Source organism: uncultured Enterovirga sp. (assembly GCF_964242715.1).
GTDB lineage: Bacteria > Pseudomonadota > Alphaproteobacteria > Rhizobiales > Beijerinckiaceae > Enterovirga.
Genome location: NZ_CAXTAZ010000012.1, coordinates 1 through 100,964 on the forward strand (window position 1 = coordinate 1; position 100,964 = coordinate 100,964).

Consider the following 100,964-nt stretch of genomic DNA (forward strand, 5'->3'; position numbering starts at 1 on the left):
GCGGCCCGCAGATAGGCGCCGAGCTTCGTCTTCTCGATGACGAACCAGGTGGCGAGGCAGAGGACGAGCGAGGCGATGACCACCCAGCCGCGATAATTCGGCATGTACATGAAGCCGAGATTCTGGGCCCCGGTGAGCTGGGGCGGGATGGCGTAGGGGAGGCCGGAGACCCCGTATTGGTTGCGGAACAGCCCCTGGATGATGAGGGCGAGGCCGAAGGTGAGGAGGAGGCCGAAGAGGTGGTCGGCATGCTCCCCGCTGAGCACCCGGAAGGGCGGACCGAACCGGTCCCAGAGCGTCGCGACGACGATACCGAAGCCGGCCGCGAGCGCGAAGACGATGGTCGCGTTCATCCCGGTATCGGACACGAGGGCCGGGCCGGCATTCGAGGTGAACAGGTAGGTCACGATCAGCATGAACAGGCCGGCCGACCCGAGCATCACGAGGCTTCTGGGCCGGTTGTTGTCGTTCATCGGCTTGATGAAGTTCCGGTCGAGGACGATGCCGAAGGCGCCGACGATGATCGGCGCGCAGACGAGCGCCCACCAATAGTTCATGCCGGCGTAGTTCAGCAGCATCCAGGCCACGAAGGCGCCCATCATATACTGGGCGCCGTGGCTGAAATTGATGATGTTCAGGAGGCCGAAGATGATCGCGAGCCCGAGACTCAGCACGGCGTAGAAGGCGCCGTTGATCAGGCCCAGAACCGGCTGGCTCATCCAGCCGAAGGAGAGAGTGAAGCCCAGGAGGGTCATGCGGGAAGGCTCATGGCGAATGCTTCGCGGGGCGCGGTCGTCGTGGGTCCGTAGCGGGCGGCGTCCAGCCGCTCGGGCCGGCGTGGGCTATCGGGCAGCCATGCAGGTTTAAGCGTCCTTGTCATCCCTCGCCACGCCGGACGCGGCGGGAGATGTGGCTTTGGGATCCGCAGACACCGTTTCGGTGGCGTGCGCTCGGCCTCTGCCGGAACGGAGGCCGGGAAGATCCCGGCCCCGCGGCTCAGCTCTTGCCGACGAGAGGGCACCCGCCCGCATTCAGAGGCCGAAATGCCTCCTCGGTCGGGATCGTGGCCTGAACCTTGTACATGTCCCACGGTCCCTTGGATTCCGACGGCTTCTTCACCTCGTAGAGATACATGGGATGGATCGCGCGGCCATCGGCCCGGATCGAGCCCTTGCCGAAGAGCGCGTCGTCGATCGGCATGTCCTTCATCTTGGCCATCACCTTGTCGGTGTCCTTGGCCTTCAGCGCCTCGACCGCCTTCAGGTAATGCAGGACGCTCGAATAGACGCCGGCCTGGGCGCTCGTCGGCATCTTGCCGTCGAACTTGGCCGAGAAGCGCTTCGAGAATTCGCGGGTCGCCTCCGTCTGGTCCCAATAGAAGGCTTCGGTCAGCACGATGCCCTGCGCCGCCTGCAGGCCGAGCGCCTTCACGTCCGACGAGAAGAGCAGGAGCCCGGCCAGCGCCTGGCCGCTCTGCGTGATGCCGAACTCTGACGCCTGCTTGATCGTGTTGATCGTGTCGCCGCCGGCATTGGCCATCGCGATCACCTTCGCCTTCGAACCCTGGGCCTGGAGCAGGAAGGACGAGAAGTCCGGACTGTTCAGCGGGTGTTTGACGCCGCCCAGCACCTTTCCGCCGGCCTTCTTGACGGCCTCCGTCGTGTCTCGCTCGAGCGCGGCGCCGAAGGCGTAGTCCGCGGTCAGGAAATACCAGCTATCCGCACCCTTCTTGGTCATCGCGCTCCCGGTGCCGTTCGCGAGCGCCCAGGTGTCGTAGGTCCAATGGACGTTGTTCGGCGTGCATTTCGTGCCGGTGAGGTCGGACGTACCGCCGCCCGAGATCATGAAGATCTTGTTCTTCTCCCGAGTCACCTCACTGACGGCGAGCGCGACCGAGGAGGTCGTCACGTCGAGGATCATGTCGACCCCCTCGCGGTCGTACCATTGCCGGGCGATGGTCGAGCCGATGTCCGGCTTGTTCTGGTGGTCGGAGGCGACGATCTCGACCTTGATGCCCTTGGCATCGGCCTTGAAATCCTCGACCGCCATCCTGGCCGCGACGACGGAGCCCGGACCCGAGATGTCGGCGTAGAGGCTCGACATGTCGTTCAGGACGCCGAGCTTGACCGAGACCTGTGCTGCGGCGCTTCCCGCCGTCAGCGCGGCAAGCGCGACACCGGCGAGGATGGAAGCTGTTCTCTTCATGATGCGTGTCTCGCGTTGAGGATCTGCATGTCGCTGCGAGGCGGGCGACATCGCCGGCCTCGCAGCGGGTCAGGTCAGGACTTGCCGACCAGCGGGCATTTGCCGTCTTCGAGCCGGCGCCAGACCTGATCGGCCGGAACCTTGGCCAGGATCTTGAAGAGGTCCCATTCGCTCTTCGATTCCTCCGGCTTCTTGACCTCGAGCAGGAAGGCGTCGTGGATCTTGCGGCCGTCCTGCCGGACGGATCCCTTTCCGAAGAGGACATCGTCGGTCGGCGTGGCCTTCATGCGGGCCATCACCTTCGCGGCATCCTTGCTCTTCTCGGCCTCGACCGCCTTCAGGTAATGGAGAACGCTCGAATACACGCCGGCATTGGTCATGTTCGCCATCCGGCCCGCGCGCTGAAGGAAGCGCTTCGACCATTCCCGCGTGGCCTCGTTCTCGTCCCAGTAGAAGGTCTCGCTGAGGACGAGCCCCTGCGCCGTCTTCAGCCCCAGCGCCTTCACGTCGTTGATGAACATGAGGAGCCCCGCGAGCTTCTGCCCGCCCTGCACGAGCCCGAACTCGGAGGCCTGTTTGATCGAGTTGACGGTATCGCCGCCGGCATTGGCGAGACCGACGACCTTCGCCTTGGAGGCCTGGGCCTGGAGCAGGAAGGAGGAGAAGTCGTTCGACGGGAACGGCGTTCGGACGGCGCCCACGACCTTGCCGCCATTTTTCTCGACCACGGCCCGGGTGTCGCGCTCGAGAGCGTGGCCGAAGGCGTAGTCGGCGGTGAGGAAATACCAGGTGTCGCCGCCCTGCTTCACCATCGCGCCGCCGGTCACGTTGGCGAGCTGGACCGTGTCATACGCCCAGTGGATCGTGTTCGGAGAGCAGGCCGGCCCGGTCAGATCGGAGGTCGCCGCGCCCGAATTCAGGAAGATCTTGTTCTTCTCGCGCGTGATCTGGTTGATGGCGAGCGCGACCGAAGAGGTCGGCACGTCCAGGATGACGTCGACGCTGTCCTGATCGTACCATTGCCGTGCGATGCCGGAGCCGACATCGGGCTTGTTCTGGTGGTCCGCCGAAATCACTTCGGCCTTGATGCCCTTCTCGGCCGCCTTGAAATCCTCGACGGCCATCTTGGCGGCGACGACGGAGCCTTCGCCGCCGATATCCGAATACACCCCCGATCGGTCGTTCATGACGCCGAACTTGACCGAAACCTGCGCCTGGGCGCCTCCGGAAACCGCCGCGAGAGCTGTCGCGGCCAGCAGAAATATCCTCAATGTCATGTCCGTTCCCTCTCCTGTGTTCTCGGTCTAGACGCCGAGATAGGTGTGCAGCTTGTCGATATTGGCGTCGAGTTCCGCGTTCGGGATCATGTCGACGACCCGGCCCTGCTCGATGACGTAATGCCGGTCGGCGACGGTCTGGGCGAAGCGGAAATTCTGCTCGACGAGGATGATCGTGAAGCCCTCGCCCTTGAGGCGCTGGATGGTGCGGCCGATCTGCTGGACGATGACCGGGGCCAGGCCCTCGGTCGGCTCGTCGAGGAGGAGGAGCTTGGCGCCGGTCCGGAGGATGCGGCCGATCGCCAGCATCTGCTGCTCGCCGCCGGAGAGCTTCGTGCCCTGGCTCCCGGAGCGCTCCTTCAAGTTGGGGAAGATCTCGTAGATCTGCTCCGTCGTCATGCCGCCGGGCTTGATCTGCGGCGGCAGCGTCAGGTTCTCGAAGACCGACAGGCTCGCGAAGATGCCGCGCTCCTCGGGCACGTAGCCGATGCCGAGCCGGGCGATCTGGCGCGAGGGCATGCCGATGGTCTCGGTTCCGGCGAAGGTGACCGAGCCCTTGCGCCGCCCCATGATGCCGATGATCGACTTCAGCGTCGTTGTCTTTCCGGCCCCGTTCCGGCCGAGCAGGGTCACGACCTCGCCCTCGCCGACGTCGAAGGCGACGCCATGCAGGACGTGGCTCTCGCCGTACCAGGCTTCGAGGTCGCGGATCGCGAGGAGCGGAGCGGCGGAGGATGCCGGCCGAGGGGCGAGGGTCACGGCCGCCTCACGCATGTCCGGCCCCGATATAGGCTTCGATGACCCGGGAATCCTTGGATACGGTCGCGTAGTCTCCCTCGGCCAGAACGTTGCCGCGGGCCAGGACGGTGATCCGGTCGGAGAGGGAGGCGACGACCGAGAGGTTGTGCTCGACCATGAGGACGGTGCGGCTCGCCGCGACCCTTCGGATCAGGGCGGAGGTGCGGTCGACATCCTCGTGGGCCATGCCGGCCATCGGTTCGTCGAGCAGCAGCATTTCCGGCTCGAGTGCGAGCGTCGTCGCGATCTCGAGCGCCCGCTTGCGGCCATAGGAGAGCTCGACCGCGAGCGATTCGGAGAAGCCGGTGAGCCCCACGGCCTCGAGCAGCGCCATGGCCTCGTCGTTCAGGCTGTCCAGCACCGTCTCGGAGCGCCAGAAATCGAAGCCGTCGCCCCGCAGCCGCCTGTGCAGCGCGATGCGGACATTCTCCAGCACCGTCATGTGACCGAAGACGGCGGAGATCTGGAAGGAGCGCACCAGCCCGAGCCGCGCGACGTCGGCCGGCTTCATGCTCGTGATGTCGCGGCCATTATAGACGATGGAGCCGCGGCTCGGCTGCAGGAACTTGGTCAGAAGATTGAAGCAGGTGGTCTTTCCGGCGCCGTTCGGACCGATCAGCGCGTGGATCGAGCCCCTTTTCACCTTGAGCTCGACATTGCCCACGGCCGTAAAGCCCTTGAAGTCCTTGCCCAAGCCTTCCGTCGACAGGATGATGTCGTCCGCCATACCCACCTAATTCCGGCTGTGTCCGCGACCCTGCACGTCTGCCCGGGTGCAGGCGCAATGCAACATGCCGCCGAGAGACAAGTCAACTTGGACGATAGGCGAGGGTGACCCGGGTCAGCCGGCTCCGGATGGGGTCGGAGGGACTGGAGCGGGTGAAGGGAATCGAACCCTCGTCGTCAGCTTGGGAAGCTGCTGCTCTACCATTGAGCTACACCCGCGAGCGGCCGCATCATCGTCGTCGGCGGACCGTCTGTCCATCCGAAAACGGCGCGACGGGGCTCGCGGAGACGGATCGCGAGTGCCGCGCGTGTCGTCGTCGAACTTCGCCGCGGCCCGGTCGCTCTCGCCTAAAGGGCGCCGATCGTGGCAAGTCATGTGTCGCAAGGTCGTCATAACCCCGGAATGCAAGATGCCCCGTGACACGGCGGAAGACTGGAAGCGGCTCGGGCAGGAGGAACCCTGGTGGGGCGTCCTGTCCGCCCCCGAATTCCTGAAGGCCAACCTCACCGCGGAGGCGAAGGAGCGCTTCTATGCACAGGGGCGCCAGGAGATGGCCTGGGTGGTGGAGACGCTGCAGCAGCATTTCGGTCCCGTCGCGCCGCAGATCGGCGCCGATTTCGGATCGGGTCTCGGGCGGCTGACCTTTCCCATGGCCGCCCTGTGCGAGACGGCTCATGGGATCGACATCTCCGAGGGCATGAGGAGCGAGGCCGGACGGCAGGCGCAAGCGAGAGGCTTGGGCAATGTGAGCTTTTCCGAGGAGCTCGCTCCCGGCGTGATGGTCGACTGGATCAACAGCTACATCGTCTTCCAGCATATCCTGCCCCGCATCGGATACGGGATCGTCGCGGGCCTGCTCGATCGGCTACGGCCGGCCGGGCTCGTCAGCCTGCAATTCACGTTCGCGCACGACCTCCGGGACCGGAACACCCTGATACGCGACCTGCGGGCGTGGCGCTTCGACGGAGAGACCCTGACGACCCTGGAATCCAACGATTACGCGGTCGGCGAGATGTCGATGTACGATTACGACCTCAATCGCCTGCTGATGATCTTCGCCCGTGCCGGCATCCGGGACGTGTTCCTGCGTCATACGGATCATGGCGGCGTGCACGGCTTTTGGATCTTCGGCCGAAAGACACATTGATCCGGGGTCAGCCTCCGAAGCGGAAGCGCCGGTCGAGATCCCAGGGGCCGTCGAGATAGCGCCACAGGGTCACGCCTTCGGCCTGGGCGACGAAGGGCCGGAACTCGGCCTCGAGTTCGCGCAGGAGACGGCGCGCCGCATCCGGCGCGACCTTGTTCTGGACCGTGACGTGAGGGGCGATGCGGGCCGAATCCTGCGGCGTCAACAAGTCCGCCCATTCGCGCGCGAGCGATTGGCGCAGGGCGACGAGTTCGGGCGAGGCGAAAGAGATGGCGACACCCCGGCCGAGCGACCTCGGGCCGGTCGCCTGGAGCGGGAAGCGGCGCTGGCGCTGGCAGATGACGCCGAGTTCCCGGACGATCCGGACCCGCTCCGCGCCCGGCAGCGCGTGGAACAGCGTCAGATGGGCCGGGACCTGATTGCGCTCGGCGGGAAAATGCCGGCGGCGTAGCTCATCGAGCTGGCCGAAGCTCGCGCCGTCGAGCGTGAGCGTCAGGATGAGCGGGCGGGAATCGCCGCCCACACCAGGCCAGGCCTCAGAGCTTCAGGGCTTCGCGGGCTTCCCGCAGTTGCTCGATCACCGTGTTCGCGGCGTCCCTGGCAGCGGAATCGGCCGAACCGTCCCGCACCGTCTCGGCCTCCATGATCTCGCGGTCGATCGAGTCGGTCGTCAGTTCCTCGAGCGGGGTCGCCCGCTCGGCGAGCACCGTGACCCCGGCCGCGTTGATCTCGGCGAAGCCGCCGCGGACCAGGATGCGGGAGCCCTCGTTCGTGTGCCGGGTCATCACCACGAAGCCGGCCCGCAGGGTCGACATCACCGGAGCATGGCCGGGCAGCACGGTCATGTCGCCCTCGATGCCGGGCAGCATCACGGCCTCGACCTCGCCGGAGAAGAGGACGCGCTCGGGGGCGACGAGTTCGAAATGGAGTGTGGCCATCGTGGTTTCCTAGATGCGGCGGCGGTCGACGACGAAGCCGCCGAGCAGTCCGAGGACCGCGCCCCCGAGCGCGAAGGCGCCGATATGCTGCCACTGGCCGGTGGTGATTTGACCGCCGCTACCAGGCGCTGCCGGCCGGCCGGATTGCACCTCGATCGAGACCGGACCGAGCTTCAGCTCGGCCGAGTCGGGTCTGGTGAAATAGCCCAGGAGGGCGCCGACCACGAGGCCGGCGACCAGGAACAGAACTTTCGGGTTCATGCTCAAGCTTCGGCCGCCAGGCGCTGGGCCTTCTCGACGGCCTCTTCGATGGTGCCGACCATGTAGAAGGCGGCCTCCGGGAGGTGGTCGTACTTGCCTTCGACCAGGCCCTTGAAGCCCTTGATCGTGTCCTCGAGCGCGACGAGCTTGCCGGGCGAGCCGGTGAAGACCTCGGCCACGAAGAAGGGCTGCGACAGGAAGCGCTCGATCTTGCGGGCGCGGGCGACCGACAGCTTGTCCTCTTCCGAGAGCTCGTCCATCCCGAGGATCGCGATGATGTCCTGGAGCGCCTTGTAGCGCTGCAGCGTCTGCTGCACTTGGCGGGCGATGTTGTAATGCTCCTCGCCGACGATCGCGGCCGAGAGCATGCGGGAGGTCGAGTCGAGCGGATCGACCGCCGGGTAGATGCCCTTCTCGGCGATGGAGCGCGACAGCACGCTCGTCGCGTCGAGATGGGCGAAGGAGGCGGCGGGCGCCGGGTCGGTCAGGTCGTCGGCCGGCACGTAGATCGCCTGCACGGAGGTGATCGAACCCTTGTTCGTCGTGGTGATGCGCTCCTGCAGGTTGCCCATGTCGGTCGCGAGCGTCGGCTGGTAGCCGACCGCGGACGGGATGCGGCCGAGGAGCGCCGACATCTCGGAGCCGGCCTGCGTGAAGCGGAAGATGTTGTCGACGAAGAAGAGCACGTCCTGGCCTTCGTCGCGGAAATTCTCGGCGACGGTCAGGCCGGTGAGCGCGACGCGGGCGCGGGCGCCCGGGGGCTCGTTCATCTGGCCGTAGACGAGGGCGCATTTCGAGCCCTCGCCGCCGCCGAGCTTGTTCACGCCGGATTCGATCATCTCGTGATAGAGGTCGTTGCCCTCGCGGGTGCGCTCGCCGACGCCTGCGAAGACCGAATAGCCGCCATGGGCCTTCGCGATGTTGTTGATCAATTCCATGATCAGCACGGTCTTGCCGACGCCGGCACCGCCGAAGAGGCCGATCTTGCCGCCCTTGGCGTAGGGGGCGAGGAGGTCGACGACCTTGATGCCGGTGACGAGGATCTGCGCCTCGGTCGCCTGGTCGGCATAGGTCGGTGCCTCCTGGTGGATGGCCCGGGTCGTCTCGAAGGAGATCGGGCCCGCTTCGTCGACCGGCTCGCCGATGACGTTCATGATGCGGCCGAGCGTGCCGGGTCCGACCGGCACCATGATGGCGGTGCCGGTATCGGTGACCGACTGCCCGCGCACGAGGCCCTCGGAGGTGTCCATCGCGATGCACCGCACGGTGTTCTCGCCGAGCTGCTGGGCCACCTCGAGCACGAGCCGGTTGCCGTTGTTGGTGGTTTCCAGCGCGTTCAGGATCTCGGGCAGGTGGCCCTCGAACTGCACGTCGACGACGGCGCCGATCACCTGGGTGATGCGGCCGGTCGGCGCGGCTTGTTCGGGCATGGCGAGTGCGGCTGACATCGTGATCTTTCCTTCGGTGGGGCGCTCTCGCGCCGAATGTGTGAGGCTGGCGCCTCGTTTGCTATTCCTTGATCAGGGACGTGAAGTCCGACCATTGTTCGACGCGGAAGGCGCGGATGTCGCGAACACACGCGGGAAACCAAGCCAACGATCGTAGCGCGTTCATGACTCTAACGAGGTTTGCCAAGTCTTCCTGATCAGTTAGATAAACGCTTCCCTGCACACGTTGAAATCCATACTGCCCCAGAGTTGCGGCGATCTCTGAATAGGCTTGCGGAATGCCCTTCGGATGCAGTGCGGAAATTTTCCGGACGACGAGATCGAAGCTGATCGCGAACATCAGGCCTCCGGATCGGCCCTGACATTCGCGATGGGATAGCTGAGGGTTTCGCCGGTTTCGACGACCCTGATCTCGACGAATTCCCGGTCCTGAACGCCAAGCACCTCGTAGGCCGGCCCGTGCTCGCCGAAATAGTGGAAGGTACCCACCACGTCGAGATCGCCGACGTGACTCCGAGATGCCTCAGCCGCCATCACCGTGCTCCGGCTTACTGATATGGTCGACCCTAGCATGGCGTCCGGTCGTCGTCACAACGCCTCGGCGCCCGAGATGATCTCGATCAGCTCCTTCGTGATCATGGCCTGACGCGAGCGGTTGTAGATCTGCGTCTGCTTCTTGATCATGTCGCCCGCGTTGCGGGTGGCGTTGTCCATGGCGCTCATGCGGGCGCCCTGTTCGGAGGCCGCGTTCTCGAGGAGGGCGCGGAAGACCTGCACGGCGACGTTGCGAGGCAGGAGATTCGCCAGGATTTCGCCCTCGTCGGGCTCGTATTCATAGACGGCCTCGTTCGCGACGAGGTCGGCCGTGCCCGTGCCGATCTCGAGCGGGATGATCTGCTGGGCCGTCGGGATCTGCTGGATGACCGAGCGGAAGCGGGAATAGAACAGGGTCGCGACGTCGAACTCGCCGGCCTCGAAGAGCTGCAGCACCTTGCCGGACACCATCTCGGCCTCGCCGTAGCCGATCTGCTTCACGGCGCGGAGGTCGACGAGGTCGATGATCTGCTGTCCGAATTGCCGGCGCAGGATGTCGTATCCCTTCTTGCCGACGCAGAGGATCTTGACCGTCTTGCCCTGGCCCATCAGCCGGAGCGCGTGATCCCGGGCGAGGCGGGCGATCGAGGAGTTGAAGGCGCCGCACAGGCCGCGCTCGGCCGTGCAGACGACGAGGAGATGCGTCTGGTCCTGGCCGGTGCCGGCGAGAAGGTGCGGACTTTCCGGCCCGATGGTGACGCCGCCCGACAGGTTCGTCATCACGGTCGCCATCCGCTCGGCGAAGGGCCGAGCCGCTTCCGCGGCCATCTGCGCCCGGCGCAGCTTCGCGGCCGCGACCATCTGCATGGCCTTGGTGATCTTCTGGGTCGCCTTCACGGAGGCGATGCGGTTGCGGAGGTCTTTCAGCGAAGGCATCGGATTGTGGCTTTAGCCCTACCTGCTGTCATGCCCGGGCTCCTCCCGGGCACCCCGCTTCGTGCGCGAGTCCTGTCGATCGGGGTGGCCGGGACGAGCTCGGCCATGACGGTCGAAATGTCTAGGCGAAGGACTTCGCGAAGCCTTCGACGGCGCTGCGGAGTTTCGCCTCAGTGTCGCCCGACAGGTCCTTGGAGGACCGGATCGCGTCGAGGACGTCGGCATGCTTGCCGCGCATCAGGGACAGGATTCCGTCCTCGAAGGCCCGCACCTTGTTGACGGGAAGCGGATCGAGGAAGCCGTTGGTGCCGGCCCAGATCACCACGACCTGCTCTTCCATCTTCAGCGGCGAGAATTGCGGCTGCTTGAGCAGCTCCGTCAGGCGCGCCCCGCGGTTCAGCAGCTTCTGCGTCGTGGCGTCCAGGTCGGAGCGGAACTGCGCGAAGGCCGCCATCTCACGGTACTGCGCGAGCTCGCCCTTGATCTTGCCGGCGACCTTCTTCATCGCCTTCGTCTGGGCAGCGGAGCCGACGCGCGACACCGAGAGGCCGACATTCACGGCCGGCCGGATGCCCTGGTAGAAGAGGTCCGTCTCGAGGAAGATCTGCCCGTCCGTGATCGAGATCACGTTCGTCGGGATATAGGCCGAGACGTCGTTCGCCTGGGTCTCGATGATCGGCAGCGCCGTGAGCGAACCAGATCCCATCGCGTCCGACATCTTGGCCGCCCGTTCGAGCAGCCGCGAATGGAGGTAGAACACGTCGCCCGGATAGGCCTCGCGGCCCGGCGGGCGGCGCAGCAGAAGCGACATCTGCCGATAGGCGACGGCCTGTTTCGACAGGTCGTCATAGGTGATCACGGCATGCATGCCGTTGTCGCGGAAATACTCGCCCATCGCGCAGCCGGCGAAGGGCGCGAGATACTGCATCGGCGCCGGGTCGGAGGCGGTCGCCGCGACGATGATCGAGTATTCGAGCGCGCCATGCTCCTCAAGCGTCTTCACGAACTGGGCGACGGTCGAGCGCTTCTGGCCGATCGCGACATAGACGCAATAGAGCTTCTGCGACTCGTCATTGCCCTGGTTCAGGGGGCGCTGGTTCAGGATGGTGTCGAGCACGATCGCCGACTTGCCGGTCTGGCGGTCGCCGATGATGAGCTCGCGCTGGCCTCGGCCGATCGGGATCAGGGCGTCGACCGCCTTGAGGCCGGTCGCCATCGGCTCGTGCACCGACTTGCGGGGGATGATGCCGGGCGCCTTCACGTCGACGCGGCGCCGTTCCGTCGATTGGATCGGCCCCTTGCCGTCGATCGGCTGGCCGAGGGCGTCGACCACGCGGCCGAGCAGGCCCTTGCCGACCGGGACCTCGACGATGTTGCCGGTCCGCTTGACCGTCTGGCCTTCGCCGATTTCGCGGTCAGAGCCGAACACGACGACCCCGACATTGTCGGTCTCGAGGTTCAGGGCCATGCCCTGCACGCCGGATTCGAACTGCACCATCTCGCCGGCCTGGACATTGTCGAGGCCGTAGCAGCGCGCGATGCCGTCGCCGACGGAGAGGACCTGGCCCACCTCCGTGACTTCGGCTTCCTCGCCGAAATTCTTGATCTGGTCTTTCAGGATCGCCGAGATTTCGGCGGCGCGGATATCCATCACCGGGCCTCTTTCATCGCAATGCGTATGGAATTGAGCTTGGTCTTCAGCGAGGCGTCGACCATGCGGGATCCGACCTTGACGACGAGTCCGCCGATCAGGGACGGGTCGATCTTCACGTCGACGTCGACGTCGGATCCGGCCATGTCACGGAGGGCCGACTTGATGTCGTCCATGATCCGGGGGGAAGGCTCCTCGGCGAGCCGGACCTCGGCCGCCACGATGCCCTTCGATTTGGCGACGAGCGCCCGGTAGGCGCGGATCATGTCGGGCAGGACGAAGAGCCGGCGCTTGGCGGCGACGACCCGGATCAGGTTCGCGGCATAGCCGCCGATCCCGGCCTGGCCGAGCACGGCCTCGATCGCACGGGTCTGGTCCTCCGCCGAGAAGACCGGGCTCCTGATCAGGCGGCGGAGATCCGCACTGTCGTCGAGCATCCGCTGGAAGCTGTCGAGATCGCGGGCGACCTCGTCGATTCGACCTTCGTCCCGGGCGAGTTCGAACAGAGCCGACCCGTAACGTCCAGCCACGCCGGAGACGCCCGGACCTTCGCTTGCCTGTTTGCCAGCCACCTGTCTCTCGTCGCTCTCGCGGCTCGCACCGCGCATGGTCGGCGAAATCCGAGCCCAATCGTGTCGGGGTTGGACGCCCGCGTCGGCTATGGCGCCGCCAGCAGGGCGCGGGTGCCGTAGCATGTGGGCGCGGCCGGGTGCAAGGCTGAGAGGCGGGCCTCGTCGCGTCGGAAGAGCCCTGTCGCCTCAGACCATGCCGAGCTTCGCGAGTTCGACCTTGGCCCGAAGCTCGATCGCGGCGACCACCTCGTCGAGGCCGGGATCGCCGCTGTCGGCTGCGGCCGCGGCAACCCGCGAGGACAGTGTCCGAAGCGCCGCGATCGGGACGGTGCCGGACAGGAGCGCGGCCTTGAGCCCGTCGAGCCCCGCGAGCAGGTCCTGGCCCCGTCGGGCCGAGCGCCTGCGCCGTTCGCGGGAATCGTCTCCGCCCTGCAGCATCAGGATGGCGTCGAGCGTGGCGAGCGGCGCGGCCGCGCGGGCCTGCGTCGCGCCGCCACTCCCCTCGGACGCCACCCGGAATGTCGGGCGGCCCGTGCTCTGGCCTGCTTTCGCCGCACCGGCCGAAGCCGGCCCGGCCCATCTCGGATCGATCCGCATGATCTTGCCCCCGGCCTGGCTCCAGCCATCGGGCCCGCATGGTTAAGGCTTTCTGAACAGCCCGGCAGGTTCTGCCGGCCGGCGGCGCGAAATGCCTGGGCGAGGCGACCATGCGGGAGGTGGCCACCAACGAAAACAGTCACTTAGGCCGCCACGACCCTGGCATGCCGCTCGCGAAGCAGCCGGTGACCGTCCCGCGACCGGACCCACGATGCATCGTTTCACCCCACGTCTCTGCCGCGCCCTGGCCGCACTCTTCCTCCTCTGCGTGGCGGCCGTGCCGGCTTGCGCCCTGTCCCGGATCAAGGACCTGGCGACGATCGAGGGCGTGCGGCAGAACAACCTCGTCGGCTACGGGCTCGTCGTCGGCCTGAACGGCACCGGCGACACGCTGAACAACGCGCCCTTCACCAAGCAGTCGCTCACCGCGATGCTGGAACGGCTCGGCGTCAACACGCGCGGCGCCACGCTTCGCACCGCGAATGTCGCGGCCGTGATGGTGACGGCGAGCCTGCCCGCCTTCGGCTCGCAGGGCACGCGGCTCGACATCACCGTCTCCGCGCTCGGCGACGCGAAATCGCTGCAGGGCGGGACGCTGCTGGTGACGCCGCTCCTCGGCGCCGACGGGGAGGTCTATGCGGTCGGCCAGGGCTCGGTGGCGATCTCGGGCTTCCAGGCCGAGGGCGAGGCCGCCAAGGTGACGCGCGGCGTGCCGACCGTCGGCCGCATCTCGAACGGGGCGCTCATCGAGCGCGAGATCGAATTCAAGCTGAACGCCCAGCGCGGCCTCAGGCTCGCCCTTCGCAACCCCGACCTCACGACCGCGAAACGGGCCGCCGCCGCGATCAACGACTTCCTGGGCGCCGACACGGCCGAGCCGATCGACCCCGCCACCATCAACATCCAGATCCCGGCCAAGTACCGGGGCAACATGGTCCAGCTCCTGACCGAGATCGAGCAGCTCCGGGTCGAGCCAGACCAGACGGCCCGGATCGTGATCGACGAGCGCTCGGGCATCATCGTGATGGGCCGCGACGTGCGCGTCTCCCAGGTCGCGGTGGCGCAGGGCAACCTGACCGTCACGATCTCGGAGGCGCCCGAGGTGAGCCAGCCGAACGTGCCCTTCACGCAGGGGACGACCCAGGTCGTGCCCCGGACGCGGGTCAAGGTCGATACCGGCGACGGCAACAAGCTCGCGATCGTGCGCGAGGGCGTCTCGCTGCGCGAACTCGTCGACGGACTTAACGCGCTCGGCATCGGGCCGCGCGACCTGATCTCCATCCTGCAGGCCATCAAGTCCGCAGGCGCCCTCCAGGCCGAAATCGAGGTGATGTGATGGTGGCTCCCCTGGCCCTCATGGGATTGTCGGCCGCGGCCGATCTCGTCGGCGGCGTCGTCGACGCGATCGGCAAGGCGGCTTCGCCGGCGGCCGCCGGCAAGGACAAGCTGAAGAAGACCGCCCAGGAATTCGAGAGCGTCTTCCTCGAGCAGACGCTCGACCGCCTGACGGCCTCCGGGGGCCAGGAGGGTCCACTCGGCGAGGCCGGGACGGGCGGCTCCGTCTACCGGTCGATGCTGTCGAAGGAATATGCCGGCCAGATCGTCAAATCCGGCGGGCTCGGCATCGCCGACGGAGTCTATCGCCAGATGCTCCGGCTCCAGGAAGGCGCGTCCCATGCTGGCTGAACCCAACCGCTCCCGCACGGCGGTCGCCGGGCGGGACGATGCCGAGAGCTTCATCGCGGCCTTCGCCGGCACCATGGCCGAGCTCGAGCGCGTCCTCGACGAGGAGACGACCCATCTGGCCGCCGGACGGATCCGCGAAGGTCTGTCGCGCGAGGAACGCAAGTCGCAGCTCGCGGCCGGCTACCTGCTCGGTCTCGAACACGCCAAGGGGAATGCCGTGGCGCTCGCCCGCTTTGCGCCCCAGGCTATCCTCCGGCTGCAGGGGTCGCAGAACGACCTCAGGGCTGCCGTCGAGCGGAACCAGACCGTGGTCGCGACCGCCAAGGCGGTCTCCGAGGGTCTCGTGCGGAGCGTGTCGGAGGAGGTCGCGCGGCAATCCCGGCCGCGGGGCTATGGGCCCGGCCATCAGGCTGCCGCGGCTGCCCGGCCGCTCTTCTATTCCAACCGGCTCTGAACCCGGATCTCGACGACGCATCGAAAGAGGGGCGCGGGTGCGGTTTGACCCGCCGTTAACCAAGAAAAATATGGTTCAACCTGTTTACCGAGACTTAGCTTTAGGCGGGCAGTTTGTGATCGTTCACCTAGGACGGGTGGATCGCCAGAAGGCAGAACCAGAAGGGTTCCAAGATGTCAGTGACCATTTCCAGCGCCGTGAAGTCGAATCTGCTCGCGCTGCAGACGATCTCTTCTGAAGCCAACAAGTCGCAGAACATTCTGTCGACCGGCAAGAAGGTGAATTCGGCGCTCGACAACGCCACGTCGTTCTTCACCGCCTCCTCGCTGAACAGCCGAGCCAAGGCCGTCTCCGGCCTCCTCGACTCGGTGTCGAACGGCATCCAAACGATCAAGGCCGCCAATGCCGGCATCACCTCGATCACGAAGCTTGTCGACCAGCTGAAGTCGACCGGCCAGCAGGCACTGGCCTCGGCCTCCGCTTACACCTCGCAGGCCAGCACGGCCTCGAGCGCCATCTCCGGTGCGACGGCGGCCGACGTTCGCGGAACGAGCGCCGCCGTGACGACGGGCGCGGCCGTCGGTACCGCGACGGGCGCGACGCTGCTGAACGCGCTTCCGACCGTCGTTGCTGCCGGCGACACCTTCACGGTGAACGGCACGACGATCACCGCGGTCGCGTCGGGCGCCACGGGCGACCAGGTCAATGTCGGCGACGCTCTCAGCGTGCTGCTCGGCAAGATCGCGACAGCGGCCGGATCCGGCGCCACGGCGGCGATCGGAGCGGATTTCAAGGTGACGGTGACGGCAGGCGATAAGACCACGGCTCTTGCTCTGGGCGGCACGGGCATCAGCAAGCTCGGCCTGGCGGCCGGAACGACCGCGGCCGGCTCTGGCCCGGGCGCTCTGAACGGCAAGTCGCTCACCTTCAAGGTCGGTACGGGCGTGGCCCTCGCCGTCAACTTCGGTGACCCGGCGACCACGACCGGTGCAGTGAAGTCGCTGGACGACCTCAACTCGAAGCTGAGCACGATCGGATTGACCGCGAGCGTCGACTCGACGGGCAAGTTGACCTTCGGGACGACGAGCGAGACCGCCTCGAGCAGCTTCACCGTCAAGGCGGCTGACGCGGCCGGCACCACGGCGAGCGGCTTCGCCAACTCCGGTTCCGGAACTGCCAGCTCCGCCCCGGTGCGGGGCGGTGCGGGCGCTGATGCGCGCGACGCCCTGGTCACCCAGTACAATTCGCTCCTCGACCAGATCGACACGCTGTCCAAGGATGCGAGCTACAACGGGCTGAACCTGCTCAAGGGCGATACGCTGACCCTCGTGTTCAACGAGACGAACACCTCGAAGCTTTCGATCACCGGTCAGGACGGCTCCTTCGCGGGCCTGGGACTGTCGAAGGCGACGGCGACCAACCTGAATGACGGCGCTGCCATCAACAGCCTGCTGTCGACGCTCGAAAGCTCGAAGGGCTCGCTGTCCAGCCTGTCCTCCAAGCTCGGTGCGAGCCTTGCGGTCGTGCAGACCCGCCAGGACTTCACCAAGGAACTGGCGAACACGCTCTCGACCGGCGCCGACAACCTCGTCAACGCCGACCTGAACGAGGAGGCAACCAAGCTCCTCGCGCTGCAGACGAGCCAGTCGCTGGCGCAGTCGGCCCTGTCGCTTGCGAACCAGTCGCAGCAGGGCGTCCTCCGCCTGCTCCAGTAGAACGGCTCGACATACGGCGCGGATGGCGGGGCTTCGGCTCCGCCATTTGCGTTTTGGCCGCCCTGAACGGCAGTTTCTTAACAGGCGGATGACGACGTTTACGCTTTGTTAGGCTTAACATAAAAATATGGGCAACGCGGTCGAAGGATTCGGCCGGAACGGGTTGCCTCGCATGTCCGACATCGTCCTTTCGAACGCGTCGCGAAACTCGCTGCTGGCGTTGCAGAACACCTCCGTGCTGCAACAGGCGACGCAGAACCGCCTCGCGACCGGCAAGAAGGTGAATAGCGCGCTCGACAACGCGACGAGCTTCTTCACGGCGCAGGGATTCAACAATCGGGCGAACTCGCTGACGGCCCTGCTCGACTCCGTCAGCAACTCGATCCAGACGCTGAAGACGGCGGATGCCGGCATCACGTCGATCACGAAGCTCATCGCCCAGCTGAAATCGACCTCGCAACAGGCGCTCCAGTCATCGAGCGCCTACACCTCCCAGGCGACCCTCGCCTCGACGTCGCCCTTCGTCGGCGCGTCGGCGGCCGACCTGCGCGGGACGGCCGGTACGGCGACCGTGACCGGGACGGCGACGCTCAGCGCCTATACGGCTCCCGCCGGCGACGCCGGCAACCTGGTGATCAACGGCAGGACGGTCGCGGTGGTAGCCGGCGACACCGCCGACAGCATCATGACGAAGATCAACAACACCGCGAATATCGGGGTCAATGCGACGCTCGACGCGACCGGCAGGCTCAAGATCCTGTCGAACGACCCCTTCTCGTCCTTCACGATCAACAGCGCCACCGACACGCCGGCCTCCACGGCCGCGACGCTCACGGCCCTCGGTCTGACGGCCGCGACGACGGCCTCCACCAACCCGATCAACGGCAAGACCCTGAGCTTCACCGTCGGCACGGGTACGCCGCTCACGGTCAAGTTCGGCGATCCGGCGACCACCCCGGGTGCGGTGAAGACGCTCGACGACCTGAACACGAAGCTCGCCACGGTCGGATTGTCGGCGACGCTCGACGGCTCCGGCAATCTCAGCGTCTCGACCACGACCCAGACGGCGTCCCAGAGCTTCACGGTCGGCGGCACCCTGTCCGGCGCCGGCTCGAAATTCACCTCGACGGTGAGCACGCTCCCGGTCCGGGGCGGCACCGGCGCGGACACGCGCGACAACCTCGTCACGCAATACAACAACCTGCTTGACCAGATCGACACGCTGGCGAAGGATTCCAGCTACAACGGCATCAATCTCCTCACCGGCGATACGCTGTCGATCATCTTCAACGAGAAGAATACCTCGCGGCTCGACGTCGCCGGCACATCGACCACGGCCTCCGGCCTCGGCCTCAGCGACATCACGGCGGCGAATTTCGCCGACGGCAACACGATCGGGGCGATCCTGTCGCTCATCGATCGCGCGAGCGGCGCGCTGGCCAGTCAGGCGTCGCGCCTCGGCTCGACCCTGGCCGTGACCCAGACCCGCCAGGATTTCACCAAGCAGCTGGTGAACACGCTCACGAGCGGGGCCGACGCTCTCGTCAATGCCGACCTGAACGAGGAGGGCGCGAACCTGCTCGCGCTCCAGACCAAGCAATCCCTGTCGCAGACGGCCCTGTCGCTCGCCGCGCAGGCCGATCAGTCGGTCCTGAAGCTGTTCGGCTAAGCAGCCCGTATCCACGCTTTCCAGAAGGAGAGGACGATGAGTCTCAAGGTTGAGCTGAAGCCCGGCGAGCGGATCATCATCGGCACCTCGGTGCTCCGCAGCGGCGACCAGCGCGTGCGCTTCTTCATCGAGGGCGACGCGCCGATCCTGCGCGAGAAGGACATCCTGACGCCCGCGACGGCGGACAGCCCGGCGAAGAAGATCTACCTGGCGCTCCAACTGATGTATCTCGACGGCGGGCTCGGCGGGGCCGAGGCCACCTACGTTCCGCTCATCCGCGAGTTCCTGGACGCGGTGCCGAGCGCGATGCCCTTCATCGCCCGCATCAATAACGAGGTTTTAAGCGGCGAGCTCTACAAAGCGCTCAAGACGGCGAAGACGCTGATCGCCTACGAGCAGGACATCATTCAACATGCACTCAGCGGCCGCGAGCGCCTACGCGAAGACTGCCCGGACGACGCAGTCGCCGCGTGACCTGGAAGCATCGATCCTCCTGAAGGCCGCGCAACAACTCCAGTCCGCTTGCGACAACTGGCAGCCCGACGGAACGGAGCTCGGCACCGCGCTCACCTATAACCGCAAGATCTGGACGATCCTGGCGACCTCCGCGACCGAACCGGACAACCCTCTGCCGGCTCAGATCAAGGCCAACATCGCCCAGCTCGCGGCGGTGATCTTCCAGCGCACGCTCGCAATCCTGATGGAGCCCGCGCCTGAGAAGCTGGCGCTCCTCGTCCGTATCAACCGGGAGGTGGCGAGCGGCCTCCGGACCCAGCCCGCCATCGCCCAGCCCGCGATGGCCCAGCCCGCGGCCGCCTGACCTCAGCCCAGTATCGCCAGCGTCAACCAGTCCGCGACCAGGGCCGGCTTCGCCCCGCCCTCGATCTCGACGGTGACACGATAGCGGAGCAGGATTTCGTCGGCGGAGCGCTTCGTCGCGTCCAGCAGCACGAATCGACCCCGAACCTTCGCCCCGCTCGCGACGGGCGACAGGAATCGGACCCGGTCGAAGCCGTAATTCACGCCCATGCGTCGGCCCGCGATCGCGGGCAGCGCCTCACGGCCGAAGGCGCTCAGGAGCGAGAGCGTCAGGAAGCCATGCGCGATGGTGCCGCCGAAGGCGGTCTCGGCTGCCGCCCGCGCGGGATCCACATGGATGAACTGGTGGTCGTCGGTCACCTGGGCGAAGGCGTCGAGATCAGCCTGGGTGACGACGCGCCACGGGGACACGCCGAGCTCCTGGCCGATCCGGGCCACGAGGTCGTTGATCGTGCAGCCCGGCTGAGGCGCGCCCGTCACGCAGCCCGGCCCGACGCGCCGGCCTCGTCGCCCCGGAGCCGCAGGCGGCCCGACGCCGCCTTCGCCTCCCGGTATTCCGTCGCGAGCCGCGCCACGAGCTCGCCGGCCGGGACCACGGCCTTCACGGCCCCGATCCCCTGGCCAGAGCCCCAGATGTCGCGCCAGGCCTTGGCCTTGCGGGTCTCCTCGCGGCTCGCGCCGAAATCCATGGCGACGGCCTCGACCTCGTCGAGCCTCGCCGGGTCGAGCCCGGCCGCCACGATCGAGGGCGCGAGATAATTGCCGTGCACGCCCGTGAAGACGTTCGAGGTGACGATGTCGTCCGCCCCGCTCTCGACGATCATTTCCTTGTAGCGGGCCGGTGCATTCGCCTCATCGGTCGCGATGAAGGCCGATCCGACATAGACGAAGTCAGCCCCCATCGTTTCGGCAGCCAGGATGGCTCGCCCGGTCGCGATCGCGCCCGAGAGGACGAGCGGTCCGTCGAACCAGGCCCGGATCTCCTGGATGAGCGCGAAGGGCGAGGTCGAGCCGGCATGGCCTCCGGCCCCGGCCGCGACCGCGATCAGGCCGTCCGCGCCCTTCTCGATGGCGCTGCGCGCGAAGCGCTGGTTGATGATGTCGTGCAGCGTGATCCCGCCCCAGCCATGCACGGCCTGGTTCAGCTCCGGCCGTGCACCGAGCGAGGTGATCACGATCGGCACCCGGTGCCGCTCGCAGACCTGGAGATCGTGTTCCAGGCGCTCGTTCGAACGATGCACGATCTGGTTCACGGCGAAGGGCGCCGCCGGGCTCTCGGGATGACGCAGGTCATGCGCCGCGAGGGCCTCGCGAATCTCGTGCAGCCACTCGTCTAGCTGAGCGGCGGGCCGGGCGTTCAGGGCAGGAAAGGAGCCGACGATCCCGGCCTTGCATTGCGCGATCACGAGGGCCGGATTCGACACGATGAAGAGCGGCGAGCCGATGACGGGCAGCCGCAGGCGGCCGTCGAGGATTTCGCGCCAGCGATGGGGAGAGGTCATGCCGCGTCAGGCCGCCTGGTCCGGACGGGTCCGCCGGCGCGTCTGGTCGCCCCGGCCTGCGAGCAGCCCGTCGATCGAGATATCCTCGTCGAGCTCCTCCCAGTGGAGGCCGCCATTGCTGATCTCGTAGCGCTCGCGCTGCGCAGGCGACCCTTCCGCAAGGCGCGGGAACCAGGTGAGCGGGATGCCGAGGATGCGCCCGTCGACCAGGGTCACCCACATCGTGTCGTGGTCGAACCGGACCGTCTCAGCCTTCGGAAAAGTGCTCATCCCAAGCCTCGAGCAGCGTTTGGCGTCGCCTGGCGACGATATCCGTCAGCTCGCGAACGAGGCGAGCCGAATGTCCGCGGTTATAGGCCAGCTCGATCTCGGGAAGGAGCCAAAACTTGGCATCGGCCTCACCCAGTTTGACATGAACGTGCGGCGGCTCGCGCGGGTTTCCCTCGTTCGAGTAGAAGCCGAAGCGAAAGCCCCGGTGGCGGAAGACGACGGGCATGAGGCACCGCTACACGATCGTCACCCCGCCGTCGGCCACGATCACCTGGCCGGTGATGAAGCTCGCCGCCCCCGAGGCCAGGAAGGCGACGACGGGCGCGATCTCGGCCGGCTCGCCGATCCGCCGGAGCGGGGTTCCGGCATTGCGGTGGGCGAGCTTCGCCTCGTCCTCCCACAGGGCCCTGGCGAAATCGGTCTTCACGAGGCCGGGCGCGACGCAGTTCACGCGCACGTTCCGCGGGCCCCATTCGACGGCGAGGTTGCGGGCGAGGGCGAAATCGGCGGCCTTCGAGATGCCGTAGCCGCCGATATTCTCCGTCCCCCGCAGGCCCGCGATGGACGAGACGATCACGACCGAGCCGCCGCCTCTCTCCGCCATGCCCGGGATCACGAGCTTGGCGAGCCACAGATTCGATTTCACGTTCGAACCCATGATCTTGTCGAAGGCCTCGTCGGGCAGGTCGACCATGCTGCCGTAGAAGGGGTTCACGGCCGCGTTGCAGACGAGCACGTCGACCCGGCCGAACCGCTCCATCGTGCCATGGACGAGCGCCTCGACCTCGGGCTTGCGTCCGATGTTGCAGGCGATCACCTCGGCCCGGCCGCCCGCCTCGCGGATCGCGTCCGCGACCGGCCGGCAGCTCTCCTCCTTGCGGCTCGACACGACGACGCTCGCGCCGAGCCGCGCCAGGAGTTCGGCCGTCGCCCGGCCGATGCCGCGCGACGAGCCGGTCACGATCGCGACCTGGCCGGCGAGGGAGAAGGGATCCGTCACGAGGCGTCTCCCCCTCGGGCCGCGCCCGCCTCGTGTCTCCGTCCCGCGTGACGCCGCATCGACCTCTCCCTGTTCGCGCAGGCATTGAACCAGCACCGGGCCGGCGGTGCAAAGCAGGCCGGCGGGCCGATAGACTGGGATGCGGTCCCCGGCTCGAGGGTGTAAGCCCATCCTTTCCCCACTGGAGCATGCCGTGACCGCAACCGCCCAACCCGTGCTCGACTGGCTCGCCTCCCAGGAAGGCGCGATGCTGGCGCTCCTGGAAGAGGTCGTGAACATCGATTCCGGCAGCTACGACAAAGCGGGTGTCGATGCCGTGGGCGAGCGGTTCCAGCGCTTCTTCAACGACCAGGGGATCGAGACGACCCGGCATCCCCGCGACAATTTCGGCGATGCCTTCATGGCGGCGGTCGCGGGCTCGGGCGGCGCGAACCGGCCGATCCTGCTGCTCGGCCATCGCGACACCGTCTTCCCGAAGGGCGAGGCGGGCCGAAGGCCGTTCCGGATCGAGGGCGGGCGCGCCTATGGCCCGGGCGTCGCCGACATGAAGGCCGGCCTCGTCATGAACGCCTTCGTGATGGCGGCCTATCACAAGCTCGGCGGTGCCGGCGCGCCGCTCACCATGCTGATCACCTCCGACGAGGAGATCGGGTCGCCGGCCTGCCGGGGCATCATCGAGGAGGCCGCCCGGGGCGCCCGGGCGGTGTTCAACGCCGAGCCGGGCCGCCCCTCGGGCAACGTCGTGACCGGCCGCAAGGGCGGGGTCTTCATGGAATGCGAGGTGACCGGCAGGGCGGCGCATTCCGGCGGCAATTTCGAGGTCGGCATCAGCGCGATCAACGAGATCGCCCACAAGATCACCGCGCTGTCGGCCATTACCGACATCCCGCGGGGCGTGACCCTGAATGTCGGGCTCGTCTCGGGCGGGCAATCCGTCAACACGGTCGCGCCGTCGGCCAGGATCGGCATTGATCTCCGCTATGTGGAGCCGCCGCAACGGGCGGAGGCGCTGGTGCGGATCGAGGAGATCGTCGCGTCCTCCACCGTGCCGGGCACGCAGGCGCGCCTCGAGATCAAGGGCGAGTTCCTGCCGCTCGTGCAGGACGAGGCCTCGCGCGAGGTCTTCGAGATCTACCAGGCCGCCATGGGCGAGATCGGCCGGCCGGTCGAGGGCGAGTTCGCCGGCGGCTGCGCGGATTCCGGCTTCACCTCCGCGGTCGGTTGCGCGACGGTCTGTGCGACCGGGCCGGTCGGCGGCAAGGCGCATTCCCCCGACGAGTATCTCGAGGTCGGCAGCATCGTGCCCCGCGCCCAGGGCGTAGCGCTCGCCATCGCGCGGCTCAGCGCTTAGCGGGTCGGCCGCCAGCCTCCGATACGGGCGGCGAACTCTGCCGGGAGGAGGAGGCCAAGCCTCGCCTGCCTACCGGGAAGGCTTGCGCCACGCCTCCCGGGCAGCGAATGCTCTCCGAACGGCCGTAAGGGTCGGTTCAGGGAGCGGCCCGTCATGGACTATCGTCAACTCGGCCGCTCCGGCCTCAAGGTCTCGCCGGTCTGCCTCGGCACGATGATGTTCGGCGGCCCGACGGACGAGCCGACCGCGGGCCGGATCATCGCCTCCGCGCGCGAGGCCGGGATCAACTTCATCGACACGGCCGACGCCTATACGGACGGCCGTTCCGAGGAGATCGTGGGCCGGGCGGTCGCGGCGGACCGGGACCGCTGGGTCGTGGCGACCAAGATCGCGAACCCGGTCGGGTCGGGCGCGGGCCCGAACGAGAGCGGCCTCTCCCGCCGCCGCATCATGCAGGCGGCGGAGGCGAGCCTGCGTCGGCTCGGCCTCGAGACGATCGACATCCTCTACCTCCACAAGGAGGACCATGCGACGCCTCTGGACGAGACGGTGCGGGCCATCGGTGACCTCGTCCGCTCGGGCAAGATCCGATATTTCGGGCTGTCGAATTACCGGGGCTGGCGCGTCGCGGAGATCTGCCGCCTTGCGGACGGGATCGGGATCGACCGGCCGATCGTGAGCCAGCCCTATTACAATGCCCTGAACCGCATGCCGGAGGTCGAGCACCTGCCGGCCTGCGGTTTCTACGGGCTCGGAGTCGTGCCCTACAGCCCGCTCGCGCGCGGCGTCCTCACGGCGAAATACGACCCCAAATTGCCGCCGCCGCGCGACACCCGGGCCGGCCGTCAGGACCGGCGCATGATCCAGACGGAATGGCGGACGGAATCGCTCGACATCGCGCAGGAGATCCGCGTCCATGCCGAGGCGCGCGGCACCAGCGCCGGGAATTTCGCGCTCGCCTGGGTCCTGAACAACCGTCTGGTGACCGCCACCGTGGCCGGACCCCGCACGGAGGAGCATTGGCGCGACTATCTCGCCGCGCTCTCCTACCGCTTCATGCCTGAGGACGAGGCGCTGGTCGACCGGCTGGTGGCGCCCGGACATCCGTCGACGCCGGGCTACAACGATCCGCAATATCCGCTGGAAGGGCGCCCGACGCGGACCGGCTGATCTCCTCGACGACGCTCGGCTTATGGAAGGTTCGGTCGAAGGACGGTCAAGTCCCTGGCCGCGGCGGGGTCGAAGGGCTCCGAGATGGCCACGTCGTCGCCGAATGTGACGGTCTTCGTGCCGCGCTGCAGGTCGAAGGTGACGGAGCGTGGTGCCGGGAGCGCAGCCGCCGGGGCCTGGTCCGGGACGGGAAAGGACGGCACGGCTCCAAGCGATGCCATAAAGCGGGCGCGTGCCTCGAGCGCCGGTCGCATCCGCTCCACCTCGGGGGCGGCGCCGAGCGAGGCGGTGGACAGGTCCCGGGCGGTTTCGCTCGGACGAGGGGACGCGTTGACAGGCCGGTCCGTTCTGGGCTGAACCGGCGGGGCCTGGATCGGCGACCGCCTTGCCAGGCGATATCGGCCTCGGCCAGGAGTGGCGGCCGTCGCGCTGCCTGCGGTGAAGCGTCCTGAGACCCAACGTCCGTTCACGCGCTTGCGCGTATAGACCTGCTGGGCCGGAGCAGCCGATGCGCCCGAATCCAGTCCTGGCAGAAGGCCAGGAACAAAGATGACGCTCGTGCCGAGGGCGATGGTGGCGAAGGCGATGGCCTTCCTGGGCATGCGGATGTCCTTCAACGCAACACGAAAGCTTGGCACCTATTGCAGGAACAAGGCGAAAATGGAGCACCCGCCCGAGTGTTGCTGGTTAACCTACTTGACGAGCGCGATCACGTCCTTGAAGCGCGGGTGTTCGGCCGTCACAAGCCACTCGAAGGCCACCATTTCGGCTGTGACGATCTCGGCGCCGTGCCGATCCATCCGGGCGATCGCCGCATCCCGGCTCTCGATCCGGCGCGATCCGATGGCGTCGCGCACGACCTTGACGCTCCGGCCGGACGACCTGAGCCCGAGCACGGTCTGCAGCACGCAGACATGCGCCTCGCAGCCTACGACCACGATCTCCATCCCGTCCGGGATGGCGGCCCGGACGTCCGGCTCGCGCCAGGCGTCGAAATACATCTTCGAGAGCACGCGCGCGGACGGCGCCGGCGCAAGGTCCGCGACCGTGCGGCCGAGCCCCGCCGGGTTCTCCTCCGTGTAGACGACCGGGACATCGAGCAGGGCGGCGATATCGAGGAGCCGTCTCGCATGGGCGACCGCCTCCGCGCCCTCCGCGATCGAGGGCATCAGGCGCGACTGGAAGTCGATCACGAGAAGCAGGCTCGGCGGAGGGGCCGGTATCATCGGCCGATCCCGGCCGGGAAGCCGTAAAGCCGGGCCGGGTTCTCGACCAGGATGCGGTCGCGGGTGGCGGAATCCGGAATCCACTCCGCCAGCAGATCGACGAGGGCGCCGTCATTCGGCATCGGCCCTCGGCACATCACATGCGGCCAGTCCGAGCCCCAGAGGAGGCGATCGGGCCGGAGCGCGACGAGCCTTTGCGCGAAGGGCGCGACGTCGGCGTAGGGGAGGCTCGGGTCCGACGAGATCCGATAGGGCCCGGTGAGTTTGACCCAGCATCGGCCATCCTCGACGAGCCCGAGGAAGGCCCGGTAGCCCGGGTCGTCCGGGCTGCGCGAGGTCGGCATGTAGCCGAGATGGCCGACGACCACGTCGACGGGAAGGGAGCGGCAAAGCGGGACGAAATCCTCGGCCCCATCGACATGGACCAGGAACTCGACATGCCAGCCGAAATCCGCGATCCGGGCTGCCATCCGGACGATGTCGGCCGTGTCGGCAAAGGGCATGCCGCCCGGGTCGACGAGGTTGACCCGGATGCCGCGCGCGCCCGCCTCGTGCATGCGGCGAAGCTCGGCATCGGTCACCTCCGGCCCGACCGCTACCACGGCGCGAAGCCGGGCGGGATCCGAGGCGGCGCCTTCCAGGACGGCGCTGTTGTCGGTGCCATGCACGCTCGCCTGGGTCAGCACGGCCCGGCTGAAACCCAGCGTCTCGTGAAGGTGGATCAGCGATGCGAGCGTGGCGTCCGGCGGCGTGTAGCCCCGCATGGCGCTGTAGGGATGGCGCGCGCCGTCGAAGACGTGGACGTGGCAGTCGCAGGCGCCCGGCGGGATCGCGATCGTCGGCCGGCGAGGATGAGGGTCGGCCGGCGGGCAAGGCTTCAGCCCGAGGAGCGCCACCGTCATTGCGGGGCAATCCCGGCCTCGCGAACCACCTGGCCCCATTTCTCCACGTCGCTCGCCACGAGCTTCCGCAGAGCGTCGGGAGACTGCTCGGCCGGCCCAGGCGGGATCGAGCCGAGATCGGAGATGCGCTTGCGGACCGTCTCGTCGGCGAGCGCGGCCTTCAGGGCGCCGGAGAGCTTGTCGATCACCGGCTTCGGCGTTCCCTTCGGGGCGAAGATCGCGTTCCAGCCGGTGAAGACGTAATCCGGCAGCCCGGATTCGGCGGCGGTGGCGACGTCCGGCGTCACGCTCGCCCGCTCGGGCTGGGCGATGACGAGGCCCCGGATGGTGCCGGCCTGGATCTGCGGCACGACGGTCGGGGCGAGGTCGCAGACTTGGTCGATCTGGCCGGCGACGAGGTCGTTCATCGCCGGGCCGGAGCCGCGATAGGGCGTCGAGACGAGGTTCAGGCCGGTCAGGTGGGTGAAGTAGAGACAGGCGAGATGAGGCGTCGAGCCGATCCCGGCATGGCCGCTCGTGACCTTGCCGGGATTGGCCTTGGCATAGGCGATGAACTCGGCCAGGCTCTTCGCCGGAAAATCCTTCCGGACCGCGACATAGCCCGGCGTGCCGGCGATCAGGCCGACCGGCTCGAGCTCTCGCGCATCGTAGGCAATGGTCTTGTAGAGCGCGGCCGCGGCGCCGTGGCTGCCGAGGCTGCCGACCGTGAGCGTGTAGCCGTCGGGCTCGGCCCGGGCGCCGCGGGCGCCCCCGGTCGTTCCGCCGGCGCCCGCCACGTTCTCGATGACCACGCGCTGTCCGAGCGTCCGGCCCATATGGTCTGCCGCGATGCGGGCCATCACGTCGGTCGGGCCACCCGGGGCGAAGACGACGATCATGGTGATGGGGCGGGTCGGAAAGTCCTGGCCCGCCGCGGCGAGCGGCACGCAGGCCAGGGCGGCTGCGATCAATGCGCGGATCATGCGTGTCCTCCGGCCCGTCTCGGGCGGGCTCGTCAGCCCGATACGGGCGGCCGGCACTCTCTCGCATCGATCCGCCGGGCGACCAAGGGCCGGGTGCCCGCAGACGATGTGAATGTCGGACTAGGCCGGCATCTCCTCGATGCTACGCGGCTCCCGCCGCGTTCGGCCGTTCTCTCTAATTCGTGCGGTCCCCAGCGCCTCGTAGGCCTTCATTCTAGCCCGCATTATCGAACCTAGCGGACGGTGGGCCGCGAGCGCGTGCGCCGGGCAGAACAGCAGGTCCTCGTCGACGAAGGATTGCCGGGCGGCGGTAAACGCATCCTGGGGCGGGAGGGTCAGCCTTGCGACGGGGAGGTAGGGGCTCTCGTCTTCGGGCCACTCGGTCGATGCATTCTCGACCGGCATCCTGTCGAGATCGGTGCAGAGCTGGACCCGTACCTCGAATTCCGTCCCCCGGACCCGGAACGCCTCGACGACCGTCGTGCGAAGACCGTTCTCGTCCTTTGGCTCGAATGGCTGGACGAGGGCGTCACCGGCATAGGTGACCGGGAAGAAGCCGATCTTGGCGACGTAGTCGCCGTAGCGGACCGCGCATTGCGTGAAGTAGCTCTCGGTCAGCGGGTGATTGAACGGGTGGCCGTAGAAGTCCAGGTTCGCGCTATTCAGCCCGACGGCGTTCAGGACCGCGTTGGTGGCGCGAGACGCCATCGAGACCGCGCCCTTCACGCCCTCCGGCATCGGTGTTGCGACCTCCGTCGCCGTGATCGCGCCGAGGAAGACCTTGGCCGTCGGGGCATTGAACACCTTACCGGTATCAAGCACGAAATCGTGTGTGACCTGGCCCTGGTGGGCGGGCAGCTTCGGGCCCTCGACGCCGAGGACTTTGATCGCCATGCCGCGCGGCGTAGAGACGCGCCGATCGTCCAGGAGTTCGCCGGGAACATGGGCGAGCCGGACAATGACTGGATAGGCCTTGGGCTCCGCAAACAGCCCCTGGCGAAGTTCCGGCGGCAGCCCGTCCAGGACGCGCAACTCCCCCTTGAGCAGCCCATGGGTCTTGGCATGGGAGGTTCGGACCGACTGTCCGTAACGTTCCCGCGTGATCCGACCGCCGCCGGCCATCACGTCGATGATCTTGCGGAAGGTCTCGTCCTCGTCCGGGTCGATCGTTTCGACGGAGGCCGAGTAGTGCAGGTAGGTCATGTCACATCCAAATGAGCCGCGGGCGCGCAACCGTGGCCGCGACGGCCGGCAGGAGAAGACCGTCCGCCCTTCAGCGCCGGCCGGCCTGTAGCGCCTCTGCGCGTCAACCCGTGGCCGGTCGTCCGTCCTGCCAGGGCCGCAGCGTCTCGGGGATCCTGAAATCGGCCGGCATGTCGAGATCCGAGGCCGCGCCCCGCATGGCGCGCGGGGGCAGCGGGAAGCCGCTCCGGTCGCCGTAATCGAACTCGCCCGGGCTCGACAGCCGCTTGTCCGAGGTCAGCCCGTGGACGCAGGCGATGTCGAGCAACGTGATGCCGGCGACTGCGACCGTTGCGATGGTCAGGTTGTCCTTCTCGGGATTGTCGCCCTGGAAGTTGGCGCCGAGCGTCGCGAGGTCGAGCGCGTCGCCGCCGATGCGACCATAGATCCAGGGCGTCGGGTCGTGGCTCATCAGGATCGCGACGCCCGTCGCGAGTTCGCGGACGCCATAGGCCCGGACGAGGTTCTCCTGCCCGTCCATGCCGAGCGTCCGGCAGATTGCGCGGGGCGCGATGAGCTCGGCCAGGCCGAGGCCGATCGAGAACCAGCCGAGGCCCTTGGCGAGGGTCTCGGAGCCGGAATGCGCGCCGCGGCCGCTCGGGCCACGGGTCGGCAGGGTGGAGGGTTTGTGGCTCATGGCTTGATCACCACCTTGATGCAGCCGTCCTGCTTGTCGCGGAAGGTGCGGTACATTTCCGGGCCGTCCTCCAGCCCGACGGTGTGGGTGATGACGAAGGACGGGTCGAGCTGCCCCTGCTCGATCCGACGCAGCAGGTCGTCGGACCAGCGTTTGACGTGGGTCTGGCCGGTCCGGACGGTGAGGCCCTTGTTCATGAGGGCGCCGATCGGGAATTTGTCGGCGATGCCGCCATAGACGCCCGGGACCGACAGCACGCCCGCCGGCCGGCAGACCATGATCATCTGCCGGAGCACGTGGATGCGGTCGGTCGCCATCAGCATGGCCTGTTCGGCCCGGTCGTAGATCGCGTCGATGGCGCCGGTCGCGTGAGCTTCGAGCCCGACCGCGTCGATGCACTTTTCCGGGCCCTTGCCGTCCGTCATGTCGTTCAGGCGGCCGACGATGTTCGATTCCTCGTGGTAATCCAGCACCTCGGCGCCGCCCGCCTCGGCCATGGACAGGCGCTCGGGCACGCGGTCGATGGCGATGACGCGCTTCGCGCCGAGCAGGATGGCGGACCGGATCGCCATCTGGCCGACCGGGCCGCAGCCCCAGACGACGACCGTGTCGGTCGGCTGGATGTCGCATTGCACGGCGCCCTGCCACCCGGTCGGAAGGATGTCGGAGAGGAAGAGCAGTTTTTCGTCCGAGATGCCGTCCGGCACCTTGATATGGGTCGAGTCCGCGAACGGAACCCGCAGATACTCCGCTTGTCCGCCCGAATAGCCCCCGGTCAGGTGCGTGTAGCCGAAGAGGCCCGCCGTCGTGTGACCGAAGGCGGCGTCGCCGAGGGTCTTGTTGCGGTTCGTGCGCTCGCACACGGAGAAATTACCGCGCCGACATTGCTCGCACTGGCCGCAGGTGATCGTGAAGGGGACGACGATCCGGTCGCCGACCTTCAGGGCCTTGTTGTCCCGGCCGACCTCGACCACCTCGCCCATGGTCTCGTGGCCGAGAATGTCGCCCGATTTCATGCCCGGCATGAAATGGTCGTAGAGATGCAGGTCCGAGCCGCAGATGGCGCAGCTCGTCACCTTGATGATGGCGTCGCGGCCGTCCTCGATCTCCGGATCCGGCACCGAGTCGCAGCGGACGTCCGTCGTCCCGTGCCAGACAAGCGCCTTCATGCGTGTTCCTCAAAGAAGCGGTGAATGCCTTGTTCGACAATCTCGGCACCCTGGCTTCGTTCGCCCCGGCCCAAGGTCGTCCGGATTCGGACATTCTTCCTTCCGACCGGACGAGCGGTCCGGACATGATCTCGTTGTCCCGGACCGGAGCGGAATGGTGTATGGCCGAAGCCGCTGACGTGCCCGACCTGCCGCGTCGGATGAGGAGAGGATCTTGCCCGGAATTTCGAGCGCGCTGATCGATCCGCAAGAGCTGGCCGCGAAGCTGGGGGCGCCCGATCTCGTGCTGCTGGACATCCGGTCGGCCGTCGATGGCGGCGGACGTGCGGCCTATGATGCGGGCCACATCCCGGGCGCGGTCCATACCGACTACGTGACCGGGGGTTGGCGCGCATCCCGGAATGGCGGGGCCGGCATGCTGCCGGAGGCCGATGCGCTCGGCGCGTTGTTCGGCCGGCTCGGGATCGTGCCGGCGAGCGACGTGGTCGTGATCCCGGCCGGCGTCTCGGCCGGGGATTTCGCGGCGGCCTCCCGCGTCTACTGGACCTTGAAGGCCGCCGGGCATCACCACCTTTCGCTGCTCGACGGTGGCTATGCGGCCTGGGCCGCCTCCGGCCTCCCGGTCGAGACCGCGCCCGGCGAGCCCCGCACGGCGCCGGACTATCCGGTCGCCTTCGACCCCTCGCTCCGGGCGCTGGCGCCGGACGTCGAGCAGGCCATGACCGATGGATCGGCCATCCTGGTCGACACCCGCAACCAGGCCTCCTTCGAGGGGCTCGAGCAATCGAAACAGGCCGCCCGGCCCGGCCGCATCCCGGGTTCGCTCCATCTGGAGGGGGCGCGCGCCTACGACACGGCCCGGAACCGGCTGAAGCCCAGGGCCGAACTCGAACAGCTGTTCGGGGCCGCGCCCGGCCGGCCCGTGATCCCCTATTGCAACACGGGCCAGCAGGCGGCGACCAACTGGTTCGTCCTGTCCGAAATCCTCGGCCAGCCGGATGTCAGGCTCTACGACGGCTCGCTGTCGGAATGGACCCACGATCCGGCCCGCCCGGTCGAGACCGGGCCGGCCGAACGAGGCTGAGGCCGCTCAGGTCCAGCGGCTGGCGCGGTTGCGGCTCATCGTGGCGTCCACGCTCCATGGCCCGGGTCCCGCGGCCGCGATATAGAGGAAGACGAAGCAGTAGAGGGCGGCGAGCTCTCCGCCGTTCATCACCGGGAAAAAGCCCCGGCCGGCGTGAAACAGGAAGTAGGCGACCGCGGCCATGCCGGAGGCGATGAAGGCGGCCGGGCGGGTGAAGAAGCCGATCGCGATGAGGGCTCCCCCGACGAGCTCGATGACACCTCCGAACCAGAGAAGCGTCCCCATCGCCGGCTGCCCGTTCGCCGGCATGTTCGGGAAGCCGAGCAGTTTCTGCGTGCCATGCTGCATGAACAGAAGGGCAGCCATGATCCTCAGCACGCTGAGCAGGCGGGGCGCCCAGACGCTCCCGATTTCGGCCGGTGTCACTGTGTGATGTCTCCGTTCGATCGTTCTTCGAGGCAGACGCTCGGAACGAGCGCAATTCCCGCAGGCCTTGTAGCCTGATGGAGGGTTCAGGGCGAGGCGGGGGACGGCGGGGTGGGCACCCCAGCGACCCCGGTGAATGGCGCGTATTGGGGTGGACTTGTACGGCAAGTGCCGTACATTCAAGGGACGCACGATAATCCGCGTGTTGAAATCCCTGCTGGCCATAGGTTGATGACATGCGCTCGTCCACTCTCGACACAAGTCAGACCGAGACCCCTGCAACCCGGAGCGCCCGCATGGAGCAGCGCACGACGGTAGAGGCGAAGGCCCTCATCGAGCGAGGTGCGCGGGCTCTTGGCCTCACGGCCTCCGAATTCACGGTTGCAGCGGCATGCCGCGCGGCGCGTGAGACCTTGCGGGATTACGAGCTGACCGTCTTGACCCCGTTGGATCACCATGCCTTCATGGCCGCCTTCGACGCGATGGAGCCCGCTCCCGAGTTGGTTGAGCTGATGCGCCTTCACCCGAAGGTGTCGAAGGCTTCATGATCGACGCCGCCCTGCTTGCGCGCCTCAGAATTGAGCCGCTCGATCGCAAGAGACACGATCGGGCGGCCTTCTCGTGTGGTGTCGCCCAGGTCGACACCTATCTTCGCACCGTCGCCGCTGGTCTCCAGGACCTCGAGACAACCCGCGTCTACGTGGCCCGCCTCGACGAGACTCCAGACATCGTCGGCTTCTACGCCGTCAATGCGCACGCGATCGATCTCGGCACGTTGCCGGAGGGCATGCGAAAGAAGCTGCCGCGCTACCCCCTGGTGCCGGCGATCTATCTGTCCGTGGTCGGTGTGCACGATGCCTTTCAAGGCGGCGGCGTGGGCAGCGTCCTGATGGCGGATGCGATGCGTCGCTGCGCGCGCGTGGCCGACGAGATCGGCGCGGCCTTCATCGTGCTGGACGCCCTCAACGAACGAGCCGGCGCTCTCTATCGACGGCTCGGTTTCGTCGACCTTCCAGGTCGTGCCCCCCGCATGGTCATCGGCATACGCCAGGTCCGGGCGGCGATCGCAGCGGCGGCGATAAGACCGGCTTGATCTTACGGTCGATGCGGGGAGCGCCCGTATCCAGCTTCCGATCGATCTACGGCGTCAGTCCATTTCGCCCTCGCCGGACCAATCGGCAGGGCGTATCGAACGACGACACCAAAAACGCGCAGAGCCTCCCATGCAACTCGTCGCCAACCTGACCATGATGTTCACCGAGCTTCCGGTGCCCGAGCGGTTCGGGGCCGCGGCCCGGGCCGGGTTCGAGGGTGTCGAGATCCAGTTTCCCTACGAGTTCGACCCGGCGGAGCTGCGGCGGGCGTCCGCCGATCGGCCGGTCGTGCTCATCAATGCGCCGGCGTCGGACCCGCGCGGCAGCAACGGGCGGGCGACCGACGCCGCCTTGCGGGCCGAGTTCCGGCAGGGGCTGGACGAGGCCATGCGCTTCGCCGAGGCGCTTCGGGTGTCCAAGCTGAATGTGCTGCCCGGCCCGCCGCCGCCTGGCCAGGATGCCGCGACCACGGATGCGGTGCTCGGCGACAACCTGCGGCTCGCGGCCGAGCGGATGGGCGGGATCGGCGTCGCGGTCGTGACGGAGGCGATCAACCCCTGGGACGTTCCCGGTATGTGGCTGAACAGCCTCGGCAAGGCGCTGAGCTTCCTCGACGGGCTCGACGAGCCGAGGGTGAAGCTGCAATTCGACCTCTACCACATGGCCCGGACGGAGCCGGACCTCGTCGCCGCGATCGCGACGGCCGGCCCGCGGATCGGCCATGTCCAGTTCGCCGATACGGAAGGACGCCACGAGCCCGGCACCGGGACGATCGACTTCGACGCCGCCTTCGCGGCCCTGCACCGCGCCGGCTATGACGGGGCGGTCGCGGCGGAATACCGGCCGGCCGGCCGCACCGAGGATGGGCTCGGCTGGATGGCGCGGGTGCCGGGCTGGTTCGGCAGGGTCTAGGGGTTCAAACGCGGCTGGCATGTTTAACGCATTCTTGACGAGCCGTAGATGAAAATTCTACGTCATCATCGCGCATCCAGGGGCCGCCGCATGAATCTCAAAGCCATGTTCACGGACCACCCGGCGATGGTGGGCGAGACCTATCCCGAGCATATGCGCACGGCGCTGAGCTTCGCCGGCCCGCTCGCCCGGGCGACGTTGGGAGCGCTGGTCCACGCCTTCCTGCCGTTTCTCTGCACCACCACGGCGAGCGACACCGTGAAGGGGCTCTATGCCCGGATGACGAAGCGCTGCGCGACCTGCAAGGCGGGCCCGGTGCATCGCCCGGACCTGTTTCCCGGGCGGGTTTCGGCCTCGACCCGGGTGCCGGACACGCTGCTCGCCTGGGACCCGGTGATCTGACGGCAGCATCTGCGGTCGGTTAACGCTTAACCCTCTGACACCGCGAGGTTCTTCTCGGCCGCGAAAGCGCCCGATTCACCCCTCGTCAGCCATCTTCCCCAACCTCTTCGATAGGGATCGCGGTCACGTTCACACCCGAAGGTCAGCCAAGAAGGGCCTCGGGGCGCATGGTGTTCAAACAGAGTGGTCGGGCGACCGGGATCGGTCTCGCCCAGATGAAGCGTCTCGCGCTGGTCGTCGCGGTGGTGATGGGTTGCGTGGTGGCTGGAAAGGCCGGCGCCCGGGAACTCGTGACCTTCCCGGAGGGCATCGCCCGGCCGGGGACGATCGTGATCCGGACGACCGAGCGGCGGCTCTATCTCGTCGGGCGCGACGGCACCGCGATCCGCTATCCGGTCGCGGTCGGCAAGCCCGGCAAGCAATGGTTCGGCTGGTCGGCGGTCGACGGCAAATATGTCGAGCCGGCCTGGTCGCCGCCGGACGACGTGAAGCGCGACAATCCGAGCCTGCCGGCCGTGATTCCGGGCGGATCGCCCTCGAACCCGATGGGTCCGCGCGCCCTGACCCTCGTCGGCGGCGATTACGCCATTCACGGCACGAACCGGCCGAACTCGGTCGGCACCTACGCGTCGTATGGCTGCATCCGGATGTACAACCAGGACATCGTCGACCTCTACGCCCGCGTGCCGGTTGGAACGCCGGTTGTCGTCGTGCGGTAGGGGTTACGAATACGCCGCCCTGAGGTCGAGCGTGGCCCGCTCGCCGACCGCCGCGTAATTCTCCTCGAGCCAAGCCGTGGCGCTCGCCCGGCCGAGGTCCCGCAAGGTTTCGAAGAAGCCGAAATCGGCGTGGAGCCGCGAGGAGGCCATGTATCGGCCGAGCGCCTCGCCGCCGTCGATCCGGTGCATCAGGACGCGCTTGTAGTCGCTCCGGTCGAGCTTGCCCTCGTCGATCAGCCGCGTCACGAGGTCGATGACTCGGAATTCGCCGAGCAGCCCGCCGTTGAAGGTGACCTCCGTCAGCCGGTTCTGGATCTCGCGCATTTCGGTCGGCGTCGTGCGGCGTTCGACCGGGTTGATCTGCACCAGGATGACGTCGTCGCAGGCCGTCCCGTAGAACAGGGGATAGAGGGCCGGGTTGCCGACATAGCCGCCATCCCAATAGGGCTCGCCGTCGATCTCGACCGCCCGGAAGATGGTCGGCAGGCAGGCCGAGGCCATCACATGCTCGGGTCGGAGTTCGGCCGTCTCGAAGATGCGGGCCTTGCCGGTCCAGACATTCGTCGCCGAGACGAACAGTTTTACGGGGGCGCCGCGCAGCCGGTCGAAATCGACGAGGTCGCGGACGAGGTCGCGCAGCGGGTTGATGTCGAGCGGGTTCGCGCTCGTCGGCGACAGCGTGCCGCGCCAGAAGTCGAACAGCGCGTTCGAGGCGATCGGCGACCACATGTCCAGGAAGACGTCGAAGATGCGCCGCTGCGGGGCCGAGAGCCCGCCGTCGAGGCTGACATGGCGCCAGAAGGCCTCGAGCTGCATGCGGGCGCCGTCGGGCCCGCCCTCCAGCCAGCCATCCACCATGATGACGGCGTTCATCGACCCGGCGGAGGCGCCCGTGATCGCCTCGAAGGCGAGCCGCCCGTCCTCGATCAGCCGGTCCAGCACGCCCCAGGTAAAGGCGCCGTGGGCGCCGCCGCCCTGCAGCGCGAGGGAGACGGCCTTCTCGGCCCGCGGTCCGGCGAGGCCGCAGGGGCCCCGGTTCTCGCCGCCGCGCCCGCTCACGCGGCCGTCCAGCCGCCGTCGATCGAGAGATTGGCGCCGGTGATCTGGGAGGCCGCGTCCGAGCAGAGAAAGACGGCGAGCGCCGCGACCTGCTCGACCGTAACGAACTCCTTCGTCGGCTGCGCCGTCAGCATGACGTCGTTGATGACCTGGTCCTTCGACATGCCGCGGGCCTTCATCGTGTCCGGGATCTGCTTCTCGACCAGCGGCGTCCAGACATAGCCGGGCGAGATGCAATTCACGGTGATCTTGTCGGTCGCGACTTCGAGCGCCACGGTCTTGGTCAGCCCGACGAGGCCGTGCTTGGCCGAGACATAGGCCGACTTGAACGGGGAGGCGACGAGCGAATGGGCGGAGGCGGTCGAGACGATCCGGCCCCAGCCGCGCCGCTTCATCCCGGGAATGACGGCCTTGATGGCGTGGAAGGCGGCCGAGAGATTGATCGCGAGGATCTGGTCCCACTTCTCGTCGGGGAAGTCCTGCACCGGTGCCACGTGCTGGATACCCGCATTGTTGATCAGGATGTCGACCGATCCGAAGGTCGTCTCCGCGATCTCGACCATGCCGGCGATCTCGCGCGGGTTCGACATGTCCGCGGGTGAATAGATCGCCCGCACGCCGAACTCGCTCTCGATCCGGGCGCGCTCGGATTCGATCGCGGCCGCATCGCCGAACCCGTTGATGAGGACATTTGCGCCCTCCTTCGCGAGCGCGCGCGCATAGGCGAGCCCGATCCCGCTCGTCGAACCTGTCACCAAGGCGGATTTTGACGTCAGCGCCATCTCGCGATCTCCGATGCGGGGGTGGTTAAGCCGGGGAAGCCGGCATGTCACCAGCACCACGCGAGGAACCTCATCCGGCGTGCGATCGTTGCCCGCCGTTGCCCTTCGACGGACCTCATGGCCAGCATCCTCCGCATCCTGCTCGCGATCCTTCTGCCGCCCGTGGGCGTATTCTTCACCGTCGGCATCGGGCTTCAATTCTGGCTCAACATCCTCCTCACGCTGCTCGGCTATTTTCCTGGCATGATACACGCCGTGTGGATCATCGCCCGCCGGGCCCCGGCCTGAGGCGATGATCCGGGTTGGCGTCGGCGGCTGGACTTTCGCACCCTGGCGGGGTGCCTTCTACCCGAAGGGGCTGCCGGCCGCGAAGGAGCTTGCGCATGCGAGCCGCTGCCTGACCGCGATCGAGATCAACGGCACCTTCTACCGGACGCAGACGCCCGCAAGCTTCCGGAAATGGGCCGAGGAGACGCCCGACGGCTTCGTCTTCGCCCTAAAGGGCCACCGCTTCGTCACGAACCGCAAGGTCCTGGCCGAAGCCGGGCCCGGCATTGAGCATTTCCTCTCGTCGGGACTGCTCGAACTCGGCGACAAGCTCGGCCCGATCAACTGGCAGCTCGCCCCGACGAAGCGTTTCGACCCGGACGACCTGGCGGCCTTTCTGGCGCTCCTGCCCCATGAGCGCGAGGGAATGCGGATCCGGCACGCGATCGAGGCCCGGCACGAGAGCTTTCGGAATCCGGCATTCGTCGAGATGGCGCGCCGGCACGGGATTGCCATCGTCTACGCAGATTCCGACGACTATCCGGGGATCGCGGACCCGACCGCCGACTTCGTCTATGCGCGGCTCCAGCGTTCGCGTGAGGGCGAGCCTCTGGGCTACCCCGCAGCCGAACTCGACCTCTGGGCGACGAGGGCGAAGAGCTGGCAGGCCGGCCAGAGCCCGTATGGGCTCGATCACCTCGCAGGAGAGAGTTCGACGGCAGCAGGGCGCGACGTCTTCCTGTTCTTCATCTCCGGCGAGAAGGTGCTCAATCCTGCCGCCGCCTGCGCCCTCATCGAGCGCCTCGGCTGAGCCCGGAGGCCGTGACCTCGATCACGTCTGGTTGAGAGCCGTCGGGCAAAGGTTGATCCCGGGGAGAGAGGGGCCTACCTGAGGGAACATTCAGAGAACGAAATCGAGCATGGACGAGACCGTTGCCCGCAAGCTGCGCGTCCTCGCCGACGCCGCCAAATACGATGCGTCCTGTGCCTCTTCCGGGGCGCCGAGGCGATCTGCCGGGAAGGACGGCATCGGGTCGACGAATTCGATCGGGATCTGCCATTCCTACACGCCCGACGGTCGCTGCGTGTCGCTCCTCAAGGTGCTGCTGACCAATTATTGCCTGTTCGATTGCGCCTATTGCGTGAACCGGCGCTCCTCCAACGTCGAACGGGCCCGCTTCGCCACCAAGGAGATCGTCGACCTGACGCTCGCCTTCTACAAGCGCAACTATATCGAGGGGCTGTTTCTCTCCTCCGGCATCATCCGCTCGCCGGACTACACGATGGAGCAACTGATTTTGGTCGCGAAGACCTTGCGGCAGGCGCACGGCTATCGCGGCTACATTCACCTGAAGACGATCCCGGAGGCGAGCCCCTGGCTAGTCGAACAGGCTGGGCTCTGGGCGGATCGCCTGTCGATCAACCTCGAATTGCCGACCGACGAGGGCCTGACGCAATTCGCGCCCGAGAAGAAGGCGCCTGCCATCCGGGCCGCCATGGGCCAGATGCGCGAGCGCATCGCCCAGGGGAAGGAGGAGCGCCGCAGCTTCTCCCCGGCCGGACAGTCGACGCAACTCATCGTCGGAGCCGACGGGGCGAATGACGAGTCGATCCTCAAGGCCAGCGCCGGCCTTTACGACCTCTACGATCTCCGCCGCGTCTATTACTCGGCCTTCAGCCCGATCCCCGATTCCACCTCAACGCTCCCGTCGAAATCACCGCCGCTCCAGCGCGAGAACCGGCTTTATCAGGCCGATTGGCTGCTCCGCCATTACGGCTTCGCCGTGGATGAGATCACCTCGGGCGGGGAGGACGGCATGCTCGACCTCGCCATCGACCCGAAGCTCGCATGGGCGCTGAAGAACCGTCACCGCTTCCCGGTCGACGTGAACGCGGCCGACCGGGAGATGCTGCTGCGCGTGCCCGGCCTCGGCAAGCGTGCCGTCGACAAGATCGTCGTCACCCGACGCCACACCCGGCTCGGCCTCGACGACCTCGCCCGGCTCACCGGGACTTTAAAACGGGCCCGCCCCTTCCTGGTCGCCCGCGACCATCACCCGGGCGCCACGATCGACCGCCTCGACCTCCGCGGAACGCTGATCGAGCCGCCGGCCGCGCAGCTCAGCCTGTTCTGAGTCTCGCCTTGGCTTCTCCTACGCTCCTCATGGTGAGGTGGCCGGCGCAGCCTGCTCTCGAAGCGGGGCCGACCTGCGGTGCGTCCTTCGAGGCTCCGCTACGCGGAGCACCTCAGGATGATGAGGAGCTTTGTGGTTGAGCGAATGACTATGCGCCGGATCAGCCTGACTGAGGGCGCCGATCTCGACGGCTTCCGCGATGCCGTGCGGTCGCTCGTGGCCGTCGGGATCCCGCCCGAGGCGGTGAGCTGGGAATTGGGCGCACAGGCGAACCTGTTCGGGGACACCGAGCCGGTCTCCGCTGCGCCGCTCAGGCTGCCCCGCAAGCTCGGCGAGTTGATCCGGGAGGTGGTGCCGCACCGCGATCCGGAGCGCTACGGGCTCCTCTACGACGCGATCTGGCGCGTCTGCGGGGGCCAGCGCGACCTGCTCGAGATCGCGAGCGATCCGGTCGTCCACCGGCTCGACCTCTTGGCTCGGGCGGTCCGGCGCGACATCCACAAGATGCACGCCTATCTCCGCTTCCGGAAGGTCGAGGGCGGCCCGCCCGACGAGACGGAGCGCTACGCGGCCTGGTTCGAGCCCGACCATTTCATTTTGGAAGCGGCGGTGCCGTTCTTCGTCGAGCGCTTCCGGGCCATGCACTGGGCGATCATCACGCCCGTCGGCTCCGCGCTGTGGGAGGGGACGGAGCTGGTCTACGGCCTGCCCGGCACGAAGGCAGACGCGCCGGGCGAAGACGGGTTCGAGGCGGGCTGGACCGGATATTACGAGAGCATCTTCAACCCGGCCCGCACTAATCCGAAGCTGATGCGGTCGCACATGGCCAAGAAATACTGGCACAACCTGCCCGAGGCGGCCGCGATCCCGAATCTGGTTCGTTCGGCCGCCGGGCGGGTCAGCGGCATGATCGAGAGAGAGGCGACGATGCCCGCGAAGAAGAAGCCGGAGGGCGCGCTCGCCGCCATGCTGGACCAGGCGCCGACCACGCTCGAGGAGCTGAACGCGCTAATCCGGGCCGCCGGGCCGCTCGTTCCCGGGGCGACCCAGGCCGTCGTCGGAGAGGGGCCGGCGAATGCCACGATCGTCTTCGTTGGGGAGCAGCCGGGGGACGAGGAGGACCTGAAGGGCAGGCCCTTCGTCGGCCCTGCCGGCCGGCTCCTCGAGCGGGCTTTCGGCGAGGCGGGGATCGAGCGACGGGACGTCTATCTCACGAATGCCGTGAAGCATTTCAAGTTCGACCAGCGCGGGAAGCGCCGCATCCATGCCAAGCCGACGGCCGGCGAGGTGAGCCACTATCGCTGGTGGCTGATGCGCGAGCTGGAACTCGTCGAGCCGAAGCTCATCGTGGCGCTGGGCGGCACCGCCGTCCTCGCCCTAACCGGGAAGTCGGTCCCGATCACCCGCGCCCGCGGCCCGGCGAAGCTGCTCGAGGATTTCGCCGGCTTCATCACCGTCCACCCGTCCTACCTGCTGCGCCTGCCCGACGAGGATGCGAAGGCGGCGGCCTATGCCCAATTCGTCCAGGACCTGACCCAGGTCCGCGAACTCGGCGCCGCCGAGCGCGGCGGCCGGTCACACGCTGCGGCCTAATCCGCTCATCCCGGCAAAAGCCGGGATCCAACCTCGGCCGACCCCATCGGATGGGGGTTCTGGGCACCGGCTTCCGCCGGTGTGAGCGGAGGCCCGAGGGCTACCCGTAACGGTGCAGGCCGTTGCCGTGCCGCTTCAGCCAGATCTCCGCCGCGTCGGTGCCGGGGCACATGCCTCGGAGGAGCGACCAGAAGCGGTGGGAGTGGTTGAGCTCCCTCAGATGAGCGACCTCGTGCGCGGCGAGATAGTCCAGCACCTCGGGCGGGGCGAGGATCAGGCGCCAGGAGAAGCTGAGCGCGCCGGTCGAAGAACACGAACCCCAACGGCTGCGGGTATCCCGTGGCGTGACCTTACGGGCATCGATCCCGATCATGCCGGTATAGCGAACGACCGCCAGGTCGAGATCCGCCTTCGCCTCCGCCTGGAGGAAGCGCCGCACCCGGCCCGGGATACTTGCCACGTCGCCCGAGACGCTGATGACGGCCTCGCCGCCCGCGTCGCGGCTCGCCCGCGTCGCGGCGCGCGAGCTTCCGCCATGAACGAGGCGGTGCGGCTCTCCCCTGAGCGGCACGACGGCGCCCGGCTCGAAGCGAACGCGTTCGGGCACACGAGCCAGCCGCGCCGTAATCCAGCCGGCATGGGCATCGATAAAGGTCTTGGCGCTCGCCAGATCGGTCCTCGCCGGGAGCGTCAGGCTGACCTCGCCGGTGGTGGACGAAACCCGCAAGGTCATCCGACGCGAAGCGCTCCGACGGCGCAGATCGACCTTTAGCGGGCCGTCGGCCCGGGAGAGCGTCAGATGCCCAGGCTCGGGCGGGGTTGGTCGGCGAAGCCAGCGCATCGCAGGAGGCTGCCCGCCGGGCGCGAGGGTGTCACCCGCCCGGTCTGGAGGCCGGCCAGATGTCCACAGCGTCAGACGTGGGCCTTCTCGATCGCGCGGGCCCGTCGCTTGCTCTTCCGGTTCGGCGCCGGTGCCGCCTCGGCGAGCGCCTTTTCGAGCATCGGCGCGGGAGCCGTCGCAGGTGCGAGCGCGGCGACCGACGTCATGGTGACGGCGGCCGGGACATGCGCCACGGCCGGCGTCGGCGCAGGGGCGAGCGACGGAGCGGGAGCCGGCTGGACGGCCACGGTGCGGGCTGGAGCCTGCACGGGCACGGCATCCTGGCCCTGCGCGGCGATGAAGTCCGTGATCCGGGGCACGATCTCCTTGCGGAAGCGCGATCCGTTGAACACGCCGTAATGGCCGACCTTCTCCTGCAGGTGATAGACCTTCTTCTCGGCGGGCAGGTTCGGCGTCAGCTCGATCGCCGCAAGGGTCTGGCCGACCCCGGAGATGTCGTCCTTCTCTCCCTCGACCGCCATGATCGCGCAGCGGCGTATGGCCAGGAGGTCCACAGGCTTCTCGCGATGGGCCATCTCTCCTTTCGGCAGCGATTGCTGGACGAACACCGTCTCGACGGTCTGGAGATAATACTCGGCCGTCAGGTCCATCACGGCCATATACTCGTCGTAGAATTCGCGATGCTTCTCGGCCGCATCGCCGTCTCCGCCGACGAGATGGTTGAACATGTCCCGGTGGGCGGTGACGTGACGGTCGAGATTCATGGCCATGAACCCCGACAGCTGCAGAAAGCCCGGATAGACCTGCCGCATCGCGCCCGGATAGCCGAACGGGACGGTGTGGATGCAGTTCTGCCGGAACCATTCCACCCCGCGCTGCTCGGCGACGAGGTTCACGGCCGTCGGCGAGCGGCGCGTGTCGATCGGGCCGCCCATCAGGGTCATGGACAGCGGGATCGCCTCGTCGTTCTCGGCCTCGAGAAGGGCAATGGCAGCGATCACCGGCACGGCCGGCTGGCAGACCGCGAGCACGTGAAGGTCTGGCCCGAGTTCGCGGCACATCGCGATGACGTAGTCGATGTAATCGTCGAGATCGAAGCTTCCGGCCGCAACCGGTACCATCGAGGCATCGACCCAATCGGTGACCATCACCTCGTGCGTCGGTAGAAACGCCTCGACGGTGCCGCGCAGGAGCGTCGCGTAATGGCCCGACATCGGGGCGACGATCAGGAGCTTCGGCTGGCTGCGCGCCTCGTCGAAGCCGACCCGCCGGAAGGCGACCACCTGTCCGAAGGGTCGAGTCCAGATGACCTCTTCCTTCACGTCGAACTGACGATCCCCGATCATCGTCGAGGCGAGGCCGAAGGTGGGCTTGGCATAGCGCCGGGTCGTGCGCTCGAACATCTCGCAAGCGGCCGCCATCGAACGCCCGACCGGCGTTCGGCCGAGGGGGTTCGCCGGGTTGTCCAGCATGAGCCGCGTCATGTCGTTCGCGACCCGTGCCGGCGCCAGCAGCATCTGCGCGGCGTCGTACCAGAAATACGCGTGGTCCATGTGGGCTCCTCACGACCGGATGCTGCGCTGCAGCAAAGTTCCCGGGCTTCTAAAACAAAGCTGTCCCGGCTCTGTTCCACACAGACAAGCGCGATCGGAGTTACGAACGGTCTAAGACGGAGTTCCTGCGACATTCGCGCAACGCTCGCCGGAGGGGCGGCAGAGGCTGCCGCAATTCGACCGTAAGAACGTAGTCATCGCTCGTGCGAACGGCGGCAGGGTGGGAAGAGGTGGGATGAACCGGTTTCTGACCATGATCGCCGGCGCGATCGTCATCCTGTCAGGCCTCTCCGTCCTTTTCGGAACCTGGTACACGATCGACCAGGGAACGCGCGGCGTGATCCTCCGCAACGGTGCGCTGCTCGGGATCGCGCAGCCGGGCCTCGGCTTCAAGCTGCCGCTTATCGACACCGTGCAGAAGACCTCCGTCCAGACGCATGTCGAGACCGAGGTGCAGCGCCTGCGCCAGAATGCGAATCGCGAGAAGGTCCAGGCGGAAATCACCGTGACTCAGGCGAATGCGCGCGCGAATGGCGTGAGGGCCCAGGCCCAAGCCGAAACCGACAGCATCCGTCTGAAGGACGAGGCCGAGGCGACCGCGATCCGGGCCCGGGTAGCCGCTCTGGGCGAGAATCCGAATCTCGTCACGCTCGTTCAAGCCGAGAGATGGAACGGCATCCTGGCGACCACGATGGTGCCGGGCGCGGCGGTGCCGATGATCAGCGTGAGCCGATGACCGCACGGGGTCTGGCCCGCAGGGTCGCGCGATGAGGGATCTTGCACCCGTCTCCTTCGGCCGCGAGGCCCGGCGGCTGAAGCTCGACACCATCGTGCGCCTGCGCTGGCTGGCCGTCACCGGGCAGTGCCTCGCGGTCAGCGTCGTCCACCTTCATCTCGGCTATCGGCTCCCGTTCCTGACCTGCCTGGCCGTGATCGCGGCGGCGGCTGCGGTGAATCTCTGGATCACGCTACGGGAGCCTGCGAGCCATCGTCTGGCGGAGAATCCCGCTACCGCGCTCCTCGCCTTCGACATCGTCCAGCTCGCGGCGCTTCTCTACCTGACGGGCGGCCTGCAAAATCCGTTCGCGGTCCTGTTCCTAGCCCCCGTCCTGATCTCGGCCGCATCGCTCTCGCCGATGCGGACCCTGGGGCTGGGGCTCCTGGCCGCGTTCAGCGCGACCATCCTGGCCCGCCTTCACCTCCCGCTACCCTGGAGCGTCCCGGGCGGGCTCGTGCTGCCGGACGTCTATGTCGCCGGGATCTGGACCGCGATCCTCCTCGCGATCGCCTTCACGGCCGGCTTTGCCTACCGGGTGGCCGAAGAGGCCCGGCAGCTTGGCGAGGCGCTCGCGGCGACGGAATTCGTGCTCGCCCGCGAACAGCACCTGTCGCAGCTCGACGGGCTCGCCGCCGCCGCGGCTCACGAACTCGGCACGCCCCTCGCCACGATCCGCCTCGTCGCCAAGGAGCTCGATCTCCAGGCCGAGCCCGGCAGCGCCATGGCGGAGGACACGAGGCTCCTGCGCGATGAGGTGGAGCGTTGCCGCGTGATCCTGTCGAAGCTGACCTCGCTTGGCGACGAGGAGGGACACGGCTTCCTGGCCACCATGTCGCTCGGCCATGTGATCGAGGAGGTCGTCGAGCCGCAGCGATCCTTCGATGTCGAATTCGTGATCAACCGGACGGGCGATGGTCCCGAGCCGGTTTGCCGGCGTTCGCCCGGCCTGATGTTCAGCCTGGGCAACCTCGTCGACAACGCGGCCGGATTCGCCCAGGCCCGCATCCTGATCGAGGCACGCTGGAATGCGGAGATCGTGTCGATCGAGATCCGGGACGACGGCCCAGGCTTCGCCTCGGAGGTGTTGCTGCGGGTGGGCGAGCCTTACGTCACCACGCGGGGCCACAATCGCGACGAGGAAGGCGGCGGCGGGCTTGGTCTTGGGCTGTTCATCGCCAAGACGCTGATCGAACGTTCGGGCGCGCAACTCACCCTCTGGAATGCCGGCCCGCCGAATGGTGGTGCGGTGGCCCGGATCATGTGGCCGCGGGCCGAGTTCGAGCGAGGCGTCGGCCGGTCCTCGACGGACTTGGGAACGGAGGCCCTGTCGCAGGCTGAACCGCTCCCCATATGACGTAGTGCAGCACCTATCAGGAGCGTCCCATGGCGCAGCCGAATGCCGTCACGTCCGAGACCGTCGCTCCCCTGGCCGGGACGGTCGAAAACACTCTCCTGATCGTCGATGACGACCGCCCCTTTTCGACCCGCTTGGCCCGGGCCATGGAAGGGCGGGGCTACGAGGTGCGGGTTGCCGAAAGCGTGGCCGACGGCGTCGCGGCGATCGAGGCCCAGGCGCCCGCCTTCGCCGTGATCGACATGCGGCTCGCAGACGGCTCGGGCCTTGACGTCATCGCGCGGCTGAAGGAGCGGCGGCCGGATGCGCGCGGCGTCATCCTGACGGGCTACGGCAATATCGCGACCGCCGTCACGGCCGTGAAGCTCGGCGCCTTCGACTATCTGGCGAAGCCGGCCGATGCGGACGAAATCCACGCGGCCCTGATGGCCGAGGCCGGAGAGCGGGCCATTCCTCCGGAGAACCCGATGTCGGCCGACCGGGTCCGTTGGGAGCACATCCAGCGCGTCTACGAACTGTGCAGCCGCAATGTGTCGGAGACGGCGCGCCGCCTCAACATGCATCGCCGGACGCTGCAGCGCATCCTGGCGAAACGCGCACCACGGTAGGTCCTCCCACTCCGCTCATGCCGGCGAAAGCCGGCACCCACGTCGCGTGCTGGATCCGGGATTTCGCCGGCATGAACGAGGGTCAGTCCATCCAGCCGGTCGCTCCGGCCGGGTCGACCAGCATGTGATGTCGGTTCGCCGCCACATGGGCGAAGCGGAGCATGACGGCCTTGCGGCGGGCTCCGGTAAGCCGGTGCTCCGGGGCGTCGCGGTGAATGGCAGCGCCGTAGCCGTCGGCCAGGATCAGCCCCGTGCTCTCCGGCAGGCAATCGAGCCGGAAATCGCGCGGCACCGCGAAGAATAAGCGGTCACAGAAGTCCCGGTAATCCGGCCATTTCGCATCGGCCCGCAGGTCGGCCGGCGACGACTTGATCTCGACGATCCAGATGCAGCCATCGGCCGTGAGGCCGATCACGTCGGCGCGTCGTCCCGAGGCGAGCGTGAACTCGGTCAGGCTCGCGCAGCCGTGGCCGGCCAGCAACCGGCGCACGCCGGTGCAGACGGACATCGCCGTCGGGGACTGGCGACCATCGGGGCGGGGACGTAGGGCGGCAGCGGCGAGCACGGGTCCGGGCTGGTCGGTTCACGATTCGTTCGGTGCAAGATGCCGGCTTCCCGCCGGCTTGTCACCCGTCAGCCGGCCTTGGCATCCTCCAGGATCATGGCGGCGCCCTTCTCGGCGATCATGATCGTCGGCGAGTTGGTGTTCCCGGACGTGATGCGGGGCATGACCGAAGCATCGATGACGCGAAGGGCTCGGATCCCGTGCACCCGGAGGCGCTCGTCCGTCACTGCCATCCGGTCCGTCGCCCGGCCCATGGCCGCAGTGCCGACGGGGTGGAAGATCGTGGTGCCGAGCCGGCCGGCGGCTTCGAAAAGCTGGTCGTCCGTGGCGACGTCGGGTCCGGGCAGGTACTCCTCCGGCCTGTATCGGGCGAGAGCCGGCTGCCCGACGATGCGTCGGGCAAGCTTCAGGGACTCCACCGCCACCCGGCGATCCTCGTCCGTGTCGAGGTAGTTCGGCGCGATGGCTGGCCGGGCATCCGAGTCGATTGCGGAGAGATGAACGCTGCCCCGGCTTGAGGGTCTCAGGTTGGCGACGCTCGCCGTGAAGGCGCCGAACCGGTGCAGGCCGTCGCCCCATTTGTCGAGGGAGAGCGGCTGGAAGTGGAACTGGATATTCGCGCTCGCATAATCGGATGAGGTGCGGGCGAAGGCGCCGACCTGGCTTGGCGCCATCGTCAGGGCTCCGGTCCGGAACAGCCCGTATTCGATCCCCATCCAGGCGCGTCGCAGCAGGTTCGCATAATCGGTGTTGAGCGACCGCACTCCGGTGACCCGGTAGACCGGGCGGATCTGGAGGTGGTCCTGCAGGTTTTCGCCCACACCCGGCAGGTGATGCGCCACTGGGATCCCGAATGGTCGCAGGCGGTCGCCGTCGCCGATCCTGGAACGCTCGAGGATCACGGGCGAGTTGACGGCGCCGGCGGAGAGAACGACCTCGCCCGATGCAATTGCCCGGAAACGCTCACCGCCCCGCGTGAAGGCGATGCCGGTCGCTCGCCCGTCCGCCATCTCGACATGCTCGACATGAATTCCGGTCTCCAGCCTGAGATTCTGCCGCCCGAGCGCCGGCTTGAGAAAGGCGCGCGCTGCGCTGACCCGGCGACCGCGGCGCTGGTTCACCTGGAAATAGGACGAGCCCTCGTTGTCGCCGGTGTTGAAATCCGAGATTTTAGGGATGCCGGCCTGTTCGGCCGCATCGCGGATCGCGTCGAGCAGGTCCCAACGCAGCCGCGGATGCTCGACCCGCCACTCCCCCCCGGAGCGGTGGAAGTCGTTCGGCGGCGCGATATGGTCCTCGTGCCGGAGGAAGAAGGGCAGAACATCGTCCCAGCCCCAGCCCGACAGGCCGAGCTGGCGCCACCCATCGTAATCGGCGGCCTGGCCCCGCATGTAGATCATGGCGTTGATGGCGGAGGAGCCGCCGATCACCTTGCCGCGAGGATAGGCGAGCTCGCGCCCGCCGAGACCGGGAACGGCGCCGGTCGTGTACATCCAATCCGCCCGCGGATTGCCGATCGCGAACAGGTATCCGACCGGGATGTGGAACCAGATCCAATTGTCCCGGCCGCCGGCCTCGAGCAGAAGCACGCGCCGGCGAGGGTCGGCAGACAGGCGGTTGGCGAGGACGCAGCCGGCCGAACCTGCGCCGACCACGATGTAGTCGTAGCTGCCGAAGTCCTGCATCCGCCGCCTCCCTTCCGATCAGCGTTCCGCCGTGGCTCCGCTTTAGGGCCGCAATCCACGTTGCGCGAGAGGTGCGGCCCCGTCTAACGTCACGGGCCGATGGTGGGGGGCAAATGGAGCGCGACACCTTTCACCTGTCATGGTGGGCTGCGCCGCGGCTGAACGCGGCCTTGATCGCGCTGGTGATCCTGGTCGGGCTGCCCTGCCTCTGGATCGCGTTCGACGTCGTCCAGCTCGCCGTGGATGCGGTCGCGAGCGGTGATGCGGCTCCCGCCACGTCCGGGCACGGCGCTCCGGCGAGCGCGCCTGCGGACGTCCGCCAAGTTTATCTGCGCTACGCCATCCAGTCGCAGAGCGGGCACATCATCGTCTTCCTGCCAGGTATCTCGCTGACTCGGGCGGAGCTTCCCGCCGCGATCGCGCTCTGCCTTGCCGCCCTCGGCGCGATGGTGGCCGCCCTGTGGTGGGCTTTTGGCGCCCTGACGGCCCAGATCGGCCGTCGCGTCGCGACCGTCCTGGCCGACCGCATCCTGCTCGTGATCTCCTCGGCGCCCATTCCGGCGGCCGAAGAAGCCCGGCGCGCGGCCTTTCTCGCCGGCGAGGCGCTCGGGCGGGAGCGCCAGACGCTCGGCCTCGGCGCTGTCGCCCCGCTTGCCGCCGGGGCAGTCGTCGCCGTGTCGGTCGGATATGTGGTCACGCACAGCGTCGAGATGGGCCTCGCGCTGCTTGTCGGCCTTCTCGTCTATTCGCTCATCACCAATCGCCAGGCCCGGCTGGATGCTCGCCTCCATTCGGCCCAGCGCTCCGTCAGCGATGTGCTGCGGCGCGCGCTCTCGGACCTGGCCCAGCACCTGTCCGCCGTGGTCGCCCACGGAACCCGGCTGACCGAGCGCGGCCGCATCAAGGATCAGCTGAAACAGGCCCGGCTCCCGGTAGAGAGGCTCGACCGCAAGGCCCGGACGGGCTCGGCGCTTGCGCTCGCCCTCCTGTTCACGGGACCGCTCGGGGTGCTCGCGGCCGCCTCGAGGGTCGACGCCACCGACCTCGTCACCCCGGGGGGCGCTGCGGCCTCGCTGCTCGCTGCATCGGTCGCGGTCGCTTCGCTCGCCGTCCATCTCGGCTTTCGCCGCGCCCTCGACCGGTCTCGCCCACTCTACGCCGACATCGCGCGCGCTCTCGGCACGTGCCAGGCGCGGCGTTTCGCAGGCGAGGAGACCCGGCTTCCGGCCTCGGGCGTGCTTCTGGCGGAGGGCGCCGTGACTGGTACGGCCCCGACCGGACGTCTGAACGGCGTTGATCTCAAGATCCCGCTTCCCGATCACGTGGCGCTCTGCGGTGGCCGGGATTCCGGCGCCCGCACCTTCGCCGGCCTTCTTGGCGGCCAGCTTCCCCGGACCGCGGGCCGGCTCGAATTCGGCGGCGTCGAGTTGACGGAGGTCGACCCGGCGGAGCGGGCGAAGCGCCTGGCTTTCGCAGGTGGCGCCTCATACCTGTTCGCCGGCTCTCTCAGGGCGAACCTCCTCTACGGTGCCCCCGAGGGAAAAACGGGTGACGTGGACGAGCTCCTCGTCGAGGCGATCCGGGTGGCCGGCCTCGACCGGATGGTCGAGCTCAGGGGCTTGTCCGGCAGCGTCGATGCGAGGCGTCAGCCGAAGCTCGCCGAATCCATCGTCGCGGCCCGGCGCACGATCTGGTCCGGATTGGAGGCCCGGGGGCTGTCCGACCTCATCGATCGGTTCGATCCCGAGGGCTACAACCATCAGGCCACGATCGGCGAGAATATCCTGTTCGGCGTGGCGCTCGGCGACACCTTCCGGATCGACCGCCTGCCCTCGCAGGCTTACCTGAAGGGCCTTCTCGACGCGGATGGGCTGGTCAAGCCTCTTGCCGCGATCGGCGCCTCGATCGCCCGGAGCGACCTCGAGCTGTTCGCAGGCCTGCCCGAGCGGAATTCCCTGGTCGGCCGCTTCGCCATGGTTCCGGCCTCGGAGCGGGACCGGTTCAACAATATCCTGATCCGACGGGACGAAGGGCGTCGCGGGGCCGGTTCCGCGCGGGACGACGAGCGACTGATCGGACTTGCCCTTCAATATTGCGAGAAGCGTCATCGGCTCGGACTCCTCGGGCCTGATCTCGAGGCCCGGATCGTGCGAATTCGGCTCGCCTTCTCGTCCTCCATGCCGCCGAGTCTCCAGCCCGCGATCCAGTTCTTCCACCCGGATCGGGTCTGCGCGGCTGCGAGCGTGCGGGACAACCTCCTGTTCGGACGCATCATCCAGGACCGCGCCGACGCGGAGCGCGACGTGGTCGAGGTGGTCAGGGCCGTCCTGGCCGAGATCGACCTCGTGGCCGATGTGTCGCGGGTTGGGCTGAGTACCCGCGTCGATCCCGTCGACCCCAAGATGACCGTCGGCGAGATCGCCGCGATCGACCTCGTGCGTTGCCTGGTCCGGAAGCCGGACACGATCGTGGTGGAACACGCGCTCGAGGCGCTGGGCGAGACCGAAGCCCCCGCTTTGGTGCAGCGTCTCCAGGCCGCACTCGCCGGACGCGGCCTGATGGTCGTGATCCCGGAGATGCACGAATCCGCCTGTCTGCCGCTCTTTCCGACGGCCCTCAGGTTCCATCATGGTCGGGTGGTGAGGGAGGCTCCAGCCGCCGCATCCGACGCGCCGCGCGTGCGGATCGCCGGTTGACCTCCTGCCTCGCGATGCTGCAGGGCGTCGCTCGTCACCGACGAGCGTGTCTTCATGAGTGAACCCGTGCCCAGCGCCGACACGCTCTACGTGAAGTTCTGGGGCGTGCGCGGCTCCGTCTCGGCGGCAGGCTCCCGCTTCGAGGAATTCGGCGGCAACACGCCCTGCGTCGAGGTGCGCTGCGGAGAGCGCCTGTTCATCATCGATGCCGGCACGGGCATCATCCCGCTCGGCCTGGAACTCGCCGCCTCGGGGCCGCCCGAGATCGACATCGTCCTGAGCCACCTGCATCTCGACCATGTGAGCGGGCTGCCCTTCTTCAAACCCGCGCTCTTGCCGGACCGGCACATCCGCCTCCATTGCGGCAATCTGCGGGGGGAGAGCGCCGAGGAGGCGTTCGGGCGGCTGTTCTCGCCCCCGCTCTTCCCGATCTCGCTGTCGCAGTTGCCCGGAAAGGTCGAGCATCTCGGGTTCAAGTCGGGGGACGTGCTCACATTCCATGACGGCGCGACGACGAAGACCCTGCCCCTGAACCATCCGGGCGGGGCGACCGGCTACCGGTTCGACTTCCGGGGCCGTTCCGTCTGCTACATCAGCGATATCGAGCACACCGTGCCGTGGCCCCCCGAAGATCTGCGGGATTTCGTGGCCGGCACCGATCTCGTGATCTTCGACGGGATGTTCTCGGAGACCGAATACATCCGCTGCCAGGGTTGGGGCCATTCGACCTGGCAAAAGGGCGTCGACCTGTGCCGGGCGGCCGGGGTCGAGGCGCTCGCGGTCTTCCACCTTCACCCGCAGCACGACGACGCCTACCTGCACGAGGAAGAGCGCAAGGTGTCGGCCGCTATGCCGGGTGCATTCCTGGCCCGCGAAGGACGCGTTCTCTCATTCACGACGACATCCTGACGGCGCCATTGCTGGCTGGCCTTTTCACGGCGGGAGTCTGTCTCGCGGCCGCGATGTCCGCGCTCCTCATCCGGCTGTTGCGACCGCTTCTGCGGCGTTATGCGCTGGCGCGCCCGAACGCTCGCTCGAGCCACAGCGTGCCGACGCCCCAGGGGGGCGGCATCGCCGTGGTCGCCGCCACGCTTTCCGCCGCGCTGCCGCTGGTCCTGGTCTTCGAAGGCCTGCACGGCCTGCCCGGTTTCGCCCTGCTCGCAGCTGCGACGCTGGCCCTCGCCCTTCTCGGTGGGGTGGACGACATCCGTCCGCTCTCCCCCGCAATCCGGCTCCTGGTCCAGATCCTGGCGGTCGCGGTGGTCGTGCAGCTGGTCGATCCCGGCCGCCTTCTGCCGGAGGCAATTCCCGCTTGGCTCGAGCGGAGCCTTCTCGTTCTGGCCGGAGCCTGGTGGGTGAACCTCGTCAACTTCATGGACGGGATCGACTGGATCACGGTCGCCGAATTCGTGCCGCTGACCTGCGCCATCGCGCTTCTTGGCCTCGCCGGGATCTTGCCGCCCGGAGTGGCGGGGGTAGCAGCCGCTCTCCTTGGCGCGCTGCTCGGCTTCGCGCCCGCGAACCGGCCGGTGGCCGGGCTTTTCCTCGGCGATGTCGGCTCGCTGCCCATCGGTCTCCTCTCCGGATGGATGCTGCTCGAACTGTCGAAAGCCGGCCATCTCGCCGCAGCCCTCCTCCTGCCGCTCTACTACCTGGCGGACGCCACGCTCACGCTCGGGCTCCGGGCTCGCCGCCGCGAACGGGTCTGGACCGCGCACAGGAGCCATTTCTACCAGCGCGCCCTGGACCGGGGTCTCCGGGTGATCGAGGTCGACCGGCACGTCTTCGGGCTCAACCTAGTCCTCGCGGCGCTCGCGGCCGCCACGATCCGGTGGGCCGACCTGCGGGCGCCGGCCCTCGCGCTCGGAGCGATCCTCGTCGCGCTGACGCTGCGCCGGTTCGCGTCGCAGGCCCGGTGAGACGCCCCCCGTGGTTTACCGGCCACTAACCATTGCGAGCTGTCGCAGGGCGTTGCGGTAACAACGGGGTAAGTTTAACGCTCCTAGGGATTGGGGGAGGCCGCTCCGGATCAACTGGATCGGCCGATGCGAGGTCTGGAATGAAGCGTCTCCTGGCGGCGTCGATCGTCGCTTTGTCGCTCGCTGGCTGCAACGAGCAGCCGGGTTCGACGCGGTCGCTCGCGCCCATCCCGGCGAAGACCGTCGCGCTCATGTCCGAGAAGGGCATGAGGAAAGAGGATCCGATCCTCGTCCGGCTCTACAAGAAGGAAGCGGAGCTCGAAGTCTGGAAAAGGACGAACGGGCAATATGCGCTGCTGAAATCCTTTCCGATCTGCCGCTGGTCCGGTCAGCTCGGCCCGAAGGTGCGGGAAGGCGATCGTCAGGCTCCCGAGGGGTTCTACACGGTGTCGCCCGGGCAGATGAACCCGAACTCCTCCTATCACCTGTCCTTCGACACCGGCTTCCCGAACGCCTTCGACCGCTCCCACAACCGCACCGGATCGCATCTGATGGTCCACGGCGATTGCTCGTCGCGCGGCTGCTACGCCATGACGGACGAGGGCATTTCCGAAGTCTATGCCATAGCCCGGGAATCCTTCTCGGCCGGTCAGCGGGGCTTCCAGTTCCAGGCCTATCCCTTCCGGATGACCGCCGAAAACCTGGCCCGCTACCGCCAGGACCCGAACATGCCGTTCTGGCGGAACCTGAAACAGGGCTCCGACCATTTCGAGGTCACGAAGCGCGAACCCAGGATCTCCGTCTGCCAGGGTCGTTACGCCTTCAACACGGTTGCCGACGAGTGCAAGGACGACCCGACGCTGGCGCCGGCCGTCGCTCAGAAGGACGAGGACGATCGCAAGCAGGTCGCGGACCTCGTGGCCAAGGGCACACCGGCCGTTCGCCTTCTCTATGCCGATGGCGGGCAGCACGAGAGCTTCAAGGGTGCAGCCCCGTCGACGGGCGGCGATTCGGGCTCTAGCTTTGCCATTCTGGATACACGTCCGAGCCGCAGCTTCAGCCAGGTGAGCCGACCCGAGGCACTGGCCGAAGGTCCCCGCGAGGTTCCGATCGAGACCGGCAAGTCCGGGTCGAAGTCCGCACGGGTGGCCGTCATGGCTTCGAAGTCGGCCGTGGCTGACCCGGCGACCTCGGGCTCGGTGACGACGCCTCGTGGGCCGGGCCGGACGCGGCTCGCCAGCGCGGATCCGGACGATGTGCCGACGCTCCCGGGCGCGGTGGAGCCGGGCTTGAAAACCTCCTCCGTTGGGGCAGACAAGAGACGCCAATCGACTCCGGGCAAGGAAAAGGCCTCGGCGTCGAGTTCATCCAGCGCCAAGGTGAAGGTCGCGCCCGCCCGGCGAGACAAGTCCGAGCACGCTGCCGTCCTGCTTCCTGGAGCCCAGGCCGTTGGGCCGAGCACCTCAGGCTTCAAGGCCAACTGATTGGTGGATGGGGCTGGAGACCCATCCTGTCTGTTGCGCCAATGTCACGAGAGTTGCCGGATTGTCCGACACTCGGCCTGATTGCACACCAAAGCGGCAAGTGGCGCAAAGTTAGCGTCGCCTTACTGCCGCGTTCCCGACACGCTTCAGCCATCAACAACACGGTGGTCGGGGGTCTCGGAAGCCATGAAGCGATACAGCCTACGTTCCTTCGCACTTGCGGGCGTGAGCCTTGTCAGCCTGGGCTTCGCTTTGGGCGGCGCTCGCGCGGCCGATCTGGCCCCCGCTGCCAAGGCGCCTGAAGCGCCAAAGGCCTGCAAGGCCGAGCTTTCGACGCCGGCCTTCGCCGGAATCATCAAGCAAAATCCCGATCCGACCTGCATCTCGACTGCGATCGGCGACCTGTATTTCGGTGGCGCCCTCTCGGGCTACGCCTATGCCCAGACGAATCAGTTTCCCTTCTCGCCGAGCCCGCTCCCGAACGACCGGGCCGGGCGAGTGGATTTCACCAACCTCCAGGGCTGGGTCCAGAAAGCCGACGGGCCGTTCCAGTTCTACGTGCAGGGCGGCGGCTACGCGATCCCGGCGCTTGGCTTCGTAAATTACGGCAGCATCGACCAGACCGATCTCTTGTTCGGACCGCTGCCGGTCGCCTTCGGAAAGATCGTGTTCAGCGATAACTGGTCGCTGCAGGGTGGTCGCATGCCGACCCTGATCGGGACCGAGGCGCCCTTCACTTTCCAGAACCTGAACATCCAGCGCGGCCTCCTGTTCAACCAGGAAAACATCATCAACCACGGCGTTCAGCTCAATTACGCCAACGGCCCCGTGACGCTCTCGGTCGCCGGCACCGACGGCTTCTTCTCCGGCGAGATCAGCTGGTTCACGGGCGCGCTGACCTACAAGCTCGACGACAACAACTCGGTCGGCGTCAACGGCGGTCTGAACCTCGGCCGGACCGACGTGCGCAACCGCAGCCTGCGCTACCAGTTCGCGACGCCGCTGCTGCAGCAGAACAGCGCGATCTTCAACGCGAACTACACCTACACGAACGGCCCGCTGACGATCACGCCCTACTTCCAGTACACGACGGTCGAGAAGGACCTGCAGCTCGGCATCCTGAACACGGCCTCGACCTATGGCGGGGCGGTCCTGGCGAGCTACGCCTTCACCGACAACTTCGCCCTCGCGGTGCGCGGCGAATACGAAGAGCAGACGGGACGTCGCGCCTCCGGAACCACGAGCCTCCTCTACGGCCCGGGCAGCTCGGCCTGGTCGTTCACCGTGACCCCGACCTACACGGTCGGACGCTACTTCCTGCGCGGCGAATATTCCCGCGTCGAGATCAGCGGCATCACCCGCGGCGACCTCGGCGAGGGGACCCTGGGTACCGGCTTCGGCCGTTCCGGCAACCGGACATCGCAGGACCGTTACATGGTCGAGACGGGCATCACGTTCTAAGCGCATCAGCGGTCCCGGCTCTTCAGCCGGGACCTTCGACGACGCGGAGACAGGCGCGGCCCGAGGGTCGCGCCTGTCTCGCGTCAAGCTCCATGTGCTGCCCGGATGCGCAAGCGACGCTTCGGATTGAGCTGCTCCCCCTGCCGCTCGACGAGCGTCGTCCTTCTCCCTTGCTTGCCGGGGAGCGTCCCGGCGCGGTAATCCGCAGCGATGATCACGATCAGCGACGAACTCGTCGACGCGTCCGTTTCCCTCGTCTCGCGAGTTTCCGGCGTGTCGGCGCACCGCTCCGGGATTCGCAGCGTCGAGATCGAGCGGGATGCGCTCACGGTCCTGGCGGACTCGCTCGACGGAGAGATCAGGGACGCGTTCAACGCCTCGGTCGCCGCGATTCTATCCGCCCCGGGCCGGGTGATCGTAACCGGCATCGGCAAGAGCGGCCATATCGGCCGCAAGATCGCCTCGACCCTCGCCTCGACCGGCACCCAGGCGACCTTCGTGCACGCGACGGAAGCGAGCCATGGCGATCTCGGCATGATCTCGTCGGACGACGTCATCATCGCGCTCTCCTGGTCCGGCGAGACCCAAGAACTCGGCGACCTGATCAGCTTTTCCCGGCGCTTCGCCGTGAAACTCATCGCGATCACGTCGAGCCGGACCAGCACGCTCGGCAGCACCGCCGACATCGTGCTGGCGCTCCCGATCGTTCGGGAGGCCTGCCCGCACAACCTCGCTCCGACGGCCTCGAGCGCGATGCAACTGGCGCTGGGTGATGCGCTGGCGATCGCGCTCCTCGAAGCGCGCGGCTTCTCCGCGCTCGACTTCAAGCAGTTCCACCCCGGCGGAAAGCTCGCCGCGCGGCTGAGGACCGTGGAGCAGTTGATGCATTCGGGAGATGAGGTGCCGCTCGTTCTGGCCGGCACGACGATGACCGACGTCCTCCTCGCCATGACGGGCAAGCGCTATGGCTGCGTCGGCGTTGTCGGCCGGGACGGGTGCCTCGCCGGCATCGTCACGGATGGCGACCTTCGGCGCCACATGGGCGAGGACATCCTGCATCGTTCCGTGGACGAGGTCATGACGCTCGATCCGGTCAGCCTCGCGCCGGGCACGCTGGCGAGTGCCGCACTCGAACTCATGAACCGCAGGCGCATCACGACGATCTTCATCGTCGAGGGCGAGAAGCCGGCCGGCATCCTGCACATCCACGACTTGTTGCGGGCCGGGATTGCCTGAGGGGCTTCGCGCGCGCATTCCACCCCGTCATTCCGGGCTCGCCACAGGCGATAACCCGGAACCCACGGCTCTCACCGCCGTGGACCGCTCCCGTTCGACCGCTCCTCCATAGGTTCCGGGTTCCGCTTCGCGGCCCCGGAATGACGGGGAGGCGTCAGCCCTCGATCAGGCTCACATGTGCGGCGACGACGCGCCAGCCTTCGGGGCAGCGGATCCAGGTCTGCATCTGCCGGCCTGTTTTCCCGCCGGCGCTGTCGCGGTAGAACAGGGTCGAGGCCGTGGCCGCATCCCGCCCGTAGGTCGTGATGACGGTCCGGTCGATCCGGCGGGCGAGCCCGACCGGCGAGCGCGCGCGCCGGAAGGCCCGGATCGCGTCCATGCCGTAGAGATTCTCAGCGATGCCGTAGCGGATGGTGAGCGGGTCGTCCCGGAACAGGGCCTCCAGCGTCTCCACGTCGTTGTCGCCGAGCGCCTGTTCGTAGCGGGCGAAGGCCGCCTCCACCTCGGCCTTCACGTCCGGCAGATCGATGTCCATGAAGCGGCTTCCTTGATGTTGCGGCCAACACGGCCCTGCGGACGATCCGACCCGGCGCCGCCCCGCCTAACCCGCAAACAGGGACGTCCTTAGTCCGGCACCCCGAGGGACGGCGTACGGCGACAGGTCCCGTTCCAGCACGCGTCCACGCGGCGCGTCGTCCACGAAGCGCCCACGATCGAAGACCACCCGCCCACCCGCGATGGTGGTGACGGGCCACCCCGTCACCTCGAATCCCTCCCAGGGCGTGTAATCGGGCCCGTGATGCAGATCGGCCTGCCGGATCGTCTCGCGGCGGTTCGGATCCCAGATCGTGAGGTCCGCATCGAAGCCGATCCCGATCGAACCCTTGCGCGGGTACAGGCCGTAGAGCTTGGCGTGGTTCGTCGCGGTGAGCTCGACGAAGCGGTTCAGCGAGATGCGACCGGCCGAGACGCCCTCTGAGAACAGGATCGGCAGCCGCGTCTCAATCCCCGGGATGCCGTTCGGGACCCAACGGAAGGAGGAGGGGCCGCGCGGGTTCAGCTTCCCCTCCGGGTCGTCGTAGCGGAAGGGGCAATGGTCGGACGAGACCGTGTGGAACACCCCCTGCTGCAGCCCCTCCCAGATCGCGCGCTGGCTGTCCTCGTCGCGCGGCGGCGGCGAGCAGACGTATTTCGCGCCCTCCATGCCGACCTGGTCCATGTCGGATGCCGTCAGTGTGATGTATTGCGGGCAGGTCTCGGCATAGACTTTGAGGCCCCGCGCCTGCGCCCAGCGCACCTGCTCCATCGCCTCGCGGCCGGAGACGTGGACGATCATGATCGGCACGTCGACAAGCTCGGCATGGCTGATCGCTCGGTGCGCAGCCTCCCGCTCGACGATCTCCGGGCGGGACAGGGCGTGGCCGATCGGCCGCGTCTCGCCGGCACGCTCCAGCCGCTCGGTCATGTAGCGGATCGCGTCGTATCCCTCCGCATGGACCATCACGAGCGCGCCCTCCTGCCGGGCGACGTCGAACACGTCGAGAAGCTGGCGGTCGGACAGGACGAGGTCGTCATAGGTCATGAAGACCTTGAAGGAGGTGAAGCCGTCCTTCAGGAGCGCCGGCAGCTCCTGGCCCAGGACCTCGGGCGTCGGGTCCGAGATTATGAGGTGGAAGGCGACGTCGATGAGGCAGGAGCCTTCCGCCAGTCGGCGATAGGCCTCGACGGCGCCCCGCAGGCTCTCGCCCTTCTTCTGCATCGCGAAGGGCATCACGCAGGTATTGCCGCCCGCCGCCGCCGCCCGGGTGGCCGAGCAGAAATCGTCGGCCATCGTGATGCCGGGACCGGAATCCTGGGCGATGTGAACGTGGCTGTCGATCCCGCCCGGCAGGACGAGGAGGCCGGAGGCGTCGATCTCCTCCGCGGCGCCCTCGACCCCGTCCGCCACGCTGACGATCCGCCCGTCCCGGATGCCGATATCGGCCCGGAACGTGTCCGACGCGGTGACGACGGTGCCGCCCCGGATGGCGAGGTCGAATAGAGGCATGGAGGACGTGTCGCTCGGATCGCCGGTCGGCGGGCGGATGCAAGCGGCGAGCCTACGCACAGGCTCCCGCAGCGTCCACACGGCGGCCCGTTGCAAAGCCCTCTTCCTGGCCGCATATCGCGCCCGACAGCGCGACAACGGAGCCCGACAGGTGAGCGAGACGATCGAGAAGCACGAATTCGGCGCCGAGGTGGGGCGGCTCCTCGATCTCGTCGTCCACGCCCTCTATTCCGACCGCGAGATCTTCCTGCGCGAGCTTGTCGCCAATGCCGCCGACGCGACCGACCGCAGGCGTTTCGCGGCCCTGACCGATGCGGCCCTGTCGCCGCCGGCCGACGGCAAGATCCGCATCGTCCCCGACAAGGCCGCCCGCACGCTCACCATCACCGATGGCGGCCTCGGCATGGCGAAGGACGAGCTCGCGCGCGATCTCGGCACCATCGCCCGCTCGGGCACCCGCGCCTTCAGCCAGACCCTGGCGGACGCCAGCGCCGGCGATCGGCCGAGCCTGATCGGCCAGTTCGGCGTCGGCTTCTACTCGGCCTTCATGGTCGCCGACCGCGTCGAGGTGACCTCCCGCAAGGCCGGCGCGGAGGAGAGCTGGGTCTGGGCCTCCGAGGGGGAGGGGAGTTTTACCCTCGCGCCCGGCAGCCGGGCCGAGGCCGGCACCGACGTCGTCCTGCACATGAAGGAGGATGCCGAGGAATATCTCGAGCCGATGCGGCTCCAGCACATCATCCGCAAATGGGCCGACCACATCACGGCCCCTATCGTGATCGCCGAGGCCGGCACGGAGGAGGTCGCCGGCAACCAGGGCAATGCCCTCTGGCGCAAGCCCAAATCCGAGATCGACGAGGAGGCCTATACGGGCTTCTACCGCCAGGTCGCGCATGCCTTCGACAAGCCCTGGGCCACGCTGCATTGGCGGGCCGAGGGCGCGACCGAGTTCACGGCGCTCCTCTTCGTGCCCGGCATGAAGCCCTTCGCGCCGGTCGAGGGCGAGCGCGAGAGCCGCGTCCGGCTGCACGTCCGGCGCATGTTCATCACCGACGAGGCCGGGCTCCTGCCCTCCTGGCTGCGTTTCGTGCAGGGCGTCGTCGACACCGAGGATTTGCCGCTCAACGTCTCGCGCGAGATGCTGCAATCAACCCCGGCGCTCGCCCGCATCCGCAAGGCCGTCACGGGCCGGGTCCTGTCCGAACTGACCAACCGGGCCAAGGATGCGGAGGATTACGCGACCTTCTGGGAGAATTTCGGCCCGGTCGTAAAGGAGGGGCTGGTCGAGGATGGCGGCCGCCGCGACGAGATCGCGCCGCTCCTCCGCTTCCGCTCCTCGACGGTCGAGGGCTGGACCTCGCTCGCCGATTACGTCTCCCGCATGAAGGACGGCCAGGACGAGATCTACTACCTCATCGCCGGCGAGCCGGACGCCCTCACGCGCTCGCCCCAGGTCGAGGGTTTTCGCGCCCGCGGTGTCGAGGTCCTGCTGCTGTCCGACCATGTCGACGCCTTCTGGCCCGAACAGCTCGGCACCTTCGGGGAGAAGAAGCTCCGCAGCATCACCCAGGGCGCGATCGACCTCTCCGGCTTCGCGGGCGATTCTGCGCCCGAGGGCGAGGCGGCCGACACCGACGCGCTCGTCGCGGCCCTGAAGGCGGCGCTCGACGGCGAGGTCTCCGATGTCCGCTCGACCGACCGGCTGGTCGACAGCGCCGTCGTCCTCGCCTCCGCCGGCTACGGCCCCGACCTCCAGATGCAGCGCCTGCTGCGCCGCGCCGGCCGCGGCTTCGGGGCCGACATGGCGGTGCTCGAGATCAACCCGCGCCACGCCCTCATCCGCGCGCTCGCCGCGCGCCTGGCCGCGGGCGAGGACCTCGCCGAAATCGCCGGCACCCTCCTCGACCTCGCCCGCATCCAGGACGGCGACACGCCCCGCGACCCCACCGCCTTCGCCCGCCGCGTCGCGGCCGCGCTTGCCGGCGCGGAGGCACCGGCCGACTGAGCCCGCTCCCCGTCATTCCGGGGCCGCCATCGGGTCCGGCCTGCGGCCGGCCCGACGACAGGCTCCGCGGAACCCGGAACCCACGGAAGGCTCCGGCCCACCCGCTCCTCCCGGCGAAAGCCGGGATCCAGGGCCAAGTGCTGGACCCCGGCTTTCGCCGGGGTGAGCGGAGGAGCAACTGCTCCGCCCGGAATAGCGGATCGGGGTCCACCCACAGCGTCATCCTGAGGAGGCCGGCTTTGCCGGCCGTCTCGAAGGACGCACCACGTTGGACCTCCGCCCCTCCCGCGTCGTGCGTGCTTCGAGACGCCCGCTTCGGGGGGCTCCTCAGCGTGACGCCGTGGTTGCAGGCACGCGCCGTCCGTTCCGGTCACCCGGGTCGGTCCTCGCCACACCTTCAAAGACCAGACGAGGGGACGCGGGAGACCGGTCGACTCGTTCAGCTTAGTAAGGAGAGCCGTCCGGCCTCCCGCGCACGGCGATTTCGGACCGGACCTTCCGGATTTCGGCACGGCGCCACGAGGCCAAAACCTCGTCCGCCGCCCTTAAGCGCCTTCGGCGCGCCCCGGCCGTAGTACCGGGGGGACGAATCTGGCCCGGCCTCCCGAGTGCGGGGCCGCGAACCCCGCCCGCAGGCGCCGATCCCGCCCCACACTCGCGACGCCTCATGAGCGCGCCCCTCGTTGGACGAGACGATCCGCTTATATTCCTAGATGACGAGCGGTGCCAAGCTTTGGCCTCACGCGGAGCGGACCGTCAAAACACCTCGACTTGCCGTTATAGCATTAAGGTCATAAGACCTCACTTCGGAGATCGAACTATGCCTATGGGCCGAGTTTTCGAAGCGCATCTGGCTCGTGAACGAGACGCAGACCACATCGGCGAGCGACTGAAGCAAGTGCGCGAGGGCGCTGGCGTGACACAGACCCAGCTCGCCGACCGACTCGGGATGCATCAGTCATCGCTCTCCCGCATCGAACGCCAAGCTGACCTTCTGGTCTCAACCCTCAGGAACTATCTGGAAGGCCTCGGTGCAAAGCTTCGCATCGATGCGAGATTTGAAGATGCTGCCCTCCGAATTTCTAGCTTTGCTGAGTTTTCGTTTGATAAAGAGGAGGTTAGCGAAGATCAGCTTGTCCTGCCAATCATAGGTGATGACCGCTTTCCTGCGCGGCGCGATGTGGTATTAAGCATAAGACCTCAGTATGCCGAGCCCATTTTGAAAGGTCGTAAGACGATCGAGCTTCGCCGACGTTTCCCAGTTGACGTGCCGGCCGGCACTGCTGCATTTATATATACCTCAAGCCCAACTCGGGCGCTTACCGGGGTCGCGGAAATTGAATCCGTCACCAAACAGTCGCCAGACGCGATCTGGCGCGCGTTCGCCCCAGATGCCTGCATCAACCGCAATGACTTTGACGCATACTTTGCGGGCCTTGATCACGGGTACGCGATTAGGCTCGCTCGAGCTCGGGCACTGCGGCGGCCAGTCGAGCTGGCCGAGTTAAGAGATCGGTTTAGCTTCGAGCCACCGCAATCGTTCCTGTATGCCAACCGGCAATTGCGTCAGGTTCTTAGCTATGAGTTCTCCGAACTGCCTCATTGATACGAACGTCTTCATCGGTCTCGAAGATCAGCGGGAAGTTTCCTCGGATTTTGCCGCTCTTCAGCAGCTCGCATCCAAGCACGGCGTCGGTATCTTGATCCACGAGGCCGCTCGCGACGACCTCGCGAGGGACCGCGACAGTGCGCGGCGGCAGATATCACTCAGCAAGATTGCTAAATTTCAGATCCTCGGCAAGGTGCGTGGTCTCACCGCTGCAGACTTGGCAGCGCAGTTCGGGGCACTGCCCCGCCCTAACGACGTCGTCGACGCAACCCTCCTGCACGCACTCACGATCGGTGCTGTCGACTTCTTAATATCTGAGGACACGGGCCTGCATGATCGGGCGCGCCGACGCTCGGTCGAGCTGGCCCGCCGCGTGCTCTATGTCGCAGACGCGGCTCTGTTGCTGCGCACAACCTATGAGCCCATCGACGTTCCAATCCGCTTCATTGAAGAGGTCGATGCGCACACCATCCCGGCGAACGATCCGATCTTCGACAGCCTGCGCGAGGGCTATCCAGGGTTCGACAGCTGGTGGCGCGAAAAGTGCGTTCGTCAACGGCGTAAATGTTGGGTCGTCACCGACGAAGGCAAGCTCGCCGGCATTGTCGTGCGGAAAGTGGAGCGTGCGGGCGAAACTGACGCCAGTCTACCGGGCGAGAAGATACTAAAAGTATGCACCTTCAAGGTTCGGCCGGAGCGGCGTGGCATAAAACTTGGCGAACTGCTGCTGAAGCAGGTGTTATGGTTTGGGCAGAAGAATCATTTTGACGTTGTGTACCTTACGGCCTATCCGGCTCAGACAACACTAATTGAGCTTGTTCGCTACTACGGTTTTCAGTCAACGCTTATCGCGTCAGACGGCGAGATCACTTTCGAGAAATCGTTATATCGGGACTCGCTTTCGGCCGAGGACGGTGAGGACTTGTTTCGCTTGGCGTGTAAGAACTATCCGCGGTTCCACGCCGGGCCGCGCGTCGAAGCATATGGAGTGCCGATCCGCGCGGAGTTTCACGAAGCGCTCTTCCCGGAACTGCGGGATGCGCGCGAACCAGAGCTGTTCGAATTTGGTGGCATGGGGCAGGGGCCCCGTCTGCCCGGCAACACGATCCGCAAGGTCTATCTCTGCCGAGCAAAAGCGTGGATTGGGCAGCCGGGCGCACTCCTGTTCTTCTACAAGAGCCTATCGGAACGGCCGCCGTCCCAGGCGATTACGACGGTGGGTATCTTCGAAGATATGACCTTGGCGCATTCGACAGACGCGCTGCGACGGCTGGCAGGCGGTCGCTCTGTCTATAGCGAGCGCCAGCTTCAAGCCTGGAAGGCAAGCGCGGAAAAACCTGTGAAGGCGATCAACTTCCTGCTGATCGGGCATGTCGAGCCGCCGGTCACGCTACCGGAACTGCGGCATCAAGGAATTTTCGACGGTCATCCTCCGCAGTCGATCTTCCGGTTCAAGCCGCCAAAGCTTGCAATGCTGTTGCGGCGCCTCGACCTCGGTTTCGCAGTGCAATGAGGCGGGTCGTAGCTTTAGTTGGGCTGTCAGGTGTAGGAAAATCCACGCTCGTCCGCCGCCTCGTCGAGCAAATCCCGTTGCTACACTTACAAGCAAGCGATCTAATCAAAGCGGAGCAGGCGCGTCGGCAAACGACCGCGTCAAGCTCGGAGGAATTGCGAACAGGTCCAGTGTTGGACAATCAACAGCTGCTGATCGACGGCTTTGCTCGCGCCAGCGCATCAGTAGACGGCCTCGTTTTGTTCGACGGTCATGCCGTGATTTTTGGTGATGCCTCTGTAACCGACGTTCCGAGCAGCGTGTTTGCGGCGCTGACGTGCGAGCAAATCCTGATGATCTGGGCCGAGCCAGGAGCCATCCTTCAGCGGCGGCTGAATGACACGCGACGGATAAGGCCGGAGTTAGACGCCGGCCTGCTCGAGCAGCAGCAGCGACGCGCGGGTGAAGCTGCCGCTCGCATCGCGTCTGAGCTAGGGATTCCGTTCGCGTGCTTTAGTTCTGAAGATGTCCATGCGGTGGTGGAAGCGCTTCGCGCATAGCAGCGGCTGTGATGAGCGCTTGTCAGATGAACGGAGCGGGACGCGCAACGCTTCGGGGAGGCTCGCATCATCCCCGGAGCGTTGCCCGGGGTGACCGCCCGGTTGTTAGGAGTGTGGCGCAGATCGTCCGCTGACATGCACATCCGTCGCTTAGTAGGGCGACACTGATCTCTCCCCCCCGTTTGACCGCGGCCCCCATCCGCCCGACAAAAGCCCCAACACACGGGAGGATGCCATGCCGGCCACGAGCCGCATCGGCCATAATGTGCCGCTGCCGGAGCGGGCGCGGCGGATCAGGCATCATGCGCTCCGGATGGGCGAGGTGCAGGGGCAGGGCTATATCGCCCAGGCGCTCGGCATCGCCGACGTGCTGGCCGTCTCCTATTTCCACGCGATGACGTACCGGCCCGAGGAGCCAGAATGGGAGGGGCGGGACCGGTTTTTGCTCTCGATCGGCCATTACGCGATCGCGCTCTACGCGGCGCTCGTCGAGGCCGGGATCGTGCCGGAGGACGAGATCGAGACCTACGGGGCCGACGATTCGCGCCTGCCGATGTCCGGCATGGCCGCCTACACGCCCGGGATGGAGATCACCGGCGGCTCGCTCGGGCATGGGCTCGGGATCGCGGTCGGGATCTGTCTCGGGCTGAAGCGGAAGGGGTCCGGGGCGTTCTGCTACACGCTGTTCTCGGACGGCGAACTCGGCGAGGGCTCGGTCTGGGAGGCCGCGCTGTATGCGGGGCGGGGCGGGCTCGGGAACCTGATCGGGATCGTCGACGTGAACGATATGCAGGCCGACGGGCCGGCGAAGAGCGTCACCGGGTTCGAGCCGCTCGGGCCGAAATTCGAGGCGTTCGGCTGGTTTACGCAGCGGGTCGACGGCAACGATCTCGATGCGCTCGTCGCGGCCTTTGACCGGGCGCGGGCGCATCCCGAGCCGCAGCCGCGGGTCATCATCTGCGACACCCGGATGGCGAAAGGCGTGCCGTTCCTCGAGGCGCGGGAGCGGAACCACTTCCTCCGAGTCGAGCCCGAGGAATGGACGCGCGCGCTCGCCATCATCGACGAGGCGAGGCCGTCATGAGGCGCTCGAAATACGAGGCGCCGGCGCGGCGCGCCGAGGCCGCGGAGGGGCCGCGGCTTACCACCTCGGCGATGATCGCGTCGCTCGCCGGGCCGAACCAGCGCACCATGCCGGCCCCCTTCGGCCATGCGCTCGCCGCGCTTGCCGACACGCGGCCCGAGATCGTCGGGCTCACGGCCGATCTCGGCAAGTATACCGACCTGCACATCTTCGCCGAGCGCCATCCGGAGCGCTTCTACCAGATGGGCATGGCCGAGCAGCTCCTGATGAGCGCCGCCGCCGGCATGGCGCGCGAGGGGTTCCAGGCCTGGGCTACGACCTACGCGGTCTTCGCCTCGCGCCGGGCCTACGATTTCATCTGCCTCGCCATCGCCGAGGAAGTGCTCGACGTGAAGGTCGTCTGCGCGCTGCCCGGCCTGACCACCGGCTACGGCCCGAGCCACCAGGCGACGGACGACCTCGCCATGTTCCGGGCGATGCCGAACCTCACCATCATCGATCCCTGCGACGCGCACGAGATCTGCCAGATCGTGCCGGCCATCGCCGACCATCGCGGCCCGGTCTATCTGCGGCTCCTGCGCGGCAACGTCCCGCTGGTGCTCGACGAATACGGCTACAGCTTCGAGCTCGGCCGCGCGAAGCTGATCCGGGACGGGGCGGACGTGCTCGTCGTCTCCTCCGGCTTCATGACGATGCGGGCGCTGGAGGCCGCGACCGCGCTCGCCGCCGACCGGATCGACGTCGCCGTCTTGCATGTGCCGACGATCAAGCCGCTCGACGAGGCGACGATCCTCGCCGAGGCGGGGCGGAACGGGCGGCTCGTCGTGGTGGCCGAGAACCATTCCGTGGTGGGCGGGCTCGGCGAGGCCGTGGCCGGTGTGATGATGCGCTCGGACGTGCGGCCGGCGCGCTTCCGCCAGATCGCGCTGCCGGACCTCTTCCTCGATGCCGGCGCGCTGCCGACTTTGCACGAGCGCTACGGCATCTCGACGGACGCGATGGCGCGCAGCATCAAGGGCTGGCTGTGAACGCACCGGCCGTCACCAGGAGCAGGGTTCACGCATGACCAGGATCGGTTTTGTCGGCCTCGGCGCCATGGGCTTGCCCATGGCCGGCAATCTCGCCCGGCGCGGCTTCGAGGTGCGGGGCTTCGACATGCGGCCGGCCGCCCGCGAGGCGCTCGCCGCCTCCGGCGCCGGCACGGCCGAGACCGCGACTGACGCGGCGCGGGACGCGGATGTGCTGCTGCTGATGGTGGTCAATGCCGACCAGGCCCGCGAGGTGCTGTTCGCCTCGGGCGCGCTCGACGCGCTGAAGCCGGACGCGACCGTGATCGTGATGGCGACCTGCCCGCCGAAGGCCGCCGCCACCCTCGCCCGCGACGTCGAGGCGACCGGCCGCGCCTTCCTGGACGCGCCCGTCTCGGGCGGCGTCGCCGGCGCCAAGGCGGGCGAGCTCACCATCATGGCGGCCGCGCCCACGGCGGTGTTCGAGCGGATCCGGCCGGTCCTCGACGCGCTCGGCACGAAAATCTTCCATGTCGGCGAGCAGGCCGGGCAGGGCGCGACGCTGAAGGCCGTGAACCAGCTCCTCTGCGGCGTCCATATCGCGGTCGCGGCCGAGGCTTTTTCGCTGGCGCGAAAAGCCGGGATCGACGGACGGGTGGTGCTCGAGATCCTGTCCGGCTCGGCTGCGTCGAGCTGGATGCTGCGCGACCGTGGGCCCCGCATGCTGGAGGACGAGCCGCCCGTCTCGAGCGCGGTCGACATCTTCGTGAAGGACCTCGGCATCGTGCTCGAAGCCGGGCGCGAGCAGCGCGTGGCGCTGCCGCTGGCGAGCGCCGCCCAGCAGATGTTCCTCGCCTCCTCCGGCCGCGGCGACGGCGCCAAGGACGACAGCCAGGTGGTGCGGAGCTACGACGTGCTGAACGGGAATCCGCGCCAGGGTTCGGGATCGTGACCACCGGCCCCGTCCTCGGCTGCATCGCGGACGACCTCACCGGGGCGACCGATCTCGGCCTGACGCTGTCGCGCGGGGGCCTGCGCGTCGTGCAGGTGACGGGCGTTCCGGAGGCGGGCGACCTGCCGGGCGATGCCGACGTGATCGTGGTGGCGCTGAAATCCCGCACGGTCCCGGCCGCGGAGGCCGTCGAGATGTCGCTCCGGGCGGCCGACATGCTGCTCGGCGCCGGGGCTCGGCAGCTCTTCTTCAAGTATTGCTCGACCTTCGATTCGACCGATGCCGGCAATATCGGCCCGGTCGCCGAGGCCTTGCTCGGCCGTCTCGGGGCCGCGATCGCGGTCGCGACGCCGGCCTTCCCGACCAATGGCCGCACGGTCTTCCAGGGCCACCTCTTCGTCGGGCGGCAGCTCCTCTCCGACAGCCCGATGCGGGACCATCCGCTGACCCCGATGCGCGACCCGAACCTCGTCGCGGTGCTCGGTCGGCAGACGCGGCTGCCCGTCGGTCTGATTGCCTTCGACGCCGTCGAACGCGGCCGCGAGGCGATCGGCGAGGCGCTGGCCCGGCTCGCGGCCGACGGCACCCGGCTCGCGATCGTCGACGCGCTCACCGACCGCCACCTCGTCGAGCTCGGCGCGGCGGTGGCCGAGGCGCCGCTCGTCACCGGCGGCAGCGGGCTCGCGATCGGCCTGCCCGACGCCTACCGGGCGCGGGGATGGGTCGGCCCGCGAGCCGAGGCGCGGGCCGCCGCCATCCCGCCGGGTCGGAGCGCGATCCTGGCCGGCAGCTGTTCGACCGCGACCCAAAAACAGGTCGCGGCGGCCGAGCGCGCGGGGCTCGCGACCTTCCGCATCTCACCGGCCGAGATCGCGGCCGGCCGGCAGGATGCCGCGCAGGTCCTCGCCTGGGCCGGCGAGCAGAACTCCGATCGGCCCGTCCTCGTCTATTCCACGGCGCCTCCCGACGATGTGACGGGTGCGCAGGCGAGCCTCGGGCGCGAGCGCGCGGCCGCCCTCGTCGAGGAGACCTTCGCCGAGATCGCCCGCGGCCTCGTCGGGCGGCAGGGCGTGACGCGCCTCGTCGTGGCGGGCGGCGAGACCTCCGGCGCGGTCGTGACCGCGCTCGGCGTGAAGGCCCTCGAGATCGGACCGGAGATCGACCCCGGCGTGCCCTGGACCTTCAGCCTGTCCGATCCCCGCATGGCGCTCGCGCTCAAATCCGGCAATTTCGGCACCGACGACTTCTTCCTGAAGGCCTGGGACGCGCTGCCGTGAGCCGGGACGAGAGCCGGTTCCGCGACCTCATCTGCCGCTTCGGCGACCTCCTCTACCGCCGGGGCTACGCGCATGGCTCGACCGGCAACGTCAGCGCGCGCCTGGACGACGGCGCGATTCTGATCTCGCCCACCAATTCCTGCCTCGGGCTCCTCGATCCTGAGCGCATCGCCAAGGTCGACGAAGCCGGACGGCACATCTCCGGCGATCCGCCCTCGAAGGAAGGCTTCCTGCATCTCGCCATGTACGAGGAGCGGCCGACATCGCGGGCGATCGTGCACCTGCATTGCACGCACGCGGTCGCGGTCTCGTGCCAATGCCATGCCGACCCCGCGAACGTGCTGCCGCCGCTCACGGCCTACCATGTGATGCGGGTCGGAAAGCTGCCGTTGGTGCCGTATTTCCGGCCGGGCGACCGCGGCCTTGCCGAGGCCGTCCGGGCGCTCGCCCGCGACCACCATGCCGTGCTGCTCGCCAATCACGGCCCGGTCGTGGCCGGCCGGACCATCGAGGACGCCGTCTTCGCGGCCGAGGAGCTGGAAGAGACGGCGAAGCTCACCTTCCTGCTCTCGGGCCGGCAGACTGCGCCACTCGGCCCCGAGCAGATCGCCGAACTCGCTGCCGCCTTTCCGAGCTGAGACACCGCCCCGGTCATCGCGAGCGCGGTGCCGGCTTGCCTCTACGTCGTCCCGCTGCCTCGTGCAGGGCCTTGCGGGTCGGCCATCAAAGACTGACCCGGATGGCGCGTTCGGCCGCCACCAACCAGGCTCAAAAGGTCGTGCCGTTCTGGCGGACGTTGTCGCAGATCGTCCGGTAGTCCGAGGTCAGCTCCTCGCCGGCCGCGAGGTCCCGGATGGCGCGGTCCTCGCCGAAGGAGATCCCGTTCGACACGGTCGTCGGGTCGTTCGCATGGTTGAAATAGCGGCCGTTGTCGCCGCACAGCACGTAGAGACCCGTGGCCTCATGCCAGGTGGAATAGGTCCGCAGGTAGCCTTGCATGTGATCGGGAAGGGTCGCGATCTCGGCCTCGGAATAGACGCGGTCGATGCGGTGATCGAAGCGCCAGATCAAGTCCCCGCCTCTCACGGGGGCGAGCAGGAACACTCCGAGGCCGTGGATGGCGCTCGGCTTCAATTCGGTATCGACCATCATCATGGGCAGATTCGGCGGCTTGAAATGAACGGAGAGGTGCTCGGCGCCAAGGGGCGGCTTCGGCACGGTTCGACGGAGGGCCGAGCAGGCCGAACTGCTCCAGCCGCTCGTAATCGCGGCCGAGGCGGTAGCGCATGTTCGGGACGACGCCTCGGCCGACATGCGGCAGGCTTTGCGGTTGGCCTCCGGCGATCGTTCCGGCGACGCTGGTCCCAAGGAGCGTCCAGCCATAAAGCCGGCTCGTTACGAGCGGGCCGGTCGGGTCGAGCCCGAACTCACCGCAATGGTCGTTGAGCTCATTCGCGCCGACTTCGAACAGCACCGGCAGGCCGGTTGGTTCCGCCTGGAGGCTGAGATACAGGGCGCCGAGGTCGCAGGTCTCGCCCACCCCCAAGAACCGCATCGAGCCCAGGCCTCGCGTGACGGGCCGAGCCTAGCTCGCGCGCGGAGGGCTGTCGCCTGCCTGTCACGGGCAGTCCCACGGGCATGCTCGGGGCGACGCTCGGGGCCGCCATCTACCCGCTCCATGGGTCGAGCGTCACGGACATCTTGAGCGCGGCCGAGAGCGCTCCCGGTGCGGACGCCATCGCGTCTCCCGCTCCGTCCCTCGCGGGCACGCCTCGCCAGCGGCGACCCCGGACGACGGCACGAGGACAGGGCCTCCCCGGACGACGAGCGCCGTCGCGAGCTGCGGCCGCGCGTCCTCATGCGGGGTCTGATCGTCACGAACGGGCTGAACTCGACGACGGAATGCACGATCCGCAACCTGTCCCCGACGGGGGCCCTGCTTCGCGTCGAGGGCCTGTCTTCCCCTCCGGACCAGTTCGAGCTGCTCCTCATCCGGACCGGCGAGCGGCGGCGCGCCGAGGTGCGGTGGCAGAACGGCTCCGATATCGGAGTGAGGTTCAGCTGAGTCCCGCCCGGCGGTTCGGCTACGATCACTTCCGGCCCGATCACCGCCGGCACGGCCGGCCGGCCCGCGTGAGGACGTAGCTGCGCGCGACCGTGCGGTCGCTCCGTCATCACTCAGATCGGTCAAACAGAGTCAGTCTTCCTCTGTAGGTCGTCAGATGTCAGGAGCTGGCAATAATAAATCTGTGACGTAGACTAACAAACCTGTAGGTGAGCACTATATAAATATCATCGTCGGTTCGTCGTGACCCTGGCGGCTGAGAGACATAGCGCTCCCTGTACGAGGAGCGATGATGGACCGGGGCGAAGAATTCACTGTCGGCAAACCAGGCGCGGGTCGTTATGAGGCCATCGTCTCGGAGGCGGTCGTCGAATCGGTGATGCTGGTGGAGGGAGACGGCGAGCTCCGCCACACTCTTGCGACCGCTCTTCGCAGCGAGGCATTCTACGTCGTGGAAGCGGCTGGTGGCGCCACCGCCCTTCAGCTCCTCCGCGACATGCGGGGCAGCGTCGAATGGCTGATCACCAATGTCGACCTCCCGACGCTGTCGGGCCTGCATGTCGCCTTCGAGTTTCGCTTCACGCATCCGACGAGGCCGATCATCTTCATGACCGAGCGTGAGGTTCCGAACGGGCCCGACTTGTTGCAGGGATCGATGACGTTGCGTCCGCCCTTTTCGATGGCCGATTTGATGCCGCTCATGGATGCTCTGCGAGAGAACAAGCATCGGGCCTCCACGATCGGGCTCTGAGGGGGCTCCTGCGGACATCTATCGTCCGAGATGCTCAGCGTCGGCGAGAGCCCGAAAACTCGCCTTCGGCGTCACGGCGAGCCTCTTCCAGCGACGCGATCCTGGCCTTACCCCTGGCCCGAGCGTCGGTCAGCCTTCGGTCAAGGTCCGCCCGCTCGATCTCCAGGGCGTTCAGCTCGACCGAGACCTCACGCTCCGCCTCGGCGAGAGCGCGCTCCGCGGTATCCAGCCTGGACCGATCGGGCTTCAGCGGCCGTATCCGAACCGATCGGGCCCGGGGCGATGCGGCTTCCGGCGGCTCGGGCCCGAGCATAGCGGCTTCGTTGCCCCGGGAGCGCCTGATTACCTCGCCGGGTCGAGCCAGCGCCTCCGCCTGCAAGGCCTCGTCCTCGACGATCGAGGCGCGGCCGGCCGCGAACAGATCCGTCGTGGTGCCCCATGCCCGCAGAGCCGCCTTCTGACTCGGTGCCGCGACGACGGCGTCGTAGAAGCCGGCCGGCATGCAATAGACCCTCAGCTTGGCGACTTTGGCCACGCTCTGCCCTACGAACCGTTCTGGTTCGCCTACAGCAGCTTCTCGAGCGTGATCGGCAGGTCGCGGATGCGTTTGCCGGTCGCGTGATAGACCGCGTTCGCGATCGCGGCGGCGGTTCCTACGATGCCGATCTCGCCAAGGCCTTTCACGCCCATCGGGCTCACCTTGTCGTCGTGTTCCTCGACGAAGATGACGTCGATGTCGTGCACGTCCGCATTCACCGGGATGTGGTACTCGCCGAAATTGTGGTTCATGAACCGCCCGAGATTGTGGTCGAGCATCGACTCCTCGTGCAGGGCCATGCCCATTCCCATGACGATGCCACCCAGGATCTGGCTCCGGGCCGTTATCGGGTTCAGGATCTTTCCGGCCGCGACCGCGGTCACGATGCGGGTGACCCGTACCCGCCCGAGATCCTCGTCGACCTTCACCTCCACGAAGACGGCGGAATGCGTGAAGGCCGCGTAGCGGACCATGTCGACGAGGCTCGGGGCCGCGGTCTGCTCCTCCTCGATCACCTCGACGCCGCCGGCCCGCATGGCGTCCGTGATCGCCACGGATCGGGCCGGATCCTCCTTCAGCAGGATTCGGCCGCCCTTGAAGGCGACATGCTCGAACGAGGCGTTGGCGAGGGGTGAACCGTCCATGGCGCGCGCGAGCTTGAAGAGCCGCTCGCAGACCTTGTCGCAGGCGAATTTCACCGCGCTGCCATTCGAGGCCGCCGTCCAGGAGCCGCCCTCGACCGGCGAAGCCGGCAGCGAGGAATCGCCGACCTTCGCGGTGACGGCCGACATCGGGAGGCCGAGCGCGTCGGCGCCGATCTGGGTCAGGATCGTGTAGGTCCCGGTGCCGATGTCGGAGGTGCCGGTCGCGACCTCGAGGCGGCCGTCGAGCGTGAGACGGGCTCGTGCGGACGCCTTCTGCATGAAAGCCTCCCAACAGCCGGTCGCCATGCCCCAGCCGACGAGCTCACGCCCGTCCCGCTTGGAGCGCGGGGCCGGGCTGCGCTTCTCCCAGCCGAAACGCTCGCCTGCTTCGCGGTAGCAGGCCTTCAGCTCCTTCGACGTATAGGCCTTGTTCTCGTTCTGCTCGGTCTCGGAATAGTTGCGCAGGCGAAGCTCGACCGGGTCGATCCCCGCCCTGGCGGCGAGTTCGTCGAGCGCGATCTCGAGCGCGAAGACGCCGGTCGTGGCCCCAGGGGCCCGCATGTCGCAAGGGGTATTCGTGTCGACCTTGGCGAGCTTGTAGGTCAGCTCGACATTGTCGCATTGATACATGAAGCCCGACCAGTTGACGATGTTCTCCTGGTAGTCTTCGAAATGCGACGTGCTTGAGACGGCATCGTGCAGGATGGCATTCAACTTGCCGTCCTCGGTCGCGCCGAGCCGGACCGTCTGCAACGTGTGCGGCCGGTAACCCATGGTGAACATCTGATCGCGGGTCAGCACGACCCGCACCGACCGCTCCAGCTCGAGGGCCGCCATTACGGCCAGGAAGAGCTGATGCTGCGGGCGAAGTCCGAGGCCGAAGGCTCCCCCCACATAGGCGTTCAGCACGCGCACGTCGTCCGGCTTCAGGCCGAAGACCGACGTCACGTATTTCTGGCTGTTATGCGGCCCCTGCGTCTTGTCGTGGATCTCGATCTTGCCGCCGCCCGCCCAGATCACGGTCGAGGCATGCATCTCCATCGGGTTGTGATGCTCGATGGCGTGGCTGTAATCCGCCTCGACCATTAGCGGCGACGACGTGAAGGCCTGGGCGGCATCGCCGCGCGGCTTCGGCGGCGGCTTCACGCCCGAACGCTTCTTCGGCGGGACATAGGCTTCGATTCGCTGCGCCTCGACGTCGGTGATGTGCTCCGCCGTGTCGTATTCTATCCGGACGAGCGAGGCCGCGTAGCCGGCCGTCTCGAAATCCTCCGCCACGACCAGCGCGATCGGCTGGCCGCTAAAATGGATCTCGGCATCGTAGAGCGGCCGGAACGGGGAGCCGGGAGGCGCGACCTCGTCCTGGTAATTGTAGCCGAGCCAGGCGGTGCGCCGCCGGTTTTCGTGCGTGTAGACCTGGATCACGCCCGGCACGGCGAGCGCCGCCGAAGTATCGATCGCCGTGATCTTGCCGCGCGCGATGGCGCTCGACAGGACGATTCCGTGGGCGAGGTCGGGCGCGGGGAATTCGGCAGCGTAGCGGGCCTCGCCCGTGACCTTGGCGGGGCCGTCGACGCGGCTCTGGGCCGTGCCGACGAAAAGATCGGGATCGCGGAGCATGGGGAAGCCTTAGCGGATGCGCTTGTCGGTCTGGGATTGCGGCGTTCCGGCCGCGGCCTGCCCGAGCGCCCGGATGATGGCCCGGCGGGCGAGCTCAATCTTGAAGCCGTTATGCTCGAACCCCTTGGCGTCGCAGAGCACGTGCTCGGCCGCGGCTCCGAAGGCCTCCGACGAGGGTGCGTGCCCGGTCAGGAGCGCTTCCGCGCCCCAGTTCCGCCAGGGTTTGTGGGCGACGCCGCCGAGCGCGAGCCGGGCCTGGGTGATCCGGCCATCCTCAATCCTGAGAGCAGCCGCAACGGAGACAAGCGCGAAGGCGTAGGAGAGCCGGTCGCGCAGCTTGAGATAGGTGTAGTTCGCCGAGAAATCCTCCGCCGGCAGCTCGACCGCGGTGACGATCTCGCGATGCGCGAGCGTGGTGTCGATCTCGGGCCGGTCCCCCGGCAGGCGGTGGAACTCCGCGAACGGGATCGTCCTCTCGCCGTCGGGGCCGGACACGCGCACGGTCGCGCCGAGAGCGGCCAAGGCCACGCACATGTCGGACGGGTGGGTCGCGATGCAATGCTCGCTCGTGCCCAGGATCGCGTGGATGCGGTTCTGGCCCGCGATCGCCGGGCAGCCGCTGCCGGGCTCGCGTTTATTGCAGGGCGTCGCCGAGTCATAAAAGTAGTAGCAGCGCGTCCGCTGGAGCAGGTTGCCGCCGGTCGAGGCGGCGTTGCGGAGTTGCGGCGAGGCGCCGGCCAGGATGGCGCCCGCCAGCAAGGGGTAGCGCGCCTGGATGCGCTCGTCATGGGCGAGATCGGAATTCGGCACGAGCGCACCGATGCGAAGCCCGCCCTCCGTCGTCTCCTCGATGCTGCCGAGCGGCAGGCGGGTGATGTCGACGAGCCGGGTCGGGCGCTCGACATTGTATTTCATGAGGTCGACGAGATTGGTCCCGCCGGCGACAAGCTTCGCGCCCGGCTCGGCGGCGAGAGCCGCGACGGCGTCCTCGACGCGCTCCGCACGCGTATAGGCGAAGTTGTTCATCGGGCGGCGCTCCCGGCCGGCAGGCCGCCGTTACCGGCCGCCACGACCTCCTGCACGGCCGCCACGATGTTCACATAGGCGCCGCAGCGGCAGAGATTGCCGCTCATCATCTCGCGGATCTCCTCCGGCGAGTTCGCCCGGCCCTCCTCGACGAGCCCGACCGCCGAGCAGATCTGGCCCGGCGTGCAATAGCCGCATTGGAAGGCGTCGTGGTCGACGAAGGCCTGCTGCATCGGGTGCAGGGCGCCATTCGCCAGCCCCTCGATCGTGGTGACGCTCGCGCCGTCCTTCATCACCGCGAGGGTCAGGCAGGAATTCACCCGCCGGCCATCCACCAGCACGGTGCAGGCGCCGCATTGGCCGTGGTCGCAGCCCTTCTTGGTGCCGGTGAGATCGAGATGCTCGCGCAGGAGGTCGAGGAGCACCGTCCAGGGCGCGACCTCGATCCGCCGCCGCTCGCCGTTGATCGTGATCGTGACCGGCACTTTCTCCGGGAGGTCGGCGGGCCCGTTTGCAGCTGTCGTGATCACATGGCTCTCCGACACGGAGCGCGCGCCCGACCGGATGGCCGCGGATCACTGGCGCTCTCGGAATTCAGCTGACAACCATTCCAAACTGGGCCTGTTCCCCCCGCCTCACGAAAGCGTCGGGCGATGAGGGCCGCGAGCGGGCTGTCACCTCCTGCGTGCTTCGAGGCTCGCCTGCGGCTCGCACCTCAGCATGAGGAAGGAGTGGAATCTCGCTCCTCATCCTGAGGTGCACGGCGAAGCCGGGCCTCGAAGGACGCACCGCAGCCTCGTGCCCGTGACTGGCCCACGGCTTGTCTTACCGGCCCCACGGCGGGAGAGTGAGCGCATGAGCTTCATCAATCCGAACGCCTTCACGACCCGCCCCGAGATCGACGGGACCTTCGGGGTCGTCGCTTCCACCCATTGGATCGCGACCGCGGTCGGGATGGGATTGCTCGAGCGCGGCGGCAACGCCTTCGACGCGGGCGTCGCGACGGCCTTCACGCTCCAGGTGGTCGAGCCGCATCTGAACGGCCCGCTCGGGGACGTGCCGATCATCCTGCATGACGCGAGGCGTGGCCGGACCGAGGTGATCTGCGGCCAGGGGCCGGCCCCGCAGGCCGCCACGATCGGGCGGTTTCGCGACCTCGGCCTCGACATGGTGCCGGGCACCGGGCTCCTGGCCGCCGTCGTCCCGGGCACCTTCGACGCCCTGATGCTGCTCCTGCGCGATTACGGCACGCTCCGGCTGCGCGACGTGCTCGGCGCGGCGATCGGCTATGCGCGGCACGGCTATCCTTTGGTCGAGCGCATTCCGGCGACGATCCAGACTGTGGAGGCGATGTTCCGCGAGCATTGGCCGAGTTCGGCCGCGGTCTATCTGCCGGGCGGCGAGGTGCCGCGTGCGGGTTCCCTCTTCACGAATGTGGCGCTGGCCGCGACCTACGAACGCGTATTGGCCGAGGCGGAAGCCGGCGGCGGCGGGCGCGAGGCCGAGATCGAGCGGGCGCGGCTCTGCTGGTCGCAGGGTTTCGTGGCCGAGGCGATCGACCGCTTCTCGCGAACCGAGGAGGTGATGGACACCTCGGGTCGGAGGCATCGCGGCCTCCTCACCGGCGAGGACATGGCCCGCTGGCAGGCCGGGGTCGAGGCGCCGGTCGCGCTCGATTACGGCCGCTACACCGTCTTGAAGGCCGGCTTCTGGTCGCAGGGCCCGGCGGCTTTGCAGCAGCTCGCCCTCCTTCGTGGGCTGGATCTCCACGGGCTCGATCCGGCGGGGCCGGACTTCATCCATCTCCAGGTCGAGGCGGCGAAGCTCGCCTTTGCGGATCGCGACACCTTCTACGGCGATCCGGATTTCGTCGACATTCCCGGCGAGACGCTGCTCTCGGAGGCCTACAATGCCGAGCGCCGGGCGCTCATCGGCAATCAGGCCTCGCTCGACTACCGGCCCGGCACGATCCCTGGACACGGCAAGTCGATCGGCGCGCGGGTCGGCGGCGAGCGCACCGCTGTCGGCGCGTCAGGGGCCGGGGAGCCAACCGTCGGCCGGATCGCGAGCGCGCCGAGGGAGGATGCGCGGCGGCGAGAGCGGATGGGCGCCGTCTCGGGCGATACGGTCCATTTCGACATCATCGACCGCGACGGCAACATGGTCACGGCGACGCCGTCCGGCGGCTGGCTGCATTCCTCGCCCGTGATCCCGGAACTCGGCTTCCCGCTCGGCACCCGCGGCCAGATGTTCTGGCTCGACGAGGAGCATCCGCAGGCGCTCGGCCCTGGCCGGCGGCCGCGCACGACGCTCTCGCCCACGATGGCGCTCCGCGACGGCGAGCCCCACCTCGCCTGGGGTTCGCCGGGCGGCGACCAGCAGGACCAGTGGATCCCGCAATTCTTCCTGCGCCACGTCCATGCCGGCCTGAACCTCCAGGAGGCGATCGACGCGCCGGCCTGGCATAGCGAGCATTTCCCGTCCTCCTTCTGGCCCCGCACCTCGCGCCCGGGTGTGCTGGTGGTGGAGAGCCGGGTACCGGATGCGACCGTTGCCGAGCTGCGCCGGCGCGGCCACGTGGTCGAGATCGGCGACGCCTGGTCCGAGGGCCGCCTCACCGCCGCGTCCCGCGACGGCAAGCGGCTCCGCGCCGCCGCGAATCCGCGCGGCATGCAGGGCTACGCCGCCGGGCGGTGAGGCGGCCACTCACCCGCTCGTCCCGGCGAAAGCCGGAACCCAGCCGCCGTGCCCGCCTCTGCCCGACCCTGGACCCCGGCTTTCGCCGGGGTGAGCGGCGGTGCGTGGCAGCGGCGTGGCGGGCGCGAAACCGGCTCGTCGCCCGCCTGACGGCCTGCTAGACGTCGCCGCGATGACCTTCTCGGCGCTGGATTCCCGTCTCCTCGGACCGCTCTTCGCGACGGAGACCATGCGCGAAGTCTTCTCCGACCGGGCGCGGCTCGCCGCGATGCTGGCGGCCGAGGTGGCCCTCGCCCGGGCGGAGGCACTGTTCGGCCTCGTGCCCGAGGGGCTCGCCGCCGCGCTCGACGCGATCGATCCCGACACGCTCGATTTCGACGCGCTCGGCCGGGGCACGGCGCTTGCCGGCGTGCCGACCATCCCCTTCGTCAAAGCCGTCGGTGCCCGGCTGCCGCCGGAGCTCGAAGCAGCCTTCCACAAGGGCGCGACCACCCAGGACATCGTCGACACCGCGCTCGCCTTGCAGATGAGGCGGGGGCTGGACCTCGTGGCCGCCGACGCAGACGCGATCCTGGCCGCGCTGACCAGTCTCGCCGAGCGTCATCGCGCAACGCCGCAGGTCGGCCGGACCTACGGGCAGCAGGCGCAGCCGCTCTCCTTCGGCTTCACCGTCGCGGTCTGGGCCGCCGGCATCGCCGAGGTCGCGGCCGGACTGCCGGCCTTGCGGGAGGCCGTGCTGCGGGCCTCGCTCGGCGGGCCGGTCGGGACACTGGCCGCGCTCGGCCGGGACGGGCCGGCTGTCGCCGACGCCTTCGCCGAGGAACTCGGCCTCGCCCCGGCGCCGGTCGCCTGGCACACACGCCGCGCCTCGATGCTGGCCACAGGTGCCTTCCTCGCGAGCCTCGTCGGCGCGCTCGGCAAGATGGCGACTGACGTCGCCGACCTCTGCTCGACTGAGATCGGGGAGGTCGCGGAGCCGCATCTGCCCGGTCGCGGCGGCTCCTCGGCCATGCCGCACAAGCGCAACCCGGTCTCCGCGACCGTGATCCTGTCCGCGCATGCCGCCGCGCCCGGCCATCTCGTGACGCTGGCCGGCAGCATGGCGGCCGCGCATGGGCGGCCGGCCGGGGCCTGGCACGCCGAATGGCACGCTTTGCCGAGCCTCTTCGGCCTCGCCTCGGGCGCCCTCGCCGAGGCGCGCCGCCTCGCCGAGGGGCTGGTCGTGGATCCCGAGCGGATGCGCCGGAATCTCGACGCGACCCGCGGCCTCCTCTTCGCCGACGCGGTCGCGGCGCGGCTCACCGCCAGCCTCGGCCGGGCCGGCGCCCATGCCATGATGGAGCGGCTCGCCGGCCGGGTCCGCGAGGCGGGCGTGATGCTGCGGGAAGCGGTCGAGCGGGATCCCGACTTCGCCGGCCGGTTCTCCTCCGCCGATCTCGACGCCGCCTTCGACCCCGGCCCGTCCGTCGCGGCCGCCGCCGGCTGGATCGACCGCGTCACGGCCGAGGTGGCGCGCGTCCGGGCCACCCTCACCTGACTGTCCGGAGACACTGATCATGCCGACCATCGCCGCGAACGGCGTCACGCTGAACTACCTCCTGGAAGGTCCCGAGGGCGCGCCCGTCGTCGCCTTCTCGAACTCGCTCGGCACCACGCTGCGGATGTGGGACGCACAGGCCGCCGCGCTCGCCGGGCGCTTCCGCTGCCTGCGCTACGACACCCGCGGACATGGCGGCTCGGCCGTGCCGGCCTCCGGCTTCGAGGTCGAGCACCTGGCCGACGATCTCGCCGCCCTGCTCGACGGGCTCGGTATCGCGCGCGCGCATGTCGTCGGCCTGTCGCTCGGCGGCATGACCGGGCAGTCGCTCGCCGTGCGCCGCCCGGACCTCGTCGACCGGCTCGTCCTCGTCGCGACCTCGGCCTACCTGCCGCCGCAGGACCTCTGGCGCGAGCGGGCCGCGATGGTCAGGGCGCGCGGCATGGGTGCGATCGCCGAGAATGTCATCGGGCGCTGGTTCACGGCCTCCGAACAGCGCAGCGAAGGCGCGGAGGCGACGCGCCGCCGCCTCGTCGAGGAGATCCCGGCCGAGGGATACGCGCTCTGCTGCGAGGCGATCGGCCGAATGGACCTGCGCGAGCGGATCGGGGCCATCGGGGCCCCGACCCTCGTCGTCTCCGGCGCCGAGGATCCGGCGACCCCGGTCGCGATGGGCGAGGAGATCCGCTCCCTCGTGCCTGGCGCCAACCTGCTCGTCATCCCCGAGGCCGCGCACCTGATCGCGGTCGAGCGGCCGCAGGTGCTGACCGCCGCCATCGCCTCCTTTCTCGGCGACGCCGGAACAGGCGCCGGGGCGCGGGTGCCGAAGCCCGTCCCGCCCGAGACGGGAGAGGCCTACCAGGCCGGCTTGTCGAACCGCAGGGCCGTGCTCGGCGCCGAGCATGTCGACCGCTCGCTCGTGGGCGCGGGCGCCTTTGCCCTGCCCTGGCAGGATTTCATCACCCGCTACGCCTGGGGCGAGATCTGGGGCGACGAGACGTTGCCCTGGAAGACGCGCTCGATCGTCACGCTGACGATCACGCTGTCGCTCGGGCGCGAGGAGGAGTTCAAGCTCCACCTCCGGCCGGCCCTCCGCAACGGCGTCACGCCGGACGAGCTGCGCGCCCTCATGAAGCAATGCGCCGTCTATGCCGGCGTCCCGGCCGCCAATGCCGCATTCAGGTGGGCGCGCGAGGTCTTGGGGGACGACCTCACCTAGCGGCTTGGCACGAGCCTCTACCCGCGCAGCGGTGGCTTACAACCCCACCCTGCGCTCATCTCCGCCGTCCTGGCGAGCCCTCGCCTGACCAACGACCTCGAGCTTGGGTCGATCGGACAGTGAATGAACCTCCATCGTTCCACTGCGACCCCGCAGCCGATGCAGCCCGAGTGGTTCGGCATGGATGCCGTCCGGAAGAATGGGCATCCTGGCGAGGACGACCTCCGAAATCAGCACGGACCGTCCCGCTTCGCGGCACAATCCTTCCAGCCTGGCGGTCGCATTCATGACGTCGCCGAAATAGGCGATCTTGTGCCGATCGACACCAACTTCCGCCGTGACGACACTTCCGCCATGAAGCGCGGCGCGAAGTTCCGGAACCAGGCCGAAACGCGCCATCCACTCATCGCGATGATGGCTGAACACGTGGCGGATCGCAAAGACGCAGGCGACACACCGCGCCCTTTCGATACCGCGGACGAGCGGCCAGGAGATGATGACCTGATCGCCCACATAATCGTCGACTTGACCGCGATATCGCCGAACGGGTTCGGCGATCGCTGCGAAGACGGCTTTGAGAAGCTCCTGGGCAGCGAGGTCGCCGTGCTTTTCCGCGAAGGCCGTGGAGCCGACGAGATCGAGAAACAGAAACACGCGCTCTTCGCTGACGGGCCGGTGGTAGCGTCCGAGGATGAGGTTGGCGAAAGTTGCGCTGCCGATCAGGTCACGGACACGCAGCACGCTGACGAGAATCGCCGAAACAGCCAGCGCATAGAGCAAGGCCGCGGGCTTGGGAGTTACGGCCTGCAACAAAGCCTTCTCCGTGAAGCCAAGCGCCCATTTTGCGGAACCGATGATCGTCATTCCGACGACGATGACGAGCAGCAGGCTGGCCTCGGCTGCAAGCAGGTAGGCAATGGTGGGAAGACGCTGGAGGCGCTTGCTGTAGCCGGCGAGGAAAACGCCGCGCTCATACGCGATCGCCAGAACGCCGATGCTGGTGCCGTAAACGATGTCGCCGACGTCTGGCCCGTCGTCGAACAGGAAGCCGAACAATGCGCCGGCCGAGCCGCTGGCCAAGGCGATCATGATCCAGAACCCAGCGGTGCCGTGCGACATCGTTTTCCTCTGCCCGAAAACTGTCGGACGCATGGACCTGCAATAACGGCGGCAGCGTGACCGTTAGAAGTTGGTCGGATGACCCGCTCCTGGGTCGTGCGGAGCAACACCTTGCCGAGCGATCAGCTTCAAGGTCGGCGACGTTGAAAGCAGGCGCAGGTCGCCACGCTCAGCGGGTCCTGACCTAGTTGCTTCGCCCTCACCCTCCTCGCCATTGCGACGGGAGGACAGCTCCATGCAGCAGCACGGCTCGAGATACGCCCTTTCCGAGCCCTATCCCGGCGAGGAATTCGCGCAGGCCGGGTTCATGGGCAGGAAGGCCTCGGCGGCCGGGATCGACCGGACCGTCTCGTAATAGTCCCAGGGCGCTTTGGAATCGGCCGGCTTCTTCACCCGGTAGAGGACCGGGTCGTAGAGGAGGCGGCCGTCGGCCCGGAGCGTCGCGTCGCGCCCGAAGAAGGCGACCGGAATCGACCGCATGGCCTTGTTCGCCGCCACGGCCTCGTCCGTGCCGGCCTTGTCGATCGCTTTCAGATAATGGCCGATCGCCGTGTAGATCAGCGCGTGGTTCTTGGTCGGCATGATCCCGACCTGGTCGAAGAAGCGCTTGGCAAAGGCGCGCGTGGCCTCGTTCTGATCCCAGTAGAAGGCCTCCGAGAAAGTGAGGTTCTGGGCGACCGGCAGGCCGAGCGCGTGGATGTCGGTCACGTAGACGAGGAAGCCGGTCATCGTCTGCTTGCCGGACATCAGGCCGAACTCGTTCGCCTGCTTGATCGCGCGCGAAAAATCGTCGCCCACGGCCGCGAAGGCGACGACGTCGGCCCCCGAATTCTGCGCTTGCAGCAGGAAGGACGAGAAATCGGCGTTGCCGAGAGGGAAGCGCGAATTGCCGACGACCTTGCCGCCGAGTTTCGTCACGACCTCAGAGGCATCCCGCTGGAGAGCGGCCCCAAAGGCATGGTCGACGGTGATGAAATACCAGCTCTTGCCGCCGCGCTCGAACACGGCCCGGGCGGTCCCGGCCGTGAGGGCCTGCGTGTCGTCGGTCCAGTGCGAACTCGTCGGATTGCAGAGTTTTGCGGTGAAGTCCGAGGTTGCGGCTGCCGTGATCATCACGGTGCGGCCCTTCTCCTTCGCGACCTGCTGGGCCGCGAGGGCGATCGCCGTCACGGGCAGGTCGATGACGGCGTCGACCCGCTCCGTGTCGAACCAGCGCCGTGCGGTCGTCGAGGCGATGTCGGGCTTGTTCTGGTGGTCGGCCGAGATGATCTCGACCTTCTTGCCTCGCACGCTGCCGCCGAAATCCTTCACGGCCATCTCGGCTGCGGCGACCGATCCCTTTCCGCCGGAATCCGCGTAGGGCCCGGAGAGGTCGGTGAGCACGCCGATCCGGACCATGTCGTCCGAGATCTGCGCGGAGGCGCCCGAGATGCCGATCCACCCCGCGAGACACGCGCCAAGCGCGATCTTCAGCCTTGCCATCCGGGCCTCCCTGTCTTGTTCGCCGTCGTTGAACGGTACAGAAGAGCAAAAGGCTGTCGGTGCCAAGAGTAGGACCTGGCCATGGAGCCGGCATGACGGGAACGGTCGTCGTCGTCGGGGCGGGGCAGGGCGGCTTCCAGGCCGCGGCCTCGCTCAGAGACGAGGGTTATGCCGGCCGGATCCTGCTCGTCGGCGAGGAGCCCGGGCTTCCCTACCAGCGCCCGCCTCTCTCGAAGGCCTATCTGACCGGACGGGCGGACGAAGCCTCGATCCGGCTGCGGAGCGCCAGCTTCTTCCACGAGCGCAGCATCGAGCTGGTCCAGGATCGGGCGACCGCGATCGATCGCGACGCCGGCCAGCTCCATTGCGCGTCAGGCGCGCGCCTCGCCTATGACCACCTCGTCCTAGCCACCGGAGCGCGGAACCGGTCGTTGCCGGTTCCCGGGGCGGAACTCGACGGCGTGTTCTACCTCAGGACGTTGCCCGACGCCGAGGCGCTCCGCCCGCGGTTGGCCGAGGCGCGACGCGCCGTCGTGATCGGGGCCGGGTTCATCGGCCTCGAATTCGCGGCTGTCGCGTCGGCCATGGGCCTGGACGTGACGGTGCTGGAGGCCACCTCCCGGCCAATGTCCCGGGCCGTGTCGCTGCCGATCTCGGCCTTCTTCCGCGAGGCGCATGAGGCAGCCGGGATCGCTATGGAATTCGGGTCGGTCGCGGCCCGCATTCTCGGCGAGGGCAGCCGCGCCGAGGCGGTGGAGACGATGGACGGCCGCGAGGTCCCGGCCGACCTCGTCCTGGTCGGGATCGGCGTCGTCCCGAATGTCGAACTCGCGGCCGAGGCCGGGCTCGCGATCGCGAACGGCATCTCGGTCGACGAGCATCTGCTCACGGCAGATCCGGCGATCTCGGCCATCGGGGATTGTGCGAGTTATCCGAGCGCCTTTGCGGGCGGGGCCGCGACGAGGCTCGAATCCGTGCAGAACGCGGTCGATCAGGCCCGTTCCGTGGCGGCCCGGATCGCCGGCCGGCCACGTCCGTATCGGGCTATCCCCTGGTTCTGGAGCGATCAGGGCCCGCTGAAGCTCCAGATCGCCGGGCTCGCGATCCCGCACGAGACCACGATCCTGCGCGGGGATCCTGGCTCGGCGAGCTTCTCGGTCTTCTGTTTCGACGGTCCACGGCTGGTCGGCGTGGAATCGGTCAATCGCGCGGCCGATCACATGATCGCCCGGCGACTTCTCGCCGTCGCGGGTCCCGGCCTCACGCGCGAGGAGGCGGCCGATGCCGGGCTCGACCTCAGGCAGCGGGCGCTGGAACTTCTCGGGTCTTCCTGACCGCGATGCGCTCGCGGCCGCGGAATCCGGTTCCGCGGCCTCGGTATCGGCTCGGCCCGTTCAGGCCGCGGCGGAGGCTTTCGGACGGCCGCGCTTCTTCGGAGCAGCGGCTTCGACGGGCGCCGGGGCCGGAGCCTCGACCTTCTTGCGGCGCTGCTGGCCGAGCCCGAGGGCCTTGGCGAGTTCGGAGCGCTGCTTGGCGTAGTTCGGGGCGACCATGGGATAGTCGCGGGGGAGGCTCCACTTCTCCCGATACTCGGCCGGGGTGAGTCCGCGACCCGACAGGTGGCGCTTCAACGACTTGTAGCGGCGCCCGTCCTCGAGGCTGATCAAGTAATCCGGAGTGATCGATTTCTTGATCGACACGATCGGGTTCAGCTTCTCCGGCTCGGGAGCCTTCTTCTCGTCGAGGCCACGCAACGCCGAATGCACCGCCGCAATGACCTCCGGTAGCTCGCTCGACGGCAGCTTGTTGTTGGTGACGAAGGCGGACACGATCTCGCTCGTCAGTTCGGCGAGTTCTTGGGACGAGGGACCTGCGTTAGCATCCATGAGCTTGAACTTTCTAGATTCGTCAAAACGACGGCTCTTCAATGCACCGTCGCCCCAACAAAGCAAGCGTGTTGACAAGCAGACCGACGAAAATCCGTGGACACGCGCGACGCGCGGCAATGTTCGGGCGCTTCCGGCCAGAATAGGAGCATGGCAACGGGATTAATCCCGCTGCGCGGCAAGCGTGTCCCTCGTGCCTCATGGCTTGGGCGGGTTGAAACGCCCCTCGCGGCCATGACGACGGGCCCGGCGTGCGTGAACCGCCCGGACCAAGTCCTGATCTCCGGCGCCTTCGGCGAACCCCGTGATCCCCAGGCTCGTTTACCCGACGTTAACCATAAACACCGAGGCTCGACGCTCGGAGGTCGAGAATCAATGGCGAGTTCGAGAACCGTGTCGAACGTTGCGGGTAGGAATATTCGTCCCGGATTCGATCGCATCGCGCATCGGATCGGGATGAAGCTGCGTGACGTCTATGCCTCGCCGGAGGCCGAACCGCTCCCGGCCGAGCATATCGAGCTCCTGCTGCGCCTGCGCCACAAGGAGCGCGACCAGGCGCGAAGCCGAGGGCTTTAGCCCCGCTATTCCGCCGCCACAAGAGGGGTGCGGGCCGGGGCGCCGAGTCCAGCGCGCTCCAGCGCCGGCGGAAGCGGGCCTCCCGTGGCCCAATCCAGGAGCTCGACCGTGTGCACGATCGGAATCGTCGTGCCTCTGCCGATCTGCGTGATGCAACCGATATTGCCGGTCGCGATCACGTCCGGCCGGATGCGTTCGATATGCGCGACCTTGCGGTCCCGAAGCCGCCCGGCGATCTCGGGCTGAAGGATGTTGTAGGTCCCGGCCGAGCCGCAGCAGATATGGCCCTCAGGAACATCCTTCACGGTGAAGCCGGCCTGTTTCAGCAGGGTCTTCGGCTCCGTGCGGATCTGCTGGCCATGCTGCATGGAGCAGGCGGAATGGTAGGCGACCACGAGGTCGCTCTCGCGCGCCGCACTCGGCAGGCCTAGCGCCAGCACGTATTCGACGACGTCCTTGGTCAGGGCCGAGACCCGCGCCGCCTTCTCGGCATAGGCCGGCTCGTCCCGGAACATGAAACCGTAATCCTTGATCGTGGTGCCGCAGCCCGATGCCGTCACCAGGATGGCATCGAGTTCGCCGCGATCGGCTTCCGCGAGCCAGGCGTCGATGGCCTGCCGGGCGAAGCGTTTGGCCTCGTCTTCGCGTCCCATGTGATGGACGAGCGCGCCGCAGCAGCCCTCCTTCGCCTGGACCACCTCGATTCCGTGACGGTTGAGCAGTCGGATCGCGGCCTCGTTATAGCCTGGCGCGAGGACCGATTGCGCGCAGCCCTTCAGCATCGCGACGCGGCCGCGCCGCGGACCCTCGCCCGGGAAGGTGCCGGCCCGGTCGCCCGGCGAGCGGTTCGGGATTTCGGTCGGGGCGAGATCGAGCATGGCGGCGAGGCGATTGCCGATCCGGGGCAGGGCGGCGGCGAGGGGCCGAAGCGGCTTGCCCAGGATCGCGAGCAGCATCGCGAGCCGAAACCGGTGCGGGTAGGGCAGGATCCGGGCGACCATGGCCCGGAGCAGCCGGTCGTGCAGCGGCCGGCGATGGGTCTGCTCGATATGCGCCCGGGCATGGTCGACGAGGTGCATGTAATGCACGCCGGACGGACAGGTGGTCATGCAGGACAGGCAGGACAGGCAGCGGTCGATATGCTTCACTACCTGCGCCGACGCGGCCTTGCCGCCCTCCAGCATGTCCTTGATCAGGTAGATGCGCCCCCGCGGCGAATCGAGTTCGTCGCCGAGAAGTAGATAGGTCGGGCAGGTCGCGGTACAGAACCCGCAATGCACGCAGGTCCGCAGGATCTTCTCCGAGGACGCCATATGCGGGTCGGCGAGCTGGGCGAGGGAGAAGGTGGTCTGCATCGGCGTCTATCTACTCCGCCTACACACCCGCATACATCCTGCCCGGATTGAAAATCCCGGCCGGGTCGAACGTTGCCTTGATCCCCGCGGTAAGCCTCGCGATGGGCTCGGATTGCGGCTGGAAGACCGGGACCACGGCCCGGATCTCGGCGGGGGCCCGGATCAGCGTTGCGTGCCCGCCGAACTGGTCGATCGCGGCCCGGATCGCGGCCGCGCCGGCATCGGCCGGATCGCCCTCGCTCGCGCCAATCGGGCAAGCGAGCCAGACGAGGCCACCGCCCCAGTCGAAGAACCAGCGCGCGCCCGGCACGAGGCGCCCGACCACGCCGGCGAGGTCCGGCCCGCGCGTTGGTGCGGTCGAGATCCGCCAGATGGCTGCGTCGCGCGGTTCGGCCAGGGGTTCCACGTCGCGCACGGCCCGCCAGAGCGCGGCGGCGGCTTCGCCCTCGATCAGGTCGGCGGAGCCGTCGCGGCGGAAGAGGCGGCGCAACTCGCCGACGCGGTAATCCACCGAGAAGCCGAGCCCCTCGATGCGGACCAGCGTCTGCGCGCCGCCGCCGAGCCCTGCCGGAAGATGCGCCGCCGCGGTTACGTCGAAGGGCGAGCCGAGCGCGGCCGACAGCACCCGGACGGCATGCGCGTCGTCGAGGCCCCGCAGCACGAGCGTCGCCAAGCGTTCGGGTTTCGGTAGGACTTTGAGGGTGACCTCGGTCAGGAAGCCGAGCGTGCCCCAGGACCCGGCCACGAGTTTTACGAGGTCGAGCCCGGTCACGTTCTTCATCACGCGCCCGCCCGATTTCACGGCCTCGCCCCGGCCGTTCACGAGGCGGATTCCGATCAGGCTGTCCCGCGCGGCGCCGGCCTGGATGCGGCGCGGGCCCGAGACGTTGGCCGCAGCCACAGCCCCGATCGTGGGCTCGCCCCTCGTGCCGAGAAGGGCGCGATGATCCATCGGCTCGAAGGTGAGCGCCTGGCCGCCTTCGTCGAGCGTCCGGACGATCTCGGCCATTGGGGTGCCGGCGTGCGCTCCGATCACCATCTCGGCCGGCTCGTAGAGCGTCACGCCGGTGAGCGCGCGCGAGGACAGAGTCCGGGCGGTCTGGATCGGCCGGCCGATCCCGCTCCGCGTGCCGCCGCCCTCAAGAGAGAGCGGGCTCACGGATGCGGCCGCGTCGGCGATTGCGGCGCAGGCTTCGGTTTCGGTGGTCGGGGTGAGGATCGTCATGGGCGGTCCAGAGGGCGGCGCCGGGCGTCTCGCACCCGCAGGATCTGAACCTCTGGACCTCGTACCCGAAAGTAGATGAGGTAGGGTAGACCTGGGATTGGGCATACCCGAACGCCGAGCTTCGACGAGGCATGCCCCATTCCGGGTTGCTCCGCGAGCACTCGGCTGAACTGCTCGATCCGGGCCGCGACGTCGATCGCTGCGCGGCGGTTGTCGCGCGAAATTTGTGAGAGGATGGCAGCGACGCCCGCGCTCGCGCGAGCTGTGAATCGGAGGATCATCAGCTCCGATATTTCGCGAATAGAGCGGCAACGTCATCCGGGGACGCGAACTCGCCTCGATCAGCTTCTGCAAGCCCTTCCTCGATGTCGGCGCGTTCCGCCTCATCGAGGACATAGATGTCCGTCTCGTCACGCTCCATGTCGAGAAGCGCTGTCGCCACCATCTCCTGCCTCTCATGCGGCCAAGTCCTGACTCTGTCGAGGACGGCCTCGATTTCCTGCTTCGTCATCGCGCTCTCCGTCCGCTCCCGCCCGTGGCCGCGAAGGTCTCGTCGATCCGGCTCACTACGAAGCCGAGCTTGGTGACCGTCGACACGTTCCGAACCCTTCGCCCGTCGGGCGAGGCCGTGAAGCTCTGGTCGAAATCGACGTCGCTCAGCGGATTTCCGGCACTCAGCCGGACGGTGGAGAGAAGGCGCAACCGCGGCCCTGCGAGGCGGCCCTCGCCACTGCCCACGACCTCGCTCCCCGTGACTGCGATCGTGTCCGGCCCGGTCCGGACGAGCCGGAAGCTGCGCCGCTTCACCTCGCCGTCGGAGAAGCGGATCGTCTGGTCGAAGGACGTCGCGCCGTCGGCTTCGCGCCGGCCCACGGTGTCGCCGCTGAAGCGGGTCGTCGGTCTCCCGGCATCGTCCAGCATCGCGCCCTCGGAATAGGTGCGGCCGGCGAAGAAGACGAGCGGGTCGAAACCGCGCGCGGCCCGCGCCTGTCCGAGAGCGGGCGCACACAGCGCGGCCAGGGCCAATGCGGCTCCGGCGAGCGCGCGGGTCATGCCGCGAGCCGCCCGTCGAGCGGGAAGACCTTGGCCGGATTCATCAGCCAGTCGGGATCGAACACGGCCCTGACCCGCATCTGCTGGTCGAGATCGACCTTGCCGAATTGCGTCGTCATGAGGTCGCGCTTCTCGATCCCGACGCCGTGCTCGCCCGTCAGGCAGCCGCCGACCTCGACGCAGAGCTTCAGGATCTCCTCACCCGCATGCTCCGCCTTCTCCATCTCGCCCGGCGTGTTGATGTCGAACAGGATGAGCGGATGCAGGTTGCCGTCTCCGGCGTGGAACACGTTCGCGACCCCGAGCCCGGCGGCCTTCACGATCTCGTCGATGCGGCGAAGGACGAGCGGGAGCTGGCCGGTCGGGATGGTACCGTCCATGCAGATGTAGTCCGAGATGCGGCCCGTCGCCCCGAAGGCGCTCTTGCGGCCCTTCCAGATCGCGGCGCTCTCCTGCTCCGAGGTCGAGACCCGGACGGCCTCGACCCTGAAGTTTTCCGCGATCTGGACGATGCGGCGAAGCTGCTCGTCGATCTCGGAATCGGACCCCTCCACCTCGACGATGAGCATCGCCTCGACATCCGGATAGCCGGCCTGCGCAAAGTCCTCGGTGATCTGGATCGCGAGCCGGTCCATGTATTCGAGGGCGACCGGCACGATGCCGGCCCCGATGATCGCGGCGACGCAGGCGCCGGCATCCCCAGCCGAGGGGAAGCCGAAAAGGGCCGGCCTCGCGCCCTCGGCAGCCCGGAGAATACGGACGGTGGCTTCGGTCACGATCCCGAGCTGGCCCTCGGAGCCGACGATGAGGCCGAGGAGGTCGAGCCCGCCCGAATCGAGGTAATCGCCGCCAATCTCGACGACCGTGCCGTCGAGCAGCACCATCGTGACGCCCAGGATGTTGTTCGTGGTGACGCCGTAGCGCAGGCAATGCGCGCCGCCGGAATTCATGCCGATATTGCCCGCGATGGTGCAGGCGAGCTGGCTCGACGGATCCGGCGCGTAGAAGAAGCCCTCGTGGCCGACCGCGGCCGAGATGGCGAGGTTGGTGATGCCGGACTCGACCCGGGCCAGCCGATTCGGGAAGTCGATCTCGAGCACCCGCGCCATCTTCGAGACGCCAATCACGACCGCATCCTCCTGCGGGATCGCGCCACCCGCGAGCGAGGTGCCGGCGCCGCGCGGCACGACCTTGACGCCGTGCTGGCTGCAGAAGCGGAGCACGGCCGAGACCTCCGCCGTGGATGAGGGCAGGACGACCGCGAGCGGCATGCGCCGATAAGCCGTGAGGCCGTCGGTCTCGAAGGCGCGTCGCTCGTCCTCCGTGACGATGAGGGCCTCCGGCGCGACCAGGGGCGCGAGGCCCGCGATGATCTCGTCCCGCCGCGCGACGATGCCGGCATCCGGGCTCGGAAAGGCGATGGCCATGTCTCACTCCGCTGCGCCGCACGAGTGTACCGGGCCGGCGGGGCGGACGCGAGGGGCAGGGCGGCGCGGCATGCCCGACCTCCTCACGGAGACCTATGCAGCAGACCGCCCTCCGTGTTGCGAGGAGCGTGAGCGACGAAGCAGACCAGGAGACGGCGCCCGACTTCTGCGTGGCTTCACTGCGCTCGCGATGACGGCGCGGGCACGGGCCGCGCGCCAGCGGCTAATCGCGGGACCGTGCTTCTGCATGGCGGTGGCAGGATGGCGTCGATCCTGTAAGGGCATCCAGAACGCTGGGCCGCCGCTGCCCGGGACGGGAGCTGACCTTTGCGCACGACCACGATCGATTTCCAGCCCTTGTCGACCGCCCCATCCTCCGGGAATGTCGTCGTGTTCGTCCGGGACGATCTCGCGCCCGGCAAGGCGGTCGAGGACCTTCTGCCCGGCATCGAGGCCCTGATCCGGCGCGCCGCTGCCGCCGACACGTTCAAGGGCAAGGCGCTGGCCGTGATGAGCCTGCCCGCGCCGGCCGGTTTCGACGGGATCGAGCGCCTGCATGTCGTCGGTCTCGGGCCTGCCGCCGAGGCAGCGAAACAGGATTGGCGCGCCGTTGGCGGCGTGATCGCGGGCCGTGTCTCGGGACGGGGCGCGACCGTTCTCGCCGACCTTGCCGGGATCGAGACGCCGTCCGACGCGATCGCCGCCATGGCGCTCGGCGCGCGTCTGCGGGCCTACACGTTCGACCTCTACAAGACGAGGAAGAAGAAGGACGACGATTCCGAGACCGACACGATTCCGACCCGCATCTCCTTCGCGGTCGCCGATCCCGATGCGGCGCGGAGCGCCGACGAGCCTTGGGCGGCCGTCGCAGCCGGCGTCACCCTCGCTCGCAACCTCGTGAACGAGCCGCCGAACATCCTGTTTCCCCTGGAATTCGCACGCCGAGCCGAGGCGCTGAGCGAGGTCGGCGTCGAGGTCGAGGTGCTCGGCGAAGCGCGGCTTCGCGAGATCGGCATGCGGGCCCTCGTCGCCGTCGGAGACGGCTCGGCCCATGACAGCTGCGTCGCGCTGATGCGCTGGAACGGGGGTGCGCCAGACGACGCGCCGATCGCCTTCATCGGCAAGGGCGTCTGCTTCGATTCCGGCGGCATCTCGATCAAGCCGTCGGGCGGCATGGAGGACATGAAGGGAGACATGGCGGGCGCGGCCGCCGTGGTCGGGCTGATGCATGCGCTGGCCGCCCGCAAGGCCAAGGTCAACGTGATCGGGGCGATCGGGCTCACCGAGAACATGCCGGACGGCAAGGCGCAGCGCCCGGGCGACATCGTCACGACGCTGTCCGGCCAGACAGTCGAGATGGTCAATTCGGATGCCGAAGGCCGCCTCGTCCTCGGCGACGTGCTCTGGTACGTGCAGGACCGCTTCAAGCCGACCCTGATGATCGACCTCGCGACCCTGACGGGCGCCGTCCTGGTCGCGCTCGGCCAGGAGCATGCGGGCCTGTTCTCGAACTCGGACGAGCTGTCGGACCGCCTGATCTCGGCCGGCCGGCACACGGGCGAGAAGGTGTGGCGGCTCCCGCTGGCGCCGGAATACGACAAGATGATCGATTCCAAATTCGCCGACATGAAGAATACTGGGGGCCGACATGGCGGCTCGATCACGGCCGCCCAGTTCCTGCAGCGCTTCGTGCGCGACGACCTGCCCTGGGCGCACCTCGACATCGCCGGCACCGGCATGAACGCGCCCAAGAGCGAGATCAACACGGGATGGAGCTCCGGCTGGGGCGTGCGCCTTCTCGATCAGCTGGTCCGGGACCATTACGAAGGCGCGTGACAGCCGGAGACGTCGGGTCGCGGCCTGAACGAGCGGCCCGGACCCGACTTGCCGATGTCCGGGCAGGTTCAGTCGAGCGTAATGTCGATGCTCGGAAACCAGCGAGGGTTGCGCTTCGCCTTCTCGCTGCAGGCATCGCCGTTGTCGCCGATGATCTGCAACTCGCGCTCGCTCCAGGCCAGCAGGGCCTCCGGGTTCAGGCCCTGCATCGAAACCTTGGGGCCGGGCGTCGCGGCGTGGAGTCCGTCCCACCAATAGAGCAGGGGCGGAACGCCGCCGTCCTCTACCGACCCGGCCACGATCAGGTAGCGGCGTTCGCCCGTGCCCACGGCGTCGATGCTGCGGATCCCCCGCCCGCCGAGGTCCAGCCTCGACACGGTCGCGATCGGCAGCGACGGCGAGGTCCTGGCCGGTTCGGGAAGCCCGACGAGGCTGAAGGGATTGTCGACCTTCACCACCTGCGCCTTGCCGTCGGCAGTCAACGGGCCGCGCAGCCCGACGAGCAGATGTCCGTCCGGGGTCGCGGCAAGACCTTCGATGTTCAGGGAGGTCGCGAGCACGCTTTCCGGTCGACCCAGCAGTCGCGCCAGCCGTTCGCGAAGGCTGCGGAAGGTCGTGCCCGTCATGGCGAGCGAGCCGTTCTCCGACACGGCGGTCGCGAAGAGCAGCTTCCGCTTCGTCCTGTCCTCGCCGTCCTGGTTCAGCGAGTGGGACGTGACCCAGAAGATGGTCGTCCCGATACGGGCCGCGGCTTCCAGATCGGTCACAGCGGGAAGCCGGAGGGTCGAGACCGGGGCCGCCTTGCCCCGCTCGTAGATCGTGAGCAGTTCGGTATCGTCGCTCGCGACCGCGAAATGCCTCTCGCCCAGGATCGCGGCGGCCGAGGCCTCGCAGACGCCCTCATATCGGAACGGCTCCGCACCGAAACCGGGTGATGACAGCACGATGCCCGCCATGGTGATGACGCCCAGAAGCCCTGGGCGCAGATTGCCTCTCATCTCGATCGCTCCCCGGACCAACTTTCAAAATCCCTCCAGAAGCGGCCGATGCCTTCGGGCGGTCTCGCAGTCCGACTATGGGGGGCGACGATCTTGCAGCAACGATCTGCCCTACCCGCGCAGCCGGATTCGGGGTTGACCTCGCCCGCCCGAAAGCTCATCTCACGGCCAGCCGGGCGCGCGTTTGCGCCCGCCCGGCCCCACCGGAACGACCAACCCCATGCCTAGCGACAGTCATAGTCGACTGACCGTGCCGTTCGTGGCCGTGCTGGACTGATCGTTTCCGATCGGCTCACCACACCGGCCCGAACGGCCGGTCGTCTGGAGGTGAGCTATGAATACCGAGATCCGCTTTCTCGCCCAGCATCTCCTGCATGCCAGGACGTCACCCCTGTCCGATCGTGACCGGCGGCTGATCCAGCGCGTCGCTCACCGGGTCCATGTCGCCCGCGACGCGGAGGATCGGCTCGCGGCGGCGCCCGATGACGAGGTCAACGTGAAGGCGGAGATCGCGATCGCGGACTTGCATGACCAGATCGACCGGCTCGGCTCCGAATTGGGCCTGACGATCCGTCGATCGGGCCAGCCGGAGGCAGGACGCACCGTCCTGCAGGCGGCGTGAGGGTGCGGCGCCCGCGCGGCGGGTCGTCGACCACCGCCGTTCTCTGGCTGATGATCCTCCTCGTCTTCCTGCCGATCGCGGCCGGGCACATGGCGGCCCGATACGTCCATCCGGAACCCGCGCAGGAGCAGCAGGCCACGAGGGCCAATTGACCGAGATCCACTTCTACCACCTGCAGCGCCAGTCGCTCGAGGACGTCGTGCCGACGCTCCTCCTGCGCTCCCAGGAGCGGGGCTGGCGGGCCCTGGTGAAGCTCGCGAGCGCCGAACGTCTGGCCGCCCTCGACGATCATCTCTGGTCCTTCTCCGACGAGAGCTTCCTCGCCCACGGGACGGACAGCGAGCCGGATCCCGGCGACCAGCCCGTTCTCCTGACGCTCGGCGACGACAACCGGAACGGGGCCGCGATGCTGTTCCTGGCGGAAGGCGCGGCTTGGCCGGCCGACCTCGCGGTCTACGAGCGGGTCGCTCTTCTCCTCGACGGCCGGGACGAGGCGGCGGTCGCGGCGGCGCGCGAGGATTGGCGGCGGCTGCGGTCGGGTGGCCTGCCGGTCACCTATTGGGCGCAGGATGACGAGGGTCGCTGGCGAAAGAGGGCGTAACGCCACGTCGCAGCCGAAGCATCGCCTGCTTATCTTCCCGAGATGACAGTCTCGGCTCCCCCCCTCCGCGCCCTCGCGCTCGTCCTCTGCTGTCTCGTCGCGCTTCCCGGCGCGGCGCCTGCCCAGCCGGCGCCGGCTGCGCGTCCCGGACCGGCCGAAGGGCGCCGCCTGCCGCCTGATTCGACGACCGAGCACCGGCTGGACCTGCCGGGGCGTACGCTTGCCTTCACGGCGACGGCCGGGAGCCTGCCGCTGACCGATCCGACGGGCGCCGTCCAGGCCGAAATCGGTTTCACGGCCTATCGACTGGCCGGCGCGGACCCGGCGACCCGCCCGGTGACCTTCGCGCTCAATGGCGGGCCAGGGGCCGCCTCGGCCTATCTGCACCTCCTCGTCGTCGGACCCTGGCGTCTCCCGGTCGGCGGCGCCTCGATCAGCCCCTCCACGGCCATCACGCTCGTGCCGAATGCCGAGACCTGGCTTGACTTCACCGATCTCGTCTTCATCGATCCGGTCGGAACGGGATACAGCCGGGCGAACGGCTCGGACGACCAGAACCGGGATCGGTATTATTCCGTCGAGGGCGACATCGCCTCGCTCTCCGCCGTGATCGCCCGTTGGCTGCGCGAGAACGACCGCATGGGGGCGCCGAAATTCCTGATCGGCGAAAGCTATGGCGGGTTCAGGGGACCCCTCCTCGCCCAGAAGCTTCAGACGGAGATCGGGATCGGCCTGTCGGGCCTCGTCCTCCTCTCGCCCGTCTTCGATTTCGGCTGGCTCTCGGAGCCGCGCTGGAAGCCGATGGAATTCGTGACCCGCCTGCCGTCGCTCGCGGCCGCCGCGCTGGAGCGAAAAGGGCCGGTCTCCCGCGAGGCCCTGCGCGAGGCCGAGCGCTACGCCGGAGGCGAGTATCTGCTCGACCTTCTGCGAGGTCCTCGCGATCCCGAGGCGACCGACCGCATCGTCGGGCGGGTCGCGGCGCTGGCCGGGCTCGACCCGGCGCTCGTCCGGAGCCGGGGCGGGCGGCTCGACCTCGCCACCATCCAGCGCGAACTCGGCCGCGCCGAGGGTCGCGTCGTCTCCGCCTACGACACGGGCGTGTCCGGCTACGATCCCGACCCGAATGCGTCACGCTCGGAGGCCGACGATGCCGGACTTGCCGCGCTCACGGCGCCGCTGACCAGCGCGGCCGTGGACCATCTCTGGCATCGGCTCGGCTGGCGCGTTCCGAATGCCCGCTACGAGCTCCTCAACGGGTCGATCAACGGGCAGTGGCGCTACGGGCGGGGCCGCCGCCCGGCCGAGTCCTTCTCCGAACTCCGGGCGAGCCTCGCCCTCGACGGACAACTCCGCGTCCTGGTCGCCCATGGCCTGACGGATCTCGTCACGCCCTATTTCGCGAGCGAACTCCTGCTCCGGCAACTGCCAGCCTTCGGGGGTGGCGAGAACCGGGCCACGCTCGCGACCTATCCGGGCGGGCACATGTTCTACACCCGCGACGCCTCGCGCACGGCCTTTCGCGAGGATGTCCGGGCAATGTTCGCGAAAGCCCTCGCGGCCCGCCGCCGCGATTGAGGTCACGACCGACTGCGGGGCGCGGCGGTCGGCTCGCCCGGTTCGGGCTTTTCGGGTCGGGCCGCATCGCGCCCTCGCGCCTCGGCTGATGTCACGAGATGCGCCGGGTCGTGGCCGCGCCCGTATGCCATACGCCCATAGTGAACGACCCCGATCCCGATGCTCGGCTCGCCATCCGCAGCGAGGCGCGAGGCCGGCGCTGCGGATGGCGAGAGCTGCCCGGACAGGGCGCGCCGGGCCTTCGAGCGTGATGACAACTCTGGGCATGGTCTTTCCTGAACGACAACTAAAGCTTGCTGTATTTTGAAATTTGTATAAGGTGAATCCTATAGCCCTACCGGCAGCGACGGTATGTGGCCAGAAAACGGAAGTCATAGCCATGTCGTCGGCTACAGATCAAACCGCAATCTACTCGCGATCAAGGCTCAGCGTCCTGCGGGACATGGTGGTCTTCGTCGAGGTTGGGCGCCACGAAAACTTTACCAAAGCCGCGAAGATGCTAGACATGCCGTTGTCCACCGTGGCTCGGCGGATTGCTCTACTTGAGGAGGAGCTCGGCATGCTCCTCATGGAGCGGACGACGCGACACCAGCGCCTGACGGCGTATGGCCGCCGCTTCTTCGAGCGATGCCGCCACGTCGTGGACGATGCGCTCTCCGCCTACGACGACCTGCATGCCCAGGTTCATGGCCTCCAGGGACGCATCCACGTCACGTTCTCGGAGGAGCTCGGCGGGGAGGTCATGGCCGAACTCATCGCGGCCTTCCTGGTCGAGCATCCGGGCCTGGAACTCCATATCGGGCATTCTGCGGACGCCGCTCTCCCGCCGGCCGGGACCGACCTCCTCGTCTGCACCGGCATGCCGACGGTTGCCGCCCTGGTGATACGAAGGATCGGAAGCCTCGGGCTCGGGCTGTTCGCAGCTCCCGATCACCTACGAGTCCACGGCGCGATCGAGTCCCGGCACGACCTGAAGCGGCATCCGATCCTCATTCCCACGAGCTACCGGCAGCATTGCGAACCGCTGTTGCGGGATCTCACTGTCGCGCCCGTCAATCTCTCCGGCCAGCTTCAAGGCGACACGATCGGGATCATCCGGGCCTTGGCCGTGTCCGGGCGGGGCATCGCCCTGCTGCCCTCGGCGGTGTCGACCCTCTATGTGGCGGCGGGCTGGCTCGTCCCGGTGCTGCCGACCTGGGTGCCGGTCCACTTGCCCATCCTGGCGGTCGCGACGAGCAAACTGCTGCCGGCCCGGATCCAGGCTTTCGTGGACTTCCTCACGAGCCGCCTGTCGGGACAGGCCACCGACCATTGGCCTTCAAGCCCGGCGGGAACCTCCCGCCTCCCACCCGGCATGCCGGCCAGCGAGGCTCGGCTGGGCGTGGCCTGACGGGAGAAGGGCCGCTCTCTCGGCGGACAGGCGTTCCGCGCAGTCGGATCGTGCCGATCGACGGTTGAAGTCTTCTCTCCACGTGCCGTTTCGGGATGGCCCGAGGAGAAAACGCAGCGCGACGAGCACCTTGGACCGCGACCACGGCGGGTCCAGCACGCCACGAAGGCGACAGGGCGAACTTCTGGCACGGCGCCACCGACCTCGCAGAGAGCCGGAGATCGAACCTTATCCGGAACGGTCGATCGAGCGCGTGCCGGCTCGGGAAGCCGGAACAATTGCCTCGATGAATTGGTCGGAGTGGCAAAACTTGAACCTGGCGACCCTCACGTCCCGAACGTGGTGCGCTAGTCTAGCGGTCATCTCCGGTGACGTGACGACCGCCTTCGCCGAGGGGTTCATGACGATGAGCTTGCCGGCCGTAGGCTTGATGACGTCCACCTTCGGGGTGGGGGCCGGATGCCTCTCCAAGGCTCCCTCGAGCACGAGCTGCGGGTCGCGACCCCGATTGCCATCGTTGCCCAGCCCGGTCGACCGCCGTCGCCCATATCTATCTTCAGGCTGGTGAGCAGCCGCTGCACCTGTTGGTGTCGAGAGCCATGCTGATCTCCGAGCGTGAGAAAGCCCGCCGGTGAGGGCGGGCTGGTGGGCAGGGTTGGCGCTGGACGAAGCCGGGCGATCTGGTATCAGGGCCTATGGCCCGATTTCACTTCGTCGAGGACTACGAGCGCGTCGTCGATCAGCTCGTCCGCGACCATCCCATCGACGAAGCGATGAGCATCGCGGTGGGTGGCAATTTCGAGATCGTTGGCACGGTCGAAGCCGAAATCCTGAAATATGCCGGCCTGCGGGACGGCCACAGCCTGGTGGACTTCGCCTGCGGGAGCGGGCGCTTGGCAGTCGCCCTTTCCGGTCGCGGCCTGAAAATCGACTACCTGGGCCTGGACGTGGTCGAGGCCCTTCTCGCCTATGCGCGCACCCGATGCCCGGCAGGATACAAGTTCGTCCGGAACCAGTCGCTGACGCTACCGGTCGAGTCGTCATCGGTCGATTATTTCAGCGCCTTCAGCGTCTTCACCCATCTGCTGCACACCGAGTCGTTCATCTATTTGCGCGAGATGGCGCGGTCGCTCCGCCTGGGGGGCAAGATCGTCATGTCCTTTCTCGAGTTTGCCGAAGTAGCCCATTGGCAGGTCTTCGAGCATTCGGTTCATGGAAAGGCCACCGACACGTTGCCGCATCTCAACGAATTCATCGAACGCAGTCAGCTTAAGATTTGGTCCAACAAGCTCGGATTTTCGGATATCGAGTTTGTCAGCGGTCAGGAGTCCCGTTGGGCCGAGCATCCTCTCGGCCAGTCAATCGCGATCCTGACGAAGTAGCTTGCGGTGTCTCGTAAGCGACGGTCACAACAATATTCTTTCCCGATCCAACCGCAATCGTGCCATTTTAGCGGCGAACGCCTACCAAACGTTGGCCCTTCGCCCGCTAGAACAGTTAGCGCTCGGCCGGTTGCAGAATGAATACATGACAACGTCTGGGTAATGCTGCCGACCGTGTGCGGGACGGTGACGTTGATGGCGCCAGGACACGTATTGATGGCCGTAACCGGGATGGTGTAAGTTGCGTAAGCAACCTTGCCAATCCGCTTGGAACGCCCAGCGACGGTCCCGAATGCAACTGAACCACTGCCGCACGAAACTCTAGGCGTAGATGCGGTCCAGGCCGCGTTGTTGAGGGCAAGAGCGCCGCCAACATAGTAGCCGGCTGCGATGTCCACGTCGCTGTTGACGCCGACAGAGCCGCCGAAGCTGGCGCTCTCGAAGGCGTTCACGTTGAAGCCGGGCGAAGAGAAGGCGTTCGGCTGAAGCTAAGCCCTGTTATACTAGGTCGTTCATGTCAAGACTAACCTCAGAGGCGGTGGCTTCTGGTAGGCCCATGCCGGCCTCTATGTCTGAGAAAGTCTGGGCCGCTCCCTGTTCGCGCCAAGATGCGACAGACGGTTGGCATACGTGACGGCCCACGAACCGGTCCACGACTGGCGAAACTGCCAATTCCTCGATAGGACCAACCCCATGACAAATCACGGGAAGGAGTTGGTCGGAGTGGCAGGATTTGAACCTGCGACCCCCACGTCCCGAACGTGGTGCGCTACCAGACTGCGCTACACTCCG

The 100,964-nt window shown here is 67.8% G+C and carries 102 protein-coding genes and 2 tRNA genes; 51 read left to right on the forward strand and 53 right to left on the reverse strand.

The features are described from left to right. The 6 genes from ACFE87_RS08245 to ACFE87_RS08270 form a co-directional block, all read right to left on the reverse strand. A partial coding sequence (locus ACFE87_RS08245; protein ID WP_375459149.1) for a branched-chain amino acid ABC transporter permease occupies positions 1 to 755 on the reverse strand: 755 nt, incomplete at its 3' end. 241 nt (positions 756 to 996) lie between these two features. Next, the gene (locus ACFE87_RS08250) at positions 997 to 2,205 is read right to left on the reverse strand and encodes an ABC transporter substrate-binding protein (RefSeq protein ID WP_375459150.1); all 1,209 of its coding nucleotides are present in this window, start codon (positions 2,203 to 2,205) and stop codon (positions 997 to 999) included. A gap of 74 nt (positions 2,206 to 2,279) precedes the next feature. Beyond that, positions 2,280 to 3,482, reverse strand: coding sequence for an ABC transporter substrate-binding protein (locus tag ACFE87_RS08255; RefSeq protein WP_375459151.1), 1,203 nt, complete (start codon positions 3,480 to 3,482; stop codon positions 2,280 to 2,282). Positions 3,483 to 3,509: 27 nt separating this feature from the next. Next, positions 3,510 to 4,256, reverse strand: a complete 747-nt coding sequence (locus tag ACFE87_RS08260; protein WP_375459152.1) for an ABC transporter ATP-binding protein — start codon at positions 4,254 to 4,256, stop codon at positions 3,510 to 3,512. Continuing rightward, the gene (locus ACFE87_RS08265; RefSeq protein ID WP_375459153.1) at positions 4,249 to 5,007 is read right to left on the reverse strand and encodes an ABC transporter ATP-binding protein; all 759 of its coding nucleotides are present in this window, start codon (positions 5,005 to 5,007) and stop codon (positions 4,249 to 4,251) included. Before ACFE87_RS08265 ends, ACFE87_RS08260 begins: the two co-directional genes overlap by 8 nt. Before the next feature lie 144 nt (positions 5,008 to 5,151). Beyond that, a tRNA-Gly gene (locus ACFE87_RS08270) sits at positions 5,152 to 5,225 on the reverse strand. 191 nt (positions 5,226 to 5,416) lie between these two features. Here ACFE87_RS08270 and ACFE87_RS08275 point away from each other — a divergent pair. Continuing rightward, a complete protein-coding gene (locus tag ACFE87_RS08275) occupies positions 5,417 to 6,154 on the forward strand; it encodes a class I SAM-dependent methyltransferase (protein WP_375459154.1) in 738 nt (245 codons plus the stop codon). A 7-nt stretch (positions 6,155 to 6,161) separates the two neighbouring features. Here ACFE87_RS08275 and ACFE87_RS08280 read toward each other — a convergent pair whose 3' ends face one another. The 10 genes from ACFE87_RS08280 to ACFE87_RS08325 form a co-directional block, all read right to left on the reverse strand. Beyond that, positions 6,162 to 6,677 carry a 2'-5' RNA ligase family protein gene (locus tag ACFE87_RS08280; protein WP_375459155.1) on the reverse strand — a complete coding sequence of 172 codons (516 nt, stop codon included), beginning with the start codon at positions 6,675 to 6,677 and terminating at the stop codon, positions 6,162 to 6,164. A gap of 13 nt (positions 6,678 to 6,690) precedes the next feature. After that, positions 6,691 to 7,092 (reverse strand): F0F1 ATP synthase subunit epsilon, encoded by a 402-nt coding sequence (locus tag ACFE87_RS08285; protein ID WP_375459156.1) that lies wholly within the window; start codon positions 7,090 to 7,092, stop codon positions 6,691 to 6,693. 9 nt (positions 7,093 to 7,101) lie between these two features. After that, a complete protein-coding gene (locus ACFE87_RS08290; RefSeq protein ID WP_375459157.1) occupies positions 7,102 to 7,353 on the reverse strand; it encodes a hypothetical protein in 252 nt (83 codons plus the stop codon). 2 nt (positions 7,354 to 7,355) lie between these two features. After that, complete coding sequence (atpD, locus tag ACFE87_RS08295; RefSeq protein WP_375459158.1) at positions 7,356 to 8,801, reverse strand: F0F1 ATP synthase subunit beta; 1,446 nt, start codon at positions 8,799 to 8,801, stop codon at positions 7,356 to 7,358. Positions 8,802 to 8,862: 61 nt separating this feature from the next. Continuing rightward, positions 8,863 to 9,141 (reverse strand): virulence factor, encoded by a 279-nt coding sequence (locus ACFE87_RS08300; protein ID WP_375459159.1) that lies wholly within the window; start codon positions 9,139 to 9,141, stop codon positions 8,863 to 8,865. Further along, positions 9,141 to 9,335, reverse strand: coding sequence for a DUF5397 family protein (locus tag ACFE87_RS08305; RefSeq protein ID WP_375459160.1), 195 nt, complete (start codon positions 9,333 to 9,335; stop codon positions 9,141 to 9,143). The genes ACFE87_RS08300 and ACFE87_RS08305 overlap by 1 nt, the downstream gene beginning before the upstream one ends. A gap of 54 nt (positions 9,336 to 9,389) precedes the next feature. After that, complete coding sequence (locus ACFE87_RS08310; RefSeq protein ID WP_375459161.1) at positions 9,390 to 10,271, reverse strand: F0F1 ATP synthase subunit gamma; 882 nt, start codon at positions 10,269 to 10,271, stop codon at positions 9,390 to 9,392. Positions 10,272 to 10,392: 121 nt separating this feature from the next. Then, positions 10,393 to 11,922 (reverse strand): F0F1 ATP synthase subunit alpha, encoded by a 1,530-nt coding sequence (gene atpA / locus ACFE87_RS08315; protein ID WP_375459162.1) that lies wholly within the window; start codon positions 11,920 to 11,922, stop codon positions 10,393 to 10,395. Next, positions 11,922 to 12,494 carry a F0F1 ATP synthase subunit delta gene (locus ACFE87_RS08320; RefSeq protein WP_375459163.1) on the reverse strand — a complete coding sequence of 191 codons (573 nt, stop codon included), beginning with the start codon at positions 12,492 to 12,494 and terminating at the stop codon, positions 11,922 to 11,924. Before ACFE87_RS08320 ends, atpA begins: the two co-directional genes overlap by 1 nt. A 186-nt stretch (positions 12,495 to 12,680) precedes the next feature. After that, positions 12,681 to 13,091, reverse strand: a complete 411-nt coding sequence (locus ACFE87_RS08325; RefSeq protein ID WP_375459164.1) for a flagellar assembly protein FliX — start codon at positions 13,089 to 13,091, stop codon at positions 12,681 to 12,683. Between the two features lie 211 nt (positions 13,092 to 13,302). Between ACFE87_RS08325 and ACFE87_RS08330 the strand changes: the two genes are divergently transcribed. From ACFE87_RS08330 to flaF, 7 genes are all read left to right on the forward strand, one after another. Further along, positions 13,303 to 14,427: a flagellar basal body P-ring protein FlgI gene (locus tag ACFE87_RS08330; RefSeq protein WP_375459165.1), complete on the forward strand. Its 1,125-nt coding sequence runs from the start codon at positions 13,303 to 13,305 to the stop codon at positions 14,425 to 14,427. Continuing rightward, positions 14,427 to 14,777 carry a rod-binding protein gene (locus tag ACFE87_RS08335; RefSeq protein WP_375459166.1) on the forward strand — a complete coding sequence of 117 codons (351 nt, stop codon included), beginning with the start codon at positions 14,427 to 14,429 and terminating at the stop codon, positions 14,775 to 14,777. The genes ACFE87_RS08330 and ACFE87_RS08335 overlap by 1 nt, the downstream gene beginning before the upstream one ends. Then, the gene (locus tag ACFE87_RS08340) at positions 14,767 to 15,231 is read left to right on the forward strand and encodes a hypothetical protein (protein WP_375459167.1); all 465 of its coding nucleotides are present in this window, start codon (positions 14,767 to 14,769) and stop codon (positions 15,229 to 15,231) included. Before ACFE87_RS08335 ends, ACFE87_RS08340 begins: the two co-directional genes overlap by 11 nt. 173 nt (positions 15,232 to 15,404) lie before the next feature. Further along, on the forward strand, positions 15,405 to 16,946 hold the full coding sequence (locus ACFE87_RS08345) for a flagellin (RefSeq protein ID WP_375459168.1): 1,542 nt from the start codon (positions 15,405 to 15,407) through the stop codon (positions 16,944 to 16,946). 172 nt (positions 16,947 to 17,118) lie between these two features. Then, on the forward strand, positions 17,119 to 18,615 hold the full coding sequence (locus ACFE87_RS08350) for a flagellin (protein ID WP_375459169.1): 1,497 nt from the start codon (positions 17,119 to 17,121) through the stop codon (positions 18,613 to 18,615). A 36-nt stretch (positions 18,616 to 18,651) separates the two neighbouring features. Further along, positions 18,652 to 19,089 carry a flagellar biosynthesis repressor FlbT gene (flbT, locus tag ACFE87_RS08355; protein ID WP_375459170.1) on the forward strand — a complete coding sequence of 146 codons (438 nt, stop codon included), beginning with the start codon at positions 18,652 to 18,654 and terminating at the stop codon, positions 19,087 to 19,089. After that, entirely contained in the window at positions 19,028 to 19,435 is a 408-nt protein-coding gene (flaF, locus tag ACFE87_RS08360) for a flagellar biosynthesis regulator FlaF (RefSeq protein WP_375459171.1), read from the forward strand. The genes flbT and flaF overlap by 62 nt, the downstream gene beginning before the upstream one ends. Positions 19,436 to 19,437: 2 nt before the next feature. Here the strand turns inward: flaF and ACFE87_RS08365 are convergent, their stop codons facing one another. From ACFE87_RS08365 to ACFE87_RS08385, 5 genes are read right to left on the reverse strand one after another with little or no spacing between them, the layout of a single operon-like run. After that, entirely contained in the window at positions 19,438 to 19,914 is a 477-nt protein-coding gene (locus ACFE87_RS08365; RefSeq protein WP_375459172.1) for a MaoC family dehydratase, read from the reverse strand. Then, positions 19,911 to 20,936: an NAD(P)H-dependent flavin oxidoreductase gene (locus ACFE87_RS08370; protein WP_375459173.1), complete on the reverse strand. Its 1,026-nt coding sequence runs from the start codon at positions 20,934 to 20,936 to the stop codon at positions 19,911 to 19,913. Before ACFE87_RS08370 ends, ACFE87_RS08365 begins: the two co-directional genes overlap by 4 nt. A 6-nt stretch (positions 20,937 to 20,942) precedes the next feature. Further along, on the reverse strand, positions 20,943 to 21,206 hold the full coding sequence (locus ACFE87_RS08375) for a DUF2442 domain-containing protein (protein ID WP_375459174.1): 264 nt from the start codon (positions 21,204 to 21,206) through the stop codon (positions 20,943 to 20,945). Further along, positions 21,184 to 21,432: a DUF4160 domain-containing protein gene (locus ACFE87_RS08380; RefSeq protein WP_375459175.1), complete on the reverse strand. Its 249-nt coding sequence runs from the start codon at positions 21,430 to 21,432 to the stop codon at positions 21,184 to 21,186. The genes ACFE87_RS08375 and ACFE87_RS08380 overlap by 23 nt, the downstream gene beginning before the upstream one ends. Positions 21,433 to 21,441: 9 nt before the next feature. Further along, on the reverse strand, positions 21,442 to 22,206 hold the full coding sequence (locus tag ACFE87_RS08385; RefSeq protein ID WP_375459176.1) for an SDR family NAD(P)-dependent oxidoreductase: 765 nt from the start codon (positions 22,204 to 22,206) through the stop codon (positions 21,442 to 21,444). A 247-nt stretch (positions 22,207 to 22,453) separates the two neighbouring features. On the opposite strand from ACFE87_RS08385, the gene ACFE87_RS08390 reads away from it, so the two are divergent. After that, complete coding sequence (locus tag ACFE87_RS08390) at positions 22,454 to 23,557, forward strand: M20 family metallopeptidase (RefSeq protein WP_375459247.1); 1,104 nt, start codon at positions 22,454 to 22,456, stop codon at positions 23,555 to 23,557. Positions 23,558 to 23,710: 153 nt separating this feature from the next. Further along, positions 23,711 to 24,727, forward strand: a complete 1,017-nt coding sequence (locus ACFE87_RS08395; protein ID WP_375459177.1) for an aldo/keto reductase — start codon at positions 23,711 to 23,713, stop codon at positions 24,725 to 24,727. Positions 24,728 to 24,747: 20 nt separating this feature from the next. Here ACFE87_RS08395 and ACFE87_RS08400 read toward each other — a convergent pair whose 3' ends face one another. The 7 genes from ACFE87_RS08400 to ACFE87_RS08430 form a co-directional block, all read right to left on the reverse strand. Beyond that, positions 24,748 to 25,329, reverse strand: coding sequence for a hypothetical protein (locus ACFE87_RS08400; protein WP_375459178.1), 582 nt, complete (start codon positions 25,327 to 25,329; stop codon positions 24,748 to 24,750). A 90-nt stretch (positions 25,330 to 25,419) separates the two neighbouring features. After that, a complete protein-coding gene (locus tag ACFE87_RS08405) occupies positions 25,420 to 25,953 on the reverse strand; it encodes an isochorismatase family protein (RefSeq protein WP_375459179.1) in 534 nt (177 codons plus the stop codon). Continuing rightward, a complete protein-coding gene (locus ACFE87_RS08410; RefSeq protein WP_375459180.1) occupies positions 25,950 to 26,855 on the reverse strand; it encodes an amidohydrolase family protein in 906 nt (301 codons plus the stop codon). Before ACFE87_RS08410 ends, ACFE87_RS08405 begins: the two co-directional genes overlap by 4 nt. After that, positions 26,852 to 27,817, reverse strand: a complete 966-nt coding sequence (locus tag ACFE87_RS08415; RefSeq protein WP_375459181.1) for a tripartite tricarboxylate transporter substrate-binding protein — start codon at positions 27,815 to 27,817, stop codon at positions 26,852 to 26,854. Before ACFE87_RS08415 ends, ACFE87_RS08410 begins: the two co-directional genes overlap by 4 nt. Positions 27,818 to 27,937: 120 nt before the next feature. Next, positions 27,938 to 29,020 (reverse strand): catalase family protein, encoded by a 1,083-nt coding sequence (locus ACFE87_RS08420; RefSeq protein ID WP_375459182.1) that lies wholly within the window; start codon positions 29,018 to 29,020, stop codon positions 27,938 to 27,940. Between the two features lie 103 nt (positions 29,021 to 29,123). After that, the gene (locus ACFE87_RS08425; RefSeq protein ID WP_375459183.1) at positions 29,124 to 29,696 is read right to left on the reverse strand and encodes a cyclase dehydrase; all 573 of its coding nucleotides are present in this window, start codon (positions 29,694 to 29,696) and stop codon (positions 29,124 to 29,126) included. Beyond that, on the reverse strand, positions 29,693 to 30,865 hold the full coding sequence (locus tag ACFE87_RS08430) for a zinc-dependent alcohol dehydrogenase (RefSeq protein WP_375459184.1): 1,173 nt from the start codon (positions 30,863 to 30,865) through the stop codon (positions 29,693 to 29,695). Before ACFE87_RS08430 ends, ACFE87_RS08425 begins: the two co-directional genes overlap by 4 nt. A 214-nt stretch (positions 30,866 to 31,079) precedes the next feature. On the opposite strand from ACFE87_RS08430, the gene ACFE87_RS08435 reads away from it, so the two are divergent. Beyond that, on the forward strand, positions 31,080 to 31,949 hold the full coding sequence (locus ACFE87_RS08435) for a sulfurtransferase (protein WP_375459185.1): 870 nt from the start codon (positions 31,080 to 31,082) through the stop codon (positions 31,947 to 31,949). A 6-nt stretch (positions 31,950 to 31,955) separates the two neighbouring features. Here ACFE87_RS08435 and ACFE87_RS08440 read toward each other — a convergent pair whose 3' ends face one another. Continuing rightward, a complete protein-coding gene (locus ACFE87_RS08440; protein ID WP_375459186.1) occupies positions 31,956 to 32,375 on the reverse strand; it encodes a DoxX family protein in 420 nt (139 codons plus the stop codon). Between the two features lie 296 nt (positions 32,376 to 32,671). Here ACFE87_RS08440 and ACFE87_RS08445 point away from each other — a divergent pair, with 296 nt between their 5' ends. The 5 genes from ACFE87_RS08445 (at position 32,672) to ACFE87_RS08465 (ending at position 35,502) form a co-directional block, all read left to right on the forward strand. Then, positions 32,672 to 32,923, forward strand: a complete 252-nt coding sequence (locus ACFE87_RS08445) for a DUF1778 domain-containing protein (protein WP_375459187.1) — start codon at positions 32,672 to 32,674, stop codon at positions 32,921 to 32,923. After that, positions 32,920 to 33,468 carry a GNAT family N-acetyltransferase gene (locus ACFE87_RS08450; protein WP_375459188.1) on the forward strand — a complete coding sequence of 183 codons (549 nt, stop codon included), beginning with the start codon at positions 32,920 to 32,922 and terminating at the stop codon, positions 33,466 to 33,468. Before ACFE87_RS08445 ends, ACFE87_RS08450 begins: the two co-directional genes overlap by 4 nt. Before the next feature lie 130 nt (positions 33,469 to 33,598). After that, the gene (locus ACFE87_RS08455; protein ID WP_375459189.1) at positions 33,599 to 34,381 is read left to right on the forward strand and encodes a hydroxypyruvate isomerase family protein; all 783 of its coding nucleotides are present in this window, start codon (positions 33,599 to 33,601) and stop codon (positions 34,379 to 34,381) included. Positions 34,382 to 34,471: 90 nt separating this feature from the next. Next, positions 34,472 to 34,783: a DUF6356 family protein gene (locus tag ACFE87_RS08460; RefSeq protein ID WP_375459190.1), complete on the forward strand. Its 312-nt coding sequence runs from the start codon at positions 34,472 to 34,474 to the stop codon at positions 34,781 to 34,783. Between the two features lie 215 nt (positions 34,784 to 34,998). Beyond that, on the forward strand, positions 34,999 to 35,502 hold the full coding sequence (locus tag ACFE87_RS08465; protein WP_375459248.1) for a L,D-transpeptidase: 504 nt from the start codon (positions 34,999 to 35,001) through the stop codon (positions 35,500 to 35,502). A 3-nt stretch (positions 35,503 to 35,505) separates the two neighbouring features. Here the strand turns inward: ACFE87_RS08465 and ACFE87_RS08470 are convergent, their stop codons facing one another. Continuing rightward, a complete protein-coding gene (locus tag ACFE87_RS08470; RefSeq protein ID WP_375459191.1) occupies positions 35,506 to 36,561 on the reverse strand; it encodes a patatin-like phospholipase family protein in 1,056 nt (351 codons plus the stop codon). Then, the gene (locus ACFE87_RS08475; protein ID WP_375459192.1) at positions 36,558 to 37,343 is read right to left on the reverse strand and encodes a 3-hydroxybutyrate dehydrogenase; all 786 of its coding nucleotides are present in this window, start codon (positions 37,341 to 37,343) and stop codon (positions 36,558 to 36,560) included. Before ACFE87_RS08475 ends, ACFE87_RS08470 begins: the two co-directional genes overlap by 4 nt. Positions 37,344 to 37,460: 117 nt before the next feature. Between ACFE87_RS08475 and ACFE87_RS08480 the strand changes: the two genes are divergently transcribed. The 4 genes from ACFE87_RS08480 (at position 37,461) to ACFE87_RS08495 (ending at position 41,338) form a co-directional block, all read left to right on the forward strand. Then, positions 37,461 to 37,631 (forward strand): YqaE/Pmp3 family membrane protein, encoded by a 171-nt coding sequence (locus ACFE87_RS08480; protein ID WP_375459193.1) that lies wholly within the window; start codon positions 37,461 to 37,463, stop codon positions 37,629 to 37,631. A gap of 4 nt (positions 37,632 to 37,635) precedes the next feature. Then, positions 37,636 to 38,421: a DUF72 domain-containing protein gene (locus ACFE87_RS08485; RefSeq protein WP_375459194.1), complete on the forward strand. Its 786-nt coding sequence runs from the start codon at positions 37,636 to 37,638 to the stop codon at positions 38,419 to 38,421. A gap of 109 nt (positions 38,422 to 38,530) precedes the next feature. Continuing rightward, a complete protein-coding gene (locus tag ACFE87_RS08490) occupies positions 38,531 to 39,745 on the forward strand; it encodes a putative DNA modification/repair radical SAM protein (RefSeq protein WP_375459195.1) in 1,215 nt (404 codons plus the stop codon). Between the two features lie 117 nt (positions 39,746 to 39,862). Next, positions 39,863 to 41,338: a UdgX family uracil-DNA binding protein gene (locus ACFE87_RS08495; RefSeq protein WP_375459196.1), complete on the forward strand. Its 1,476-nt coding sequence runs from the start codon at positions 39,863 to 39,865 to the stop codon at positions 41,336 to 41,338. Positions 41,339 to 41,438: 100 nt separating this feature from the next. Here the strand turns inward: ACFE87_RS08495 and ACFE87_RS08500 are convergent, their stop codons facing one another. Both ACFE87_RS08500 and ACFE87_RS08505 read right to left on the reverse strand, forming a co-directional pair. Continuing rightward, positions 41,439 to 42,179 (reverse strand): M48 family metallopeptidase, encoded by a 741-nt coding sequence (locus tag ACFE87_RS08500; protein WP_375459197.1) that lies wholly within the window; start codon positions 42,177 to 42,179, stop codon positions 41,439 to 41,441. 71 nt (positions 42,180 to 42,250) lie between these two features. Next, positions 42,251 to 43,732 (reverse strand): polyhydroxyalkanoate depolymerase, encoded by a 1,482-nt coding sequence (locus tag ACFE87_RS08505; protein WP_375459198.1) that lies wholly within the window; start codon positions 43,730 to 43,732, stop codon positions 42,251 to 42,253. A 235-nt stretch (positions 43,733 to 43,967) separates the two neighbouring features. On the opposite strand from ACFE87_RS08505, the gene ACFE87_RS08510 reads away from it, so the two are divergent. The 3 genes from ACFE87_RS08510 to ACFE87_RS08520 are packed head-to-tail and all read left to right on the forward strand — an operon-like array spanning position 43,968 to position 46,472. Next, a complete protein-coding gene (locus ACFE87_RS08510) occupies positions 43,968 to 44,468 on the forward strand; it encodes an SPFH domain-containing protein (RefSeq protein WP_375459199.1) in 501 nt (166 codons plus the stop codon). 31 nt (positions 44,469 to 44,499) lie between these two features. Then, a complete protein-coding gene (locus ACFE87_RS08515) occupies positions 44,500 to 45,864 on the forward strand; it encodes an ActS/PrrB/RegB family redox-sensitive histidine kinase (RefSeq protein ID WP_375459200.1) in 1,365 nt (454 codons plus the stop codon). A 29-nt stretch (positions 45,865 to 45,893) separates the two neighbouring features. Further along, positions 45,894 to 46,472, forward strand: coding sequence for an ActR/PrrA/RegA family redox response regulator transcription factor (locus ACFE87_RS08520; protein WP_375459201.1), 579 nt, complete (start codon positions 45,894 to 45,896; stop codon positions 46,470 to 46,472). An 82-nt stretch (positions 46,473 to 46,554) separates the two neighbouring features. Here the strand turns inward: ACFE87_RS08520 and ACFE87_RS08525 are convergent, their stop codons facing one another. Together ACFE87_RS08525 and ACFE87_RS08530 are read right to left on the reverse strand one after the other, a co-directional pair. Beyond that, the gene (locus tag ACFE87_RS08525) at positions 46,555 to 47,037 is read right to left on the reverse strand and encodes an MmcB family DNA repair protein (RefSeq protein ID WP_375459202.1); all 483 of its coding nucleotides are present in this window, start codon (positions 47,035 to 47,037) and stop codon (positions 46,555 to 46,557) included. A 68-nt stretch (positions 47,038 to 47,105) separates the two neighbouring features. Continuing rightward, a complete protein-coding gene (locus tag ACFE87_RS08530; RefSeq protein ID WP_375459203.1) occupies positions 47,106 to 48,722 on the reverse strand; it encodes a GMC family oxidoreductase in 1,617 nt (538 codons plus the stop codon). Between the two features lie 113 nt (positions 48,723 to 48,835). On the opposite strand from ACFE87_RS08530, the gene ACFE87_RS08535 reads away from it, so the two are divergent. From ACFE87_RS08535 to ACFE87_RS08560, 6 genes are all read left to right on the forward strand, one after another. Continuing rightward, entirely contained in the window at positions 48,836 to 51,418 is a 2,583-nt protein-coding gene (locus ACFE87_RS08535; RefSeq protein ID WP_375459204.1) for a hypothetical protein, read from the forward strand. Between the two features lie 54 nt (positions 51,419 to 51,472). Next, the gene (locus ACFE87_RS08540; protein ID WP_375459205.1) at positions 51,473 to 52,327 is read left to right on the forward strand and encodes an MBL fold metallo-hydrolase; all 855 of its coding nucleotides are present in this window, start codon (positions 51,473 to 51,475) and stop codon (positions 52,325 to 52,327) included. Between the two features lie 53 nt (positions 52,328 to 52,380). Further along, positions 52,381 to 53,337 carry a glycosyl transferase gene (locus ACFE87_RS08545; protein WP_375459206.1) on the forward strand — a complete coding sequence of 319 codons (957 nt, stop codon included), beginning with the start codon at positions 52,381 to 52,383 and terminating at the stop codon, positions 53,335 to 53,337. A gap of 140 nt (positions 53,338 to 53,477) precedes the next feature. Beyond that, positions 53,478 to 54,821, forward strand: coding sequence for a hypothetical protein (locus ACFE87_RS08550; RefSeq protein ID WP_375459207.1), 1,344 nt, complete (start codon positions 53,478 to 53,480; stop codon positions 54,819 to 54,821). Between the two features lie 186 nt (positions 54,822 to 55,007). After that, entirely contained in the window at positions 55,008 to 56,282 is a 1,275-nt protein-coding gene (locus ACFE87_RS08555; RefSeq protein ID WP_375459208.1) for a porin, read from the forward strand. A gap of 210 nt (positions 56,283 to 56,492) precedes the next feature. After that, on the forward strand, positions 56,493 to 57,518 hold the full coding sequence (locus ACFE87_RS08560; protein WP_375459209.1) for an SIS domain-containing protein: 1,026 nt from the start codon (positions 56,493 to 56,495) through the stop codon (positions 57,516 to 57,518). Between the two features lie 154 nt (positions 57,519 to 57,672). Here ACFE87_RS08560 and hpxZ read toward each other — a convergent pair whose 3' ends face one another. Together hpxZ and hydA are read right to left on the reverse strand one after the other, a co-directional pair. Then, positions 57,673 to 58,053, reverse strand: a complete 381-nt coding sequence (gene hpxZ / locus ACFE87_RS08565; RefSeq protein WP_375459210.1) for an oxalurate catabolism protein HpxZ — start codon at positions 58,051 to 58,053, stop codon at positions 57,673 to 57,675. A 66-nt stretch (positions 58,054 to 58,119) separates the two neighbouring features. Further along, positions 58,120 to 59,565, reverse strand: coding sequence for a dihydropyrimidinase (gene hydA, locus ACFE87_RS08570; RefSeq protein ID WP_375459211.1), 1,446 nt, complete (start codon positions 59,563 to 59,565; stop codon positions 58,120 to 58,122). A 151-nt stretch (positions 59,566 to 59,716) separates the two neighbouring features. On the opposite strand from hydA, the gene htpG reads away from it, so the two are divergent. The 9 genes from htpG to otnC all read left to right on the forward strand — a co-directional run bounded on the left by htpG (position 59,717) and on the right by otnC (position 70,186). Continuing rightward, positions 59,717 to 61,567 carry a molecular chaperone HtpG gene (gene htpG / locus ACFE87_RS08575; RefSeq protein ID WP_375459212.1) on the forward strand — a complete coding sequence of 617 codons (1,851 nt, stop codon included), beginning with the start codon at positions 59,717 to 59,719 and terminating at the stop codon, positions 61,565 to 61,567. A gap of 820 nt (positions 61,568 to 62,387) precedes the next feature. Next, positions 62,388 to 63,173 (forward strand): helix-turn-helix domain-containing protein, encoded by a 786-nt coding sequence (locus ACFE87_RS08580; protein ID WP_375459213.1) that lies wholly within the window; start codon positions 62,388 to 62,390, stop codon positions 63,171 to 63,173. Further along, positions 63,148 to 64,689, forward strand: coding sequence for a GNAT family N-acetyltransferase (locus ACFE87_RS08585; protein WP_375459214.1), 1,542 nt, complete (start codon positions 63,148 to 63,150; stop codon positions 64,687 to 64,689). Before ACFE87_RS08580 ends, ACFE87_RS08585 begins: the two co-directional genes overlap by 26 nt. Further along, positions 64,686 to 65,228 (forward strand): ATP-binding protein, encoded by a 543-nt coding sequence (locus ACFE87_RS08590; protein WP_375459215.1) that lies wholly within the window; start codon positions 64,686 to 64,688, stop codon positions 65,226 to 65,228. Before ACFE87_RS08585 ends, ACFE87_RS08590 begins: the two co-directional genes overlap by 4 nt. A 235-nt stretch (positions 65,229 to 65,463) precedes the next feature. After that, on the forward strand, positions 65,464 to 66,312 hold the full coding sequence (locus ACFE87_RS08595) for a transketolase (RefSeq protein WP_375459216.1): 849 nt from the start codon (positions 65,464 to 65,466) through the stop codon (positions 66,310 to 66,312). Further along, positions 66,309 to 67,340 (forward strand): transketolase family protein, encoded by a 1,032-nt coding sequence (locus ACFE87_RS08600; RefSeq protein WP_375459217.1) that lies wholly within the window; start codon positions 66,309 to 66,311, stop codon positions 67,338 to 67,340. The genes ACFE87_RS08595 and ACFE87_RS08600 overlap by 4 nt, the downstream gene beginning before the upstream one ends. Next, positions 67,258 to 68,271: an NAD(P)-dependent oxidoreductase gene (locus ACFE87_RS08605; protein WP_375459218.1), complete on the forward strand. Its 1,014-nt coding sequence runs from the start codon at positions 67,258 to 67,260 to the stop codon at positions 68,269 to 68,271. The genes ACFE87_RS08600 and ACFE87_RS08605 overlap by 83 nt, the downstream gene beginning before the upstream one ends. Beyond that, on the forward strand, positions 68,268 to 69,548 hold the full coding sequence (gene otnK, locus ACFE87_RS08610) for a 3-oxo-tetronate kinase (RefSeq protein WP_375459219.1): 1,281 nt from the start codon (positions 68,268 to 68,270) through the stop codon (positions 69,546 to 69,548). Before ACFE87_RS08605 ends, otnK begins: the two co-directional genes overlap by 4 nt. Next, complete coding sequence (gene otnC, locus ACFE87_RS08615) at positions 69,545 to 70,186, forward strand: 3-oxo-tetronate 4-phosphate decarboxylase (RefSeq protein ID WP_375459220.1); 642 nt, start codon at positions 69,545 to 69,547, stop codon at positions 70,184 to 70,186. The genes otnK and otnC overlap by 4 nt, the downstream gene beginning before the upstream one ends. A 130-nt stretch (positions 70,187 to 70,316) precedes the next feature. Here otnC and ACFE87_RS08620 read toward each other — a convergent pair whose 3' ends face one another. After that, entirely contained in the window at positions 70,317 to 70,703 is a 387-nt protein-coding gene (locus tag ACFE87_RS08620) for an SET domain-containing protein (RefSeq protein WP_375459221.1), read from the reverse strand. Between the two features lie 571 nt (positions 70,704 to 71,274). Between ACFE87_RS08620 and ACFE87_RS08625 the strand changes: the two genes are divergently transcribed. Both ACFE87_RS08625 and ACFE87_RS08630 read left to right on the forward strand, forming a co-directional pair. Continuing rightward, complete coding sequence (locus tag ACFE87_RS08625; protein ID WP_375459222.1) at positions 71,275 to 71,613, forward strand: PilZ domain-containing protein; 339 nt, start codon at positions 71,275 to 71,277, stop codon at positions 71,611 to 71,613. A 292-nt stretch (positions 71,614 to 71,905) separates the two neighbouring features. Continuing rightward, positions 71,906 to 72,364 (forward strand): response regulator, encoded by a 459-nt coding sequence (locus tag ACFE87_RS08630; protein ID WP_375459223.1) that lies wholly within the window; start codon positions 71,906 to 71,908, stop codon positions 72,362 to 72,364. A 34-nt stretch (positions 72,365 to 72,398) separates the two neighbouring features. Here the strand turns inward: ACFE87_RS08630 and ACFE87_RS08635 are convergent, their stop codons facing one another. From ACFE87_RS08635 to ACFE87_RS08650, 4 genes are read right to left on the reverse strand one after another with little or no spacing between them, the layout of a single operon-like run. Beyond that, a complete protein-coding gene (locus ACFE87_RS08635; protein WP_375459224.1) occupies positions 72,399 to 72,899 on the reverse strand; it encodes a hypothetical protein in 501 nt (166 codons plus the stop codon). A gap of 29 nt (positions 72,900 to 72,928) precedes the next feature. Then, positions 72,929 to 75,166 (reverse strand): xanthine dehydrogenase family protein molybdopterin-binding subunit, encoded by a 2,238-nt coding sequence (locus ACFE87_RS08640; RefSeq protein ID WP_375459225.1) that lies wholly within the window; start codon positions 75,164 to 75,166, stop codon positions 72,929 to 72,931. 9 nt (positions 75,167 to 75,175) lie between these two features. Next, entirely contained in the window at positions 75,176 to 76,192 is a 1,017-nt protein-coding gene (locus ACFE87_RS08645; protein WP_375459226.1) for an FAD binding domain-containing protein, read from the reverse strand. Beyond that, positions 76,189 to 76,719, reverse strand: a complete 531-nt coding sequence (locus ACFE87_RS08650) for a (2Fe-2S)-binding protein (RefSeq protein ID WP_375459249.1) — start codon at positions 76,717 to 76,719, stop codon at positions 76,189 to 76,191. The genes ACFE87_RS08645 and ACFE87_RS08650 overlap by 4 nt, the downstream gene beginning before the upstream one ends. A gap of 328 nt (positions 76,720 to 77,047) precedes the next feature. On the opposite strand from ACFE87_RS08650, the gene ACFE87_RS08655 reads away from it, so the two are divergent. From ACFE87_RS08655 to pcaD, 3 genes are all read left to right on the forward strand, one after another. Then, on the forward strand, positions 77,048 to 78,889 hold the full coding sequence (locus ACFE87_RS08655) for a gamma-glutamyltransferase family protein (RefSeq protein ID WP_375459227.1): 1,842 nt from the start codon (positions 77,048 to 77,050) through the stop codon (positions 78,887 to 78,889). A gap of 100 nt (positions 78,890 to 78,989) precedes the next feature. Beyond that, positions 78,990 to 80,426, forward strand: coding sequence for an adenylosuccinate lyase family protein (locus ACFE87_RS08660; protein WP_375459228.1), 1,437 nt, complete (start codon positions 78,990 to 78,992; stop codon positions 80,424 to 80,426). A 19-nt stretch (positions 80,427 to 80,445) separates the two neighbouring features. Then, positions 80,446 to 81,645 (forward strand): 3-oxoadipate enol-lactonase, encoded by a 1,200-nt coding sequence (pcaD, locus tag ACFE87_RS08665; protein WP_375459229.1) that lies wholly within the window; start codon positions 80,446 to 80,448, stop codon positions 81,643 to 81,645. Positions 81,646 to 81,681: 36 nt separating this feature from the next. Here pcaD and ACFE87_RS08670 read toward each other — a convergent pair whose 3' ends face one another. Next, positions 81,682 to 82,764, reverse strand: a complete 1,083-nt coding sequence (locus ACFE87_RS08670) for an adenylate/guanylate cyclase domain-containing protein (protein ID WP_375459230.1) — start codon at positions 82,762 to 82,764, stop codon at positions 81,682 to 81,684. A gap of 273 nt (positions 82,765 to 83,037) precedes the next feature. Next, positions 83,038 to 84,246: an ABC transporter substrate-binding protein gene (locus ACFE87_RS08675; protein WP_375459231.1), complete on the reverse strand. Its 1,209-nt coding sequence runs from the start codon at positions 84,244 to 84,246 to the stop codon at positions 83,038 to 83,040. A 92-nt stretch (positions 84,247 to 84,338) separates the two neighbouring features. Between ACFE87_RS08675 and ACFE87_RS08680 the strand changes: the two genes are divergently transcribed. Then, positions 84,339 to 85,580, forward strand: a complete 1,242-nt coding sequence (locus ACFE87_RS08680) for an NAD(P)/FAD-dependent oxidoreductase (protein ID WP_375459232.1) — start codon at positions 84,339 to 84,341, stop codon at positions 85,578 to 85,580. Positions 85,581 to 85,640: 60 nt separating this feature from the next. Here ACFE87_RS08680 and ACFE87_RS08685 read toward each other — a convergent pair whose 3' ends face one another. The 7 genes from ACFE87_RS08685 to ACFE87_RS08715 form a co-directional block, all read right to left on the reverse strand. After that, positions 85,641 to 86,132 (reverse strand): MucR family transcriptional regulator, encoded by a 492-nt coding sequence (locus ACFE87_RS08685; RefSeq protein WP_375459233.1) that lies wholly within the window; start codon positions 86,130 to 86,132, stop codon positions 85,641 to 85,643. A 581-nt stretch (positions 86,133 to 86,713) separates the two neighbouring features. Beyond that, the gene (gene glcF / locus ACFE87_RS08690) at positions 86,714 to 88,063 is read right to left on the reverse strand and encodes a glycolate oxidase subunit GlcF (RefSeq protein ID WP_375459234.1); all 1,350 of its coding nucleotides are present in this window, start codon (positions 88,061 to 88,063) and stop codon (positions 86,714 to 86,716) included. 19 nt (positions 88,064 to 88,082) lie between these two features. Next, positions 88,083 to 89,288, reverse strand: coding sequence for an FAD-binding protein (locus ACFE87_RS08695; protein ID WP_375459235.1), 1,206 nt, complete (start codon positions 89,286 to 89,288; stop codon positions 88,083 to 88,085). After that, positions 89,285 to 89,569 carry a type II toxin-antitoxin system RelE/ParE family toxin gene (locus ACFE87_RS08700; protein ID WP_375459236.1) on the reverse strand — a complete coding sequence of 95 codons (285 nt, stop codon included), beginning with the start codon at positions 89,567 to 89,569 and terminating at the stop codon, positions 89,285 to 89,287. Before ACFE87_RS08700 ends, ACFE87_RS08695 begins: the two co-directional genes overlap by 4 nt. After that, the gene (locus tag ACFE87_RS08705; RefSeq protein WP_375459237.1) at positions 89,569 to 89,799 is read right to left on the reverse strand and encodes a hypothetical protein; all 231 of its coding nucleotides are present in this window, start codon (positions 89,797 to 89,799) and stop codon (positions 89,569 to 89,571) included. Before ACFE87_RS08705 ends, ACFE87_RS08700 begins: the two co-directional genes overlap by 1 nt. Then, complete coding sequence (locus ACFE87_RS08710) at positions 89,796 to 90,341, reverse strand: DUF3833 family protein (RefSeq protein ID WP_375459238.1); 546 nt, start codon at positions 90,339 to 90,341, stop codon at positions 89,796 to 89,798. The genes ACFE87_RS08705 and ACFE87_RS08710 overlap by 4 nt, the downstream gene beginning before the upstream one ends. Further along, positions 90,338 to 91,768, reverse strand: coding sequence for an FAD-linked oxidase C-terminal domain-containing protein (locus ACFE87_RS08715; RefSeq protein WP_375459239.1), 1,431 nt, complete (start codon positions 91,766 to 91,768; stop codon positions 90,338 to 90,340). Before ACFE87_RS08715 ends, ACFE87_RS08710 begins: the two co-directional genes overlap by 4 nt. 327 nt (positions 91,769 to 92,095) lie before the next feature. On the opposite strand from ACFE87_RS08715, the gene ACFE87_RS08720 reads away from it, so the two are divergent. After that, positions 92,096 to 93,604, forward strand: a complete 1,509-nt coding sequence (locus ACFE87_RS08720; protein ID WP_375459240.1) for a leucyl aminopeptidase — start codon at positions 92,096 to 92,098, stop codon at positions 93,602 to 93,604. Between the two features lie 68 nt (positions 93,605 to 93,672). Here ACFE87_RS08720 and ACFE87_RS08725 read toward each other — a convergent pair whose 3' ends face one another. Further along, on the reverse strand, positions 93,673 to 94,602 hold the full coding sequence (locus tag ACFE87_RS08725) for a DUF3616 domain-containing protein (protein WP_375459241.1): 930 nt from the start codon (positions 94,600 to 94,602) through the stop codon (positions 93,673 to 93,675). Positions 94,603 to 94,936: 334 nt separating this feature from the next. Between ACFE87_RS08725 and ACFE87_RS08730 the strand changes: the two genes are divergently transcribed. The 6 genes from ACFE87_RS08730 (at position 94,937) to ACFE87_RS08755 (ending at position 100,172) form a co-directional block, all read left to right on the forward strand. Continuing rightward, complete coding sequence (locus tag ACFE87_RS08730) at positions 94,937 to 95,224, forward strand: hypothetical protein (RefSeq protein ID WP_375459242.1); 288 nt, start codon at positions 94,937 to 94,939, stop codon at positions 95,222 to 95,224. Between the two features lie 2 nt (positions 95,225 to 95,226). Further along, positions 95,227 to 95,376 (forward strand): hypothetical protein, encoded by a 150-nt coding sequence (locus ACFE87_RS08735; RefSeq protein WP_375459243.1) that lies wholly within the window; start codon positions 95,227 to 95,229, stop codon positions 95,374 to 95,376. After that, positions 95,373 to 95,825 carry a DNA polymerase III subunit chi gene (locus ACFE87_RS08740; RefSeq protein WP_375459244.1) on the forward strand — a complete coding sequence of 151 codons (453 nt, stop codon included), beginning with the start codon at positions 95,373 to 95,375 and terminating at the stop codon, positions 95,823 to 95,825. The genes ACFE87_RS08735 and ACFE87_RS08740 overlap by 4 nt, the downstream gene beginning before the upstream one ends. A gap of 42 nt (positions 95,826 to 95,867) precedes the next feature. Next, positions 95,868 to 97,400 carry a S10 family peptidase gene (locus ACFE87_RS08745; RefSeq protein ID WP_375459245.1) on the forward strand — a complete coding sequence of 511 codons (1,533 nt, stop codon included), beginning with the start codon at positions 95,868 to 95,870 and terminating at the stop codon, positions 97,398 to 97,400. A gap of 442 nt (positions 97,401 to 97,842) precedes the next feature. Further along, positions 97,843 to 98,790 (forward strand): LysR family transcriptional regulator, encoded by a 948-nt coding sequence (locus ACFE87_RS08750; RefSeq protein ID WP_375459250.1) that lies wholly within the window; start codon positions 97,843 to 97,845, stop codon positions 98,788 to 98,790. Positions 98,791 to 99,485: 695 nt separating this feature from the next. Next, positions 99,486 to 100,172: a class I SAM-dependent methyltransferase gene (locus ACFE87_RS08755; RefSeq protein ID WP_375459246.1), complete on the forward strand. Its 687-nt coding sequence runs from the start codon at positions 99,486 to 99,488 to the stop codon at positions 100,170 to 100,172. A gap of 715 nt (positions 100,173 to 100,887) precedes the next feature. On the opposite strand, the gene ACFE87_RS08760 is transcribed toward ACFE87_RS08755, so the two are convergent. Next, positions 100,888 to 100,964 (reverse strand) — tRNA-Pro (locus ACFE87_RS08760).

Coding starts and splice junctions, on each gene's coding strand:
- ACFE87_RS08260 (WP_375459152.1), bottom strand. CDS start 4,256: ATGCGTGAGGCGGCCGTGACCCTCGCCCCTCGGCCGGCATCCTCCGCC.
- ACFE87_RS08455 (WP_375459189.1), top strand. CDS start 33,599: ATGCAACTCGTCGCCAACCTGACCATGATGTTCACCGAGCTTCCGGTG.
- ACFE87_RS08620 (WP_375459221.1), bottom strand. CDS start 70,703: ATGATGATGGTCGATACCGAATTGAAGCCGAGCGCCATCCACGGCCTC.
- ACFE87_RS08555 (WP_375459208.1), top strand. CDS start 55,008: ATGAAGCGATACAGCCTACGTTCCTTCGCACTTGCGGGCGTGAGCCTT.
- ACFE87_RS08645 (WP_375459226.1), bottom strand. CDS start 76,192: ATGAACAACTTCGCCTATACGCGTGCGGAGCGCGTCGAGGACGCCGTC.
- ACFE87_RS08425 (WP_375459183.1), bottom strand. CDS start 29,696: ATGAGCCACAAACCCTCCACCCTGCCGACCCGTGGCCCGAGCGGCCGC.
- ACFE87_RS08595 (WP_375459216.1), top strand. CDS start 65,464: ATGCCGGCCACGAGCCGCATCGGCCATAATGTGCCGCTGCCGGAGCGG.
- ACFE87_RS08305 (WP_375459160.1), bottom strand. CDS start 9,335: ATGGCGGCTGAGGCATCTCGGAGTCACGTCGGCGATCTCGACGTGGTG.
- hydA (WP_375459211.1), bottom strand. CDS start 59,565: ATGCCTCTATTCGACCTCGCCATCCGGGGCGGCACCGTCGTCACCGCG.
- ACFE87_RS08395 (WP_375459177.1), top strand. CDS start 23,711: ATGGACTATCGTCAACTCGGCCGCTCCGGCCTCAAGGTCTCGCCGGTC.
- ACFE87_RS08585 (WP_375459214.1), top strand. CDS start 63,148: ATGAGTTCTCCGAACTGCCTCATTGATACGAACGTCTTCATCGGTCTC.
- ACFE87_RS08415 (WP_375459181.1), bottom strand. CDS start 27,817: ATGATCCGCGCATTGATCGCAGCCGCCCTGGCCTGCGTGCCGCTCGCC.
- ACFE87_RS08545 (WP_375459206.1), top strand. CDS start 52,381: ATGTCCGCGCTCCTCATCCGGCTGTTGCGACCGCTTCTGCGGCGTTAT.
- ACFE87_RS08350 (WP_375459169.1), top strand. CDS start 17,119: ATGTCCGACATCGTCCTTTCGAACGCGTCGCGAAACTCGCTGCTGGCG.
- ACFE87_RS08380 (WP_375459175.1), bottom strand. CDS start 21,432: ATGCCCGTCGTCTTCCGCCACCGGGGCTTTCGCTTCGGCTTCTACTCG.
- ACFE87_RS08560 (WP_375459209.1), top strand. CDS start 56,493: ATGATCACGATCAGCGACGAACTCGTCGACGCGTCCGTTTCCCTCGTC.
- ACFE87_RS08340 (WP_375459167.1), top strand. CDS start 14,767: ATGCTGGCTGAACCCAACCGCTCCCGCACGGCGGTCGCCGGGCGGGAC.
- ACFE87_RS08670 (WP_375459230.1), bottom strand. CDS start 82,764: ATGTCGCACGGCACCGCTGGGTTCTGGATCATGATCGCCTTGGCCAGC.
- ACFE87_RS08750 (WP_375459250.1), top strand. CDS start 97,843: ATGGTGGTCTTCGTCGAGGTTGGGCGCCACGAAAACTTTACCAAAGCC.
- ACFE87_RS08405 (WP_375459179.1), bottom strand. CDS start 25,953: ATGATACCGGCCCCTCCGCCGAGCCTGCTTCTCGTGATCGACTTCCAG.
- ACFE87_RS08290 (WP_375459157.1), bottom strand. CDS start 7,353: ATGAACCCGAAAGTTCTGTTCCTGGTCGCCGGCCTCGTGGTCGGCGCC.
- ACFE87_RS08490 (WP_375459195.1), top strand. CDS start 38,531: ATGGACGAGACCGTTGCCCGCAAGCTGCGCGTCCTCGCCGACGCCGCC.
- ACFE87_RS08250 (WP_375459150.1), bottom strand. CDS start 2,205: ATGAAGAGAACAGCTTCCATCCTCGCCGGTGTCGCGCTTGCCGCGCTG.
- ACFE87_RS08495 (WP_375459196.1), top strand. CDS start 39,863: ATGATGAGGAGCTTTGTGGTTGAGCGAATGACTATGCGCCGGATCAGC.
- ACFE87_RS08390 (WP_375459247.1), top strand. CDS start 22,454: ATGCTGGCGCTCCTGGAAGAGGTCGTGAACATCGATTCCGGCAGCTAC.
- ACFE87_RS08460 (WP_375459190.1), top strand. CDS start 34,472: ATGAATCTCAAAGCCATGTTCACGGACCACCCGGCGATGGTGGGCGAG.
- ACFE87_RS08515 (WP_375459200.1), top strand. CDS start 44,500: ATGAGGGATCTTGCACCCGTCTCCTTCGGCCGCGAGGCCCGGCGGCTG.
- pcaD (WP_375459229.1), top strand. CDS start 80,446: ATGCCGACCATCGCCGCGAACGGCGTCACGCTGAACTACCTCCTGGAA.
- ACFE87_RS08335 (WP_375459166.1), top strand. CDS start 14,427: ATGGTGGCTCCCCTGGCCCTCATGGGATTGTCGGCCGCGGCCGATCTC.
- flbT (WP_375459170.1), top strand. CDS start 18,652: ATGAGTCTCAAGGTTGAGCTGAAGCCCGGCGAGCGGATCATCATCGGC.
- ACFE87_RS08400 (WP_375459178.1), bottom strand. CDS start 25,329: ATGCCCAGGAAGGCCATCGCCTTCGCCACCATCGCCCTCGGCACGAGC.
- ACFE87_RS08500 (WP_375459197.1), bottom strand. CDS start 42,179: ATGCGCTGGCTTCGCCGACCAACCCCGCCCGAGCCTGGGCATCTGACG.
- ACFE87_RS08325 (WP_375459164.1), bottom strand. CDS start 13,091: ATGCGGATCGATCCGAGATGGGCCGGGCCGGCTTCGGCCGGTGCGGCG.
- ACFE87_RS08655 (WP_375459227.1), top strand. CDS start 77,048: ATGAGCTTCATCAATCCGAACGCCTTCACGACCCGCCCCGAGATCGAC.
- ACFE87_RS08535 (WP_375459204.1), top strand. CDS start 48,836: ATGGAGCGCGACACCTTTCACCTGTCATGGTGGGCTGCGCCGCGGCTG.
- ACFE87_RS08285 (WP_375459156.1), bottom strand. CDS start 7,092: ATGGCCACACTCCATTTCGAACTCGTCGCCCCCGAGCGCGTCCTCTTC.
- ACFE87_RS08520 (WP_375459201.1), top strand. CDS start 45,894: ATGGCGCAGCCGAATGCCGTCACGTCCGAGACCGTCGCTCCCCTGGCC.
- ACFE87_RS08600 (WP_375459217.1), top strand. CDS start 66,309: ATGAGGCGCTCGAAATACGAGGCGCCGGCGCGGCGCGCCGAGGCCGCG.
- ACFE87_RS08310 (WP_375459161.1), bottom strand. CDS start 10,271: ATGCCTTCGCTGAAAGACCTCCGCAACCGCATCGCCTCCGTGAAGGCG.
- ACFE87_RS08540 (WP_375459205.1), top strand. CDS start 51,473: ATGAGTGAACCCGTGCCCAGCGCCGACACGCTCTACGTGAAGTTCTGG.
- ACFE87_RS08265 (WP_375459153.1), bottom strand. CDS start 5,007: ATGGCGGACGACATCATCCTGTCGACGGAAGGCTTGGGCAAGGACTTC.
- ACFE87_RS08745 (WP_375459245.1), top strand. CDS start 95,868: ATGACAGTCTCGGCTCCCCCCCTCCGCGCCCTCGCGCTCGTCCTCTGC.
- ACFE87_RS08725 (WP_375459241.1), bottom strand. CDS start 94,602: ATGAGAGGCAATCTGCGCCCAGGGCTTCTGGGCGTCATCACCATGGCG.
- glcF (WP_375459234.1), bottom strand. CDS start 88,063: ATGCAGACCACCTTCTCCCTCGCCCAGCTCGCCGACCCGCATATGGCG.
- ACFE87_RS08375 (WP_375459174.1), bottom strand. CDS start 21,206: ATGAGCACTTTTCCGAAGGCTGAGACGGTCCGGTTCGACCACGACACG.
- ACFE87_RS08630 (WP_375459223.1), top strand. CDS start 71,906: ATGGACCGGGGCGAAGAATTCACTGTCGGCAAACCAGGCGCGGGTCGT.
- ACFE87_RS08485 (WP_375459194.1), top strand. CDS start 37,636: ATGATCCGGGTTGGCGTCGGCGGCTGGACTTTCGCACCCTGGCGGGGT.
- ACFE87_RS08420 (WP_375459182.1), bottom strand. CDS start 29,020: ATGACCTACCTGCACTACTCGGCCTCCGTCGAAACGATCGACCCGGAC.
- ACFE87_RS08730 (WP_375459242.1), top strand. CDS start 94,937: ATGAATACCGAGATCCGCTTTCTCGCCCAGCATCTCCTGCATGCCAGG.
- ACFE87_RS08300 (WP_375459159.1), bottom strand. CDS start 9,141: ATGTTCGCGATCAGCTTCGATCTCGTCGTCCGGAAAATTTCCGCACTG.
- ACFE87_RS08255 (WP_375459151.1), bottom strand. CDS start 3,482: ATGACATTGAGGATATTTCTGCTGGCCGCGACAGCTCTCGCGGCGGTT.
- ACFE87_RS08715 (WP_375459239.1), bottom strand. CDS start 91,768: ATGGCCATCGCCTTTCCGAGCCCGGATGCCGGCATCGTCGCGCGGCGG.
- flaF (WP_375459171.1), top strand. CDS start 19,028: ATGCACTCAGCGGCCGCGAGCGCCTACGCGAAGACTGCCCGGACGACG.
- ACFE87_RS08275 (WP_375459154.1), top strand. CDS start 5,417: ATGCCCCGTGACACGGCGGAAGACTGGAAGCGGCTCGGGCAGGAGGAA.
- ACFE87_RS08505 (WP_375459198.1), bottom strand. CDS start 43,732: ATGGACCACGCGTATTTCTGGTACGACGCCGCGCAGATGCTGCTGGCG.
- ACFE87_RS08475 (WP_375459192.1), bottom strand. CDS start 37,343: ATGGCGCTGACGTCAAAATCCGCCTTGGTGACAGGTTCGACGAGCGGG.
- ACFE87_RS08605 (WP_375459218.1), top strand. CDS start 67,258: ATGCCGGCGCGCTGCCGACTTTGCACGAGCGCTACGGCATCTCGACGG.
- hpxZ (WP_375459210.1), bottom strand. CDS start 58,053: ATGGACATCGATCTGCCGGACGTGAAGGCCGAGGTGGAGGCGGCCTTC.
- ACFE87_RS08480 (WP_375459193.1), top strand. CDS start 37,461: ATGGCCAGCATCCTCCGCATCCTGCTCGCGATCCTTCTGCCGCCCGTG.
- ACFE87_RS08700 (WP_375459236.1), bottom strand. CDS start 89,569: ATGATCCTCCGATTCACAGCTCGCGCGAGCGCGGGCGTCGCTGCCATC.
- ACFE87_RS08445 (WP_375459187.1), top strand. CDS start 32,672: ATGGAGCAGCGCACGACGGTAGAGGCGAAGGCCCTCATCGAGCGAGGT.
- ACFE87_RS08710 (WP_375459238.1), bottom strand. CDS start 90,341: ATGACCCGCGCGCTCGCCGGAGCCGCATTGGCCCTGGCCGCGCTGTGT.
- ACFE87_RS08695 (WP_375459235.1), bottom strand. CDS start 89,288: ATGACGATCCTCACCCCGACCACCGAAACCGAAGCCTGCGCCGCAATC.
- atpD (WP_375459158.1), bottom strand. CDS start 8,801: ATGTCAGCCGCACTCGCCATGCCCGAACAAGCCGCGCCGACCGGCCGC.
- ACFE87_RS08580 (WP_375459213.1), top strand. CDS start 62,388: ATGCCTATGGGCCGAGTTTTCGAAGCGCATCTGGCTCGTGAACGAGAC.
- atpA (WP_375459162.1), bottom strand. CDS start 11,922: ATGGATATCCGCGCCGCCGAAATCTCGGCGATCCTGAAAGACCAGATC.
- ACFE87_RS08450 (WP_375459188.1), top strand. CDS start 32,920: ATGATCGACGCCGCCCTGCTTGCGCGCCTCAGAATTGAGCCGCTCGAT.
- ACFE87_RS08640 (WP_375459225.1), bottom strand. CDS start 75,166: ATGCTCCGCGATCCCGATCTTTTCGTCGGCACGGCCCAGAGCCGCGTC.
- ACFE87_RS08330 (WP_375459165.1), top strand. CDS start 13,303: ATGCATCGTTTCACCCCACGTCTCTGCCGCGCCCTGGCCGCACTCTTC.
- ACFE87_RS08430 (WP_375459184.1), bottom strand. CDS start 30,865: ATGAAGGCGCTTGTCTGGCACGGGACGACGGACGTCCGCTGCGACTCG.
- ACFE87_RS08410 (WP_375459180.1), bottom strand. CDS start 26,855: ATGACGGTGGCGCTCCTCGGGCTGAAGCCTTGCCCGCCGGCCGACCCT.
- ACFE87_RS08705 (WP_375459237.1), bottom strand. CDS start 89,799: ATGACGAAGCAGGAAATCGAGGCCGTCCTCGACAGAGTCAGGACTTGG.
- ACFE87_RS08465 (WP_375459248.1), top strand. CDS start 34,999: ATGAAGCGTCTCGCGCTGGTCGTCGCGGTGGTGATGGGTTGCGTGGTG.
- ACFE87_RS08755 (WP_375459246.1), top strand. CDS start 99,486: ATGGCCCGATTTCACTTCGTCGAGGACTACGAGCGCGTCGTCGATCAG.
- ACFE87_RS08675 (WP_375459231.1), bottom strand. CDS start 84,246: ATGGCAAGGCTGAAGATCGCGCTTGGCGCGTGTCTCGCGGGGTGGATC.
- ACFE87_RS08510 (WP_375459199.1), top strand. CDS start 43,968: ATGAACCGGTTTCTGACCATGATCGCCGGCGCGATCGTCATCCTGTCA.
- ACFE87_RS08685 (WP_375459233.1), bottom strand. CDS start 86,132: ATGGATGCTAACGCAGGTCCCTCGTCCCAAGAACTCGCCGAACTGACG.
- ACFE87_RS08370 (WP_375459173.1), bottom strand. CDS start 20,936: ATGACCTCTCCCCATCGCTGGCGCGAAATCCTCGACGGCCGCCTGCGG.
- ACFE87_RS08530 (WP_375459203.1), bottom strand. CDS start 48,722: ATGCAGGACTTCGGCAGCTACGACTACATCGTGGTCGGCGCAGGTTCG.
- ACFE87_RS08550 (WP_375459207.1), top strand. CDS start 53,478: ATGAAGCGTCTCCTGGCGGCGTCGATCGTCGCTTTGTCGCTCGCTGGC.
- ACFE87_RS08590 (WP_375459215.1), top strand. CDS start 64,686: ATGAGGCGGGTCGTAGCTTTAGTTGGGCTGTCAGGTGTAGGAAAATCC.
- ACFE87_RS08680 (WP_375459232.1), top strand. CDS start 84,339: ATGACGGGAACGGTCGTCGTCGTCGGGGCGGGGCAGGGCGGCTTCCAG.
- ACFE87_RS08345 (WP_375459168.1), top strand. CDS start 15,405: ATGTCAGTGACCATTTCCAGCGCCGTGAAGTCGAATCTGCTCGCGCTG.